Below are 115,343 nucleotides of genomic sequence, written 5' to 3' on the forward strand. Positions count from 1 at the left end.
TCTTGTTTTCCATTCCGGCATAACTTCCATTAAGAAAAACAGACCAAAGTTTGGGATGATTGTATTTGTCCATTTCTAAAGAAAGAGGTACTTCAAAAGTGATTTGAGCTCTTTTAAAATTGCTCTCAGCATTTGTTTTAGTACTGTCCATTGGTCGTACGTATTTCGAAAAAGGAATGTAATCGACTTTGAATTCGCCAGAGATTCCGGATTGTGATCTTGCCGACAGCGCAGCTAATAATAAAAGAAAAAGCTGCAGGAGATAAAAAGCTGTTTTGTTCATGATTGGATTAATTTTTCTGCGAATTACCGCGTTCTAAATCAATCCTAAAAAATCATTTGACTAATGGTACATTTGTTTTGACCAATGGTATAAAAACAACTAAACCCGAGAGACTATGCGATCTCTCGGGTTTATACCAAAAACAAAAAAATAAAATAAACCTTATCTTTTATAATTTAAAACCATAGGCTAAACGTAAAGCCACCTGATTGGTATTAAATTTATCGTAGTCCTCATAACGGACACTAATGTCAATGTATTTGTTGGCGTATCCAATTCCAGGCGCCCATAAAAAAGTAGTTTGGTTATAGTCGTTAGTAACGGCAAATCCTGCACCAACTTCACCCATAACATAAAATTGATCTTCCCAAACGAAGGCTTTAAAACCTGCTTTTGCCGGAATAAATCCAAGATCTTTTACTTCAACTCCATTTTGATCTTTCATAAACAAGTTTGTAAAACCTGTAGTTAACGTCAACGATGCTTTCTTTGTCAAATCATATTGCAAACGAACATCTCCACCAAGCGACCATCTGTAATCATTGTCAGTTGGTATTCCACCATTTACACCAAAGCCCAATCTAAAACCCTGATCGTAATTTTTAATTTCGCTGTCCTGAGCGAAAGTAGTATTGGCATATAAAAAAGCGAAGGCAGATAAGCATAACATTTGTAATTTTTTCATGGCTAATATTTTTTAATTATTAATAGTGTAAAAGTAAAATAGAGGCCTTTCCGACTTGTTATATAATTTTTTGAAATTGTTATATAATATTAGGGTTCTTGAAAATTTACTTAATGTTTGCTTATGTTTTTAATAATGTGAAAGAATCCAAAGCTTCTGATTATCTTTGCCGACTTAAAAAAGAAGTGGTGGTGAATTTAAAGCAGTACGACAAAGAGTTTTAGTATAATTAAGATTAGCATACCTTATTATATTAGGAATAGATATGCATTAATAATTTTTATATATAATACACTGAATTAAAGGTAAAAGGAGTCTGAATCGGACTTTTGGCGGGATTAACTTCTACGGTAATTTTCCTTTATATTGGCTTTCATTACCTAACAAAAAAATTAATCCAAAATTCACTTTCAAATAGTTAAATTTGAAAGATTAAAAACATTTCATAGATTCTCACAGATTATTTTATAAAAAATCATTTTAATTTGTGCAATCTGTGGCAAAAAAAGATAATAAGAACAAAATAATAAATAAATAAAAATGGAATTACCTAAATTTTTACTCGGAGATAATACTGATTTTCCAGATGATATTTTCATCATTCACCTTGATTACCCAAGATTCATAATCAACTTAAAAGATGATGAGGTTGAGTTTATGGAAGAAGCTGAGGATCTTGACGAAGCGGAATTGAATGCCGAAATGGAAGGTTTAATTGTTTTGGCGAATGAGTTTTACGACAGGGAAATAAAACGTTACGAGGAGTAGAGATGCACAATAGTGTGTCTAAGGTATGCTTCAACCTAAAATTAATTTATATCATCAAATGAAAAAATTAAGTTTTTTAAAACCCATTTTTAATTTCATAGCAATCGGATTGCTAATTACTACTTTAAGCCGAATCTTTTTATTTTTTATATTTAAAGAAAGAGTAGTACAAACACCGGATTTCTGGTACATCTTTCCAATCGGTCTTCGAATGGATTTGATTTTACTTTGTTATTTGTCATTTCTACCAGCCGTTTTAATTACTTTTCTGCCGAATAAATGGCTTAAATTCACGAATACTTTTCTGGTAATTTATAGTTTCTTATTTCTGTTTCTGATTCTTTTTGTAGAATTGGCGTCACCGGATTTTGTAAAACAATATGATACACGTCCGAATAAGATTTTCTTAGATTATCTTATTTATCCAAAAGAAGTAGTGGGTATGCTTTTAAAAAGTTATCTGACCTCTATCATTGTTACTTTTATAATTTTAGGAGTTGTAATTTATTTTGCATTCAAAAAAGGGAAAAAATATTTCTATACGACAAGTAACGAATACAAATTCAAACTGATGCTTTTTCCATTAGTGGCTTTTTTATTGTTTTTTGGAGCACGTTCAAGTCTTACTTCAAAACGCCCAATCAATGCTAGTAATGCTGTTTTCTCCACAGATCAGTTGACAAATACTCTAGGATTAAATTCATTTTATACCGTAGCTTTTGCAGCTTATTCGATAAAAAATGAAGGAAACACCAAGATGTATGGTAAAATGGATGAAGCCGAAGCGATTGCTCGTGTAAAAAAATACATGATTGCCAGACCAAATGATTTTACAGATGCCGAAATTCCGTTTTTGCATGTACAGCAACCAGATTCAGTAAAACAGAAACCATACAATTTGGTGATCTTTTTGCAAGAAAGTTTAGGTGCCGAATACGTTGGAGTTTTACGAGGAAAACCATTAACACCAGAATTTGATAAATTATCTAAAGAAGGATTATTGTTTACCAATTTATATTGTACGGGAACAAGAAGCGTTCGCGGAATCGAAGCGGTTGTAACCGGATTTTTACCTTCTCCATCAGAAAGTGTAGTGAAACTAGGAAATTCGCAACAAGGATTTTTTACTTTGGCGGAAGCTTTAAAACAAAAAGGGTATGACACCAGTTTTATTTATGGCGGAATGGCAAATTTTGACAATATGGCTTCGTTTTTCAACGGAAATGGTTTTGAAAATATTGTAGATCAGGAAGATTTTGAATCTGATGGAAACAAATATGCTTTCAAAGGAACCTGGGGTTATTCTGATGAAGATTTGGTTACTAAAGCCAACAATTATTTTAAAGCAAAAGGAGATAAACCATTCTTCTCTTTAATGTTCTCGACTTCAAATCATGAACCTTTTGAATATCCTGCCGGAAGAATCAAACCTTATGATGCGAAGCCTGCAACGGTAAACAACGCCATGAAATACGCCGATTTCTCTATTGGGAAATTCTTCGAAATGGCTAAAAAAGAACCTTATTTCAAAAACACGATTTTCATCGTAATTGCCGATCATAATACCAGAACGTACGGAAAAAATTTAGTGCCAATTAATAAGTTCCATATTCCGGCTTTGATTATAGGGCCTGGAGTTCCAAAAGGGACTTCATATAGTAAACTGGCAAGTCAGATTGATATTCCGCCAACATTGTTGAGTTATTTAGGACTTCCGTTTGAAACGCCAATGGTAGGGAGAAATCTAAACAAACTAGATCCAAAAACACAAGGAAGATCGATCATGCAGTTTAATGACATCAATGCGTTCAGAGTTGAGAACCAAGTTGTAATCATGCAACCAAACTTGAAACCTTTACAATTCGAAATCAAAAACGATACGACTTTAATTCCGGTAAAATTAAATGAAGAATTAGCAAAAGATGCTTTGGCGCATGTAATTACGGCAGGAAATTTATATAAAGAAAACAAATATAAGTTGAGAAAAAAATAGGTTCAAAGGGACAAAGGTTCAAAGATACAGAGTGTGAAAACTTTGTCGCTTTGAACCTTTGCTACTTTGTGTCTTTATTAAAATATAATTTTAATAAATTAGAAGCAGCTGCAAAAGGTGATATTTCATCGTTTTGCACTGCTTTTTTGTTTTGTTCGAGTTGCGAAATGATGTCAGGCTGATTGTAGAAATTTAATTTTAATTGTTCGTTTATGGTTTCCATCATCCAGAAATGATTTTGGTCTTTTCGTTTTTCAGGAAAGAAACCGGATTCATTAGTTTGCTCAAAATAGTTGGAGATAGTATCCCAGATTTCTGAAATGCCTTCTTTGGTGATGGCGCTGCAAGTTGTAACTTTTGGCTGCCAGTTTGATTTTTTTGGAGGAAATAAATGCAAAGCACGGTTGAATTCCAGTTTTGCCTGATTTGCTTTTTTGATATTATCACCATCAGCTTTGTTGATGACGATAGCATCGGCCATTTCCATGATACCACGTTTAATACCTTGTAATTCATCGCCGGCACCTGAAATTTTTAATAATAGAAAGAAATCTACCATGCTATGTACAGCAGTTTCGCTTTGCCCGACACCAACTGTTTCGATAATAATAGTATCAAAACCTGCCGCTTCACATAAAATAATAGATTCACGTGTTTTACGGGCTACACCGCCCAAAGTATCTCCAGAAGCACTTGGTCTGATAAAGGCATTCTCATCCTTTACAAGCTCTTCCATACGGGTTTTATCGCCTAGAATACTTCCGTGCGAAAGCGAGCTGCTCGGGTCAACAGCCAGTACTGCAACTTTTTTGCCTAACTGAGTCAGGAAACTTCCAAAAGCTTCAATAAAAGTACTTTTTCCAACACCGGGAACTCCCGTGATTCCTATTCGGATAGATTTGTTGGCATGAGGCAAACATCCATTAATAACTTCGTTTGCTTTTGCAGCATGTTCAGGATTGGTGCTTTCGACCAAAGTGATGGCGCGGCTAAGTGATGCGATGTTTTGGTTTAAAATTCCGTCAATCAATTCACCAGAAGAAGGCTGTTGTCTTCTATTCTTTTTAATTTGATGGATAGCAGCAACATTCGTGATTTCAGGAGATGAAATTCCGGCCTTTTCTTGTAAGCTGCTGGATTGTTTTTTTGAACTTGACAAAGTATTGTTTTTGGTATTGTAAAAGTACAGAAAACAAAAACAGTTTCAAAAAAGGATTTTCTTTGAAACTGTTTTATTAATAGAACACGAATTTCACTAATTTTCACGAATGTTTTTTTATTAAATTACGTTCTGTTTGTCATCCTGACGAAGGAAGGATCTTCGCGAGAAACTCTATAATCAAAATCTCCAATCTTTGTCGAGCTACTTACGGAGGTCCTTCCTTCGTAAGGATGACACACAGTACTTATTGTGAGTGTTTTAATATATAATTCGTGAAAATTCGTGAAATTAGTGTTTTAATACCCCGCAGTAAAACGTACCTGATGGTGTTTTGGAGTTTCTGCTTCATCTGCAATAACAACTGCTAAGTCTTCTACAGAAAGAATACTTCTTTGTTCGTCATTAAAAACTGGATTTTCTAAACCTAAACGGTATTTTCCTGTTCTTCCTGTTGTAATTCCAGCATGCATTTCGAAAGCCGGACTAAAAAATGCCCAATCCAAATCTTTTTCTTCCTTAATAACGTTGAGGTAATCTCTTGCAGCAGATGCCGCTGCATGATATTCTTTAGGGAAATCAGGAGTGTCAACTGCTTGTACACCTGGTGCTACGAATAAACTTCCGCCACCTCCAATAGTAATAAAACGTTTTACACCAGATTTTTTTGCAGCTTCCTGAATTGATTTTGATCCTTTGCTAAAATCATCAGTATAGTTAGGATTCGTCCAACCCGGATTATAAGCATTAATGATCACATCATTTCCTTTAAGGATTTCTGCCAAAGCATCAACATTAAAAACATCAGCTTTAACCCATTTAACATTTTTGGTATCGTTTGGAGTTCTTGCAATAGCAGTAATGTCATGATTTCTGTTTGCTAATTCGTTTAAAATGGCTGATCCAACAAATCCTGTTGCTCCAATAAGTGCGATTTTCATAATATATAAATTTTAATTAGTAATAAAAATTGTTACAGTTTTGATTAAAAAAATACTTTTAGAATTGATTAGAAAAATCTTCCAATGAGATACCTTCTAATTGTAAACCAACTTTTTGATTCATATCAGCATACAGAGAACTTAAATTCTCATTGATTTTTTTCCCCACCGGACAATCCGGATTAGGCTGATTTTTTGCATAACCTAAATTAATGGTTTCAAAAGTCATTTCAAATATTTCTTTTAATGTAATTTTCGAAGGATCTACAGACAGTTTTGTTCCGCCATTTTTACCTTCTTTACTTTCTACAATATGATTAGCTTTCAGATTTGCAATTTCCTTTCGAACCAAAACAGGGTTCAAATTGATACTTCCTGCAATAAATTCAGATGACAAATAATCATTAGGGAATTTAGTGAGCAAAGTAAGAATGTGAATCGTTATGGCAAATTTACCTGAAATCATACTGTAATAAAATATGTTACAAATGTAATTAGATTGATAGTAATAAAAAAAGATTTTAACGAAAAATTAAAATTCGCCAACAATTTATAAATCCTTATTTTTGTGATTACTCAACCATATGAACAATTTTATACTTATATTTTTCTTTCTTGCACTAGGTTTGGTCTTGCAGCATATAAAGCAATTTCCAACTCATATTTATAAGGTTTTAAATAAGATTGTAATTTATATATGTTTACCGGCGATTACCTTATATCATATTCCCAAAATAAAATGGAGTAACGAATTGTTATTCCCAATAGCCTCAGGCTGGATTAGTTTTATGCTGGCTTTTGTATTTTTTCATTTTTTAGGAAAAAGAAAAGGCTGGTCTAATAAACTCATTGGATGTTTGATTCTGACAGCGGGATTAAGTAATTCATCCTTTCTCGGCTATCCTATTATCGAAGCTTTGTTTGGTAAAAAAGGACTGGAAACCGCGATTCTTGTCGATCAGCCGGGAACTTTTGTAGTGGTTTCAACTTTAGGTGTTTTCGTGGCGGCTTTTTATTCAAAAGGAAGTCCGGACGCTTTTAGTATTTTCAAAAAAATAATCTTTTTTCCTCCCTTTATCACTTTTGTAGTAGCTTGTTTAATGAATGTCTTTCAATATGATTTAGATTTAAATCTTCAGACTGCTTTATTAAAAATAGGAAGTTTGGTAACTCCTCTTGCTTTACTTTCGGTAGGATTGCAACTTACTTTTGATCGAAAAAGTCAGCATTGGCGATTTCTTAGACTCGGACTTTTCTTTAGGCTTATTGTAACGCCTTCTGTCATTTTCGTCTTATATGTCGTTGTTTTCAACCAACATTCTGAAGCCATAAAAATAACCATTATGGAAATGGCAATGGCACCCATGATTACAGGCGCAATTTTAGCTTCGACCTATGGTTTAAAACCAAAATTAAGCAGTATGATGATTGGTTTTGGAATCCCAATTTCCTTCGTAACCCTTGCTATTTGGTACTTTGTGGTAAGTTTTATTTAGTTTGAATCCTTAACTAGATAGGAAAAATAGAATTTTAACTTTTTTTTAAAAAATACGTGTTTTCCTTATGCCTTTTTTGACTAATTTTAGATGAACTAAAAAAATATAATTATGTCAACATTAAGATTAGGAGATATTGCTCCAGATTTTCATGCAGAAACAACCGAAGGACCAATCAATTTTCATCAATGGTTAGGAGATTCCTGGGGAGTTTTATTTTCGCATCCTGCAGATTTTACCCCTGTGTGTACAACTGAATTAGGGACAGTTGCCAATTATGTTCCTGAATTTAAAAAGAGAAATACTAAAGTAATCGCTTTGAGTGTTGATGGTTTAGAGTCTCACAAAGAATGGATCAAAGACATCAACGAAACACAAAATACAACCGTTAATTTCCCTATCATTGCCGACGAAGATAAAAAAATAGCGACTCTATATGATATGCTGCATCCTAATGCAAGCGAGAAATTTACGGTACGTTCAGTTTTTGTTATTGGCCCGGATAAAAAGATAAAGTTAACCTTGACTTATCCAGCTTCAACAGGAAGAAATTTTGATGAATTATTGCGTGTTATCGATAGTTTGCAACTTACGGCAGATTACAGCGTAGCAACCCCGGCAAACTGGAAAGACGGACAAGACGTTGTAATTACGCCTGCTGTTCCAGATAGTGATATTCCGGCAAAATTCCCAAAAGGGCATACAGCTATCAAACCTTATTTGCGCCTAACACCGCAACCGAATAAATAAGTTTCTATGTTGCTGAGAGGCTAAGTTTCTAAGATTTAAAAGTTTTATATAAAAAAAAAAACTCAGCATCTTAGAAACTTAGCCTCTTAGTAACTTTACCTACAACTCTACATGAACGCTTTTCTTCATCAGTTCGTTCATTCGTTTTTTATCTCCAACGACCCAGATGATATCATTTTTTTCTAAAGTCAAATGCGATTCAGGGTTCAAAATTCGGTTACCGTTTCTTTCAATTCCCACCACAAGTCCACCAGTTTTTTCTCTAAACTGACCAATTCTTTTTTGTATAAAATCATCATTCGAAATTTCTAACTGGCGCAGCACAATATCAGATTCCTGCGAGTTGTTAGCAGCTTCAACCTCATTCTGTAAATATTTGGTAAATTCTGAAATTTGCTCATCCGTACCAATAACACAAATCTCGTCGCCCGGAAACAAACGTTCATTTTTAGTCGGAATAGGAATAGTGATTTCACCACGGCGAATAAAAGCAATATTGATTCCCATATTCTCACGAATACGCAATTCTTCCAGGGTTTTACCGGCAAGATTAGATTCTTTACCAATATCAAAGATTGACATGTGACCATCCCAGGGCATTAAATTGGCATATCGTCTGTCTATTTTTTTGTTTTCGCGATCGTTTAGATTCTTTAAAAAGTGAGTTTCAATTTTATGATACTGCTCGTTTAATTTTTTCGGAAACAATTGATAGGCTCCAATGGCAATGATCAGGGCAACAAAAGCAACCAAAGGCGAGAAGAAGATATTCAATAAAAATCCAACGAAAAATAAACCAAGGCTCATTCTAATTAAAATTAGCATCAAAAGCGCGCCACGATATTTTCGTTCTTCCCAAAGTTCTTCCACTTCAGTAACTTTTACACGTCGCAACGAAAGAGCCCATAAAAACGGAGCTATTATGACCAGTGTAATTAATGCTGCCAAAGTATTTCCAAAACGTGTATCAGCTACTAAAGGTGCTACAAATTTAGCCGACAATAATATAATAGCCGTAATAATTATAGTGTGTAAAATGATTTGAGTGATCGAGGCACGAAGTACAATTTGCCAGGTACTAACCGATTTTATAGCTTGTGCATTGACACTATAACGGTTGATATTTTTAATCCATTTTTTAGGAAGTTTCTGTTCCAGATATCCTGAAAAAGGATCAGAATATTTAATTAAAAACGGAGTGGTAAAAGTCGTAATGGCAGACACAGCAACAATTATTGGGTACAAAAAGTCACTTGTTACCTTAAGCGTCATACCAAGAGTTGCGATAATAAAGGAGAATTCACCAATTTGAGCCAAACTCATACCCGTTTGCACTGATTGTTTAAGGGGCTGACCTGATAACAAAGCCCCGATAGAAGAACTAAATGCTTTCCCAAAAATAGTCAGCAGCGTGATAAGCGCAACCGGAAGCATATATGTTACCAAAGTTTCCGGATTGATTAACATTCCGACAGATACAAAGAAAACCGCACCAAATAAATCCTTTACCGGCTGAATCAAATGTTCAATTTTTTCTGCCTGAGTAGTTTCGGCAATAATAGAACCCATGATAAAAGCCCCAAGAGCAGGCGAGAAGCCCACATTGGCCGCAAACATGACCATCATTAAACAAAGTGCCAGTGAAATAATCAGCAGCATTTCATCGGTCAAAAGATGTTTTGCCTTTTTAAGAATGGTCGGAATAATAAAAATTCCGCCCAAAAACCATATAATCAAAAAGAATATTAATTTTAAAACAGATTGTAATAACGCACCGCCCGAAACCTGATCGCTAACCGCAATTGTCGATAATAAAACCAACATTAAAATCGCAACAATATCCTCGACAATTAAGGCACCAAATACAATTCCGGCAAACTTTTTTCCTTTAACGCCCAACTCATCAAACGCCCGAATAATAATAGTAGTAGATGAAATCGAAAGTGTCGCACCAAGAAAAATACTATCCATTTTGCCCCAGCCCATCCATTGCCCAACACAATAACCAATGAGCGTCATAAATAAAATCTGAGTAATTGCGGTTATCGAGGAAGTTCCGCCAACTTTCATCAGCTTCTTAAAACTAAATTCGAGCCCCAGACTAAATAATAAAAAGATTACCCCAATTTCTGCCCAAACCTCCACACTTTTCATATCTGTTATCGATGGGAAAAAGTCAAAGTGGTTTCCAGCCAAAAATCCGGCAATTAGATATCCTAATACCAGCGGCTGTTTCATTTTTTTAAATATCAAAACAGCAATTCCGGCGGTCATCAGGATTAATCCCAAGTCGCTTATAAGGGGTTGTAAGTGGTGTGTAGTTTCTGCTGCGGCGCTTAAGGCAATCATAAAGTGGTATTTTATATTAAGGAGCTCATCCAGCTTTCCATTTCAAGCTTTTACTCAAAACGCCTATTTTTTAAGCAGTTCCAGGAGCTTCCGTTGGTCGCTCTGTACCTGCAAAAAAATAGGGCTTTTTTCGTAAAAGGCTTTTCATTTCAAATGACATTCACTGAACTCCTATGAAAATAAAAGTTAAGTGAAGTAATCTGGGCTAAAATCCCGGTATTAAATAAAAAAAAGCTATCTCGATAAAGATAGCTTTTTTTGAGAAAATATTTTTAGTTTTCTTTAAATTCCTACGTAATTACTAGGAGTTATTGCCATTAATTCAGCTCTGACAGCATCAGAAACTTCCAATGTTGCAATAAAATTATGAATCGCTTTTTTATCAATAGCTTCATTTGTTCTGGTCAAACCTTTCAAAGCTTCATATGGGTTTGGATAAGCTTCACGACGTAAAATAGTCTGAATAGCTTCAGCCACAACAGCCCAGTTTTTCTCTAAGTCCTCAGCAAATTTACCTTCATTCAAAAGTAATTTGTTTAAACCTTTTAGAGAAGCTTCAAAAGCAATGATTGTATGGCCAATTGGTACACCAATATTACGTAAAACAGTACTATCTGTTAAATCACGTTGTAATCTTGAAACCGGTAATTTAGCTGCTAAATGCTCAAAAATAGCATTGGCGATTCCTAAGTTTCCTTCAGAGTTTTCAAAATCAATAGGGTTTACTTTATGTGGCATTGCCGAAGATCCAATTTCTCCAGCTTTGATTTTTTGTTTAAAATAATCCATCGATACATACGTCCAGATATCACGATCTAAATCGATCACAATCGTATTGATTCTTTTTAAGGCATCAAAAAACGCAGCAAAATGATCGTAATGCTCAATTTGAGTAGTTGGAAAAGAGTGGTGTAAACCAAGATCAGTTTCAACAAATTTATTACCAAATTGTTTCCAGTCGATTTGTGGGTAAGCAACGTGATGCGCATTGTAGTTTCCTGTTGCTCCACCAAATTTAGCAGCAAACGGAATATTAAATAACAAACGCATTTGCTCTTCAAGACGTTCTACAAATACCAAAATCTCTTTACCCAAACGAGTAGGAGAAGCCGGTTGTCCGTGCGTACGTGCCAACATCGGAATATCCTTCCATTCTACGCTTAATTCTTTCAATTTAGAAATTAAAGAAATTAATGATGGCATATAAACCTGCTCAAACGCATCTTTTGTAGAAAGCGGAATCGCAGTATTATTGATATCCTGAGAAGTTAAACCAAAGTGAATGAACTCTTTGTATTGAGATAAGTCTAGTTTTTCAAAAGCATCTTTGATAAAGTATTCAACTGCTTTTACGTCGTGGTTGGTTACTTTCTCTGTTTCTTTTATCCAAAGAGCATTTTCAGTAGAGAAATTTTTGTAAATATCACGTAAGCTGTCGAATAAATTTGGGTTTACACCTGCAAGTTGTGGCAAAGGAACTTCACACAAAGCAATAAAATATTCAATTTCAACTAATACTCGGTATTTTATTAGGGCTTCTTCAGAGAAAAATGGAGCTAATGAAAGGGTTTTACTTCTATATCGTCCGTCAATTGGTGATATAGCATTCAATTCGTTTAAAGTAGTCATTGTTATGTTGTTTTTCGAAAGGCACAAATATAAGCTATTGTTAAAACTTCTGAAAATTACTGAAGAGTTATTATAATAGAAACTAATAAATTAAATTGTTGTTTTAAAAATTTTATCCCAAATGGTAAAATAGAAACCAAAATTATGAGATTCATTTTTATGATGGTCCGAATGAAATTTTGTTGTTGAGATCCAATTTGTTAAACGGCTTTTATACCAAAAATCAGGAAAAATATCCGTTTTTAAATGTCCAAATATCCCGTACAAAAGATTTAAAACCAGATAAATGATAATGCTGATAAAATTGAATTGAAATATCGTGATCGAAAATAACCAGATAATTCCAAATCCAAAAGTTTCTATAGGATGAAGCACAAGTAAGCTGTAAACACTCGTTTCAACATGGGTATGATGAAGCTGATGAATTGGGTAAAACCATTTTAATTTATGCACCAGATAATGAAAACAAAACATAAAGAAATCCATTATGAAAATCAAGAGCAAAGTATCTGATACTATGGAGAGAAGTGATGGTGTAAAATTTACTTTCATAATCCCAAAATAATACAATTCATATCCTAAAAGCGTTATTAAGGTATTACAAATGAGGGTCGAAAAAATCCATTTTCGATCCTTTTTATCAAGTGTTGTATTCTCGTATTCAATTATTTTTCCGAGCATTATCGAAAGAAACAAAAGAATTGCATTTTCTGCCAGGAAGAAAATAAACAACGTCAATAAATTGAACTGAGATAATTGCTGTAACCAACTTTCGAATATCATGAAGTTTTTTCTATTTCAAATAATCGTTCTCTTAATTCCGAAACACCTTCTGAGGCGACTTTAGCGATAACTTCTACTTTATTCTGAATATTCGGGATCGCAATTGGTTTAGGATCAATATAAAAAACGGGCGTAATACTATAAGTATATGAAATCAATCCCGCTGCCGGATAAACTTGTAATGAAGTACCAATTACGGCAAAATAATCAGCAGTTTCTGTAATTTCGATAGCTTCTTCCAGAGCCGGAACATCTTCGCCAAACCAAACAATATGTGGTCGAAGCTGATGTCCGTTTTCGTCCAGATCTCCTGTATATAAGTCGTCTGGCCAATCGAGAATTAAATGACGGTTTTGAGTACTTCGTACTTTTAGTAATTCTCCGTGCAAATGCAAGACTTTGGTACTTCCGGCGCGTTCGTGCAAATCATCTACATTCTGCGTAATAATATGTACATCAAAATCCTGCTCTAATTCGGCTAAAATTTTGTGACCTAAATTAGGTTTCACTTCTTTAAGCTGCTGGCGTCTTTTATTGTAAAAGTCCAAAACCAATTCCTGATTTTTTCTCCAGCCTTCAGGAGTTGCCACTTCCATTACATCATATCCTTCCCATAAACCATCGCTGTCGCGAAAAGTTTTAATACCGCTTTCAGCACTTATACCGGCTCCGGTTAAAACAACCAATTTCTTTTTCATCTTATTCAATTGAAGGATAAAAATAGTGATTTATGGGAATAAAAAAGTTAAAGTATATATTTTGTGCCGTTAGGCACCAAATATTGGTAGAAATAAGAATGGGAATAGATTTAGCGTGCCGCAGGTAGACAATAGCAATCGTTTTTGTTGCGTACCACGGTACGCCAAAGAATAGCAGAATCTAATGACTACCAGCATTCTGTACCTAAAGGCACATTTTGGATTTTTATTTTTTGCAGCTAATAAAAGCGTAATTATACTTATTGTAAGAGTCTTACAGAATGTTTATTTTTAATGAGTTACAAATCAAACCAAAATTTCAATGATTTTAATTCAGTTTACAGGATTATCAGGATCAGGTAAAACCACATTGGCTCAAAATGTCCGGCATTTGTTAGCGGATAAAAGTTATAAGGTCGAAATCGTTGATGGAGATGTTTATCGCAAAACCATTTGCAGTGATTTAGGATTTTCCAGAGAAGACAGGTGCGAAAATATCAGGCGTTTGTTTCAGGTGGGACAAAACTTTGTTAGAGAAGATACAATCGTTTTAATGTCGGTGATTAATCCTTATGAAAATCTGCGTAACGAGTTAAGAACCTATGAGTTTGTCAGAACGGTATATTTAGATTGTTCGATAAATAATCTCATTAAACGAGATCCAAAAGGATTGTATCAAAAAGCTTTGCTGCCGGACAACGACCGTAATAAAATCAGCAATTTTACCGGAATAAGCGATGTTTTTGAAATTCCATCCAATGCAGATTTAGTGTTGAAAACAGATGTAGAAGCCGAGAGTATTTCGACAAATAAGCTCTATAATTTTATCATTAATAATTTATCTGAATATTGAATAACTTTATCCTTTAGTATATGAATCCTTCTTCGAGTCAACTTCCCATTTCTTTTTCGATAGATAAATTACAAGAAGATCTTGTGATATGCGAAAATGATTTATGGACACCGCATTTTAATACCAATGGCTACGAGGGAAAATGGACAAGCGTTTCCCTAAGGTCGCAATCGGGTTTGATAAATGACATTACATCTTTTCCAAACAAAGAGTATAAAAACACCAATTTACTGGAGCGCTGCCATTATTTTAGAGAAATTATGGATTGGTTTCAATGCGAAAAAGAAGCTGTCAGATTACTTCGATTAGATCCTCAAAGCGAAATTACGGAGCATGTAGATAATGACACCTCTTATGAAGATGGTTTTTTTAGAATTCACATACCTATTATAACCAATGATAATGTCTTTTTTTATGTAGATAAAAAGCGTGTTCCTATGAAAATGGGGGAGTGCTGGTATGCCAATTTTCAGCTTCGGCATAGTGTAGAAAACAAAAGTGCTGAACCTCGCATTCATTTTACACTGGACTGTATAAGAAACGACTGGTCTGATCAATTATTTACTAACATGGGTTTTGATATGAATGAACCGCCAAAAGAGAATCAATATTCTGACGAAATGAAACAGCTAATTATTGATGAACTTTCCCGAAATCCGTCAGAAGCCGGGGCCAAAATTATTGCCGATTTACAATCAAAATAAAATTATCAAATGGAAAATCAAAATCATCCTCTTTCAAATTGGATTCCCTATAAGTTAATAGAAAAAGACAACGAGATTTATTTCGAATGGATTTATTTGGCAGATATAAAATATGCCGATCCGTTTTTTGATGAAAGTATAGCAAAGTGTAGAAGTCATGCTTTTAATTCGAAACCATTTAAAGTAGTAAGTACTGTAGAGAATCTTATAGATTGGTCTAATGAATTAATTTCCGCAGAATTAAAATCACTGGTTTTTCATGTGTCAAGATGTGGTTCTACGATGTTGAGTCAGTCTTTGGCGAGTTCTTCAAAAAATATAATGGTTTCTGAAGCGCCAATTATCGATCAAATTTTAAGAAGTGATCTTTTTAGTGACGATAAAAAAACGTCGCTATTAAAATCAGTAATAAAATTACTCGGCCAAAAAAGATATCCTGAACAAAAGCATTTAATTATAAAACTCGATGCCTGGCATATTTTTAAGGCGTCGTATTTAAGATCAATTTATCCTGAAATTCCTTTCGCATTACTTTATAGAAACCCAACAGAGGTTTTAAAATCGCATCAGAAATTGAAGGGAATGCATATGGTTCCTAATCTATTGCCTTCGATTGTTTTTGGAATTTCTGCTAAAGAAATCAGTGAAAATACTTTGGAGCAATATGGAGGTTTAGTTCTCGAGAAATATTTTCAGGGATTTCTTGATTTTTATAAAAGAGATACAAACGTTGTAATGCTTAATTATAATGATGGAATGAAAGCAGTTCTGGAGAAATTTATCCCATTTATAAAAGTTGATTATGCTAATGATGAATTAGAAAAAATGTATGATCGTTTAAAAAGACATTCTAAAAATGAAAATGCCGTTTTTACAGGAGATGAGTTTAAAGAAGAAACTTTGCAAATCGATTTTTCGAAACTCAACATTTTGCATGAAAAACTGAATAATAGTTTAGTTGCCTATTAAGACAGTTGAAAATGGAGGTGAAATTTCTTTCTGTTTTAATTATGGTGTATTTTTGCGGGAAACACGAATATAATGATTGATTTAGATTACCTCGCTTTCCTTGAAAATATACTGACTGATAACCGCAAAGAAAAATTCTTAAAAGTACTCGGAAATCGTACAAAGCATTTTACAGTTGTTGTAGAAGATGTTTTTCAGATGCACAATACAAGTGCTGTTATGCGCAGTTGCGAAGTTTTTGGAATTCAGGAACTCAATGTTATCGAGCAGCGTTACGGAAAAAAGATCGATAAAGAAATTGCCATGGGTGCCCAAAAATGGGTAGACATCAACCAGTTCGATTCGGTTACCAATTGTATTTCGACTTTAAAAGATCAGGGATATCAAATTATTGCCACAACGCCTCATGAAAATGACTGTTTGTTGGAAGATTTTGATATTACAAAACCAAGTGCCTTATTTTTCGGAACAGAAAGAGATGGATTATCCGAGGAAATTCTAGAAAAAGCCGATGGTTTTCTTAAAATCCCAATGGTTGGTTTTACAGAGAGTTTAAACATTTCTGTTTCTGCAGCCATCATCATTCAGAACCTAACCAACAGATTACAAAAATCAGATATCAACTGGCATTTATCCGAAGAAGAAATTCTGGAGAAACGTTTGGCCTGGGCTAAAAATTCGATTAAAGATATTAAACGAATTGAGGCGCGTTATTTTGAAGAGAATCCGAGATAAAGTTACTAAGAGGCTAAGATTCTAAGTTGCTGAGAAAAAAACTTGTACCAGACAAGCTGATAATAATTATAAATTTAATATCGCAATCCCGATAGCTATCGGGAGCTAAGTCGCAAAGTTTTATTTTGTTTCACGCAGATTTTAAAAAAAAATAAGCAGGGTTATTATAATTTAGTAAAAAATAAATCTGCCTAAATCTGCAGAATCTGCGTGAAATAATTCTTTTTAATCTTTTTAATCTGTGGCTAATAAAAAAACTTTGCGACTTGACTTTGCAAGATTTTTTATTTTCTCAAAAACAAAATAAATCCCAAAATACTAACAATCAAAATAGTCAGTGCGGCTACAACCATTGTTAGATCGCGAATGTTTTTTCCTGCCCAATCCATAAATAAAAATTTGTGGAGGATGGCAAACGAGTAACCTTCTATCATATCGCTATTTTTAACTACAGCAGCCAATCTTGAAGTAGCAGTTTCGATGAAATAAGTTGTTTTTTGCGGTGTGTCGTAAGCCAGTTTTATAACCGGTAATCTTTTGTTGACAAAACCATATTCGCGACTGCTAAAATCAGTTAAGAGTTTAGATTCTAATAATTTTACGTTTTCTAAAGAAGTATGAGGTTCATCTGAACCCTGATCCATTTCGCAACAAGCAAGTTTAGGTGCTCCATCTGTAAAATAATAAGCCAGAAATTCCGCGTATCGAAAGTCCAGATTTGGCGCAACTTCATTAGTGGCGGCATTAATGTAAACCACCTCAGATTTTGGATCGTCTTTTTTATTCCATTTTGCATTAGAATCTGATTTCGATGTTTTGAATTTTTGTTTTTCAAGCAATTCACAACGAAAATATGTCGTATCATTTAAAGTAATAATACCCGCATTCTGGAAACGGCTCCAGTCTAAATCCAGATTAGTATTGGCAACCGGAATTTCTTTAGTTTCGAATGTTGGTTCATAAACCATTTGCGATAAAGTATACGGATTCCATTTTGTGGTGGCGTGATAGGCGCCACTAAAAGCAAATGTTAGAGTAAAAAGTGAAACCCAAATCCCAATTTGGCGATGGTATTTTCTAAGGCCTTTTTTAGGTGCTAAACTATCTGTTTTTTTGAATTGTTTCCACAATAAACCATAAATCAGGATTCCGCTCAAGGCAGAAAATCCAATGATGGATAATAAGAAAATCATGGTAATGATTCGGATACTATTATTTGATATGGAATCAATAAACGACCAATTATGAAACGTGTCAAAGAACCAGATAAATGCTTGCCTTGAAGTTGGGTTATAAGTGGCTAGTTTGCCAGATGATGTTTCTACATAAACCTGTATGGCATCCGGACGGTCGAAACTGAGTTTGTACACCGGTAAATAACGGTTTACGTACTTGTATTGCGAAGTAAATTCGGTTACAACTTCACTATTTTTTACGGCACTTTTTTGGTCATCCAGAAAATAACGCGAAAGCCATTCTGCATATTTTTGATCTCCATTTTCCAGTTTTTCAGCAGTCGAAGCATCAAAATACCAAAGTTCACCAATTATAGTTTTCAGCTGATAATAGGTTTTATTGTTGAACGAAACGATTCTGAAATTTTTAAATTGTGTAAGTTCATTTTTCTGTAAAACTTCCTGAATCGAAAAGTGCAGTTTCGTTTTATCAATTATTGGTGTTTCCAGTTTATCGTGCGCAATTTCTGGTTTAAAGAAATGCGCCATAAACGGATGCATTAATCCTGAAAGCGTCCAGAAGATCACCGGAATAATGGTGACTAACCCAATCCCACGATGCCATTTGTACATGTGCTGTTTGATTTTCTTGACAAACTTTGAATCCTTCTTTTTAGACTTTTTGTCCTTATTTATTTCTTTGCTCATAGTTTTATGATTTCGCTAATTTTTTTGCCACAGATTAAAATGATTTTTTTACCATTAAGAAATTAAGAAAAGTTAAATTTCGCTTAATGAATCTTAATATCTTAATGGTTCAAATTTTAAAATTCCTTAATCTTTTTAATTATTTTAATCTGTGGCATAAATTTTCTATTTTTTTAATGAAAAATTATACTGTATTCCAAACACAAAAGTTCTTGGCGCGGCTGCTGTATAAGTTGGCTGAGCGTTTGCGGTATTGGCTCGGGAAACATTATAAGCATATAATTTATCCGTCAGGTTAAGTACGTTTCCGTATACTTCAATTTTTTTCCATTGATAACCGATTCTGGCATTGAATATATTATAACCACTATATTTTACGGTATTGATCTGATCCTGATAATAACTTCCAACAAGTTGCCATTCCACAGAAGTTCTAAGATTCGGGAGCCAGTTGGGGTAATAACTTACCTCAGAATTTCCAGACCATTTTGGTGCTGCAGGCATTTCTTTTCCGTCCAGATTCTGAACAGGATCGCTTGGTTTGTCAGAAAGTTCAAAGTCGATATAAGTGTGCTGCGCATAAGTTCCGCCAACACGAATATTGAATTGTTTTGACGGACGGTACGAAGCGCCAAACTCAACTCCTTTATGACGCGTTTCTCCAGCCGAACGATAATCGGTCGAATTATCAGCGAGTTTAATGTTTAGCAATTCATTTTTACCTTCCATATAATACAAAGCGTAATCAAAATTCAGCTTATTTTGAAAGAAAGAAAGCCATCCGCCCAGTTCGTAATTGTCGAAACTGGCAGGCTCCAGATTATAATAAAAATCAGCAGGAACTCCTGTTGTTCCGCCAGTTCTGGGTTTGGTCCTGAAAATAGATGTAATTCCGGGAGGCGCAAAACCTTGCGAGTAATTGCCATAAAAACCTGCAAATTCAAACGGATTGTAATTGACACCTGCTTTAAAAGTCATTTTGTCATAAACTTTACTGCCGGTAGATTTGTCTAAAGCATTGTCATAGTTCACTTTCATGTTGTCATAACGACCGCCAAGAGTAATAATTAATTTTTCGATTGGATTGAAACTCATTTGTGCATATCCGGCAGAGTTGAAAATGTCTGCAGTATAATCCGCCAATTTTGAATCTGGATGTTCTGCAATAATTTCGTAAGAACTCACGGTTTGTTTTCCGGCTTCTCCAGGATTTAGATTGGCTTTTAGATCAATAACATAAGACCAATAGGTTACGGGAGAATAATCATATAAAGCTCCGGCAACCAATTTGGCATTCAAGAAATCAAACTTTTGAGTATGCTGCCCAATTGCGCCATAACTTTTAAAGTTATTCGAGTTGACTTCGCCTTTAGCAGTTGTAGGATTTATGGTTGGACTCCATCTTATTCCGTACGAAGGGTTTTGACCTAATTTGTTATCGCGTAAATATCCTGTAATGTAACTGCTTGAATTAGGGTTCCAATCATGTTCTAATGTTAATCGTGTTCGTAAAGCCTGAGATTTTCTATAAGTAAAGTTAGAAGTGCTTTTGTAGGTTCTGTTATTAAAAGCCTCTTCAATAACCGTTCCGCTCATGTCCGAATAATATTTTCCGTACATCGTATTACTGATCAATCGGGTCGAAGGGGAGATGTTATAATCGATTCTCGCATTCAGATTGTCTTTGTTATAATCAGAATACGTCATCCAGCCGTTTTCCTGCAAACTCGAAATTCCGGCAATATGAAAACCAACTTTCCCGATTGTTGCACCACCAGCGGCCTGAAATCTTCTGTAACCATAATTGTCAGCCTGAACCCCAAATTTAAATTCCGGATCAACAGGTGGTTTTTGCGAAATTAAATTGATAGTTCCGCCAACCGCTTCAGGTCCGTATAAAGAGGATACAGGACCTTTTACAACCTCGATACTTTGCAAATTAAACTGATTAATTTCCAGTAAAGCGTTGTGATTAAAGATTCCCATTGGCCGAATCGGCAAACCATCTTCGAGATATAAATAATAAGCATTAGTAGTCATAGGCTGACGAATCGACATCATATGTTGCTCGTTGCCTAAGTTCACCATCAATACTCCAGGAGTTTTATTGATAATTTCATAAACCGCTGTCGCCTTGGTTTCGTTGATAGTTTTAGCAGTCAGTTTGCTAATAGCAACCGGAGTTTCCTTGCGTAAAGTAGCTGTACGATTGGCCGTTATAAAAACGTTTTCAAGTTCCTGAGATTTTGTGGTATCTTTTTCGACTTTATTTTGTGCTGCGACACATTGACCTATAAGCAATAGGATGAGATATATTTTCTTCATTTTAAATGATATAAATTTTAAAAAGTAACAGGTATTCTCTTGGTAGAACACGAGTAAAAGCCCTTCAAAAGAATTGAAAAGCGAAACTAAAATCTATATCAAATAAGAGGGAGGATGAAAAGTAGCATTCGAAACCGAAATTGGTTTTTTATCGAAATAAGCAAAAACGGCTTTTCTCGATGTTATTGGTGCGACTAATTTGAAAGGATTTAAAGCAATATTCTGTATATAAATTACTTCTGCTTTTTCTTTCAGATTGTCATGCATTTTCTTTTCGTTGTCAGCATATTTTTTAAGGCTTTTTTGAAGCTCACAACGACCATTACAAGAATTAAAAATCATTTTGCGCTGCACACAAATGGTTTTCGAAATCTCTTCCTGATTTAATTTGAATGTGGTATAAACGCAGAAAATGCCAAATGATGGCATCAAAAGCATAATAGAAAGAAATATGATAATGATTTTTCTCAAAGCTTGTTTCGTTGTTTTGTGAATCTTTATTAATTAAAAGTTGAAACGTACCTTTAGGTACAAAATATTGGTAGCCTATTTGATTTGAAATTCGTTGGCGTGCCGTAGGTACGTAATTATTGTTTTGTTGCGTACCTACGGCCCGCTATGTTTATTTAAATTGATATTTTCTACCAATATTTGGTGCCTAACGGCACGAATTGTAAACTTTTTAAATATTAATTAAAGTGTATAATTCAAATTTACACTCCATCTGTAATTTGCCTCCATATTACCGCTTGATAAGTTTTGGTTAATGGGCAACATTACGTTTAACCCAACCGAAAATTTATCTTTTCCGGCCTCAATACCAAATTTGCTAAACAAAATATCACCCGCCGTATTGGGCAAATCTAAATTATACTGCTTATTAGTCTGATAAACTTCACCCGCCAAACCAGCCTGTGGAACAATCTGAACCGATTTTAAATCGAACAAATAAAAGAACGTTCCCGCATAATTAAACTGATCGCCGTATTGGTAATTTTTACTGTTTTCGGTTTTAAAAATGTAATTCAGCGTTGTGTTTAAGCCCAAATTTTTATGTTTCACTACATATTCAGAAACTATCGGGAAATCCCAGCTTCCGGTTCCTAACTGAAAACTCTGATTCACGCTGCCTAAATTATTAGCTTCTTTAAATTTCCCTGTCGGAAGTTTTACACCACCACCAAGATTTACTTTGTGTGAAAAAAATGTACTGTCTTTTTTTGTTTCAAAAACCGTATACAAAGCCATTACGGTAATATCTCCCAAACCTTCAATATTCTCAGTTCCGGCCGTCAATGTTCTTTCGTTAAAATGATGCGGAACCAATGCCGAAATCTGAATTTTCTCCGTCACTGGAATTCTTGCCCAAGCCTGAATCGTATTAAAATCTTCATCAATCCAGGGCGAATTGGCAAAGATTCCGTCGCGGCTCGTGTAACTTTGTTTCATATATCTCAAGCCCACAAAATTATTGTTCAGCATCGAGCCAAAACCCATACTTCCGCCACTTGCTGAACATCCGCAGGCATCGCAATCAAAATCTTCCATCATCGCCAAACGCTGAAACGTAAAGCCCGAAATACTATCTTTTACCGTAAAACTAAAGGCCGAAAATCCAGCAAAAAGCGTCAACATTACTATTATTTTTTTCATTTTAAATTTCATTATTTTTAGGAGCTGATCCCGCTTTTCGTTTCAAGCTTTTATCAAAATCCCATTTTTCTATGTTTTTATAAAGCTTCCGCTGGTCGCTTTATAAACCCAAGAAAAATTAGGTCTTTTTTCAAAAAGGCTTTCCACTGCAATGGGGGCTAGGACTCCGGTTTTTATTATGATTTTTGTTTTTTGCCACAGATTAAATGATTTTTTTTAATATGATTCTCAATTGCTTTTAATCTGCGTTAATCAGTGTAATTCGTAAAACCCGTGGGCTAATTTTCTTAAAACTCCGAGAAGCGCTTATCTGTAAAATACTGATTATCCGTTAGTGTTTTCAAAAAGACAATTATTTGTTTTTTCTCAGTTGCATTAAGAGATATTCCAAATTTCCCGTTCTGTTTTAAAATAGGATCTAATGTTGGATAATCCTCGATACCCCTTGCATAATGATCCAAAACGCCTTCAAGAGTTCCAAATCTTCCGTCGTGCATATAAGGTCCTGAAACCTCTACGTTTCGCAAACTTGGTACTTTGAATTTGTAATAATCACTGGCCAGTTCTGTAACTTTATAACGGCCAACATCATTTACCATTGGGTTTACAGCCAAACCATTATTGCGGAATGAATTATCCGTTTGTAAATCGGTCGCATGGCACGAAGCACATTTTGATTTGAACAAATCGTAACCCGCTAATTCATCTGACGTGAAAGTTCCGCCAGCTTCATTACGTCTGTATTTATCAAATTTTGAATTGGAGGAAACGATCATCACCATAAATTGCGAAAGTGCTTTTAGCATATTTTCGGTCGTAATCGCGCCATCGTCAAAAGCTAATCCAAATAATTTTTGATATTCTTTGTCGGCTTTCATCATTTTTAGAATAGCGTTCAGATTTCCGTTCATTTCTATAATACTCGTCAACGGAATTATAGGCTGCAAGTCTAAATGATCTGCGGCTCCGTCGTACATAAATGTAGTCTGGTACGCCAAATTCTGAATCGACGGTGTGTTTCTGGTTCCCTGCGCATTGTCTACACCATGACTTACCGTGTGTCCGTGATGCGTAAAAGCGTTGGCTTGTATGTGGCAAAACCCGCAGGAAACTACTCCATCAGACGCTAAGCGTCCGTCGTAGAATAGCTTTTTGCCCAGTTCAAATCCTTTTTCTGTTGGCGGATTCAGTGAAATATTGTACGCTAAAGCAGGAAAGTTTGACGGAACAGTAAATTCTAATGGAATATTTACATATTGGTCTTCCTCACTAGAGCAACTCCATAACAACGGAATCATCAGCCATAGAAAATATTTTATTTTCAGCATGATTTTTATGTTTAATTAAAAGCACAAAAAGTTCTGGTTTAGCCCCGATAGAAGCGACATCCTTTTGTGTCCGCCGCGGCGGACACAAAAGATATAGCGGATAGCGGGACGTTATTTCTGGTGAACCAAAACTTTTGTGCTCCTGAAAAAATTAGTCGTTATGTACGTGATCTACTTTAAACATAGCGCTGATGTTTTGCGTAATCAGCGGTAAGTTGGCTCCGCCCATAATCATAGCTCCCATTCCGCCAGCGTTGTTATCAGAAAGTTTGATTTTGTTTTTGCCGTCGATAATTTTAGAAAGATCTGTAATAATGTGAACGGCAGGAGTGATGTTATCGCGAACCAAAGCTTTTGTTGGCAGGTCTACTGTTACTTCGGTATAGTTGTAGTCTGTTCCGGTTTTTCCGGTGTGAATCATAAAAGGAGTTGATGTGGTAACAGTTGGTGATGTAAAAGTTCCTTCGAGAGCAAAGAATTTATATCCTGCAGCCCAGGACCACAACATGCCGGCATCGTTTGCCTGAGCCAGAAAATCGCCTTGTTCGGCAGCGCCTAATTTCCATTGTTCTTCGTCGACTCCAATTCCGAATTTTACTTTTACGTAATCTCCTGCAGGAATATCTGTTAGTTTAAACTGTTGTCCGGCAGCAGTAGATTCGTCAGCAATAAAATAGCTTTTGCTTTTAGGGTAGGTAAAAGTAGTTCCGTCAGCTTTTGTAAGTACAACGTTGCTAACAATATATTTTACAAGACTAATTTTTAGTACTTCGCTGTTTGAAGTAGTGTTGCCTTGCGTATTTAAAATTAGATCGTTGGCACCAAAAGCATTGTCGAATTTTAAAGTAATGTTTCCGTTTGCTGAACTTGTCTCGTTGTTATCGTCGTTAGAACACGAGATTAATGATAGGCTAATTGCGACAAGAGCAAGGGCTTTGTATAAAGTATTTTTCATTTTATGAATTTTATATAATTTTAAATTTAAAATATGCGTAAGCATGGTTTCGTTGTTTTGGCAACAACGAAAAACTCATCTCAACAGAATTGAAATGTGATTTTAAAAATTATATAAAATAGGAGGGAGGGCGAAAAGTAGTGGTCGAAACAGCAATAGGTTTTTGATCTAAAACAGCAAAAAGTTTTGCTTTAGATTCTATTGGAGTTACTAATTTGAAATCGTTTGTAATTGTATTTTGAATGTAAACAATCTCTACTTTTTCTTTTAGATTGTTTTGCATTTTCTTTTCGTTGTCGGCGTATTTTTTTAAACTTTTTTGAAGTTCGCATCGGCCATTACAGGAATTAAAAAGCATTTTGCGTTGTACACAAATGGTTTTCGAAATTTCGTCCTGATTTAATTTGAAAGAGGTATAAACAAAGAAACTGCCAAAAGATGGCACCAGAAGCATACAGGAAAGTACTATGATAATAAACTTCTTCAAGATTTTATTTCGTTGTTTCGGCAGCAAAAATACATTTTTATTATTATTAAATACGAGCATTTTTGTGACTTTGTGAAAAAAATCAAAACACAATTTAAAACCGGACCATGGTGTGAGAAATTTTTTTGAATAGACTCCTGCTTTAGCTGGAGTTTAGATATAGAATATAAAAATGGCTTTAGCCCAATTTTAAACGTTTAAAATTGGGCTAAAGCCTGGTGTGGATCAAAAAAAAACCTCCAGCTTTAGCTGGAGGCTATTCAATTTATTATTTTAGAAAAAAAATATTATTTAACAAGAACCCAAGCGCCAGAAGCGATTAAAGTTTCTGCTTTTTTAAATTTCATTTCTTCAGTTCTGCCTGTTGCAACTTCCTGAACTGTAACAGTATCATTACGATTGATTTTCGGCATGTCTCTTACAATAGTTTCTGTAACCTGACGTTGTTGTGTTTCTCCAGCTTCGCGGTTGATGTCTTCGCTGTTTAGAATTTCGTCTTTGCTTAATTTGAAGTTTTCTTTTTGACGAACTTCTTTTGCTTCGTGAATTTCAGGAACGTTTTGAGCTGGTAAATCACCTTTGAACAAGAATGAGATAACCTCTTTATTTACGTTGTCTAACATTCCTCTAAACAAATTAAAGGCTTCTAATTTGTAAATAAGCAATGGATCTTTTTGTTCGTGAACGGCTAATTGAACAGATTGTTTCAATTCGTCCATTTTACGTAAGTGTTTTTTCCATGCCTCATCAACAATAGATAAAGTGATGTTTTTCTCGAAATCAGCAATTAATTGAGCACCTTGGCTGTCGTATGCTTTTTTCAAATCAGTAACAACATTCAAAGTCTTGATTCCGTCAGTAAACGGAACTACGATACGTTCGAATTGGTTGTTTGGCTCTTCGTAAACTCCCTGAATAATTGGGTAAGCTTCTCTGGCGCTTCTTTCTGTTTTTTCAGTGTAGAAAGCCAAAGCTTCTTTGTATACTTTTCCAGTAACTTCAATATCTGATAATTTTGTGAAATCTGCCTCAGAGATTGGAGATGTAATTCCGAAATAACGAATTAAATCAAAATCAAATGTTTTGAAATCATTTGCTATTTTATTGTTGCTCACAATCAATTCGCAAGTATCATAAAGCATATTGGCGATATCAAGTTTCAAACGCTCACCAAACAAAGCGTGACGACGACGTTTGTAAACTACTTCACGTTGAGAGTTCATAACGTCATCATATTCTAATAAACGTTTACGAACACCAAAGTTGTTTTCTTCTACTTTTTTCTGAGCACGCTCGATAGATTTAGTCATCATAGAATGCTGAATCACTTCACCTTCCTGAAGTCCCATTCTGTCCATTACTTTAGCAACTCTTTCAGAACCAAATAAACGCATTAGGTTATCTTCTAGAGAAACATAAAATTGAGAACTTCCCGGATCTCCCTGACGTCCTGCACGACCACGTAACTGTCTGTCTACACGACGCGAATCATGACGCTCTGTCCCCACGATTGCTAAACCTCCGGCAGCTTTTACTTCTGGAGATAATTTAATATCGGTACCACGACCAGCCATGTTGGTTGCAATAGTTACAACTCCGGCTTTACCTGCTTCTTCTACAATTTGTGCCTCTTGTTTGTGCATTTTAGCATTCAAAACGTTATGGGTAACGCCTCTCATTTTCAACATTCGGCTTAATAATTCTGAAATCTCTACAGAAGTTGTTCCAATCAATACTGGTCTTCCTGCATTAGATAATTCAGTAACATCTTCGATTACAGCGTTGAATTTCTCACGTGTTGTTTTGTAGATGTAATCTTCTTTGTCTTGTCTTGAAATCGGACGGTTGGTTGGAATCTCCACAACGTCTAATTTATAAATCTGCCATAACTCTCCAGCTTCTGTAACCGCTGTACCTGTCATACCACCTAATTTGCTGTACATTCTGAAATAATTCTGTAATGTAACAGTTGCAAAAGTTTGTGTAGCAGCTTCGATTTTTACATTTTCTTTTGCTTCGATCGCCTGGTGTAATCCGTCAGAATAACGACGACCATCCATGATACGACCTGTTTGCTCATCGACAATCATAATTTTGTTGTCCATGATCACGTATTCTACATCTTTTTCAAAAAGAGCATACGCTTTTAAAAGTTGAGTAAGAGTGTGAATACGCTCGCTTTTTACTCCAAAATCCTGGAATAATCTTTCTTTAGCTTCGGCTTCACCATCTTTATCCAGTTTTTGTTTTTCGATCGCTGCAATTTCAGTCCCGATATCCGGAAGTACGAAAAAGTCTGGATCTGTATCTCCTGAAAGGTATTGGATACCGTTATCAGTTAATTCAACCTGGTTGTTTTTTTCTTCAATTACAAAATACAAAGCTTCATCCACTTTATGCATTTCGCGATTGTTATCCTGCATGTATTGATTTTCGGTTTTCTGAAGTAATTGTTTGATTCCTTCTTCACTCAAAAATTTAATTAATGCTTTGTTTTTAGGTAAACTTCTGTAAGCTCTCAATAATAAGAATCCACCTTCTTTAGTGTTTCCTTCTTTGATTAGTTTTTTAGCCTCAGCTAAGAAACCATTTGCTAACTGACGTTGTTGTGCTACTAAGTTTTCGATTTTTGGTTTCAGCTCGTTAAATTCATGACGATCTCCCTGAGGAACCGGTCCTGAAATAATAAGCGGCGTTCTTGCATCATCAATTAATACAGAATCGACCTCATCGACAATAGCGTAATTGTGTTTTCTTTGCACTAAATCTCCAGGAGAATGTGCCATGTTATCTCTTAAGTAGTCAAAACCAAATTCGTTGTTGGTTCCGTAAGTGATATCTGCGTCGTATGCTTTTTTTCTTTGTTCTGTACTTGGCTGGTGATTATCGATACAATCAACAGTTAAACCGTGAAATTCGAATAAAGGTGCTTTCCATGTACTATCACGTTTTGCTAAGTAGTCATTCACCGTTACTAAGTGAACTCCGTTTCCTGTCAAAGCATTTAAGTAAAGCGGAAGTGTAGCTACCAAAGTTTTTCCTTCACCCGTTTGCATCTCGGCAACTTTACCTTCGTGCAAAACCATACCACCAATTAACTGAACGTCATAGTGAATCATGTCCCAGGTAATTTCTTTACCGGCAGCATTCCATTTGTTTGCCCAAACTGCTTTTTCACCTTCTATAGTGATATACGTTTTTGTAGCTGAAAATTCGCGGTCTTTTGGCGTTGCAGTAACTTCAATAAATGAATTGTCTTTAAAACGACGCGCTGTTTCCTTAACAACAGAAAAAGCTTCCGGAAGAATTTCCAATAAAGTTTTTTCTGAAATTTCGTATGCTTCTTTTTCAAGAGAATCGATAGCATCATAAAGATCTTCTCTTTTGTCGATGTCTTCGATGTTTTCAACTTCTGCTTTAAGTGCAGCAATTTTAGCATCTTTATCAGCTCTTGCTTCTTTTATTTTTTCTTTAAAAAATACGGTTCTGGCTCTCAATTCGTCGTGAGACAAACTCATTAAGCTGGTTTCGAATGTTTTAATTTTGTTTAAATAGGGCTGTAAAGCTTTGACATCTTTCTGTGATTTATCACCTACAAAGACTTTAATAATACTGTTTATGAAACTCATGATTTATTGTATTTCTATTTTATGTAAATGTGTATTTGAACCAAAAAAAAAGCCTCGGTGATGAGACTTTTTTCTTTGGTTTATTTTTTAATATTCATCCTCGTTCCAAAGATAATCTTCGTCTGTTGGATAATCAGGCCAAATTTCTTCCATTGATTCATATATCTCTCCTTCATCTTCGATTGATTGAAGGTTTTCTACTACTTCTAATGGAGCACCAGCTCTAATGGCGTAGTCTATAAGTTCATCTTTGTTAGCAGGCCATGGCGCATCACTTAAATAAGATGCTAATTCTAATGTCCAATACATCTGTTATCTGTTTAGTTTGTGCAAAAATAAATTTTTTACTGAAAAAGACAAGTAAATTTTGATTTATTTTAGTAAAATTTAAGAACGTCTCTATAAATTGCGGATTTTAGATTGTTGATTTTAGATTTTTAAGCTCTTAATCTAAAATCTTAAGTCTGAAATCTAAAATTTCATTTTCTCGGAATCCATTTCACTTCATCCGCTTTTAAGTCTGAGGACAACTTCCGTGCCAAGACAAAAAGGTAGTCAGAAAGTCGGTTTAAGTACTTGATTGCGATTTCAGGAACCTGTTCATTATGGCTTAAATGTACTGCCAAACGCTCTGCGCGACGGCAAATACAGCGTGCAATATGACAATGTGACACGGTAGGATGTCCGCCTGGCAAAACAAAATGAGTCATTTGCGGAAGACTTTCTTCCATTTTATCAATTTCGTTTTCTAATAATTCGATATCAGACTCTATGATTCCAAGGTTTTTCAATCGAAGTTCACCGTTTTTTAAAACTTCTTTTTCTGCCGGAGTGGCTAAAATGGCTCCAACGGTAAATAATCTATCCTGAATTTCGATTAAAATAGTTTTATAATGCGCATCGATTTCCTGATCGCGAATAAGACCTATATAAGAGTTCAGTTCGTCAACAGTTCCGTAACTGTCAATACGAATGTGATCTTTAGGAACGCGCGTGCCTCCAAAAAGAGCTGTCGTTCCTTTATCTCCGGTTTTTGTGTATACTTTCATTTTTTTTTTAGATGATAAGTTTCTGAGATGCTAAGTGACTAAGTTTTTTTAGATTTAGAAAATAATCTAAAATCTAAAATTACTTCGTCGTGTCGCTTTCAATCAATCCATCACGCAAACGTATTACACGATGCGCATAAGCTGCGATGTCTTCTTCGTGGGTTACCAAAATAACGGTGTTTCCCTGAGCGTGGATATCACCAAAAAGCTTCATGATTTCTACAGAGGTTTTACTGTCTAAGTTTCCGGTAGGTTCATCGGCCAGGATAATCGACGGTTTATTGACCAAAGCTCGGGCAATGGCGACACGCTGGCGCTGACCTCCTGATAGCTGATTAGGCTGGTGATCCATCCTGTCGGCAAGATTTACTTGTTTTAGAACTTCAATCGCACGTTCGTTACGTTCAGATTTAGAATATCCGGCATAAATCATGGGTAGGGCAACATTATCTAAAGCGGTAGTTCTGGGCAAAAGATTAAAGGTTTGAAATACAAATCCAATTTCTTTGTTTCGAATTCCGGCCAGTTCATCATCTTTCATTTGGCTCACATCTTTTCCATTCAATACATAATGTCCGGAAGTTGGCGTGTCCAGGCAACCTAATAAATTCATTAAAGTTGATTTTCCGGATCCTGATGGTCCCATTAAAGCTACGTATTCGCCTTTGTTGATTTCTAAATCTATACCTTTTAAGACATAGACGATTTCGTTACCTAATACAAAATCTCTTTTGATGTTGGTTATTTTAATTAATGGATTTGCCATTTCGATTTACAATTTTGGATTTAAAAGTACAAAACACTTTTCAATAAACGATAAGTAGCCTGAAATTGATTTTTGTTACAAAACAACTGTATATAGGGCTTTGCTCCCCCAAAGCAATAGTTTTTATATTATTATATTTCATTGATTGAAAAAGTTGTTATATGATTATAAAATGATTTTACATAATTATCATATTTTTAAAATTTTATTGAATTATTTTAATTTTAAATATTAAAAAAATGATAATTATTTATTTTTATTTAAAAATTTAACTATATTTGTTATCTAATCTTAAATAATCAGAATTATGAAAAACATACAATTATTGTCAGGAATTGCATTTATTGCATTAGCATTTACATCGTGTAAAGATGAAAAACAGGAAAAAGCTCAAAAAACAGTCGATGCTTATGTAGCCTACGTAGATTCGGTTAAAAATGTAAAAGCCGATGATTTAAAAGCCGATTGGAAAGATGTGGAAGCTGAATACGACAGAAAAGCTGCGGAAGCTCAAACTGCACTTGCCGATCTAAAAGACAATTCAGCAGCAACACAAAAAATAAATGAGAGTAAGCTAAAATATGAAGAGTTTAAAAATGAAATGACCACCGTTTTTGCCCCTCCTGCTCCAAGCCCAAAACAACAATTAAGAAACGCCTTATTTGGTGAAGGAAAAATTGGCGATGATATGAATTTTGACTGGGTAAACGCTAAAAATATTCATAGTGTATACCAACAATTTGTACATACAGTAGAGGATAATAAAGATAAATATTCTCGTGAAGATTGGGATGAAGTAAAATTAATGTATGAAGCACTTGACAGTCGTAAAAATACAGTTGAAAAAGAAGGACTTACATCTGAAGACAATAGAAAAATTGCAGGTTTGAAAGTGAAATTTGCTCCAATGTACACTCTTAACAGAATGGGAGCTAAATCAGAAGAAAATAAAGCTGCTAAAAAATAATTAAGTAAATTGAATTAGTATTAAAAAGGCAATCAGAAATGATTGCCTTTTTTTTATGTCCTAATTACAAAGTGTTCTTTTTCCTGCTCGTACCTGAAAAACACAAATCCCCACTGAAAAGTATCAATAGTTACGGTAACTCTTGGATGATTCTTAATTATTTCCCAGGCATCTTCCATTTCTGGTGACCAGTGAATATCATCGAATATCCAAACGGAATCATTTGTGATAGTGGTTAACAGCAAATCAAAGTAGGCTAAGGTTGCTTTTTTCGAATGATTGCCGTCAAAATAGATCAGGTCGTAATCTGTAGATTGCAGATTTGTACGAACTAAAAAGTCTTCAAATTCGGTTATAATTGTGTCAACGTTTTTGCAATCAAAATTTTCTAAATGGTTTTTTGCAACATTTCCGGTTTCCGGACAGCCATCGAGTGTAATTATTTTTGCTTTTGGATTTCCTAATGCTAATGCAGAAGTGGCTAAACCTAATGAAGTTCCTATTTCCAGAATATTTTTAGATTGGAAATAATTGGTAACTCTAAAAAGTAACTCGGCACGTTTTGGTGAAATTCCTGCGGTTTTTGCTATTTTCGAAATTTGTCTTGTATTCGATTTAAATACTTTTGATCCCGCACCAAAATCTGTTACTTCTATAAAATTTTTATTTTCTAAAAGCGATTTTCGATAGTTTTTCAGGATCGAATATTCGGGTTTCGATTTTTTATCGTAAAAACATTTCGTCAATAAATTAAATACGAATGGCGAATGTACTCCGTGTTCGTTTTTTGAATTCCAAAGGAATTTTAAATAAGATTTTATCTGAAATAGCATAGAAATAGTTACATCTGAATGCGAAGATAGTAAGATAATGATCAATAGTCAAAAGGGAAGACTTTGTTACTTTCGGTTTAAGATCTTTCAGAGTTCAAAAATACTATATTTGCGAACTTTAATTTAAGCTAATAGTAATACGTTTTTTATGATGTTGAAGGAAGAAATAGAAGGTACAAGCAAGATATCTTGTGAAGAGATTAATCGATGCATTGCTATTTTAGCACAATTGAATACTAATACAGATCAGATATTTGATATTCCGAAAGAGCAACGAATCGCTCTGATCAAAGAAGCCGGAATGTTCTCGCGACCTGATCGCGATGAGTTTTCGAGAAGGGTTAAAGACGGAGTACTTGCCGCAAAACGTAAAAAAGAAAAGAAAGACAAAACCGCTCGTAAAGAAACAGGAATTCGTCATGCACGTGAAGCCAGTATTTTTGTGGCTCCCAAATTATTGGCTCTAAATGATCTGGCCCACAAAGAACAATTAGAACTTGAAACTCCAAGAAATTGCTACGTTTGTAAAACTGAGTTTACCAAAATGCATCACTTTTATGATACGATGTGTACAGATTGTGGTGATTTTAATTATGCCAAACGTTTCCAAACGGCCGATGTAAAAGGACAGGTTGCCATTATAACTGGTTCTCGTTTAAAAATTGGTTATCATATTACTCTAATGCTTTTGCGAGGTGGAGCAACTGTGATTGCTACCACTCGTTTTCCGGTTGATTCGGCTTTGCGTTTTGCTAAAGAAGAAGATTTTATGGATTGGGGGCATCGCCTAAAAATTCATGGTTTAGATTTACGACACATACCAAGTGTAGAGATTTTTTGCAATTTTATTGAGCAAAAATACGAGCGTTTAGATATTCTGATTAATAATGCAGCCCAAACCGTTAGAAGACCTGCAGGGTTTTATTCGCATTTAATGCAAAATGAAGAATTATCAATAAGTGCACTGCCCAAACAAGCACAGGAATTATTAGGAGATCATCTTAATTGTCTCGATGAATTGAAAATGCTGACAAGCGGAGCTTCATCCAGCGAAAATATGCCGGTAACCTGGCACGGACCTGAACCCGGAATTGGTTTGCGTGCTTCGGCGCAATTGTCTCAAATTCCGTATTCTTTTGATAATGCATTGGTAGTCAATGAAGTTTTTCCGGAAGGAGAACTTGATGCCGATTTACAGCAAGTCGATTTACGTAAAACGAATAGTTGGCGTTTGCGTTTAGGTCAAATAGAAACTACTGAAATGATCGAAGTACAATTGGTCAATTCTGTTGCGCCTTTTGTATTGTGCAACCGACTTTCGGAAGTAATGAAAAAGAACCATACGGGGAAAAAACATATCATTAATGTTTCGGCTATGGAAGGGAAGTTTCATCGCTTTTTTAAAGAAGACCGTCATCCGCATACGAATATGGCAAAAGCAGCTTTGAATATGTTAACACATACATCATCCGGAACTTTAGCCAAACATGGTATTTTTATGAATGCTGTTGATACCGGTTGGGTAACGGATGAAGATCCTGCCGAATTGGCCAAAAAGAAACAGGAATTAGAAGATTTTCAACCGCCATTGGATATTGTTGATGGCGCTGCACGCGTTATGGATCCTTTATTTGACGGTATCAATACAGGAAAGCACTGGTGCGGAAAATTTCTGAAAGATTATAACCCGATTCCCTGGTAGAATTAGTTTTCAATCTCGGTTGCAGTTTTCAGTTTTTCTGCCTGACCCAAAAAAGCCACAACAGAATTAAATTTTGTTATGGCTTTTTTGAAATTAAAAAAATAATACTTTTAAATTTTATTAGCTGCGTTTTCTAGTTTCATTTTTAAAATTGGGTAGTCTTTTCCTTCGTCATCTTTATCGGTTCTATCGTAGGGTACAAATCCAAATTTTGAATAAAAATTTACAGCATTTTGATTTTGTTCATTTACGTCAACTTTGTCTGCATCCAGTTCATTAATAGCAAAATTCATTAATGTTTTGCCCAATCCTTTTCCAATATGTTCCGGTGCTAAGAACAACATTTCGATTTTATGTTCTGCAACACCCGTAAAACCAAGAACTTTATCACCCTGTGTAAGGCAAAATACTGGAAAAGAGTTAAAATCGATATTGGATACGATTTTTTTATAATAATCAATATCAGATGAATTTAGAAAATCATGTGTTGCACGAACAGAATTCTCCCAAACGAGAATCATCTCTTCTTTAAAAGTATCATTATAAGGTTGTATTTCAATCTTCATTTTATCTTTTGTGTTTACTTTTTTACAAAAATAAAAAACCACAACAAATAATTTTCTGTTGTGGTTTTTTTATTGAAAAACAAATAGATTATCTGTATATATTTACACCATTATTTGCTTGCCATTGCTGTTCAAAATATTCAGCATCTTCGCTATTACGTGGGTGAACGCCAAGAACTACGTGACCATTTTTAATTCCGTCTTCATAAACTTTTGCTCTTTCTTCAGGAATTCCGGATCCTACAAGTGCTCCAATTAAACCTCCTGTAATACCACCTGCACCTGCGCCAGCTAATCCTGCAGCAAGGGGACCGGCAACAATTAGTCCTAATCCAGGAATAACAAGACTAGTTCCTAAAGCAGCAACAACACCTACAATAGCCCCAATTGTTCCTCCAATGGCAGATCCTGTTCCTGCACCTTCGGCTGCTTTTGTTCCTACTTCTGAATGATCATTTTTATCAGAATAATGTTTTTTTCTGGTTTCGTCTGACATTATCAAATTGATTTCGTCTTTTGTATAACCTCTATCGTTCAAAGTGCTATAAGCTCTTTCGATACTGTCGCGATCTGAAAACATTCCAGTTAATACTTCGCGTTTAGTTCCGTCAGGATTATGTAAATTTTCCATTTTATGTATATTTAAAGTATGAATTAATTTTCACTTTAACAAAGCTCGTAAAATAGAGTAACTATCTTTTACACAATTTCTTAGAATCATTACATAATGAAATTTTTGCTTTTCAAAATTGATTACGACTTTTTGCTATTTTTTCATTTTGACTATTTATAGAAAAAGAAAGCCACAACAAAAATTAATTCTGGTGTGGCTTTTGTATGAATTATAAAGTTGTTGTCTTAGTTTACTTTGATCAATTTAATGTCAAAAATAAGAACTGCACCTCCTGGGATTTTTCCTCTACCATCGTTTCCGTAAGCAAGTCTTGAAGGAACTAAAAGAATACCACTTCCTCCGGTTTTGAAAAAAGGAATTCCCTCTGTCCATCCTGGTATAACCTCGGACAAATTAAAAGAAAGTCCATCTGAACTACTTTGATCAAATACAGTTCCGTCAGTAAATGTACCCCTGTAGGCTACAGTAACATTTGATTTTGCAGTAGGTTGAGTTCCTGTTCCAGGAACATCAATTACATAATACAAACCAGATTCCGTTTTTTGAGCTGTCAGATTCTTTTTTGCAATGTAATCAGCGATTTCTTTGTCGTTTTCGGCACTATAATCTTTTTGGTCGTCTTTTGAGCAAGAGATAAAAAGCGTTAAAGCCAGTAATGAAGTTAAAAAGTATTTCATGAAATGTAGATTTTTAAAAACGCTAATATAATAAAATTTAGTTTTTTGGTTTCAAGGAGATTCACAAAGAAAACACAAAGATTCACAAAATAAAAACTTAGCGTAGCTTTGCGTTTTCTTTGTGAATCTCTGTGTAACAACTATCCTTCAATCTTAGCCGAAAGCTCAAACCAACGTTCTTCTTTCTGGTCTATTTTATTGATGATGTTTTGTAATTCGTTGGCTTTTTTCTCGATATCAGCGTCGGCCACTTTACCGTCAGAGAATAATTGTTCGATCTTTGTTTTGTCAATTTCAAGATCTTTGATTTCTCTTTCCAGTTTTTGATATTCTTTTTGCTCGTTGAAAGTCAGGTTTCCTGTTGGATTGTTTTGTTTCCAGTCTTTCTTTTCGGCTTTGTTTTCTTCTTTTTGAGCAACATCGGCACTGTCTTCGTAAGCCCTGAAGTCAGAATAGTTTCCTGGGAAATTTTCAATGACTCCTTGTCCTCTAAATATGAATAGATGATCGACAATTTTATCCATAAAATAACGGTCGTGAGAAACCACTAATAAACATCCCGGATAATCTAAAAGGAAACTTTCTAATACATTTAGCGTAACAATATCCAAATCGTTTGTTGGCTCATCCAGAATCAGGAAGTTAGGATTCTGAATCAATACCGTACATAAATACAAACGTTTTAATTCTCCACCACTTAATTTTTCTACAAAGTCATATTGTTTTTTAGCATCAAAAAGAAAACGCTCCAGCAATTGTGAAGCCGAAATCATTCTTCCTTTTGAAAGCGGAATAAATTCTCCGTATTCTTTAATAATATCAATTACACGTTGTCCTGGTTTTGGATTAATTCCGGATTGTGTATAATAACCAATTTTGATCGTTTCACCTTTTACCACGCGGCCACTATCTAACGGAAGTGTACCAGTTAAAAGATTCAGGAAAGTAGATTTTCCGGTTCCGTTTTTACCAATAATACCAATACGTTCTCCACGTTGAAAATCAAAACTAAAGTTGTCCAGAATAACATGATCCTTGAATTTTTTAGAGATTTTGTGAAGCTCGATAATCTTGCTTCCCATACGTTCCATATTAATTTCAAGTTCCACTTTGTTTTCACGACGACGACTTTGTGCTTTTTCTTTAATTACATAAAAATCATCCTGACGAGATTTCGATTTTGTCGTTCTCGCTTTTGGCTGACGACGCATCCATTCTAATTCTTTAGTAAATAGATTTTTTGCTTTGTCAACGCTGGCATTCTCAGAGGTAATTCTTTCCTCTTTTTTCTCTAAATAATAAGAGTAATTTCCTTTGTATTGGTATAATTTTCCGTTGTCCAATTCGATGATTTCATTACAAACACGTTCCAGAAAGAAACGGTCGTGCGTAACCATAAACAACGTAATGTTTTCTTTGGCAAAATAACTTTCAAGCCATTCGATCATTTCAAGATCAAGGTGGTTGGTAGGCTCGTCCAGAATCAATAAATCAGGGCGATTGATTAGGATAATTGCCAATGAAAGACGTTTTTTTTGTCCACCCGAAAGATTTTTTACTTTTAGTTTAAAATCTTCCAGTTTTAGCTTGAAAAGAATTTGCTTGTATTGCGTTTCAAAATCCCAAGCATTATGCTGATCCATTCCGTCAAAAGCTTTTTGATACGCTTCTTCATCATCTGGATTTTCAAGTGCTTTTTCGTATTTCTCAATTACTTTTAAAGTCTCATTATCTGAGGCGAAAATACTTTCTTCGATAGTCAGTTCTTCTTGCAAATTGTTATTTTGCGATAAAAAAGCCATTTTTATGCCTTTTCTTAAAACTACCTGACCAGTATCTGGTTCATCTAAACCATTAATAATGCTCATAATGGTTGTTTTTCCAGAACCATTTTTGGCAATAAATGCAATTTTTTGGTCTTTATTGATTCCAAATGAAATGTTGTCAAAAAGCGTTTTTTCGCCAAACGACTTCGATATATTTTCTACAGATAAGTAATTCACTATAAACTAGGTGTTATAAATTATAAGTTAGTAATGTTTTGCAAAACATAACTTTTTTGCAAAAGTAAACTTTTATATGGCTATTTGCGAATTATTTATGGAGATAGGAATTTAGAACCGGACTTAAATCAATGTGATGAATTTGCTGCGGAACATTAATAATAGGTTTTCGAACCAAAGATTCATTGGTGAGATAATAATGTAAACCATCTTGAGTCGCGATTCCTTCTATTTGAAGAATTGGGAATTTTAAGGTAATCCTTCGTTTATTTCCGGATAAAAAATCATTGTTTTTATAATCGTATAAAAGATATAAAAATGGTTTTCCTATTTTAGAATAACCACAAAGAGCAACTAGATTTTTTTGTTCTAAATATGTAGCGCCTGTTATCAAACCTTTGGTGTTAAGTGTATGTTTTAGTTGTGCAACGTGATCGCCCGATTGCTTGGGTAAAACATAAATACTAGTTAGGGAAGAACTCCATTGCTTGGTAAACAAATAAATACTGTCTTTTGAAACGATAAAGGCTTCACAATCAAAATTGGTAGTGTTTGGTTCTTTAGCAGATAAATCCCTTTGATCAGAATATCGAAATGAAATGGTTTCAATAATTGGATTTCCTTCTAAAAAAGATTTTTTTTCAATTTTTAGAATTTTCAAATCTGTCCTGTTTCCCGAAGCGTTGTTTCCGAAATCTCCAATAAATAAATGCGTACTGTCCTGAGAGATTTCTTCCCAGTCATTATTGATTGCTTGATCCAGAAAATTTTTTTTATGAATTTTTCCTAAAGTGTCTAATCCGTAAATTGTTTTGTCGTGATCATCATTATGAGTCCATAATAAATTGTCGAAAGCAATTATTCCTGAAGTTTCATGAATAGAATCACTTAGTTTAATTGAGTACTCAGGTTTTATTTTGAAATTTTTATACAAGCAGCTTCCATCATTTACTGTTGCGTCCGGATTATAATTTTTAGAAAGAGGATCTATACAACCCTTAATTTGTGCATAACCTGATGATACAATCAGGCAAAAGAATAAAACGGTTTTTATCATGGTCTGCAATATTAAATTTGCATAACATAAAAGTAAAGTTTTAAAGAATAGCCTCAAATACTATTGGAAAATATAATTAAAATGCTATTTTGCGGTGCTTTTATTTGATTGAATTTTCGTTCTTTTGATGAAGCATAATTCCCTATTATGAAAATTTTACAAAAACTGTCACATTACCGTTTTTCACGCTATTTTAAACTTTTGTTTGTTGGTGTTGATGTGGTGTTGTTAAATCTGGCTACGATTCTTTCGGCATTGGCCCGATTTGGCAGTTTAGATAAACTTTTGTCAAAAGAAGAAAGAACAGTTTCATTATTGGCAATTTTAATATGGGTGGCATTATTACTTCAAAATGATTCTAACCGAAGTATACGGGTTGAGCCTGTAGAATCGATATTGGTAAGAACTATAAAAAAGCTAATCATTCATGCTGCTTTAATATCCATTTTTGTCGTTTACCTAAAATATACTGATATTTCCAGACTCAGATTGGGTTATTTTTATCTGATTTTCTTCGGATTATTGATGATTTCCCGTTATTTATCGATGAAACTTTTAAAATATATTAGGGCAAAAGGCTATAATTTTAAAACTTTTATTGTGGTGGGAGCCAATCCGTCAGGAGAAAAAATCCGAAAGATATTGGCCAAAGATTTAACGTACGGTTATCGTTTTCTAGGTTTTTTTGATGAAGAGATCGATGACAAAATTGTAGATCCGAAATCGGTTTTAGGAAATTTTGATGCGATAAAGGAGTTTGTCATCGAAAAAAAAGTCGATGAAATGTATGTCGCCTTACACATTGACAATATTGAAATAATCAATGAATTGACACGGATCTGCGAACAAAACATGGTGCGAATCAAGTTTATTCCTGATTTTCAGCTGTACACAAAATCAAGTAAAGTCGAGGTTGCGTTTTATGAAAATACGCCGGTATTAATGTTCAGGACAGAACCTCTGGAGTTTCCGGTAAACAGGCTTATAAAAAAAGTATTCGATATTTGTTTTTCAGCTTCTGTGATTTTATTAGTTTTTCCGTGGTTGTTTCCAATTATAATGCTGATTATTAAATTAGAATCTCCCGGGCCAATCTTTTTTAAACAAGAACGTTCAGGTCGTGATAATCGGTCTTTTATGTGTTTCAAATTCAGAAGCATGTATGTCAACGGTTTGGCACATAGAAAACAAGCTGAAAAAGGGGATAGTCGTATTACTAAATTTGGCGCCTTTATTCGTAAAACAAGTATTGATGAATTGCCGCAGTTTTTTAATGTTTTGTTGGGCGATATGTCTATAGTTGGACCAAGGCCGCACATGGTAAATCTGGCAAAAGAATATAGTGATTTGATTAATAATTATCTGGTTCGCCAATATGCCAAACCAGGAATCACGGGCTGGGCGCAGGTTAATGGTTTTCGTGGAGAAACAAAAGTATTAAGCGATATGGAAAGCAGGGTAGAATTTGATATTTGGTATATCGAAAACTGGAGCCTGGTACTGGATCTAAAGATTATCATAAAAACAGTTATCAATATATTCAAAGGCGAAGAAAACGCGTACTAATGCTGTTTATCAGAATTTAAAAAACTGATTGTTACTAATTACTTCTTTTAGATTAGAAATACTTTCGACTTTTATTTTTTCATTAAAAGAAGCAATGTGTTTCATATGATGTACATCCGTTCCTGAAAAGTCATACATTCCTTTTTTAAGAAGTTCTTCTGCAACTCTGGTTATTCTTTCTCCATAATATCCTACCGTAGAAAGCAGATTCAGCTGAAACAAACATCCCGCTTTTTTTAGTTTTTCATATTCACTAAAGTCCTTTCGATAATATAAATAACGTTCCGGATGTGCCAGAACCGGAATGTATCCTGCAACTTGCAACTCAAAAAGTGTTTTGTATAGATGCATTGGAGCATTTTGATAGGATATTTCGACCAATACATAATTATCTTTTAAGGTCAGCAGTTTTTCGGTTTTAAAATGACTTTCAAACCAATCATCCATAAAATATTCGGCTGCAGCCTGAAAAGGAATTTTGATATTGTTTTCTTCCAGTAAAAGAGTAGTCTCCTTATGCTTTTCGATAATACTTGTAGAAGAATTATTCCATATATAATGACTTATATGAGGTGTCGTAATAATATGAGAAATTCCAATTTCCTGAAATGCCGTGATAAGTTTTTGGGTGTCGGTTATGGTTTTGGCACCATCATCAATTCTCGGAAGTAAATGCGAATGAATATCGACATAATGATCAGAAAGGAGATCTTTTAAAACGGGTTTTGATTTTAGTAAAGATAGCATGTTGCAAAAGTATGGAAATGGGAAGAATTTGTTATTGTTAATTTTTAATGTAACAAATGTAACCGAACATTTCAGAATTATATTATATTTGAGATTGCTATAAATCTACTATTTTATGAAAATTAAAGAAAATTTATATAATCAAAGGATTATTTCTATTGATGCATTACGCGGAATTACAATTTTTGTTATGATTTTTGTAAATGAGTTAGCCAGTATTTCAAATGTTCCGCAATGGATGAAACACATGCCGGCAGATGCTGATGCAATGACTTTTGTAGATGTTGTTTTTCCTGCTTTTTTATTTATTGTTGGAATGTCGATTCCGTTTGCTTTTAATGCCCGATTACTTAAAGGTGATAGTACTAAAACAATCTGGACGCATACTTTCAAAAGAGCTTTGGCCTTAATTATCATTGGTGTTTTTATGGTTAATGCAGAATATGGGTATGATGCCACCAAAATGATAATCGCACCAGTTTTCTGGGGACTTTTAGCGTATGCAATACCAATACCAATTTGGAATAAATACGGTAAAGATTTTCCGGTTTGGTTAAAAAACACCTTACAATATGGCGGAATGTTGGTTCTGGTTGCGCTGTACTTTTTATATGTTCAGGATACCGGAGAAATCGGGATGACGCCAAAATGGTGGGGAATTCTCGGTTTAATAGGCTGGGCGTATCTTTTTACAGTAGTTTATTATTGGATTGTTTCGGGAAATTTATGGGCAATGATTGCTTTTTTGGTGGTTTGTGTTGCTGCAAATTCTATGAATCTAATCGAAGGATCTTTTGTACAGCAAACATCATGGTTGAGTTTTATAGCCGGACATCTAACGCATGCAGCATTAGTTTCGGCAGGAGTCGTAATTTCGTTACTGTTTTTTGACCGAAAAGTTGCCGCCAAAATAAATTGGGCGGTAATAGGTTTTGCCGTTTTATTTTTTGTAACAGGATATTTGTTAAGACCTTATTTTGGAATTTCAAAAATAAAAGGAACTCCATCCTGGACAATGTTTTCTGCGACAATTTGTACCGTTTTATTCTATTTTCTGTATTGGTTAATGGAAATCAAAAAGATAACCAAATGGAGTAATTTCTTCATGCCGGCAGCAGCAAATCCGTTATTGATTTACATTTTACCTGGCGTGATATATTATTTCTGCAAAGCTTTTACTATTCATATTATCCCGGGGTATTTCCGAGTAGGAGTTCCGGGAATTATCTGGGCGTTGGTATTTTCGACAATTATGTTGTTTGTAATGAAATTATGTAATAAGTATAAAATTCAATTGCATTTATAGGGATGGCTTAACCGCAAAGCCAGCTAAGATTTACGCTAGGTTCGCAAAGTTTTTTTTAAGCTGGATTTTAATATGCTCGCAAAGTCGCGAAGACGCTAAGTTTATTTTTTTAAGATTACAGTTTTAGAAATCATTTTAATCTTGATAATCAGTGGCAAAAAAAAAACACCAAGTTCGCAAAGCTATAAACACAAAGCTTTGCGAACTTTGCATTTTTATTAAACCTTCATAATTAAAAAACCTTAGCGTTCTTTTGCGGTTAAATTCTCATTTCAATATGAAACCTGGAACAATCCTACTTAATGATAACTGATTTTATTTCTAAAAATGCTCCCGAAACCGGATTGTAATTCACAAAATTGAATTTGCAAAGATTATGAATGTTTAAAATTTTCCCGTCAGGCAATCCGTCTTGTTTAAAATCAGGCCACGGAATTTTTATGGTTGTAAACTCTTTAGGAGAAGCTTTTAAATCCACTCGAGGATGCGAACCTCCATGCACGCAGCCTGTTCCTTCGTTATTGCCTTCGCGGGCTTGTAGTTTTATTAAATGAGAAGATTTATAAGTAATGCTCACAAATTTAGCATCATTAGATAAATTTGTCGGAGCGCCATCGTTCGAATTAGAATCTGTAATCAGGACATTCAATTCAATTTCACCAACCGGATTATCTTTTGCAGTTACTTTAATGATGCCTTTTTCCTGACGAACGCGATTAATAGTTTCCTGATTTTCTAAAACTGGCCCGGCAATATACCAGGTTGAGGTTTTGACTAAATTTTTATCTGAATCTTTTTCAATAGAGACAAATGCAGACATGAAAAATCCTATTGTCAGCAGTAAAAGCAAGGATTCGATCTTAATCAATATTTTATTTTTCATGGAAATGAAATTAATAATCAAACTCAAAAATATGCTTTTTTATAATTTGTAATGATTTTCTCTTTTTATTATTTCTAAAATAGCTTCTGTTTTAAAATTAATTTTAAATTTGTAAAAAGTTGTTTCTTAAAGTTTTACGAAATGAAAAACCTGAAATCTATTATAGTTTTATTTTTCTTTTTTCCGACCTCATTTTGTTATTCACAGAATGATTCAATAGTGAACAACCAGAAAGATATTTTAGATGTTTAGTATAAGCTCTTTCCTAAAAATGATTCACTCGAATAAATCCCGATAAAAAAGTAGCTTTTTAGCTGCTGCCGGTTCCTATCGATGCAAATAAAAGTGCGGGATTAGTGGTTTTGTTTCTAACGACTTTTTATCTGGGTGACAGTAATACAACCAAAATGTCTCAGGTGGTATTTTTACCTTATTTTAGTTTTACCAAACAATATGTTTTTCCGCTTCAAACCTATATTATATACCAAAAATAATAATTGGAACTTTATTGGAGATTATCGGTACATGATTTATCCACAGCCTACTTATGGGCTTGGCGGACATAATACAGATAAAAAAATGTCGACTCTTGATTATTAGCAATGGCGTTTTTATCAATTTGCCACCCCAAAAGTTATTGGAGATTTTCGCCTGGGATTAGGATTGCTGCTGGATAATTATCAAAGCATTTCTGAGCAATCTTATATCTATGATGAAACCGATTATGTGAAGTATATGGATGGAGATTTCTCTGGTGAAACTTCTTTAGACTTGCCATTCAGGGCTTGTACGATTCCAGAAAAAACAACGTAAATCAGGAATAGGGTTTGTATGTCGAGGCAGATTACCGCATTAATACAAGTGGAGTAGACGGCGAAAAGTGGAAAACATTTTATTTTGATGCCCGAAATTTTGAAACCGAATATCGAACTGATATTTCTAAAAACGGATTCTGGGGTGCGGTATTTTTTACGAATCTTTCGTCGGTTTCGAAGTTGGATACTTATGATTTTAAAAATTGGAGCCCTACTGCAGGCGCGGGTTTACGCATTAAATGGAACAAGCAAAACAATAGTAATCTCGTTCTGGATTTCGGTGTAAGTAAAAACGATTGGTCATTGCGATTGGGTTTGGCCGAAAATTTCTAACTTTCCAAAAAAAATCAATTCCTACGTTTTTCATGCAATTATCGGTAATTATTCTTAATTATAATGTGCGTTACTTTCTGGAACAATGCGTTTTAAGTGTTCAGAGCACTATCTCTACGCTTGATGCCGAAATTATTGTAGTCGATAATAATTCGTCAGACGAGAGTTGTTTAATGATGAAAACTAAATTTCCCGACATAAAATTAATTCAGAATACGACGAATTTTGGTTTCCCAAAAGGCAATAATATTGGAGTAGAGCAGGCTTCAGGAAAATACATTTGCATTTTAAATCCAGATACCGTTGTTGCCGAAGATACGTTTGTTAAGATTTTGGCTTTCGCCGAAAGGCAAATCAATCCCGGAATTATAGGCTGCCAATTAATTGATGGCACAGGAAATTTTCTGCCGGAGAGCAAACGCGGCATTCCAACGCCCTGGGTCGCTTTTACAAAAATTTCAGGATTGTATAAAGTTTTTCCAAAATGGAAACTTTTCAATCAATATTACGCCCAGCATTTAGATAAAGATCAAACTGGAAAAGTCGATATTTTGGTAGGAGCCTTCATGTTTTTAGAACGAGATTTATATATAGAACTTGAAGGTTTTGATGAAAAATGCTTCATGTACGCAGATGATATCGATTTGTCGTATCGTGCCTTACAAAAACAGAAATCGAATTTCTACTTTCATGAAACCACCGTTTTGCATTATAAAGGAGAAAGTACAGTGAAAGACGAAAAATACATGAAACGTTTTCAGGAAGCCATGAATTTCTTTTATCAAAAGCATTTTAAGAAATCCTGGTTTTTTGAATTTTTTATTCAAATCGGAATCTGGTTTTTCTCTTTTATAAAAATGTTTCAGGGAAAAACGAAGCCAAAACCGTTGCCTGAAAGTCTGGTTTTTTACTCTTCAAATAAAAATTTGTCTGAAAAATTACCTTCTATTTTAAAAAATAAAGTTCTGTTTGTGGATTTAAAAAAAGAAAAAATGGTAAATTCGTCCCTGATTTTTAAGGGTAAAAGTGTTGAGATTATTTTGGATAATCAGTATGTTTCGTTCAAAAAATGTATCAAAATCATAAAAAGTCTTAAAGATAAGAACGTTACTTTTAAGATTTTCCCCAAAAACACAAATTTTATTATTGGGAGTAATTCCCGAAATGACAGGGGGCAAATTATAAAAATTGAGTAAAAAATTATATTAAGTGTAATTTATGTTTAAAATATTCAGTAATTTCGCAATCAGAAAATCAAAATCATCCTTTAGATTAACAATATGGCAAGATTTGAATTAAAACTTCCTAAAATGGGAGAGAGTGTCGCTGAAGCAACTATTACCAACTGGTTGAAAGAAGTAGGAGACAAAATTGAAGCTGATGAAGCGGTACTGGAAATTGCGACTGATAAGGTCGACAGTGAAGTACCAAGCGAAGTTTCGGGAATTTTAGTTGAACAATTATTTGGCAAAGACGATTTGGTTCAGGTAGGACAAACCATTGCAATTATTGAAACTGAAGGTGATGCGCCAGCTGCAAAAGCTGAAGAAGCTGCTGCTCCGGCAGAAGTTGCTGCACTTGAAGCAACAATTGAAACGGCTAAAGAAACAGTTGCTGCTCCGCAGGATTTCTCTGGATCAGATAAATTCTTTTCTCCGCTAGTAAAAAATATTGCAAAAGAAGAAGGTATTTCTGTTGCTGAATTAGAAAGTATTGCCGGTTCAGGAAAAGATGGCCGCGTAACAAAAGAAGATATTTTAAAACATATTGAAAACCGTAAATCGGGCGTTGAAACTCCAAAAGCGGTTGTTGAAGCTCCAAGAGCAGTACAACCTGTAGCTGCTCCGGTTCAAAAAAGCCAGCAGGCAGTTCCGGTTTCTGTAAACGGAAGTGACGAAATCATCGAAATGGACAGAATGCGTAAACTGATTTCAGGATACATGACTGCTTCGGTACAAACTTCGGCTCACGTACAATCGTTTATTGAAGTTGATGTTACCAATATCGTAAAATGGAGAGAGAAAGTAAAAACAGCTTTCGAAAAAAGAGAAGGCGAGAAGCTGACTTTTACGCCAATTATGATGGAAGCGGTTGCAAAAGCATTAAAAGATTTTCCGGGAATGAATATTTCTGTAGATGGTGATTATATCATCAAAAAGAAAAATATAAACTTAGGAATGGCTGCAGCTTTACCAAACGGAAACTTAATTGTTCCTGTAATTAAAAATGCAGATCAGTTAAACCTTGTTGGAATGGCAAAAGCGGTTAACGATTTAGGAAACCGTGCAAAAGCTGGAAAACTAAAACCAGACGATACACAAGGCGGAACTTACACGGTAACGAATGTGGGGACTTTTGGTAGTGTTTTTGGTACGCCAATTATCAATCAGCCACAAGTAGGTATTCTGGCTCTTGGCGCTATTCGTAAAGTGCCTGCGGTTATCGAAACTCCTGAGGGTGATTTTATCGGAATCCGTCAAAAAATGTTCTTATCTCACTCTTATGATCACAGAGTTGTAGATGGAGCTTTGGGTGGAAGTTTCGTAAAAAGAGTAGCGGAATATTTAGAAGCTTTTGATATCGACAGAGATTTCTAAAATTAGATAAAAATAAATTCAAACCCGGAAAATTTTAATAATTTTCCGGGTTTTTTGTTTTGTAAGAAAAGGTTAAGAAATGAGTGAAGCCTTTGTTTGAGAACGAATTTAAAAGTTAAAATCACTAAAATGACCTCATTTTTGTTTAAAAAAATCAAGAATAAAAGAGGAAATTCGGCTTTAAAAATTACATTTGTAATCTTATAAAATTTAAAAATGGAACTGAAACTCAACAAACCAATTTGCTTTTTTGATCTTGAAACAACCGGAATTGATATCGGTAAAGATCGAATTGTAGAAATTTCGATATTCAAAGTTTTTCCAAACGGAAATAAAGAAAGTAAAACCTGGTTAGTGAATCCTACGATTCCAATTCCGCCGCAAACCACCGCCGTTCATGGTATTACTGATGAAAAAGTAGCCAATGAACCTACTTTTAATGAGTTGGCACCGCAAATTCATAATATGATTAAGGATAGTGATCTGGGCGGTTTTAATTCAGATCGTTTTGATATTCCGTTATTGGCAGAAGAATTGCTTCGTGCCGGAGTCGATTTTGATATGAAAAATAAAGTGTCAGTAGATGTGCAGACTATCTTTCATAAAATGGAAGAACGTACTCTAAGTGCTGCATTGAAATTTTATTGTGGAAAAAGCCTTGAAAATGCCCATTCTGCAGAAGCAGATACTATGGCAACTTACGAAATCCTAAAAGCGCAATTAGATCGTTACCCAGAATTGGAGAATGATATGAAATCATTGTCTGAATTCACTACCCGTAAAAAAATCGCTGATTTCGCAGGAATGATTGCTTTTGATAAAGACAACGAGGAAATTTTTACCTTCGGAAAACACAAAGGCGCCAAAGTCGATAAAATCCTTGAAACCGAACCAGGATATTTCAGCTGGATTCAAAACGCTGATTTTCCATTGTATACCAAAAAGGTTTTAACAGCAATTAAATTAAGAAAGTTAAATACGAAATAAGGGTCTAAGTTGCTAAGGTTCTAAGATGCTAAGTTTTTTGCATCGTTTCTTAGAGTCTTGGCAACTTAGTGGCTTAGTAACTTATAAAAGAAATGAAAATAATCTGTATCGGTAGAAATTATACCAATCATATTGAGGAACTAAAAAACGAGCGGCCATCAGAACCGGTGGTTTTTATGAAACCGGATTCGGCAGTTTTGTTAAAGCAGCATCCGTTTGTAATTCCCGAATTTTCTGAAGAGATTCATCACGAAATAGAGATAATTGTTAAAATTAACAAAGTAGGAAAGTACATCGAACCTAAGTTTGCTCACAAATACTATGATGAGATAAGTGTAGGTATTGATTTTACTGCCAGGGATTTACAGGATAAATTGAAAGCGAAAGGATTGCCTTGGGAGAAAGCAAAAGCATTTGACGGCTCTGCAGTGATTGGAGACTTTTTACCAAAAACCGATTTTATTTCGATGGAAAATCTTACATTTGAGTTAACGAACAATTCTAAAACGGTTCAAAAAGGGAATACAAGCTTCATGCTTTGGAAAATTGATGAGCTTGTTTCGTATGTATCGCAGTTTTTTACCTTAAAAATTGGTGATATCATTTTTACAGGAACTCCTGAAGGTGTCGCTTCGGTGAAACCCAATGATGTTTTAGAAGGCTTTTTAGAAGATAAAAAATTATTCAGAATACAAGTAAAATAATGGCTTTAAAATACAACCTTTCGAAAGTGTATGCGCTTTCAGACAACGATCCTGAATTTGTAAACGAAATTCTTAAATTATTTGTTACCGAAGTTCCGGAGGATTTAAAACAAATCAAAGAAGGGATCAAGAAAAAAGATCATAAATACGCGTATTCGTATGCGCACAAAATAAAACCAACATTAGATTTAATGGGTTTAAATGTTGCTTTTGAAGAAATATTGCAAGTCGAGGCCTGGACAAAAGCCGAAGGCAAGAAAAAAGAAATTATCGAAACTTTTAAAAGTATAAAAGTGCAGGTAAAAGATGCAATTAAAGAAATTAAGAAAGATTTCGATTTGTAAAATCTGGGCGTGCCCCTGTTTTTGCCCTTTTTTAATTTAAGGCAAAAACAGGGTCGGGTTATTCGCTATATCTTTTGTTCCAGAAATCTTTTGCTTAAAAAGGGCGTCTCTTTTGTCATAAAAGAATGCCGCTACTACCCCTCACGCAAAATTGTTGCGACAACAACCTACTTTATAATAATGACTTACACTTAAGTAAGCGAAAATATTCCACAGCTATGAAAGCAACTATCATTACTATTGGAGACGAAATTTTAATAGGTCAGATTGTAGATACAAATTCAGGTTTTATCGCCAAATCACTTGACCGAATCGGTGTTGAAGTTCATGAAATGATTTCGATAAGCGATGATAAAAAACACATTTTAGACACCTTTGCGCAACTGCAAAACAAAGTCGACGTTGTGATTGTAACAGGAGGTTTAGGGCCAACGAAAGATGATGTTACCAAAAAAACATTCTGCGATTATTTTGATGATGAGTTGGTAGTGAACCCCGAAGTTCTGGCTCACGTAACCGAATTGATTGAAGGTTTTTACAAACGACCAATTTCGCAATTAAATAAAGATCAGGCTTTAGTTCCGTCAAAATGTACCGTTTTACACAATAAAATGGGAACTGCACCGGGAATGTGGATGAAGAAAGAAGATACAGTGTTTATTTCGCTTCCGGGAGTTCCTTACGAAATGAAATATTTAGTCGAAGAAGAAATAATTCCTAAAATTGTCCGCGAATACAAACGCCCGTATATTATTCATAAAACTATTTTAACCTACGGTCAGGGCGAGAGTCTAGTGGCAGAACGTATCGAACATTGGGAAAATAATTTGCCTGAATTCATCAAGTTAGCTTATTTGCCAAATCCGGGAAGAGTACGCCTGCGTTTGTCGGCCAGGGGAACCAATAAAGAATTGTTGGAAGCGGCGATAGAAGAAAATGTAAAATCATTAGATGCTATCATTCGTGATATTATTGTGGGTTATGAAGAAAATGAAACGATAGAGTCTGTAGTTGGTAAAATACTAACGAAACAAAATAAAACCATTGCAACTGCCGAAAGCTTTACGGGAGGAAAAATTGCTTCTGTTTTATCAGCTGTTCCCGGAGCTTCTAACTACTTTAAGGGTAGTGTAGTTTCGTACGCAACAGAGGCGAAGGTTAATGTTCTCAGTGTCTCACAGGATTTAGTCGATCAATTTTCGGTAGTTAGCGCAGAGGTTGCCTCGGCTATGGCTTTGAATGTGAAAGAGATACTTAAAACAGACTATGCAATTGCCACAACCGGGAACGCCGGACCGACAAAAGGAGACTCTGATGCTGAAATTGGAGCTGTTTTTATCGCTTTGGCTACTCCAGATGGTATAATTGTCGAAGAATTTAATTTTGGCCAACCACGTGAAAAAGTGATAGATAGAGCCGTGATTAAGAGTTTAGAAATATTACAGAAAGAAATTTTAAAAAATGTGCTATAATTTTTTGTTTCAATCGTTTATTTTTCTTTTCTTTGCACCCTGATTTTGAATAACGATAAAAGATAAGTATAATGTCAAGAGTTTGTGACCTTACAGGTAAAAGAGCGATGGTAGGAAATAACGTTTCTCACGCTATGAACAAAACTAAGAGAAAATTTTCTGTAAACTTAGTTAAAAAGCGTTTTTATCTTCCAGAAGAAGATAGATGGATTACTCTTAGAGTAGCAGCATCTACGATAAAAACAATTAATAAAAATGGAATCACTGCTGTTTTGAAAAAAGCACAGTCAGAAGGATTTATCAAATAATCTTTTCCTAAATAAATATATAGCAAGATGGCAAAGAAAGGTAATAGAATCCAGGTAATTTTAGAATGTACTGAGCACAAGACTTCTGGTGTTCCAGGAACTTCTAGATACATTACAACTAAGAACAAAAAAAATACTCCAGACAGATTAGAGATTAAGAAATTTAATCCAATCTTGAAACGCGTAACTGTTCACAAAGAAATTAAGTAATAATTAGAGATTTTTGTAAATCTCAATGGTTTTGCCATTAGAGTTTTATAAAAGCTTCAAATAACATTTGAATCATGGCAAAGAAAACCGTAGCATCGTTACAAACAGCTTCTAAGAGATTATCAAAAGCCATCAAAATGGTGAAATCTCCTAAAACTGGTGCATATACATTCGTAGAATCTATTATGGCTCCTGAAGAAGTTGATACTTTCTTGAAAAAGAAATAATAACAATTACAGTATATAGAAAAGCTACTTTCATTCGGAAGTAGCTTTTTTATTTTTTATATTTGTCTAAAATTTTATAGAAATATAACAATTGGCTTTTTTTTAAGCAATAATTCCCGTTATCCTCTCTATCTTTACTATCCGTTTTGGCGGAAATAAAAGTATAAATGCTGTCGGGACTAAAACAATTGGTCTTCTGTAAATATTAGGATTATTAGATTGTCAAAAAATCGTATAGTCTAAAAAACTAACAACCTATAAAAATGAGTTTTTTTAAAAAATTATTCTCTACTGATAAAAAAGAGACTTTAGACAAAGGTCTTGAAAAATCAAAAACTACTTTTTTCTCAAAGTTAAGCAAAGCCGTTGCTGGAAAATCTAAAGTCGATGACGACGTTCTGGATGATCTGGAAGAAATTCTTGTCGCTTCTGATGTTGGTGTGAATACAACCCTGAAGGTAATTTCAAGAATCGAAAAACGCGTTGCTGAAGATAAATATTTAGGTACAGATGAATTGAACCAGATTCTTCGTGAAGAAATTGGTGCTTTACTATCTGAAACTAATACTGGAGAAGCTACCGAATTCGAAATCCCAAAAGATAAAAAACCATACGTTTTAATGGTTGTTGGAGTAAACGGAGTAGGTAAAACAACTACAATTGGTAAACTGGCTTATCAGTTTAAAAAAGCAGGTTATAAAGTTGTTTTAGGTGCTGCAGATACTTTTCGTGCTGCTGCTATCGACCAATTGCAGGTTTGGGCAGATCGTGTAGATGTGCCTATTGTGAGACAAAATATGGGAAGCGATCCTGCTTCTGTAGCTTTTGATACTTTACAATCTGCTGTAGCTCAAAATGCCGATGTGGTTATTATTGATACTGCCGGACGTTTGCATAACAAAATCAATTTGATGAACGAGCTTACCAAAGTAAAACGTGTAATGCAAAAAGTGGTTGCTGATGCGCCTCATGATGTATTATTGGTTTTAGATGGTTCTACAGGTCAAAATGCTTTTGAGCAAGCGAAACAGTTTACTGCTGCAACTGAAGTAACTTCGCTTGCTGTAACTAAACTTGATGGAACTGCAAAAGGTGGTGTTGTAATTGGTATTTCTGACCAGTTTAAGATTCCTGTAAAATATATTGGTGTTGGTGAAGGAATTGAAGATTTACAAGTCTTTAATAAATATGAATTCGTTGACAGTTTCTTTAAATAATTTATAATGAGTTTTTCTTCTTTTAAAAATGTAACACCTCTTACTTTTTATTTTGGGAGTGTTATTTGTTTTGTACTGGCAAATGTATTGCGAGACAAAATTTCGACTTTTTACTATATATTACTTGTATTAGGTATAGCTTTCTTTTTTATGGGAGTCTTAAAAAGATTGCGTACGAAGTAATTTTTTTTGTTTTACTATGAAATCATAAATAAAACAGATTAAATTAAAATAACAGTATTTAATTCTTCTTTCTAATGAAGTATCGTTTTCTTATTTTACTTTGTAGCTTTATTTCTTGTACAAATGCAAGGAAGGAAAATGAGTTTAAAAAAAGTAAAGTAATTGTTATACAGCCTTTAGGTGATTTTAAAACAGAACAATCTCAATTGGTGTTTACCGAAATTAAAACCATAAACCTCAATGTGGTTTTAAGGCCAAATATTTCCTTTCCTGAAAATTCATATTACAAACCCAGAAACAGATATCGCGCTGATAGTATTATAAAAAGTATTAAAGATAATATTGGCAAAGATTCTTTGATTGTTGGATTATCCAATCATGATATCAGTACAACATATAAAGGAGTTAAAGATTGGGGTGTTATGGGTTTGGGTTACCGCCCCGGTAAATCTTGCGTAGTTTCGGATTTTAGAATGTCAGGGAAAAATAGAAATCAACAATTTTACAAAGTAGTTTTGCATGAATTGGGTCATACCGAGGGGCTGCCTCATTGTGAAACGAAGACCTGTCTGATGAGAGATGCTGAAGGTGGGAATCATTTGGATGAAGAAAAGGAGTTCTGTGAGAAGTGCAAAAGCTTTCTGGTAAAAAAGGGCTGGAATTTAATCTAAAACAAAGCGTTTTTTTTATTTAAGTTCCCATTTTGTTCCGTCTGCAAATACAACGTAGTAGGCTCTTGCTGCTATAATGGTGTAGGTATCTGTCGAAAAATCTTCCCATATTTTAGATTCTACTTTTTTGGATTTTAGTAGGATATCGGTTTGTCCTCTAGCAATTCCTTTTGCCAAAGAAAATTGGCCACTTGCCGGTTTGTCAAATGCATTTTCGCAGTACCATTCAAATTTAATGGCTTTGATGTTTTTTCTTGTGGTGTTTTTTCTAGGTTAGCTTAATGTCTTTATGGTCAGAATATTGATTGTTAAGCAATGTGGCTGAAATAAGTTTGACTGGTGAATTCTTGGTTTTTTGTATGTCTAAAAAGTTATGTTTTACGGAATCTATTATTTTTTCTTCTGTATTTTCTCCTGTATTTTTAATACTATTATTTTCCTGGATAATAGATTCAGGTTTATTACTTTTTTTATTTGTGCATGAAAGTAAATTAGGATAATAAATGCTAGTATTATTTTTTTTATTTTAGTTGTTGTGTGGCTGGTAGAATATTTGTTATTAAGGGTTTAGGAGAAGAAAAGATTAAATATTTTTGCCGTAAAATTGCGATATATTAAAATTTATTATAGCCCTTAAAGGTTGAATTTTAAGCAGAATAAGTTTTTTGTAAAAGAGATTTTTATCACTGATAATCTTGTAAAAATTAAGAGATAAATATTTTATTTGAATTTTATAAAGTTAACTTTGTATCACAGAATTTTCTTTTGAAAAAGGATGCCCTAGCCCTGATGGGAGCGGCATCCTTTTTCTGGCTTCTTTAGGCAGCAAAAGATATAGCGGACAGCAGGAAATAGCTCCTAATTCAGCTATTGGACTTCAGGACGCTGACACTGGCAATTATTTAATTTTAATAAATTATAGTATGAAAAACACTTTTATGATTTTGGTTTTATCGCTTTTGCTGGTAAGCTGTAAACAAGAAATTAAACCTGCAGATATTGCAAAATTAAACGGTTATTGGGAAATAGAAAAAGTCGTTTTTGATAAGGGTGAAGAGAAGGATTATAAAATGAATGAAAGTTTTGATTATTTTGATATCAAAAATAGTAAAGGAATTAGAAAGAAGGTAATGCCGCAACTTGATGGAACCTTTTTGACAAGTGATTCTTTTGAAAATGTTTCGGTTCGATTTAAGGAAGATCAGGTTTTTCTGGATTATAAAACAGATTACGCAAAATGGAGTGAGGAACTGGTTTTGATTACAGATGAGAAATTGGTGGTAAAAAATAAAGAGAAAAAAGAATATCATTATAAAAAAGCAGGACCGATAAATTTATTAGACGATGGCAAAAAGACTAAATAATCAAACAATTGGGGCTGTTTTGCAACAGATTATCCAGGTGAATAAACTAGGTCCGGGAATGGATCAGATTGATGTAAAAGAGGCGTGGAGACAGTTGATGGGGAATGGTGTAAACACGTATACCAGAAATGTTGTGCTGAAAGGAAGTACTTTGTATGTAGAACTGGCTTCGGCCGTGTTGCGGGAAGAATTAAGCCATGGAAAAACTAAAATCGTAAAAATGATCAACGAAGAGTTAGGACGTGAAGTGGTGAAGGATGTGATTTTGAGATAGATTAGTTTTTGAGTTGATAATGAAGTTTTGTTATGATTAGTATAAAATCTAAATTTAAATTTTGGCCAATTTTGTTAGTTTCTTATTTAACAATATTACCACTGATAGTAGTTTATTTTTCGGCAATGTCTCCAGTGGCAGGTATGTTTTTACCAATTATATTTTTATTATTTATTGTATTTTTTTGGCTCACAGTTTTTAGAACCAGAGCGTTTAAGGTTGAAATTGAAAATGATGGTATAATCATAAAACGTTATTTTGGAGCTGGAAAATCTATAAGTTATGATTTTAATGCATTAGATGGTTTTATAACATTAATTGAATCGGCAAGAGGAGGAGTTTACGAATCTCTTTTTATTCTCAAAGATGGTAAAAGAATTGGTAGTATTTCTAGCTTTTATCACAGTAATTTTGACGAGCTAAAGTCGGTCTTGAATAAAAAACTTACGGATTTAGGAGAGAGAGAACCTGCTTTTATAAAGGAAAGTATTGAACTATTTAAGTAAAGGATATAAAAAAACCTGTTTCAAATTTGAAACAGGTTTTTTTGTATTTGTAAACTGTCACTGATAACTGTGACTGTAAACTTATATTAGAATTGCTCTCTTCCAGCAAAGTGAAATGCACCTTCGATTGTAGCGTTTTCGTCGCTATCAGAACCGTGAACTGCATTTTCTCCAATAGAAGTTGCGTATGCTTTACGAATAGTTCCTTCAGCAGCTTCAGCAGGATTTGTAGCTCCAATTAAAGTTCTGAAATCTTCTACTGCGTTGTCTTTTTCTAAAATTGCAGCAACAATTGGTCCGCGAGACATGAATTCAACTAATTCTCCGTAGAAAGGTCTTTCTGAGTGAACTGCGTAAAATGCTTTAGCATCAGCTACAGTTAGTTGAGTTAATTTTAATGAAACGATTTTGAAACCTCCGTTAGTAATCATTGCTAAGATATTACCGATGTGTCCGTTTTGAACTGCATCTGGCTTAATCATTGTAAAAGTTCTATTAGTTGCCATTTTATATTTTATTAAATTTTGTGCAAAAGTATACTTTTTTTATGAATTGATTTTAATTAATTCGTAATTAAAACACGTTAGAATGATGTTTTGAGTAGTAAATGATATTTTAAAACTATATATGTAGAAATGTACTGCTGTGCACCAAACACAAAAAACATGTAATAATAAAAAAAGACTATGTGTGTGTCTCTACATATACGGTGAAAAAATTACACTTTGAATATTAATTTGTTTTTGTAGAATATCCACAAGATAAACGTCCAAATCCCAACATACACCAAAGCTCCGGCTAAAGAAGCGGTCATAGGATTACTGAAAAATGGGGCAATCCCGAATGTGTATAAATAACTTAAAAGATTGATTTTTTCTGAAGGATTATGAGGGTTTTGAAACTCGATCATTACTAAAGCCTGAGGGATAATTTGCGAGGTAAAGAAAACAATCATTGGATTTACGCCCCATATTAAGAATGGTTTGAAACCTTTTTTATAGTTAGCAATATCAATTGTGTAATATAGGAGGGTTAAAACTACTGTTGCTAATCCTGTGGTATATAGAACGTAGCTGCTTGTCCATAGTGATTTGTTTATTGGAAAAATGATATCCCAAATTAAGCCAAAAAAGATAAGTATTGTACCGATGATACCCATTTTTTGCGCTTTTTGAATTTTGATTACTTCAGTTTGTAAAATTTGTCCAATCAATAAACCGATAATTCCGTTTACAATTGACGGAATAGTGCTTAAAATACCCTCCGGATCCCAGATTACGGTTCCGCGATACATATGACCTTTGAGTAAAACACTGTCAAGCCAAGAGGCTAAATTGGTTCCTTTGTCAAGATTTGCTTCGCCAATTCCGGGAACGGGAATTAAGGCCATTGTTGCCCAATATCCTAATAATAAAACGATTCCGGTTATGATTTGAGTTTTTTGAGATGTTTTTAAATACAAAAGAGAAACTACAAAATATACAATTGCAATGCGCTGTAAAACTCCCGGAAGTCGTACGTCGTGATACGCTTCGATACCGCTATAAGCAAGAAACAGATAGATAAACAGAATTGAAAAGGCTAAAATGTTTTTGACCTTTGAGCTGAAACTCCCCATTAAGGCATAACCAACGGCAATGGTAATAGCAAGACGGCCAATAAGAAGCGGAATCCCTTCAAGTCCGAATAATTGGATTTTTCCGAAAAAGTTGAAGAAAATCCCCAAACATAGCATTCGCAAAGAGCGAACTAAAATTTTGTTGAAAGTAGTGCCGTCATAAAATTTATCCGGCATTGCAAGTGGAACGGCAACTCCCATGATAAAAATAAAAAACGGAAAAACTAAATCGGTTGGGGTGCAGCCGTGCCATTCGGCGTGTAATAATGGCGGATAGACATTGCCCCAGTCTCCGGGGTTGTTTACAATTGTCATCAATAAAATAGTGAGTCCACGAAAGACATCTAGCGAAATTAAGCGTTCTTTTACCATTGGGTTTGGGTAAATTGGTTAGTTAATAATTTTAAAAATCGCTATTTGGTTTGAAATAATAATCTTGAGAAGATAGGTGGTTATTTGGTTCTCAGAAATTATTACTTTATTATTTTCTTAGCCACGAATTACACGAATTATTTTTTGCCTTTTGACCCTATAAATTAGGGCAAATTAGTGTAATTCGCGGTGAACTTTTTTATATTGTTATAATGTTAAAATTCGTTTCTAATGGTTTTAATTTTTGAATTAAAAGCGGAATCAACTGTTCGCCTTTTTCCAGATAAAATTCTGAGAAATTAGTATGGCGTTCCTGTAAACTTTGATTAGGGAACAATTCGAATTGTAAATCTGTTACACGTTGCAATTCGTTGTCTAATTTTCGTTTTTGGGCTTTTAATAATCTTTTTTCAAGATTATCCAATCCTTTCTTTTGCTTCACTTCCTGCGCTTTTACAGCTCCCGTAAATGATTTGTCGGTTTGCTGTGCGAGTTCATAAAGATATTCAAATTGTTTTTCTAATATTTCTTTTTGAGGTGTTAAATCAATAGGAAAAGCAGATAATTTGTGAGTAATGGCATTTATCAGATGCTCGGGTTTTGTAAAAAGATCTGCCCAGCTCAAACCTAAGTTATCCGCTTTTTTGGCTTGTTTTTCTGTAGATAAAACTACAGAGTTACGAACCAAAAGCATTGGGAAAGTAATGTTTACCGCTTCGAAAAATGATTTTAATTCCAGCCAATAAGCAATTTCCCCGCCTCCGCCAATGTAGCATAAATTAGGTAAAATGATTTCCTGATATAACGGACGCATGATCACATTTGGACTGAATTTCTCTGGATTGCTTTCTAATAATTTTAAAATTTCATCCGTAGAAAATGAGATTTTAGTGTTGTTGACAAGGTATTTATCATTCTCGAAAATAATTCGTTCGCGTAAATCATCTTCGATATAAAATAAATTGATTTCACGAGGATTAACCTGAACACTATATTCTTTTAGTTGATCGATAGTTTCCTGAACTGCTTTAAATGACCTTTGCTCCAATAGTTCTTCCTTGATATACGGAATAAAAGCTTGTTTTAAATTCGCATCATCGGCATCTAAAATCACCAAACCATAATTAGCAAATAAACTATTGGCTAAAAAACGAGTAGCATCGGCTAGGTTTTCGTGTTTTAAATACGCTTCTTCAAATACTTTTTTCAGAACACTGGCATTGGTGCTTGATCCTAATTCTTTAGAATAAATTTCGAAAAATTCAGCTAAACCTTCTGTTGAAAGTCTGCCAACAGGACCCGCGCTTTCTTTGTTCCATCGGAATTTTTTCCCTTTAAAATTAAAATAGTTGATCTCTTCAAAATCATGATCTTCAGTTGCCATCCAATAAACGGGTACAAAATTATTCGATGGATATCTTAACTTTAATTCCTTGGTAATATTAATCGTCGAGATGATTTTATACAAGAAATACAGCGGACCGCTAAATAAATTTAGCTGATGTCCTGTTGTAATGGTATACGTATTTTGAAGCCCTAAAAGCTCGATATTTTGTTTTGTCGAATCAGAGATTTCGATATGCTGGTATTGCTTTTTTAAAGTTTCAACCAAAGGAATTCGGTTGTTGTTATCAAAGTTTGCGGCTTTTTCGGCAATTTGTTTTTCGAAGTTTTCTAAAGTAGGGAAGTTGTTGTACAGCGCTTGTAATTCTGATTTTTGATCTAAATAATCTTGCATCAATTTAGAGAAATATCCTGAAGTTTGATAGCTGATACAGTCGGTTGGCATAATTTTAAATTTATTTTTGACAGCTGTAAATTTAATGAAAATATGCAGTGAAAAACAGTTTTAACGATAGCTTATGATTTGATTTTTAAATTTTATTTTAAAGCTCCTATAATCAAGTTTTTAATGTTGACTTATTTGATGATTAAAATAAAATGAAAATTAGGTAAAGTTGTTAAAAATACGTGATCATTTAAAAGTATTTATTCTAAAGCTGAATTATTAGTAGCGAAATTCTATTTTTGTAATTAAAAAAGATATATCTACTTTACATGGAAACTAACCCGAAAAAGAAGAACTCATTAAAACACGTTCTTTTTGGTTCCCTGATTGGAACTACAATTGAATTTTTTGATTTTTATATTTATGCCAATGCCGCAGTATTGGTTTTCCCGCAATTATTTTTTCCTGGTTCTAATTCGACTATCGCGACTCTCGAATCTTTAGCTACTTTTTCAATAGCTTTTTTATCACGTCCTTTAGGCTCGGCTTTTTTTGGACATTACGGAGATAAAATTGGACGTAAATTTACTTTAGTTGCCGCTTTATTAACGATGGGTATTTCGACGGTGACTATTGGATTTTTACCAAGTTATGCCAGTATTGGTGTTGCTGCACCGTTATTATTAATGCTGTGTCGATTTGGACAAGGTGTAGGTTTAGGAGGCGAGTGGGGAGGAGCTGTTTTACTGGCTATAGAAAATGCGCCGCCAAATAAACGTGCGTGGTACGGAATGTTTCCGCAATTGGGCGCTCCAATAGGATTATTGCTTTCAGGAGGAACTTTCTTATTGTTAACTGATTCGATGAGTAATGAAGATTTTATGGATTATGGATGGAGAATTCCGTTTATTGCCAGTTCACTTTTGGTAGTAATAGGGTTTTATATCCGAACAAAAATAACTGAAACACCTTCTTTCGAAAATTCTAAAAAAGAACAGGAAGAAGTTAAAGTTCCTTTTTTAACACTTGTAAAATCGTATAAAAATCAATTGATTTTTGGAACCTTTGCTGCTGTTACCACTTTCTTGGTTTTTTATTTAATGACTGTTTTTACGTTGAGTTGGGCCACTTCAGATTTAGGAATTGTTAAGCGAGACGGATTGTTAATACAATTATTTTCGGTATTGTTTTTTGCCATTTTTATTCCGGTTTCGGCTGTAGTGGCTGATAAAATTGGCCGTCGTAAAATGCTAATTATAGCTACAGTGGCTATTGCGATCTTCGGATTTTTCTTCTCATACTTTTTAAGCTCAGGAAATATTGTTTTAGTGACCACTTTTGCCTGTATCGGGATGGCTTTAATGGGATTTACTTATGGGCCTTTGGGAACTTTTTTATCAGAGTTGTTTCCAACAAATGTGCGTTATTCCGGCGCGTCTTTAACTTTTAATATGGCAGGAATTCTTGGTGCTGCTTTTGCACCCATGATAGCAATTTGGCTGGCCTCTACTTATAGTGTGAGCTACGTAGGTTTGTATTTAACCATTGCGGCATGTATCTCTTTGTTTGCCTTTTTGGTCATTAGCAAAGAGGAACATAAGTTTTAAAAATTTCCATTTAAAATAAATTTTATAAAGAGGCTGTAATTTAAAATTAGAGCCTTTTTTTTGCTAATTAAAAAAGTATTTAGATATTTGTCTAAATATATAAATGATGAATGATATTTTTAAAGCATTAAACGATGCGACCCGAAGGGAAATTCTGGAACTATTAAAAGAGAAAGATTTGTCTGCCGGAGAAATTGCTGATGCGTTTAATATTTCAAAACCCAGTATTTCGCATCATTTGGATATCTTGAAACGTGCGGATTTAATTACTTCTGAAAAAAACGGGCAATTCATCATTTACTCCATCAATACCACCATAATGGAAGATGTTTTGCAATGGATACTAACCTTTAAAAAATAAAAATGAATTTAGAACTGAAAAAAGAACTTCCAATAATTGGAATTGTTTTGACACCCTTTGTGTATTTAGCTATTATTTGGGACAGCCTTCCTCAGCGAGTTCCAATACATTGGAATTATAAGGGAGAAATTGATAATTGGGGCGACAAGTTTTCGCTTATTTTGATATTGTTCCTTTTGCCGGTTTTGATGTATGTTTTGATGACTTTTATTCCTAAAATAGATCCTAAAAAAAGAATTTCTTTAATGGGAGGTAAATTCTATCAGCTCAAGTTCTTTTTGGTACTGTTCATGTCTGTAGTGGCATTATTAATTCTTTATACAACTAAGGAACGCTCTGTAAATAATCCTAATTTAGTTTTTGCACTATTGGGAGTGCTATTAATGATTTTTGGGAATTATTTTAAAGTAATTCAACCTAATTATTTTATAGGAATACGTACGCCATGGACATTGGAAAATAGTGAAGTATGGAAAGCTACTCATGCATTCGCAGGTAAGATTTGGCTTATTGGAGGCTTCGTTTTAGTGTTAGCAGGATTAGTTCTCAACAATGCATTTCGTAATGTATTTGTTTCTATCATTCTAATTTTGGCATTATTTCCAATAGTTTATTCTTTTATAAAATTCAAACAAATACAAAAAAGGGATCATCAATCAAATTAGTTTACTTACACAATCAATCAAAGCAAATGACAAAAAATATACTTATTTTAATAACAGTTTTAAGCTCTTTTATAATGAGAGGACAAGAGATTTCAGGAAAGTGGAATGGTGTTTTAAAAGTACAGGGCACTCAATTAAGAGTATCATTTAATGTGAATAAAACAGAAAATGGTTATAAAGCAACAATGGATAGTCCGGATCAGAAAGTGACTGGGATTCCTTTAGAAAAAACAACTTTTGAGAATTCAATTTTAAAATTAGAAATACCAAGTGCTCAGATTTCTTATCTCGGCACATTAAATAAAGACAATATTATTGTAGGTACTTTTACGCAAGGCGGGCAATCTTTTGAGATGAATTTATCCAAAGAAGAAATTCAAAAACAAGTATTTGCCAGACCACAAGAGCCGCAAAAACCTTTTCCGTATTATACCGAAGAAGTGAAATTTGTGAATAAAACAGATCATGTGACTTTAGCCGGAACTTTGTCTTTGCCTAAAAAAGAAGGTAATTTTCCAGCTGTGATTTTAATTACCGGAAGTGGTAAACAAAATAGAGATGAAGAAATGCTAAGACATAAACCATTTTTAGTCTTATCTGATTATTTGACTAAAAAAGGAATAGCTATTTTACGTTTTGATGATCGTGGTGCGGGTGAATCTACTGGAGATTATACAAAAGCATCAACAATCGATTTTACGAGAGATGTTCAGGCTGGAGTTGATTATTTAAAAACCAGAAAAGAAATTAATAAAAGCAAAATAGGATTAATAGGTCATAGTGAGGGAGGAGTAATCGCTCCAATCATTGCAGGAAATTCAAAAGATATTGACTTTATCGTTTTATTAGCCGCGCCGGGTCTTCGCGGAGATAAATTGTTGTTATTACAAAAAGAAATACTTGAAAGACAATTTGGAGTTCCTGAAAATGATATTCACAAAGGACAGGGAATTTTTAAAGGAGCTTATGAAATTGTTTTGGCTTCTGCTGCAAATGATGAAAAGTTAAAAATCAATTTAAGTAATTACGCTCAATCAAAACTTGATGATAAAACTGCAAAATCATTTACAGAACAAATCACAAATGTGTGGTGGTACAATTTTTTAAGAATTGATCCGGCAATAGCTTTAGCAAAAGTCAAATGCCCTGTTTTAGCTCTTAATGGCAGCAAAGATTTACAAGTTCCTGCAACTGTTAATCTGGAAGCGATTAAAAAAGCTTTGATTAAGGCAGGGAATAAAAATGTTACAATCAAAGAACTTCCTGATTTAAATCATTTGTTTCAGGAATGTAAAACAGGTTCTCCTATGGAATATGATACCATTGAGCAGACATTTTCTCCCATAGCTTTAGAAGAAATATCCAATTGGCTTTTAGTACAAACAAAATAAGATATATAAGTTCTCAATAAAAAATAACCGCAAAATTTACTTTGCGGTTATTTTTTATCGTTTAAGGCTAAAATGTCCTCTATATTCTTTTCCGTTTAATCTTGTCACAGTAAACCAATAATCTGAGGCAGGTTCATTTGTACCGAGGTAAGTTCCGTCCCAGGAAGTATTAAGATTTAGTTCCTTGATGAATTTTCCGTAGCGATCAAATATTCGAATTGTTGTATTAGGTTTCAAATAAGCGAAGTCTATTGTCCAGTTATCATTATAACCATCGTTATTTGGCGTAAAGAATTTAGGAAAAGGTAATTCGTCCACATAATTAATACAATCTCCTTGAGTTGCTTCCAGAATATTTATTGTAATTGGAATTCTGTCGCTTTCGCAATTCCTTATCGTTTGTGAGGCATAGTAAGTGATTCCGTTTTCAAGAGCTGCTGATTCAGACAACGTGGTATTCGAAGATGTACTTTGATACCATTTTATATTCTGCCCTGTAATGTTGATGCTTTTTATTGAAGCATTTTGTTGTACGCAGAATGTTTGTGGTGAGTCAGCAATGGGATTTTGAGTATCCTGAATTTTTACTGTTACGGCAAATCTTTTACTTTCACAATTGTTTAATGTTTGTGTAGCGTAATAGATGCCATTTTGTAATAAAGTGGTTTCTGGTAAAATGTTGCCATTTGTTGCAGCGTCATACCATTTTAAAGATAATCCAGCTATATTAAGATTCTCGATTGTAGCAATTTCATCAATACAAAACTCTTGATTATTATTTCCAATTGGTAGAGGAGTGTCATGAACCTGAACTAGAATTGGAGTTCTGTCACTTTCGCATCCAATGGTTTGTGAAACATAATACGTTTTATTGTTTTCTAATACAGTTGTATTGCTTAAAACGCCAGTTGAGAAACTAGTATCATACCATTTTGTGTTTTGTCCTGTTATTTGAATGTCATTTAATGTTGCATTCTCGCTTTTGCAAAACTCTAGATTTCCATTTGCAGTTGGAGCAGCTGGAGTGTTTGTAAATGAAATTGTAACTCCCAATCTAGGACCTTCACAATTATTTTCTGTTGGAGAAGCGTAGTAAGTTTTTCCATTTTCGAGATTTGCGGTTTCTGCTAATAATGAACCATTGGTTAATGCATCATACCATTTTATTGACGTTCCCGTAATTTGAATGTTCGCTAAAGTTGGATTTTGTCCTGTACAAAATGTCTGATTTGCATCGCCGGAAGGAGTATGCGTATCTTGAATTTTTATGGACACAGAAACTCTTTCACTTTCACATCCATTTATAGTCTGAGAAGCATAATAAGTCTTAGTGTCTTGAAGCAAAGTTGTATTGGATAAAAGAGACCCCTTTGTTAATGCGTCATACCATTTTATGCTTTGCCCTGTGATAATAATTGAATTTAGCGTTGCATTTTGTTGAATACAGAATGTTTGGGGGCTGGCTAAAGCAGGCTTTAGAGTAAAATTTGTAAAAGGATTGATTGTAACTGTGGTTGCATTTGAAATACAACCGTTATTATTTTTGACCTTAATAGAATAGGTTTTAGGGTCAAGATTTGATTTCATTGCAGTTGTAGTCCAGCTAACACCATTATCGAAACTATATTCTGGTGCAGCATCGGTAATTGTAATAGCACCTTTAAGATTATTGCAGTCTGGTTGGGAAATTATAAATGCAGGATTGCTCGGATAATCCGTTGGAGTATTAATGGTTGTAGGTAATGAAGCAGACTCGCAGCCAATACTATTTTTAACACGAACCATATAGGTTCCCGCTATTAAATTTCCGGAATTAGGATTGGATGAATAATTTTTACCATTGTCAAAACTATATTGATCAGCTGTACTTGTAATTAAAATCGAGCCAAATGGATTGCTGCAAGTAATAGGCTGGGTAACATTTAAGGTTGGAGTTGAAGGAGCATTTGGCGGTACATTGATGGTTGCTTTGTACGCAATCGATTGGCAGCCATTTGTGTATTTTATTCGGATAAAATAACTTCCGGGAGATAAATTGGCAGTATTGCTGGTATCCCATGTAAGACCATCGTCAAAACTATATAGATTTGCAACCGTAGAAACCATAATGCTGCCTAAGGCAGAACTACAGCCCAGTGGGTTTGTGACTACCATTTGCGGTGCTTCAGGAATTACAGGTGCAGCTTGTATAGTGACCGGTGCAGCCAGGGAAATACAACCCGAATTATATTTAATCATCAAATTGTAAGTTCCTGCAGAAAGATTAGATTTTGTATTGGATGCCCCAAACGTGATTCCGTTATCAAAACTATAAAAATCGGCAGCAGTATTAATTGAAATTGACCCTGTAAAATTGGTGCAATTGGGTTGAGTCGCTGTAAAGGAAGGAGCTGAAAGCGCTGATAATGATGAAATCGTAACTGGAGCAGCATCTGAAACGCAACCCGATAAATTTTTAATCTTTATGAAATAAACACCTGGCGAAAGATCTGTTTTTGTATTAGAAAAAACGTAGGTTAATCCGTTGTCATAGCTATAAGTTGCTGCATTTGTTGTAATAGTAATAGAACCTTTTGATGAGCTGCAACTTGGCTGAGTAGTAGTAAAATCTGGAGCTGCGATTGTAGTGCCAGAACTCAAATTGACAACAGTGGTTGCTGATTCACAACTATATGAATTTGTTTTGATTTTAATAATATATGTACCAGCGCCTACATTTATTTTCGTAGGACTTGTTGTCCAACTGTTTCCATCATTGAAACTATAACTTATGGCCGATGTTGTTATGGTTATACTTCCATCAGTGGCACCACAGGAAGAAGGTTGAACTATATTTACAGCGGGTGCAGCAGGAATTGAGGGAGGAGTATTTATATAGATATAATTGCCTGAAGACGTACAGCCAAGAGTGTTTTTTATTACTACAGTGTATGAGCCGCCAGCTAAATTTTTCTTTACAGGATTTGTAGTCCAGGTTATTCCGTTATCAAAACTATATTGGTCTGCAGCAGAATTTACTATTATAGATCCAGTAGGAGTACTGCATGTGGGTTGAATAGTAGATACATTTGGCGATGAAAGGTAATATTTGTTTATGTAGACATATTGTGCATTTGATTTACAACCTGCTGCATTTTTAATAAGGATATTATAAGACGAACTCGCAGGATTTAATAAAATTGGATTTGTAGTCCAGGTATTGCCCCCATCAAAACTATAATTGGCAGCAGGAGTTGTAACGGTTATACTTCCTCCATTTCCGCAGCTTGGCTGTACTACTTTTATATTTGGATCGGGAAGATAATAAGGATTGATGAATATTGACAAATTATTAGATTTACAACCCGTTGCATTTTTTATCATGATGTTGTAATAACCAGAATTAAGTCCTGAAAGAACGGGGTTAGTTGTCCAAGTATTGCCATAATCAAAGCTATAAGAACTTGCAACTGTTGCAATAGTAATACTTCCGTTGATACCACAGGTTGGTTGGATTAATGTAAAATCCGGATTAGGTAAATAATACTGTTGTAGGTAAGCGTATGTACCGTACGGGTAAGATGTGCACCCAGAAGCATTTTTTACTAATAAATTATAAGAGTTTGGACTTAGGTTAGTAAATACAGGATTACTACTCCAGGTTGTACCTCCATTTATACTGTATTGTACTCCAGTTGAAGTAAAGGTTATGCTTCCGCCAACTCCACAAGTAGGTTGTGTTGTTTTAAAAGTGGGAACTGGAAGATAGAATTCTTGAAGTGATACAGAGTTTGAGTTAGAAATACAACCTTGAGCATTTTTGATCATTGGGTAATAATATCCTGCTGAAAGGTTCGAAAAAACAGGATTTGTCACCCAATTGTTACCGTCAATACTATAAAAGCTTGCAGTAGTATTAATTTTAATACTGCCCTTTGTTCCACATCCTGGCTGAACGATAGTTAAATTGGGCTGTGCTAATTTCGAGGAATCCATATAAATCGAAATGTAATTGGATATACAATTATCTTTTTTTATCATTAAATAGTAGGATCCCTGACTTAAATTATTAAAAACATTACTTGTACTCCAGTTTGTACCATAATCGATACTGTAATAATCTGCAGTTGTGTTGAATGTAATATTGCCAATATTTCCACAACTTGGATTGGTGACTGTATAATCTGGATCAGGAAGCCTTGCGTTGTTAATTGATACACTTACAGAGTTAGAAACACACCCTAAATTGTTTTTTACTGAAATGTTGTAATATCCATAAGAAGTAAGATTTGATAAGGTAGGAGAAGTTCCCCAAGTGTAGCCTCCATCAAAACTATAGAAACTGGCAGCTGTATTTATTGTAATGCTGCCCGAGGATGTACAAGTGGGCTGAACAACTGTATAATCGGGTATATCTATATTTGGATTATTTAAATAAATAGTATTTGGATAAGACATACATCCGAGATTATTTTTTATAATTACGGTATAAATACCAGGAGGTAATGATTTAGAATTAAGAGTTGTCCAGGTTGTACCATTGTCAAAGCTATAAAAATCGGATAATGAGTTGACTGTGATTTTTCCGTTTACACCACAAGTTGGCTGTTCCTGGGTAATAATTGGCGAATTCAAATAAGGCTGAGATAAATAAACATAAGCAGCAGCGCTGATACATCCCGCACTGTTTTTTATTTTTATTTGATAGGTTCCGAAAGGTAAAATTTTAACATTATTACTAGTCCACGTTGTACCATTATCAAAACTATAGGAATCTCCTATTGTAGTAATAGTAATACTGCCATCTGTTCCGCAAACAGGTTGTTCGGATGTATACTGAGGATAGGAATTTTCGTAATTATTTAAATAAGCATAAGTATAGAAAGAAGTACAACCTAAAGCATTTTTAATTCCTAAAGAATAGCTTCCTGCATTTAAATTACTCATTGTATTGTTTGTAACCCACGTAGTTCCTCCATCAAAAGTGTAAAAATCCGAAAGAGTATCAATGCTAATACTTCCTTTTGCAGTACAAGCAGGTGATACAGTTGTATAAGTTGGGGTTTCTAGCGTATTACTGCTAATAAGTACATTGTTTGCTGACGAAATACAACCTTGTAAATCTTTGGTACGAATTTTATAATTTGCAGGTAAAAGATTGTTAGCGGTAGAGTTATTTCCCCAGGTATTACCATCATCAAAACTATAGTATGCAGCTGGAGTTGTAATGGTAATACTGCCGGTATCTCCGCAAAATAAAGGATTGGTATAAGTATAATTTGGATACAAAGTAGAAGCAGCTGTAATAATTACACTTTGAGAATAGGAGGTGCATCCATTTACGGTCTTTATTTTTACTTGATAAGTTCCGGGATATAAATTACTCTTCGTGTTGCTTGCACCCCAGGTATTACCATCATCAAAACTATATTGTAATGCCGCCGAGGTTATTTTTATTGTTCCTGTGGAGACAAAACAAGAAGGTTGTGTAATCTGTAAGATAGGAGAAACTGCAGTTTGGCTTGGTTCGATAGTAACACTTGCATTGCTGGTGCATCCAAAAGAATCTGTGACAGTAACAGAATAATCTCCTAACGAAGTTACCGCAATACTTTTTGTAGTTCCACCAGTACTCCATAAATAAGAAGCTCCTGGAGAAGCAGTTAATACAGTGCTTCCGGAACAAACATTTAGGATACCTGTAATATTTGCAGTGGGATTTCTTACCTCTAGATTTGCAGAAATTATTTTATAACAAATCGCATCCCTGCTCACCCTGACAAAAATAGAAGCACTTGAACTTGGATAACTTGTAAAATTGCTGATAGCATTTAAGTTGGAATCTGCCTCGTTGTAATTTTTGAAATAACTAAAATTTAAACCTGCTGTAGAAGCAACCACTAAAGAATTTAATGTAGACAAATCAAAATTTTCACTCCCGTCACGGTTTGCATCACATTGAGATATTTTGGCGGTCGTTACATTAATGTTACAACTTGAAGAGCAATTCAAAAAAGAAATATCCCAGCCAGGATTTGCATCTGGATCTATGGCAGAATTAAATGTGGTTCCTGTGCATGAAGTTCCAGAAATGTCATAATCTATTTGTACGCCTACATTATAATTAGCATTTGTAATATTGGGAAAATCACTGGTTTTTAATGTAAAGCAAAATTTTTTATTTGTTGTGTCTAAACTTGAAGTAGTTGAGATACTGTAAACTGACACGTTATTGCTGTTGTAAACATTTAAAGTGATTTTTTTTACTGAGGCAGAAATTCCTCCAGAATTAGGAATAGTATAACTGCCGCAAACTGAAATCGGCAAAGTTGGACAAACTTTATACAAAGGATCTAGTTCTATAGAGCCTTGCAGATTTTCTGCGGAATGTAGGGTACAAACATCATCAATATACATATACCCGAAATGCCCACCCAATCCACATCTTGAAGCCATAAATTCAACGGTAAATTCTTCATTATTAGGAATTGATGAAATGTCCAATAATCCTGATTGCCAATTGGTAGTATATAAAGTAACAAAATCAGAAGTTTGGCTTGGAACCTTGCTGAAAATGCAATTTTTTTCATCTCCTACCAAACAAAATTCACTAACAACTGCCTTGTTTTTATCTAAAATCCGTGCTTTTACAAAAGCTTGATTATCGGTATGACTATTGTCATATACACTTTGTAATACCGCTTTGTAGTTAAATTTTAGATAATTTTCATTATTTGTTTTATACCTTTTGCCCTGAACAATAGAGCCATAAGTGGAGGAGTTCTCATAATTAATTTTAAGAGCATATTGATCAAATGCTTTAATGTCTCCTATATATGGGTCAACCAAATTGGCAGAAACACCGGTTGCCATAATGTTCATATTATTTGGATTATAGCGATTGATGTATGAGTCGGCAGTATTGCTGATCGATTGGCATTGCGTAGGTCCGGGAGGATCACCAATTGTGCAAAGAAAATTCTTAAGATAGCTGTTTCCGTTTATAGTTTCATATTGCTCAAAACCTCCGTTAGTACACATTTCTACTCCTTTAAGAGTAACGGCTGTTTTTGAAGTCAAATTTCCATCTTTTGAATTTAAAATTACTTTTTTTAAATTCAGCATTTCTGCCTTCATCTTTTCTTCCCTAATTTTCAAAAATTGTTTTTGTTGTTCCAAATTTTGAATGAGATGGCCATTTTTATCTTCTAATAAAAAATTATTGGACGAATTAGGATTAATTTCTTGGGCAAAAACACAATTACATTTGATAAAAACAACAAATAAGAGTAAAATTTTTTTCATATAGGATATTTAGCTACGAAGCAAATGTAATTAAATATCTACAAAATGAAACTAAAATCACAAGTTGAATCTTTTCCTGAAAAGTCTCTAAATATCCCGTATTTTTGCAAAAAATAATGTTGCCTTGAAAACCAAACTTTTTGTCATTACCCCTCCTTTTACACAACTGAATACTCCGTATCCGGCGACAGCGTATATAAAAGGATTTCTCAATACAAAAAATATCGAATCGGTTCAGGCTGATTTGGGTATTGATGTGATTTTAGAATTGTTTTCGAAAACGGGTTTGATTGATTTGTTTGAAGTTTCAGGTTTCAGGTTTGAAGGATTGAATCAAGAAACCTCTGATAATTCCAAACGTATTTTTGCTTTACAGGATGAATACATCAAAACTATTGATGCTGTCATTCAGTTTTTACAGGGGAAAAACCCAACATTAGCCTTGCAAATCTGTCAGGAAGATTTTCTGCCGGAAGCTTCTCGTTTTGCGCAATTGGAAGAACTCGATTGGGCTTTTGGGACAATGGGAACTCAGGATAAAGCAAAACATTTAGCCACTTTATATCTTGAGGATATATCCGATTATATTGTCGAATGTGTCGATGAAAATTTTGGCTTTAGCCGATATGCTGAACGTTTAGGGCGAAGCGCCAATTCGTTTGATGAATTGTACGAAGCTTTACAGCAACAACCAACTTATATAGACACGATTTTAATTTCGATTTTAAAAGCTAAAATAGAAACGATTCAGCCTACATTTTTTCTGATTTCGGTTCCCTTTCCGGGGAATTTATATAGTGCTTTCAGATGTGCACAATGGATTAAACAACATCATCCCGAAATTAAAATTTCGATGGGTGGCGGTTTCCCAAATACCGAATTGCGTTCCCTTTCCGATGCACGTGTTTTTGAGTTTTTCGATTTTATTACCTTAGATGATGGAGAAGTTCCAATAGAAGAACTTGTTGAAAATTTGTCATCCCGAACGGAGTCGAGGGACGAGAAGCGGTACAAGAGAACTTTTCTCCTAGAAGACGGAAAAGTAGTTTACAAAAACAATTCCTTAAAGCACGATTACAAACAAGCTTACGTAGGAACTCCCGATTATTCTGATTTGCCTTTGGATAAATACATTTCGGTAATCGAAATTGTAAATCCAATGCACAGAATGTGGAGCGACGGACGTTGGAATAAGCTCACCATGGCGCATGGTTGCTACTGGGGGAAATGTACTTTCTGTGACATATCGTTAGATTATATCAAAGTTTACGAACCTGTTGCTGCCAATTTGTTGTGTGATCGAATGGAAGATATGATGCTTCAAACAGGTCAAAACGGATTTCATTTTGTTGATGAAGCTGCGCCGCCCGCTTTGATGCGTGCTTTGGCTTTGGAAATTTTGCGACGAAAATTAGCCGTAACCTGGTGGACTAATATTCGATTCGAGAAAAGCTTTTCTAAAGATTTATGTTTATTACTAAAGGCTTCCGGGTGTATAGCTGTTTCCGGTGGTTTAGAAGTAGCGTCTGACCGATTATTAAAATTAATCGACAAAGGTGTAACGGTGGAACAAGTAGCAAAAGTGACCCGAAATTTTACCGAAGCCGGAATCATGGTTCATGCCTATTTAATGTACGGATACCCAACACAAACCATTCAGGAAACAGTGGATAGTCTCGAAATGGTGCGTCAATTGTTTGAAGCAGGAATTCTGCAATCCGGATTTTGGCATCAGTTTGCCATGACGGCTCATAGCCCGGTTGGATTATATCCGGAGAAATTTGGCGTAACAAAAAAGACCGAGGCAATTGGAACTTTCGCCAATAACGATATCGATTATACAGATTCTACAGGAATCAATCATGATAAATTTAGTTTTGGATTAAAGAAATCGCTCTTTAATTTCATGCACGGAATCTGCTTTGACTACGAATTGCAGGATTGGTTCGATTTTAAAATCCCAAAAACAAAAATAGATCCCGATTTTATTTTTAATGCGTTGGAAGAAGGAAATGATTTTAATACAAAACCAAATGCAAAAGTCGTTTGGTTAGGAGGAAAGCCTTTTACAGAACATTTTACAAAATCGAAAAAAGGAAGATCCTGGGAAATGATGACTTTTACTTTTCATGATAAAAAAGAAAGTTTCAACATTCAGACTAATAAAGAAGAAGGTAAATGGCTGGTCGAAATTTTAACCAAAATTGCAATTTCAAATGCTAAAAATTACACTTTTCAGGAAGTAAAAGCTGATTTTGAAACGAGTTTAGAAGATTTCGAATTGTTTTGGTATTCAAAACCTATCAATACATTACGTGAATTTGGTTTGCTGGTTTTATAGCTTTAGTAAGAAACAATTTCGCCATCTTCCGGAATCGAAACTTTATCTAATAAATTATTTTGCTCTAAGGCTAATCTCAATTCAGATCTTTTTGTTGGGCAATGGTTTAAAGCTTCTAAATGATTTGCCAAAACATATTGAGGCGCCAAGGCAACAAATTTCAGAATATCGTTCATTCTCATTAATAAAGGCTGACCAATATCTAATCTTGCTGTTCCGCAGGCTACTACAGCAATTTCCGGTTTAAATTCAACCAAAACTTTTTGTACGTGTTCAGTAAAAACGGTGTCTGAACTTATGTAAATTGATTTTTGATTAGGTAATTCAATATAAAAACCCATTACGTTCCCCATAAATTTTGCAATAAATCCGTAACCATGAATCGCGGGAATACCTATAATCTTGCCTCCCAAAAACTCTTCCGGTTCCCAATAATTTAAAGTTTGAAGAATGTTTAAACCTCTTGCGCTTAATGCATTTTCAATTTTTGTACTGCAAATTACCGGAATGCTTTTTCGTCGAAGAAAAACTTCTCCGGCTTTGTCAATATGATCAGGATGTAAATGTGTAATAAGGCAAATAGTAACCCTGCTTAAAATATCCCGGCTATTTTTGGGTAAAGCAACAATTGGATTTCTATGAGGTTTATAACGAAAAATTGTAAAAGGCGGAACCGTTTTTCTTTTTCCTAACATTGGATCAACCAATATAACATCGGTTTCAGTTTCAATAACTAAAGTGGCGTTGCGTAAATGATGTAATTTCATATCGAGGAAAATTAGATATTAAAAATACGAAAGTTTTTTAAAAATAATTTTACAGTTTTTTTCTAATTTGTATTAAAAATGTAACTTTTCAGGATAATGTATTTATAAGAAGGTTTTTGTAATTATTATATTTTTACAATGCCCGGATAAAGCAAATAATGTTTTAACTCGTTAGAAATTAAACTACACCGTAAACCTAAACCCAATTCCGTGAAGATTTTCTATAGCAATACCATCTTCATTAACTAAGATTTTACGCAGTCGTGAAATAAAAACATCCAGGCTGCGTCCCATAAAATAATCATCAGTGCCCCAAAGCGAAGTCAAAATCTGTTCTCTTTTTAAAACCGAATTCTTATTGTCCAGAAATAATTTCAATAATTCGGCTTCACGCTGTGTAAGGCTGATTTTTTCATTTTCATTAAATAAAATAAAATTGTTGGTATCAAATTGATACTTTCCAATTTCATAAACAGATTTTTCTATCGGAATATTTTTCTGAGAACGCTTCAGGAAAATTTCAATTTTCAGCAGCAATTCTTCAATGCTAAAAGGCTTTACCAGATAATCATCTGCGCCCAGTCGCAAACCTTTAATTCGATCTTCTTTTAGTGTTTTTGCAGAGAGAAAGATAATCGGAATATCAGTATTTAACTTTCTGATCTCTGTAGCCAAGTCAAACCCATCCATTTTTGGCATCATGATATCAAAGATACAAATGTCAAAATTTTCTTTTTTAAAGGTTTCTAATCCAGATTGCCCGTCGCAACAATGAATTACTTCATAATTGTTTTGTTCCAAATTGTCTTTGGTCAAAAAGGCTAAAGTTTCATCGTCTTCGGTATAAAGTATTTTGAATTGTTTCATTTTTTATAAGGAATTGACAAAGTTATAGTAATGCCGTTAGTTGGGTTATTTTGTACTTTTATTTTCCAATTATGCAAGTTGCAAATTTCTTTTACATAATACAAACCAAGTCCAAAACCATTGACCTCATTGCTTTTTTCGTTTTGAGCGCGGTAAAATTTATCAAATACAAAAGACATGTTTTTAGGAGAAATTCCAATTCCGTTATCACTAAAAGCCATTTTTATAACTGAATTTTCGGTTGAAATTCCAATTGTGATCTGCGGTTTTTCGTTGCAGTATTTTATAGCATTATCCAATAAATTATAAACCAAATTAGAGAAATGAAAAACATCCGTTTCTATTTGGTATTCATTCGAGAATGTTTCGATTGTAATAAAAGCTTCAGGATATTTTAACTGAATATTTTCGATAGTTTCCTCAATAATCGGAACAATTAAAACCATTTCTTTTTTTAATTCTAAAGGAGCATAATCGGATTTGGCAATGTTTAGAATTTTCTCAATATGATTGTTCAGTTTATGACTCTGATTGATAATAATATTGGTGTACGTATGCAATTTTTTATCGTCTTTAATCGGGTTTTGTTCACTTAGATATTTAGAAGCAATTAATATCGAAGACAATGGTGTTTTGAATTCATGTGTCATATTATTGATAAAATCCCGTTGCAGTTCAGAGTATTTTTTTTGCTGCAAAAGCGTAAAAATCGAATAGACGTAAATCAATAAAATCAGGATTAAAGCGATCGAAAGTATAAACCAAAATCGCATCGAACTGAACAAATACGTCGTTTCGTTGGGAAAACGAATGGCAAAATAATATACTAAGTTTTTATGCTTTGGAAAAGAAACTGTTCTCTTCGTTTTTTCTTTTTCAGAAAACGAGATGTACTTTCCGTAAACCATTTCATCACTTTGGCAATTATACACAGCGTATTCAAAATCAGTTGTAATGTTCATTTTTTTAAACTCTGATCTCAAATAGAACTCTAAAATATCCGGTTCAAAATCGTTCTGAATATTTACAATATAATAATCGTTTGAAATTTTTTGAACAGGGTTTTGGCAGGATGCTTCATGATCCTTTCCTTCATATAATTTCCTGGCAACTTCCAGCAAAGCGATGTTGGCTTTCTGGCTTAGTTTTTTTTGTTCTAAAGTAAAAGCCTCTTTTGTCCAGAGCAATTGTGCGACCAATATGCTAATAATGGCTACAAGTCCCAGAAGGATAATACTATTGAGTTTATTTATTTTCAAGAAAACGGTATTTTAGAGTGTAATATTAATCAAATTTAGGTTTAAAAACACCGATTAACAAGTCATTAACAAAGATTTGAAAGCGGTTAACAGCGATTAGGATTTGTCTGAATTATCTTTGTAAAACAAAATTAGAACTATAAACCATTAAATTATATAACTATGAAAATGATTAAAATTTCGATGTTAGCCTTAGCTTTAAGCTTAATGTCTTTTTCAGCAATTGCACCAATACAATCTATGACTTCTGAAACTGAGACCAATATTGTTCTGGAAACAGCTTCTACAATTGTATGGAAAGCAGAAACAATTGATGTAGGTCAAATTCCGCAAGGAACGCCAAAAGCAATTGTTTACGAATTTAAAAATACAGGAAAAACTGCGGTTGTTATTACAAACGTACAGGGATCTTGTGGTTGTACTGCAACAGATTATACAAAAGAGCCTATTTTACCTGGAAAATCAGCTAAAGTAACAGCAACGTATAATGCAGCCAACAAAGGTGGTTTTACAAAAACAGTTACTGTAACAACAAGTGCGGAGACTACTCCAAAAGTACTTACTTTAAAAGGAACGGTAATCTAAAATAAAGGTTGGTTATAAAGTAGAAGCTCCGGATATGTAATGTATTCGGAGTTTTTTTATGCTTTTTCGCGAAGTAAAAATCAGATTGTAAAGTCAGGATTAATTTTTCTATAAATGGTTTGTTTTCTCCAAAACTTTTCTATTTTTATTTAAAAAAATATTATGAAAATTTTCTATCCGCTTGTTGCTGTAGTCCTTATTTTTGCTGCTGTTTCCTGTAATAAGAAAACAGAAAAGAATACAGAAGAATCAAAAAAAACTTCAGAAAAAGTGGTTCCCGAACTTAAAATTACAATTGATAGTTCTGGCATTTCAACGTTTTATCAGGCATATCCTAAATTGATTAAATTTCAGAGCGAGGTTCTGGCTTTATACAAGAAAAACAAATCTACCCAGTTATGGCTCGATAATAAAGGTGTTGTAGAATACGGGAATACATTATTCAATAAATATAAGGGATTAGATCAGGAAGGCTTAAAAGCGAATTTTCCTTACAACGAAAAGATCAGTCCTATTTTTGAGCATACAGCCGAAAACAAATTGTCGCAAACTGATACCGATTTGATGATTACCAATCTGTATTTTTATTATGCGCAGAAAGTTTCCGGTGTAGATGAAAAAACGACCAGATCATTAGAATGGCTTTTACCTCGAAAAAAAGTAAACTATCAGGTTTTTTCGGACTCTATCTATAAAAAAGCGACTATTAGCGACGACAAAAAAAGCAAAATGTTCAGTCAGTATTATAAGCTTCGTGACGCGCTTCATCAATACAGAGAGATTGAGAAAAAAGGAGGATGGAAAACTATCGAAACCGGTGAAGATTTTAAAAGCCTTAAACTGGGAGATTCTATTGTTGCAATTGGGCAAATTAGAGAAAGGCTTTACATAACGGGTGATCTTAAAGAAAATAGCAAAAGCAATATTTGTGATTCGACATTGATAAAAGGAATCAGAAGCTACGAATTCCATCACGGTTTAACACCAAAAAATATTATTTTACCGGAACATATTGCGGAATTGAATGTTCCTGTTTCGGATAGAATCAAGACAATTATTGCCAACATGGAACGTTGCAGATGGATTGACCCTGAGCTCGAAAAAGGGAAAGAATACATCGAGGTTAATATTCCGGAGTTTAGATTGTATTTGATTCGCAATCATGAAATTGCATTTGTATCCCCAGTTGTGGTAGGAAGAGCAATGACCAAAACCGTAGTTTTTAGCGGAATGATGAATAATATTGTTTTTAGTCCGTATTGGAATGTGCCTCCAAGCATCATCAAAAGTGAGATCAAACCGGGAATGGCAAAAAACAAGAATTATTTAGCTCAGAAAAATCTGGAATGGAATAATGGCGCAGTTCGTCAGTTACCCGGAAAAAACAATTCGCTTGGTTTGGTGAAGTTTTTATTCCCGAATTCAAATAACATTTATTTACATGATACGCCGGCAAAAAGTTTGTTCGAAAGAGAAAACAGGGCTTTTAGTCACGGATGTGTTCGTGTAGGCAAACCAAGAGAATTAGCCATCGAACTTTTGAAACAAGATCCAAGTATGACTCCGGAGAGAATTGATAAAGCGATGCATGCCGGTAAAGAAAGCTGGTATACGCTAAAAAAGAAAATCCCGGTTTACATCGGTTATTTTACCGCTTGGGTTGATCGTGATGGTAATTTGAACTTTTATAAAGATGTTTATAAAAGAGATGAAAGTTTGATCAAATTACTTACCGAAGAATAGAAATGGTTTGTTGCTAACTACAGTAATTTTCACGTAGATCTGGCAGATAAAAGCAGATTTAATTTGATTTTTTGAATTATCAGAATAAATGAATCTGCGCGCATTTGCTGAAATCTTTTTAAATCTGCGTGAAAAAAAAATCAAGGAAGTACATCAACACATTTATAGTATCGTTTGCTATAATGTTCTGAGTCCAGATCGCTAATCGTTACGCTGCCGGCTTTTCCTGATGGGGCGTGGATAAATTTAGAATTCATGCCATTGGCTTCGCAAATGATTCCGACATGCCCAACAACGTTTCTGTTCTTGTAGCCGTAAAAAACTAAAACATCTCCAACTTTAAAATTTTCCGGTTTTTTTGAAATTCCCAGATTTTTATATCCACTGGAACTTCTTGGTACGCTAACCTTAAAATGTTGGAAAACATAATTGACAAAGCCAGAACAATCAAATCCTTTTTTGGGATCATTTCCTGCGTATAAATAATGTATTCCTAGATATTGTGTGGCATAGCTAATAATAGAATCACGTTCTATTGTCGTTTGTAATTTTTCGGTTTGATGACTAATGGACTTATTTTCTTTTTGTAAAGTAAAAGAAGAGCATACAATCGTAGCTGCAAATGCGATATATAGGGATGATTTCATTTTAAAATATAATTATAAGATTTTATTTACGAATGTATAGCCTTGCTTTTGAATATCAAAAACAATGTTATACAAAGAAACAGTGGATGAGTAATAAGAACGGAAGATACATCTTTTTATTTTGGTGTTTTTTTATTGCTTTTTGATGTTTTAGTATCTTTTTGTATATCGTATTTCAGATATATTTGTGAATCGTATTTATATTTTAACAAATAAATTATGTTTCTCAAAAAAATAGCATTTTTAATTTCATTTTTGCTGATTTCAATTGTTTCAACTTCACAAAGTAAAACAGAAACTTTTCTGTATCAGGGTCGTGTTGAAAAACTTTCCGATAATACAGTTGTTTTAATAGGAACAGCTTCTTCGGTTTCTTTTAATTTTAGGGGGAATGAGTGTTCGATTTCACTTCAAGGTATTGATTCATGGGAACATCATAATTATGTTTCTTTGGTTTTGGATGGGAAATATATTGGGAAATTAAGAATCGAAAAAGGGGCAGGGCAATCTTTCCCCGTGAAAATTACTTCAAATAAAAAAGAACATACTTTAGAAATTTATAAAACTACAGAAGCGCATAGCGGTGGAATTCTATTTGCGGGAACAACGGCAAAACTGATTTCGATTACTGCAAAAAAGAAAAAGAAAATCGAGTTTATTGGAGATTCCATTACCTGTGGAGCAGCAAGTGATCCATCAGATGTTCCTTGTGATAAAGGCGAGTATTTTGATCATCATAATGGCTATTATGCGTACGGGCCTGTACTTTCGCGAGCAATTGGTGTTGATTATTTGATGAGTTCGGTTTCGGGAATTGGAATGTATAGAAACTGGAATGATGAGAATAAAGACGAAGGAATTATGCCTGACGTTTATCAGAATTTATATTTAACGAAAGACAATTCTAAACCTAAATATGATTTTGCTTTTCAGCCTGATATTATCAGCATTGCATTAGGAACCAATGATTTTTCTAGCGGAGATGGTAAAAAAGAACGTTTGCCTTTTAATCCGGAAAAGTACGTTTCGAATTATATCAACTTTATCAAAATGTTGTACAAGTACAATCCTAATGCGCAAATTGTGATCACTAATAGTCCAATGATAAACGGCGAAAGAGCGATTGTTTTTGAAGATTGTCTGAACAAAGTAAAAGCGGCTTTCGCAGAAGATAAGACTCATAAACCAATTGTTGTTTTCAAATTTAAACCAATGACGCCAAAAGGCTGTTCAGGGCATCCTGATGTGGCGGATCATAAGGTTTTGGCTCAGGAATATGCTCCGTTTTTAAAAAAGTTACTAAATGAAAAATAATATATTTAAGTTTGTTTTCATTCTGATGATTTCCAGTACTATGATGGCAAACGTTACACTTCCTAATATTTTTGGTGATAATATGGTTTTACAACGCAACTCCGAAGTGAAAATTTGGGGTTGGGCGAATCCTAAGGAAGAAATCAAATTGGTTTCGGGCTGGAACAATCAGGAATATAAAGTCGTAGCGAATAATCAGGCACAATGGGAACTGCATATAAAAACGCCTGAAGCGGGAGGACCTTACACGATTTCGATAAAAGGATATAATGAAGTAATTCTTAAAAATATTCTGATTGGAGAAGTTTGGGTTTGTTCCGGACAATCGAACATGGAAATGTCTGTAAGTTGGGGAATAGATAATGGAGAGGAAGAAATGAAAAATGCTATGAATCCAAATATTCGTTTTTTTACCGTTCCGAAATTAACGGCTACAACGCCTCAAAATAATCTATTGGGAAACTGGGTCGAATCGACTCCTGAAACCATGAAAAACTTTAGCGCGATTGGTTACTTTTTTGCCAAACGCTTGCGCGAAGATTTAAAAAATGTCCCAATAGGATTAATTTCTTCGAACTGGGGCGGAACGCCAGCGGAGATCTGGATGCCGGAAGAAGTAGTGCAGAACGATCCTGTTTTATTAGAAAATGCTAAAAAACTCAACGAACAGGAATATGGGCCGCGTCAACCTGGTAGAGCCTATAACGCCATGATTTATCCTTTTGTTGGTTTTAAAATTGCCGGAACACTTTGGTATCAGGGCGAATCGAATGTTGGTTCATTGGTTTACGATCAAACATTATCGGCTTTGATTACATCCTGGAGAAATGCCTGGAACGACGAATTTCCATTTTATTTCGTTCAAATTGCGCCATATAAAACGGGTTCTAATAACTTCTCGAATGTTACGGTTAGAAATTCTCAACGAAAAGTCCTGAAAGATGTTACTAAAACCGGAATGGTGGTGATCAGCGATATTTCGGACACGATTGATATTCATCCAAAGAATAAAAAGTCGGTCGGGATTCGTTTGGCAAACTTCGCTTTGGCAGATACTTATAAAGTCAATTCAGGTTTGGTGAATAGTCCGCTTTACAAAGATTTTAAGATTGAAAAAAACAAAGCAATCGTTTCGTTTGATTCTGCTGATGGATTGTATTTCAAGAATAAGACTTCGAATCAATTTGAATTGGCTGGAGCCGATGGAGTTTTCTATCCTGCAGAAGCTTCGATAAAAAATAATCAGGTGGTTTTGGTGAGTAAAAAAGTTGTGAATCCTGCAAAAGTGAGATTTGCTTGGGGAAATACGATACAATCTGATTTGTTTAATAAAGCGAATTTACCGGCTTCTTGTTTTATTTCTGAATAAGAGTAATTGCCCACGGATTATGCGGATTTAAATGGATTGACGCAGATTTTTTTTGTTTTTGTCTTGCTTTTTGTCAGGCTGAGCGGAGTCGAAGCCCCGCAAAGTGAGACATAAAGTTTGTCATCCTGAGGAACGAAGGATCACACTAGAAACCCGACAAAGACTTGAGAATTACTGTGCGGAATCTCTTGTGTGATCCTTCGTTCCTCAGGATGACAAGATTGTGAGAAATTCGTATGAGAAAAAAGTTCTTTTAGCAACGTTCGCGTTAGGGATAGCAGCGGAAAGCCCACAGCCTGAAGAAGGAAGTGCGAGGACTTGAAGCGAATAGCCCGATTCGCCGCGGCGAACACGCCCAAAAGAAACTTAGTATCTCAGTTCCGATAGCTATCGGGATAGCGCCTTTAAAATAAACTATCTGACCATTATACTATTATGAAAAATAAAAAAATAATAACTATTGGGGTTTTTGCCCTGTTTACTGTTGGAAATATGAATGCACAGAAAAAGCCGTATCTGGATAAAAATAAAACTATTGAGCAGCGAATTGATCTGCTTTTGCCATTGATGACTCTGGAGGAAAAAGTGGGGCAGATGAATCAATATAACGGATTTTGGGATGTAACGGGACCGGCTCCAAAAGGGGGAACTGCGGAACTGAAATACGAACATTTGCGAAAAGGCTGGGTTGGGTCGATGTTGACCGTTCGTGGTGTAAAAGAGGTTCGCGCGGTGCAGAAAATCGCGGTTGAAGAAACACGATTGGGGATTCCCTTGATTATAGGTTTTGATGTGATTCACGGTTATAAAACGTTAAGCCCGATTCCGCTGGCAGAAGCAGCGAGTTGGGATCTGGAAGCAATTAAAAAATCGGCGGCGATTGCGGCTGATGAAGCTTCGGCATCTGGAATTAACTGGACTTTTGGTCCTAATGTCGACGTTGCAAACGATGCAAGATGGGGACGTGTGATGGAGGGTGCAGGAGAAGATGCATATTTGGGAAGTAAAATCGCGACTGCGAGAGTTCATGGTTTTCAGGGTGAAACAATTGCTGATCTGGCTAAATTAAATACGATTGCGGCCTGTGCGAAACATTTTGCGGCTTACGGTTATGTAGAGGCGGGATTGGAATATAATATTGTTGACATTAGTAATTCGAAATTGTATAATTCGGTTTTGCCTCCTTTTGAAGCTACGGTTCAGGCGGGAGTTCGTACGTTTATGAATTCGTTTAATACGCTGAATGGGGTTCCGGCAACGGGAAATGTTTTTCTGCAAAGGGATATCCTGAAAGGAAAATGGAAGTTTGATGGTTTTGTAATTTCTGATTATGCTTCGATTCGCGAAATGATTGCTCATGGTTATGCAAAAGATGAAGCCGATGCAACTGCAAAAGCGGTAATCGCAGGTTCTGACATGGATATGGAATCGTATTTGTATGTCGCAAAATTGGTTGGTTTGGTGAAAGAAGGAAAGGTAAAAGAAGCTTTGGTTGATGATGCCGTTCGTAGAATTTTGCGTGTGAAATTTGAGCTTGGTTTATTTGATGATCCGTATAGATATTGCGATGAAAAACGTGAAAAAGTGGTTGTGGGGAGTAAAGCGAATAATGATGGGGTTTTGGATATGGCGAAGAAATCTATTGTATTATTGAAAAATGAAAAAGGTTTACTTCCGCTAAAAAAATCCGGACAGAAAATTGCTTTGATTGGCGCTTTGGCAAATGATAAAAATAGTCCGTTAGGAAGCTGGAGAATTGCTGCAGATGACAATACTGCCGTTTCGGTTTTAGAAGGAATGCAGCAATACAAAGACAATCAATTGGTATTCGAAAAAGGTTTGGAATTGCTTTTGCAAAAAGCTACTTTTTTAACGGAAACAGTTTTTAATACTACAGATAAAAGTGGTTTTGAAGCAGCCAAGACAGCCGCAAAAAATGCTGATGTTGTGGTAATGGTTTTAGGTGAATACGGTTTTCAAAGCGGTGAAGGAAGAAGCAGAACTGATCTTAATTTACCAGGATTACAGCAGGAATTACTAGAAGAAATTTATAAAGTAAACACTAATGTGGTTTTGGTTTTGAATAACGGTCGTCCGTTGAGTATTCCGTGGGCTGCAGAGCATATTCCGGCTATTGTTGAAGCGTGGCAATTAGGAACTCAAACCGGAAATGCGGTTGCGCAGGTTTTATACGGCGATTATAACCCAAGCGGAAAATTGCCAATGTCGTTCCCGAGAAATGTGGGTCAGGTGCCGATTTATTATAACAAATACAGTACAGGAAGACCTGTTGATAGTGATAAAAACGTGTTTTGGTCTCATTATATGGATGTGGAGAAAACGCCTCAATATCCGTTTGGTTTTGGATTGAGTTATACGAAGTTTGATTATAAAAATCTCAAAATCAATAAAACTGCTTTTGCAAAGGGAGAAAGTGTTCAGGTTAGTGTTGCCGTAACAAACTCTGGAAATTATGACGGAAAAGAAGTAGTGCAATTATATATTCATGATGAATACGCCAGTATTGTTCGACCAATAAAAGAACTAAAAGGTTTTGAATTGGTGAATTTGAAAAAAGGGGAAAGCAAAACGATAACTTTTACTTTGACCGAAAAAGAGCTTGGTTTTTATGATAATGAGGGAAATTATTTGGTAGAACCGGGAACTTTTAAAATCATGGTTGGAGGAAGTTCTGATAAAGGATTGGAGAGTGGTTTTGAGATAAAAGAATAGGTTTTTGCCACAAAGGCTCAAAGGCACTAAGTTTTTTTTCGCCACGAATTCACGAATTTTTAAACAATTCATTCGTGAATTCGTGGCGATTTCTATTTTTTTAATAGCCATTGGCTAAAGATGGGCGCTTTCAATCTTAAAATTTTAAAAAACTTTGCGCCTTCGCGACTTTGCGAGATTAAAAAAAAACACAACTTTATATTTACTACTTTTTTTCTACCTTTAAAACCTATTAAAACACCAAGCAATTTAAACTAAAATAATGAAATATAACAGATGCGGAAAAAGCGGGTTATTACTACCTGAAATTTCTTTAGGATTATGGCACAACTTTGGGTCAGTAGATAATTTTGAAAATGCAGAAAGTATTGCTGTAGATGCTTTTGATAAAGGAATCACTCACTTTGATTTGGCTAATAATTACGGACCGGTTCCAGGTTCTGCAGAAACTAATTTTGGTAAAATTCTATGGCATAATTTTCAGGGAAATTTACGTGATGAAATCATCATTTCAACCAAAGCGGGTTACACCATGTGGGACGGGCCTTATGGTGATTGGGGCTCTCGTAAATATTTATTATCAAGTTTAGACCAGAGTTTAAAAAGAATGAAAGTCGATTATGTCGATATTTTTTATTCGCATCGTCCTGATCCTGAAACTCCAATTGAAGAAACGATGCAGGCTTTGGATTACGCTGTAAGAAGCGGAAAAGCATTGTATGTGGGAATCAGTAATTATTCGGCAGAGCAAACCCGAGTTGCGGTGGATGTTTTAAAGCAATTAGGAACGCCATGTTTGATTCATCAGGCCAAATATTCAATGTTGGAGCGTTGGGTTGAGAATGGTTTACTGGATGTTTTGGAAGAAAAAGGAGTAGGCTGCATCGCATTCTCGCCTTTGGCACAAGGACTTTTGACGGATAAATACCTGAAAGGAATTCCTGAAAATTCCAGAGCGCATAACCCAAACGGACATTTAAAAGAAGATGAGGTTACTCCCGAACGCATTCAAAAATTAGTACAACTCAATGAAATCGCTCAAAACCGTAATCAATCTTTGGCGCAAATGGCTTTGGCCTGGCTGCAAAAAGACAAACGAATTACTTCGGTTTTAATTGGCGCGAGTTCTGTGAGACAATTAAATAATAATATTGATTGTTTGCAAAGTTTAGAGTTTACGCAGGATGAATTGAATGCGATTGAGAAAATTTTAGTCTAACATATTCTATAATATACTGTAGAGAAGCATTTGCGTATCCGTCATTTATACGAAACAGTAAACCCGACAGGTTCTTAAAACCTGTCGGGTTTGAAAAGATATAAAGGTATACTTTAAATTATTTCTTTAATTTCAAATTATACTTTTTCACAATATCCAAAGTCGATTTATCCGAAGAAAAAACAGAATTCAATCCTTGTGGTTCTTGTGGCGGATCTGTTGTTAATGGATCTCCGGGATTCCATTTTCCGTCTTGGGTAACCGGTTTGCCTTCGCCACCAAATCCCCAGAAATTTGCCGCCTGCAACGGACCGTTATTTTTCACACTCTCGGCAACTCTGCTAAAAATATAATTATAAAAAATATCCCTGTTTGTTGTCGACGTCGTCGCCAATAAACTTTCGTTTTCCCTTCCTAAACCAAATTCTTCGATAATAATTGGGCGCTTTAGATTATTGGCCACTTTTATATGTTCATCAATATATTTTCCGGCATTATCAAGCGTTGTTGTCATCGTTTTTTTTGCATCATCAGCCTTAAACCAATTCCAGTTTTTGGGCCAGATGTGCATGGTCAAATAATCAATGTTCAAATTTTGGTGTGTTCTTTCAAAGATTTCCATGCTGTCGTTTGAGCTATTTTTTCCTTCAGAACCCGTCGAAACCAAATGATTTTTATCTAAACTATCAATCAAATTTACAATAGTATTCAGCCATGATGTAAATTTGGCTTCATTTTCTACCGTAAAAAGTCTTGGCTCGTTGCCCACTTGCCACGCCATAATGGTGTTATCCTCGGTATATTTCTTTTTGGAATATTTGTTGGTTCTTCCTATAATAAACTTGACATGATTTTCTAAAGCTTTCATACAAGGCTCACAGCTATAAAATTGTTGAGTATATGCCATAAATTGCGGCCATGTATTTGGGGCAATATTTGGTACCGGAATCGCACCTTTGCCATTCCATTCGAGATATTGTGACATTCCGCCCGACCATTCCCAGTTGTTTGTCAAATACAAAACCGCATACATTTTGCGTTTGCTCATTTCGCTGATCAAAAAATCCAATCCGTCAAGCAAATCATCATCGTATTTTCCCTGTTCGTATTGCAAAGCCGGGCGAACGGTAAAATCGTATTTCCCACCATCGGCACCAACAAGAATTCTAAGATTGTCAATTCCGTTTTTCTGCATCAAATCCAGTTCGCGAAGCAATCTTTTTCTGTCGCCCACTTTTTTCGAAGCCAGTAAACTTCCGTACCAATAATTCGTTCCAATGTAAGCGTACGGTTTATCGCCTTTATAAAATTGCGTTCCCTTGACCATAATTCTTTCCTGCGCCTGACAAGCAATTACAGAAAACATTAAACCGAATACAAGAGTTTTTAGAAATTTATTTTTCATTAGTTATTTTTTTAGGAGCTATTTACTTCGTCAGTCGCTATTGCTCGGGTCCTGCTATCCGTTTCAATCTTTTATTTTTTTTAAAGAAAAAAAATAAAAGGATTTCCACTTCTATCAGGGCTAGGGCTTTAGGTTTTTTAAGTCATTGCGAGGAACGAAGCAATCTGATGTAGCAGATCTTTTTAATTTGTAAACTTGATTATTGTTAATGTGATTGCTTCGTTCCTCGCAATGACATATTTTGTGTTACTTCGGCAATTCATACATCTTCGGCAAAGAATTCACCAATGCCGATTTTGGCTTGGCAGCAAATGTCTTGAAATCTGCTGCATTAGAAACAGCCCCACTTGGTACAAAATAAGCATCTTTAGTATTATTCCAAAACATGACATAACTAACTTCAATATCATTAGATGTCAATGCTCTGTATAAGTAAGTCGAAAACAAATCTGTTATTGGTGTCTTTGTACTTGTAACCTGATAACCGGTTTCTGTTAACGCTGCAATTTTTACTTTGGTTTTAGCCAAATCAGCAATTATCTTTAGTTTAGAATTGGCTTTGGCAGCGCCAGATTGGCCTTGATTATCAAAATCACCATAATTATCCATTCCTAAAACATCTACATATTTATCACCGGGATATCTGCTTAAATAATTGATTTCTGTAGTATACGAGTTGTCAGGTGAAAAGGCATAAAGAATATTATGAACGCCTTTGGTATTTTTTAGGTAATCAACTGTAAACTGATAAGCCATTTTATATTCCTGGGCAATGGCAAAATTAGCGCCCCACCAAAACCAGCTTCCGTCAAATTCATGAAAAGGCCTGAAGATTATCGGAATCAATTCACCATTCGAACCTTTTAAATTCAAAAGGACGCTGGCAATTTTGTCTAATTTTTTCTTGTACCATTCGTGATTGGTTCCACCAGGCAAAATACTTTGGAAAGCCGTTGCTTTTTGGTCTGCCGTCATATCGGCTGCATAAAAAGAATCCTCTTTATTAGGTTCTCTCAAATGCCAGCAAAAGGTATTGATTATTCCTTTCGCGTAAGCGGATTTTGTAGCGCTTACAAGTTTTTCTTCTTGTTGATAAAACCAGTTATCTGCCTGATTGTTATTGTTTTTATCGGTAATAAACATGAAGTCAGAACCTAAAATAGCAGGATCAGAACCTGTATTTTTTTTGATGTCAGAGTCACCGCCATTATCCTGATAAAAACTATTAAAAGCATCTTGCTGACCAATGGCAACTTTAGTTTTGGCAAGCTTTTTTAAATTATAAAATAAAGCTACAGTTTCTTTGGTAGCATTTGCATCGACCATAAAGCTTGTCACATTTTGTGTTGTCAACAGATCGCTTGGGTTTAAAACCGGCGGTTCAATGATGATTTCAGGACCTGATTCATCGTTTGAAGAACAGCTCGAAACGGCTAAAATTGATAGACTTAAAAATGCTATTTTCAGAAATGTAGTTTTCATTTTTTTAAGTTTTAATTCGGTTAATGAGCTCTAAACAAGCCCGGCTATTATGATACGGACATTTCCAGAATCCAGCCTTGTCTTTTTCGATCAAAGAATAATCACGATTAATTCCCCAAAACCATTCTCCGTTTTCTTTGTCTAAAATGTACTTTTTTATAAACTTCCAGTTTTTATAAACGATGTTTAAATACGTTTCATCACCGGTTAATTGATAAGCGTTATAAAAACCAATTAAAGCTTCTGCCTGAACCCACCAATGTTTTTCGGCTACTAATTCGTTGTTTTCAGGATCAAATTCATACCATAAAGCTCCATCAGTATCTAAACCTTCTTTGGTAACTTCTGCCATCTGAATGGCATGTTTGGTGTAATTAGCAATCAAGGTTTCATCTTCAGAAATTTCGGCACATTGCAATAAAAGCCAAGCCGCTTCGATATCATGACCGTAGGAGATAACGTCTGGTTTTTCGATCCAGTTTTCATCAAAAAATAATCGTAAATGACCGGTTTGGGTATTGATGAAATGTGCCTCGATTGTTTCTAATAATTCAATAACATCGCTTTGCAGTTTTTTGTCTTTCCAAACCTTAAATAAATTGGCATACGCTTCGACAATGTGCAAATGCGTATTCATGGTTTTTTTTTCGTTGGCATCTTTATCGCTCAAGCGCAAATCTTCTATGGGTTGCCAATCGCGGGTTAAAGCTTCAAAATAACCTTTCTGTTCAGGATCGTAACTGTGTTCCTGAATTTTCAAATATAAATTTATGGCTATTTCTAAAGCTTTATCGTCTTTAGAAATAGCATAAAATTCAGATAATCCGTAGATCGCAAAAGCTAAAGCATAGATTTGATTTTTGGTATCTTTTGGTGTTCTATCAGTATTAATACTCCAGAATAAACCTCCAAATTCAGCATCATAAAAATGTTCTGAAAGAAACTCAAAAGCACGTTTGGCAATCTTTTTATGGTTTTCGTTTTTTGTGACTTTATAACTAGCTGCAAAACTCCATAAAATTCTCGCATTTAAAACAGAACCTTTTTCGGTATTGGCGATAATATGATCGTTGAAATCAATCTGACCAACAAAACCTTCATTTTCGTTGTCTAAAGTATGTTTTGACCAATATTTTAAAATTGAATCTAGTTCGTCTGATAATTCAGATTTAAGTTGCTTTAGTTGTATTGACACAGTAAATTAAATTGTATTGTTTTTCTCGATTTGATTGATGATGGTTTTCACCGAACCTGCAGAAATAAAAGTATCTGCGGGCGCATTCATAACATAATCAATCAGTTTTTCTACAGACGAAACGGCAACATGCATTCTGGTATCTGATGAAGCATAGTAAACATAAACAGTTCCGTCATTATCTTCAATCCATCCGTTTGAGAATAAAACATTCGATACATCGCCAACTCTTTCGATTCCTTCTGGTCCCATAAAATGACCGGCAGGAACGTGTGTTACTTTGGTAATATCATTCAAATCGGTCATGAACATATAAAGGGTGTAACGTAAACCTGCAGCGGTATTACGAACTCCGTGTGCGAGATGCAACCAGCCTTTTTCGGTTTTGATAGGAGCGGGACCAAGTCCATTTTTCAATTCATAAATTGTATGATATTGTTTCCCAAAGATGATTTTCTCCTCTTTTACAACAGGATTTGTCATATCATCCACATATCCCAGACCAATTCCGCCACCGGCTCCAACATCGATAAAGCCATCTTGTGGACGTGTGTATAAAGCATATTTTCCGTTTACGAATTCGGGATGTAAAACCACATTGCGCTGTTGGCCTGTATTCGAAATCAAATCAGGTAATCTTTCCCAGTTTACCAAATCTTTCGAACGTACGATTCCTGCATTGGCTACAGCCGAACTTGTGTCGCCTTTTGGTGCTTTTGGATCTTTTCTTTCGGTACAAAAAATACCGTACACCCAACCGTCTTCATGGTTAATCAAGCGCATATCATACACGTTTGTATCTGGTTCTTCTGTTTGCGGAATCACGCATGGTTTTTCCCAAAACTTAAAATTATCCACTCCGTTTGGACTTTCCGCTATAGCGAAAAAAGATTTTCTGTCTATTCCTTCTACACGAACGGCAAGCAAATATTTTCCGTTCCATTTCATGGCGCCTGCATTAAAAGCGGCATTCATTCCTATGCGTTCCTGTAAAAACGGATTGGTTTTTTCGTTAAGGTCAAAACGCCAGTTCAATGGTACGTGGGCTGCTGTAACAACCGGGTTTTTGTAGCGTTCGTATATACCGTTTCCGGCATGATCCTGAGGAGCATTTTTTTGCTCGATCAGTATTTTATGTTCTTTTTCTAATGCTACTTTTCTATCCTGAAATGTAGTTGAAGTGGCTATTGCTGTCATATAAATAGATTTCTGTATCTGTATTTTTTTAATTGCTTTGGTCTCGTTTTTCGTTTAAATCTTGTTCGATTACCTGAAGTTTATTTTCAGATAATGGATAAAATGCTATAAAAGCAACTGATATTATGGCCGCGATGGCAGGGAGTATGCTTAACATTAACTGAATTCCGTTTTGGGCTGTGGCAGTTTGCTCTACATTGGCCTGAAAACCGTAATAGCCTAAAAGCCATCCGGCTCCGGCGCCGCCAATGGTCCATCCAAATTTTTGTGACATAGATGAAGCAGAGAAAACCAATCCTGTTGCTCTGCGTCCTTGTTTCCACTCAGAATAATCGGCACTGTCAGCGTACATCGACCAGATTAGCGGAAAGATGCAACCGGCACAGATGCTGATTAAAACCTGGAAACTCATAATTAAGAACACATCTTCTTTTCCGAATAAATAGAAAATCAAACTCAGGATTGCGGCTACGGCCATGGCACCAAAAAAGGTTTTCTTTTTACCAATTTTATTGGCAATTGGTGTTGCTATAATTACTCCGATGATATTGGCAGCTTGCCCTAAAACCAAATAGATTGAAGTTGGCGTCATGTGAAAATCGGTTCCAAAAAGAGAGAAGTCGAAATTCACGCTGCTGCTTACGTAATATTTAAAATAATAAACGGCAGCTCCGTCACGAATGGAGTTGAAAACCAATGCACCAATTCCGGCCCCGAGTAATATCCACCACGGTCTGTTTTTTAGTAAATCTTTTAAATCTTCTTTTAGATTGTTTTCTTCGTCAGAAATGGGTTTTACTCTTTCTTTGGTGAAGAAAAAACACGCCCAGAAAAAAGCAGTTGTAATTACTCCAAAAACAGCAATTGTTGTTAGCCAGCCTGATTTAGAGTTTAGGCTTCCGCCGAAGTAATTTACCAAAGGTTCAATTAGCCACAGTGCCAGAAGACTTCCTCCAAAGGCAAAAACCATTCTGTAAGAGGATAAAGTATTTCTTTCTTTCCTATCAGATGACATTACGCCCAAAAGCGATGCATACGGCACATTGATTAAGGAATAAATCATCATCATGGCTGAATACGTCACGTAAGCATAAATTATTTTTCCTTTTTCGTCAAAATCAGGTGTGTAAAAAGTTAGTACACCAATTACGGCAAAAGGCACGGCAACCCATAATAAGTAAGGTCTGAATTTTCCCCATTTGCTTTTTGTTCGATCGGCAATGATTCCCACAATTGGGTCAAAACAAGAATCCCAGATTCTGGTAATCAAAAACATGGTTCCTACAACGGCAGGCGCCAGTCCGAAAACATCGGTGTAGAAAAAGAGAAGGTACATGCTGAAAATTTTCCAGAACATGGATGATGCTGCATCTCCAAGACCGTAACCTACTTTTTCTTTTAAACTAATTTTGTTGTGCATCAGGCTTTTTTTAAAAGTTGTAATTTAGATTTGGTTAATTATTTTAATGTTTCTATTTGTTGAATTTTTTTGACGCGGATAAAACGGATTTACTTCGTAAAACGCGGATAAAAAACAGATTTTATTTTGAATGACATATCTTTAAATCGATGTTTTTATGTGTCGAATTTTTAGGTACGCGGATCTCGCAGATTTAGATAGATTAAAACAGATTTTTAATTCTCAATTTTTTTTAATGTCTTTTTCGAATAAGGTTTTGTCCAAATTATAAAAATTAACAAAATCTTTCGCGCTTACTTGGCCTGTATATGGCGCATAGTAATGCATTTTTTGCTCTTTTTCCTGCCAGCCGTGGTTTCTCCATAATAAAACATAAGAAATTTTATAGTCTCCAATTGCTTTAGATAAAGTTCCTGTCCACCATTTTGGGTCTGGAATGGCTTCGTAACCCGCCTCGGCTATGGCAATTAATTTGTTTCGTTTTATACCAATTTCATTGATAATTTTCAATTGGTTTTGCACTTCTTCTATAAACTTTTTGCCGTCTTTGTCGTCATTGTTCTGGTAAGAATCAAAACTGATAATGTCAGCATAATTATCACCCGGATATTTGTCCAGAAAATCTTCCTGAGAGCTGAAACTACTGGTATTGTAAATATAAATTAAATTATGAACCCCTTTTTTCTGAAGATATTCGAAAGTAAATTTCCATAATGTCTTAAATTCTTCAGGTGTTCCATTTCCTTTTCCCCACCAAAACCATCCGCCGGTAAGTTCATGATAAGGCCTAAAAAGTATCGGGATATTTTTTCCCTTTTTATCTTTTAAAGAAAGAAAGAAATCAGCCGCTTTATCAAGCCAGCTGATGAATTTTTGATGATTTTCTCCACCAGTTAAAATTGTTTTTAGCGAATTTGGAGTATTGTCCCAGGCACTTTTTCCGGTTGCGGGATTGTCAAAATGCATACTTATTGTCGAAATGCCGCCTCTTTCATGAGCTTCTTCGATGTACTGTTTCATTTTAGTAAAAGGAATTCCATCAATATTATTTGCGTCATTTCTTTCTAAACCCGCAATGTCCCAACCGTAAACCGCAGGATAATCGCCCACTACATCTTTTATATCACTGCGACCGTCTTCGTATTTCCAGTTTACACCATACGCAAGATCGTCCTGATGCCCGAATAAATAACCTTTTTGGGTTAATTGATTGAGTTTTTTATATAAAGAAACGGTTTCTGGTGTAGCTTTTTTATCTGAAAGTGACAAATTAGTATTAGTAACCAACTGCTTTGAGGAGCAGGAAGTCCCTATAAATATCACGGTTATTAGTGCTAGTATGTTTTTTTTCATTAGGAATGTGGTTGTTTTTCAGTGTAATAAGTGTAAAAGCAACAGTTGAAAAAGGTGTTGCGAAACCTTCGTTTTTGTAATCTATTTATCAGTATTAATTTTTGATTAAAATTATCAAAACTTTAAAAAGATATTGTATTAAAAATGATTAATGTTTATTATTAATATTCTTTTTGTAAAAATCATAATTCTATTTTTCAAAGATAATCGGATGTTTATTGTTTAATTAATATTATTTTATCAATTATATATCATATTATTGCAAATAAAAAATCCAATAGTACTTCCTAAAATAGTTTATTAAAGATGAGTAATACTAAAAATTTTTACAGAGAAATTGCTCCGCTTTCGGCCGGGGATAGTTTTTTAGTTTTCGACAGAGTAAAAGATAGTTTTGATTTTCCGGTGCATTACCATCCGGAGTTTGAGATCAATTTTATTTTAAACGGCAAAGGAGTAAAGCGTGTCGTGGGTGATAATATTGAAGAAATTGATAATGTCGAATTGGTTTTGATTGGTCCAAATTTATATCACGGTTGGGAATTAAGTAAATGTACGAGCAAAAAAATTCACGAAATTACGATTCAGTTTCATAACGATCTTTTTCATGAATCTTTGTTGTCAAGGCGTATTATGAATCCTATTCGTGATATGTTCAACAGGTCTATTCATGGTATTTTATTTTCGAAAAAAGTAGCCGAAGAGTTGACTCCAAGGCTGGTAAAGCTTTCTAAATTAGATGGTATGGACTATTTTTTAGAAATTACTTCGTTGTTGTATGATTTGGCAAATTCCAGAAATCAACGTTTACTGTCGACTTATACAGTAGATTATGATACGTTTGATGATTATGATAAAATGAAGCTGGTGTATGAATATGTACAGAAACATTTTGCAGAAAAAATCACTTTAGAAGATGTTGCGAATATTGCGAGCATGTCGATAATTTCTTTTAACCGATTTATTAAAAAACGTACCGGAAAAACTTTTGTTAATTATATCAATGATATTCGTATTGGATATGCGGCACGTTGGCTGGTGGAAAAAGATATGAGTGTTTCTGAGGTTGCTTTTAAGTCCGGATTTAATAATATCGCCAATTTCAATCGTAGTTTTAAAGCGATTAAAAACTGTACGCCCAGTCAGTATAGAGAAGATTTCTCTGGATTAAAACGTATTTTATAATGATACTTTTTTGACACAAACAAATATTATTTTTAACGAAATCGTTTGCTTTTAAGCGAATTCGTTAATTTTTATTTATAAGATCAAGTAGTTTAACGGGGTTGATTTACGAATAATGTAATTTTTTGTACTTTTTATTTTCATATGTGTTTTTTTAAAACGTTATAGTAAAAATATTATCATCAAATGATATAATACTATCGATTTAATGTTTCCTTGTGTTATAGATTTGTTAAATAATTTAAGAAATAAATACAACCCTTTTTTATGACTTGAATTAGAATAACAAATTTAAACTAACCAAACATTTATTATGAAAAAACTAATGACTAACTTCATTCATTGGAACGCTAACCACAGAGCGGTTCCTTTGATTTTATTTTTGTTACTGACCAGTAATTTTATTACAGCTCAGGTTAAGGTAACAGGAGTAGTTTCTGATGATAAGGGACTTTCTATACCGGGCGCAAATGTCATGGTAACAGGAACTAAAAAATCAGTTTCAACAGATTTTGACGGAAACTATTCTATTGATGCGCCAGCGAACTCTAGTATTTCAGTTTCATTTATTGGATATGTTACTCAAACAATCAATGTAAAAAATGGAGGTAAAATAAACGTGATTCTAAAGCTTAGCGCTGAGGATTTGCGTGAAGTATTGGTAAACGTTGGATATCGTAACCAGAAAAGAAAAGATGTTACCGGCGCAATTTCGTCAGTAACGGCAAAGGATTTTAAAGATTCTCAGCAAGTAACGGTAGAGCAATTATTGCAGGGCAGAGCGGCTGGGGTTGTAGTTACGAATAACTCAGGTAAACCGGGAGGAAGTGTTTCGGTTAAGATTCGTGGTAGTGCATCGCTAGGTGGTAGTAATGAACCGTTATATATTGTAGATGGTATTCCTATTTCGGGAGATGCTACAAATCAGGCTACAGGAGGAACAATTGTGAGTGGTTATATTGGTACAAATACAGGAAGTGTAACCAATAGCCCATTGGCGTTTTTGAACCCAAATGATATTGAAACCATGGATATCTTAAAAGATGCTGCTTCTGCTGCAGTTTATGGTTCAAGAGCATCAAATGGTGTTGTAATTATTACGACTAAAAAAGGTAAAAAAGGATCAGGAAGAATAACCTACGATACTGCTTTTTCTACACAAAATGTAACAAGATTGCTTAAAACAATGAATTTAAGCCAATATGCAACGCAGCAAAATGCACTGGCTCAATATTATGGTGTAGCGCCAAGAGATGAGTTTGCTGTGCCTTCGATTTTAGGTAAAGGAACAAATTGGCAGGACGAAATATACAGAACAGCGTTGATGAACAGTCATCAATTGTCTTTCTCGGGAGCAAAGGACAGTACAAGTTATTATATTTCTGGAGGTTACCTGAATCAGGACGGGGTTGTTATTGGTTCTGATTTTAAAAGATATACTTTTAAGGTGAATCTGGATTCAAAAATTAAAGACTGGTTAACAGTTGGAGTTACGCTTAATACAGGTATTACAAATCAAAATATTACTATTGAAGGTTACAGCGATGGTATTATTGGTACTACGATTTTATCTACTCCGGATGTAGCGGTTAAAAATTTAGACGGTACTTATGCGGGACCGCCTAAAAATGGCACCCAAGGCGCGTGGATTAATCCGGTTGCAAGTACGCTAATGAATACCAATTATTTGGTACAAAAGAATTTTCAGGGTAATTTTTATGCAATTGCTAAACTGGCAAAAGGGTTGGATTATCGTTTTGATTTTGGTGGTTCAACCAACATTCAGAATTTTGAAGGATTTCAACCAACTTATGCCTGGGGAGCTGCTGTGAACAAAGTAAACCAACTTCAGGAAAGATCGAATACATGGTACGGATTGAATCTTAAAAATATGCTAACGTATAGTTTTGCTGCAGGAAAACATAATTTTACGCTTATGGGACTTCAGGAAGCTACAGACTCACATTGGTTTGGCGGCAGTCAGTCTATAAGTGGTTTATTAAGTAATGATGTTCATTCGATAAATCTTGGAGATCAAAAAACTTTGGTTGCCAGCGAATATAAAGGAGCAAATGCTTTGTACTCTTTCTTGGGATCTTTGAATTACAATTTTGATAATAAATACTTTTTGCAAGGGACAATAAGAGCTGACGGCAGCTCGAATTTTGCCGAAGATAAAAGATGGGGTTACTTCCCTTCGATTTCAGGATCATGGAAGCTTTCTAACGAAAAATTCATGGAGGGTACAAAAGACTATATCGACAATATTAAATTTAGAGTGGGATACGGTGAAACAGGAAAACAAGATATTGGCGGCGGATTGTACAGCTCGAATATCCAAACCATTAAATCGGCTTTAGGAAATTTCTTTACAGCAGGTAACATTGCCAATCCGGATTTAACCTGGCAAAAAGCTGAGGATACCAACTTAGGTCTTGATTTTACTTTGTTCAAAGCTAAATTATCTGCAACTGTAGATGTATACAGAAAACAATCTTCAGGATTTTTATTTGTATTGCCTTTGCCAAGTTATGTTACAGGTTTAGAGCAATATCAGGGTGGTTTGGCAGCACCAACAGTAAACTTAGGAAGTATGAGAAATCAGGGTATTGAGGCGACTCTTAAATATTCGAACAGTTTTTCTAAAAACTTTTCCTGGGATGCGACTCTTATGTTTTCTAAAAACAACAACAAACTGTTGAGTTTGGTGGATAATTTTGATTTAATTAAAGATGTTCAGGTTAACGGATATACAACTAAAACAGTAACGAAAAGTGAAGTTGGTCAGCCAATTGGACAGTTTTATGGGTACGAAACGGTTGGAATCATCAGAACAAACGAACAATTGGCAAATGCGCCAATACCTTATACAGGAAATAAAGCGGTAAAAAGTGTTTTAGGAGATGTAGAATATGTTGACCAGAACAAAGACGGTTTGATCGATGAGAAGGATTTAACTTATATCGGGAATCCACAGGCCGATTTTATTTATAGTTTCAACAATCAATTTAGATATAAGAATCTTGATCTTTCTATTTTCTTAACAGGATCTCAGGGGAACAAAGTAATGAACTTAACTAGAAGAGCTGCTACAAAAAATCAGCGTTTATACGAAAATCAACTGGCAGAAGCGGCTGATTTCTGGACACCGGATAATCCAAATGCGAAATATCCAAGACCTGATGGCGGAGACGGACATCCAAATATTGCCATATCAGATCGTTATGTAGAAGATGGTTCTTATTTGAAAATTTCACAGTTAACTTTCGGTTTTAATTTACCATCAGATGTACTTTCTAAAACCAAATTAAGCAAATTAAGATTTTATGCAAGTGTTCAAAACCTGTACACTTTCACAAAATACACAGGTTATGATCCGGAAATTGGAGACTATAATCAAAATGCTTTATTGAGCGGAATTGACTCGGGACGTTACCCTACGAACCGCACAATTACTTTTGGAATGAATGTTGAATTTTAATAAAAAACTATTATGAAAATATATAAAATAAATTTTAAAAGCTTAGTGGTTTTTGTTTTACTGGCTTTGTCTGCTTCATGTAGTGATGATTACTTAGACCGACCTACTCAGGATGGTTATGTTAGTGATAACTTTTATACTTCGGATGAGCAGGTTCAGCGTACTACTTACGGAATGTACGGAAGAATGTGGGCACCGTTTTATACTAAATGTTTTTACGCGCTTTCAGAATTGTCATCAGGAAACTGCTGGTCGAATGTTGATGGAAACGAAGTAATTCAGTTTAAACTAACTTCAGACAGTTTCATTTTATCAGATCCGTGGAGATCTTGTTTTAGTGTTATTGCACAATCAAATGATTTAATTAATAACTTAAATAACAATGCAAAAGCGGGTGTAAGTCCTGCTGTAATTAAAAACACAATTGCCGAAGCGCACTTTTTTAGAGCAGTTTCTTATTTCTATTTGGTTCGTTTGTTTGGGCCCGTGCCTATTATCGAAGACAATTTAGCGCTTGCTAAAAATCCGATGGTGAATACAAACAGAATTGAAGATGTTTATAAGTTCATCGAAAATGATTTAAAATATGCTGCTGCAAACCTTAAATCAAAAGTAAGATTAAGAGGATCAAGTACTGAGAACGTTTTTGTTTCTCAGGGAACTGCAGAGTCGTTTTTGGCTAAAGTTTATCTTTATGAAAAAGACTATCCAAACGCCAAATTAATGGCAGAGAAAGTAATTAATTCAGGAGAATTTGGTCTTTTACCTAATTATGCCGATTTGTTTTTGACGAGTAAAAACAATAACGAAGAATCTATTTATTCATGGCAATGGTCTGGAGCTGTCAATGAATATCAGGCAGGAAACTTTTCTAATGTGCAATATGGTTTGGATATTTTAAATGACAGAGTATCTTATGGAGCTGTATATATTCCTAGTAATGATATTCAGGAAGCTTTTGAAGTGGGGGATGTAAGAAGAAAAGAATCGTATATGATTTACGGGGATAACTATCCGGCATTAAAAGGAGATGATGTAGTAGGGTTTACATTAGATAAAACAAAATATCCAAATGTTTTAGATGCAACAGGAGCAGCAGTAAAAAAATATGTTGTAGGTCAGGAAACGGGAGAAACTGGTCCGGCAGACAATTGGGGAGCTATGAGCAACTGTAATTATATCATGCGTTATGCTGATCTTTTATTAATTCATGCCGAAGCAATTTTAGCAGGAGCTAATGAAACCAGTGATCCTTCTGCGAAAGCATCTTTTAATAAAATCAGAAAAAGAGCAGGATTAGGTGAGTTAGGTGTTAATGTACCATTAACCAAAAAAGCGTTGTTTCAGGAACGTAGAGTAGAGTTTGCCTTTGAGGGAGAATTCTGGTACGATTTGGGAAGATTGCCGAGAGCCGAAGCTATCGATATTATTTCGAAACAAGACAGAGGTTCTGATTATGAAGGAGTGAAACATTATACTCCGGTAGAAACGGATTTCATTTTTCCTAAGCCAGCTAATGATGTTAGGAAAAATCCAAAATTAAAAGAAGCTCCGGTTCCTTACGTTTTTAAATAAACCTTAAAGAAAAACAATTATGAAAAATATAAAAATAATAATGTCATTGAAGTTTTACTTTCTTGCTTCAATTTCAATTTTCTTACTTAATTCTTGTTCTAATGACGACGGAGGTTCTTCGGGTACATTAGCCATTACAGGAATTAGCAAATCGGTTATAGATGATCCTTTGATCGAAGGAGACAGGCAGGTAGATGTGCCAACAGATGTTATTAATGCAGGTAATACCTATATTATCAGAGGTTCAGGTTTTTCGACTTTAAAATCAATCTGGTTTAATGGTCTAGAAACTATATTTAATCCAACTTTGGTTACAGATAATGTAATTGTGGTAAATGTAGACGCGGCCACTCCTTACTATAACGAAATGGATGAGATGAAACTGGTTACTAATATTGGAACCTTAGTTTATTCTGTAAAAGTAAGACCTCCTTTTCCTAGTATTACAGGATTTCCTATTAATCCTACTCCGGGAGATATCATCACAATTACAGGTGACTATTTCCTTCGTCCGGTTGTAAATTTTGGAACCATTAAAGTCGAGCCAATTACCTCTTCATTAACAGAGCTTACTGTGCAAGTACCGAATGATATTCAGTACAAAAGCTTATCTATCACCAATGTATCAGGAACTACCGTGGCCGGACAATCTTTTGGAAGTGCCATTTACGACGATGCTTATACTTCGATAAGTGATGGATATGCTTTATGGAATGCTGAAAATCCTTATAACGATGCCTATGCCAAAGATCCTAAGCAAGGTTCGAAATGTATTTCATGGACAGCGAATCAATGGGGTGGATTAGAATTTAAAGTTGCGAGTGCTAAAGTTGATCTTTCTAAATATAAAGGTATCAGAGTAAGTCTTAAAGGACAAAATGCAGGTAAAGTTGGTGTTTTCTTAAATGGCAGCGATGCGATTAAACCATCATATGATTTTTCGTCTGACTGGACTTATGTTGAAATTCCGTTTAGTGCTTTTAATAATCCTGCAGAACTGAATAAAATTTCTATTCAGGAATTTGGAGGTAAAGTAGGGGGGAACACTATTTATATTGATGATTTAGGTCTGATATTAAAATAGTGAACAGGTTTTGAAAGAATCATTTGAAATTATAACATGATTCTTAAGAGGTAAAAAAATATTAAAAAGAAAACTTATGAAAATACTATATAAATTAAAACAAATTGCATTAGGTGCACTTTTGCTTGCCATGGCTTCTTCCTGCGACGATACAATTGAAGATGTTGGAGGTGCACAGCAAAATTATAACTCAGTTTATGGAATAATCGCTGTTAATACCAATTTAGCGACTTTTACCAAGGCTATAGATTTAGCAGGATTAAAATCTACTTTTGATACGGCTGATAATTTCACTTTTTTCATCCCTACCGATGCTGCTTTTGATGCTTATCTGGTAAAAAGCGGCTACGTAAATTCGCTTGGATATCCTGATATTAATTTGGTTCCGGTTGATGTTTTAAGAGAGGTGGTCTTAAGCCATGTTGTAAAAGGAGTAAAAAAGAGAGTAGCACATTTAGACGGAATACAAGCAGATTATCTAACAACCGGTGAATTGGCTACAATGGCCAATGCAGAAGATACAGACCTTTATTTACTAAGTGTAAATGTTACCAATGGCGTTTTAAAAGTAAACGGATCTGATAAACCTGCTCCCGGAACAGATTATTATGGTACAAATGGTTTTGTAAATGTTTTAGATAATGTGATATCTCTGGATCCTCCTGCTCCGGTAATTGAAGGAGTGTCTAATGCATCTCCCGCTCCTGGAGAAGATATAATTATTAAAGGTTTAAATTTTGTACAAGTACAAACTGTTAAGTTTGATGACAAAGTGGTTACGTTTAAAGTATTGTCTAAAACAGAAATACAAGTAACGGTTCCGGCAGATTATGGTTCTAATGCGCTTGTAACAGTACGAACAGTTTATGGTGTTTCAAATATTGCTACGCTGGGTGTTAGATACTTATTGTATGGTGATAATTTTTCAGGTGTAGCTTCACCAGTTTGGAACGGTGGTTGGGGAGGTACTCAGGATTTTCAAAATACAGAAAGGGTAAATCGTGGTACTTATTCTATTAAAAGGACAAATAATGAGGGTTGGACAGGTATGTCTATAGGATTTAATTCTATTAATGTTGCAGATTACGGCTATTTGAAGATTTCTGTATTCCCTATAAAAACTACAAGACTTTTCTTTTCTATCAAATCTGACTTGCCTTGGGCTACAGGTTTTTCTGTTGAAGTAAAAGCGGGGGAATGGAATAATCTTTCAATTCCATTTTCAGATCTTAAAGCAGATCAGATTGGTGAAACGATAAATTCATTAAACATACAGGAATATTCAGGTGAACCTGGAATTGTATATTTTGATGACATAGGTTTCTTATAAAAGGAGTTTTTATTTTGAGTTTTGTTTAAAGTATTCCCTAATTCATTCAATTAGGGAATATTTTTTATAAAAAAACCAATTTATTTATTGATAATCAGTTTGTTATGTGATTTTTTAGTACTGCTATTTGAGAAAATAGTATCTTTTTTCATCTGTTTTTCGGGTTAAATTTATTTCATATTAACAAACCAAAAAAAAAGAATTTATGAAAAAAAATGACTTTCAATTTTCAACCAAACTAAAACTTTGTTTATTAAGTTTTAGTTTAATTTTAATGGGCTATAGATCAAATGCTCAGGAAATTACAGGCTTAAATCCTTATTGTGTGGCCTCAAATCCTTCTTATTCAGTAGTAGCTCCAAGCGTGCCTTATGATGAAGTAGTGTGGTCTTGTACGGATCCACTTGTGACATTTTCAGGAAATCCATCGCCTTTGACGCTTTTTAAAGTTTTGTATAAATACCCGGGATTTATTGCGGGAGGAGAAATCCTCAAAGTAGAATTTAAAAGCGGAGGTACGGTTGTAGCGGTAAGACAAATTACATTTGTTGCGCCCGAAGTGCCTGTACAGCCCAATTATCTTGTAACAAAAACAAATGATTACTGTACCAGTCAATATCATATTATATCATTAACAGTAACAACAGATCCAAATCCAAGCCCAAACACAAATTTTTCAATCGCACCAAGAGTACCGGATCCTAGTATTATAGTAACACAAACCTCGAAAAATGTATTTGAATTAAAATTACCATTAAACGGACAATCTTATTTTTTGTATGATGTAACAAGCACAACATCATTATCAGGATGTCAGTCGAATAGTGTGTCATCGACAACATATGGTAATTCGGTTTCGTTAAATTTAACCGGTTGTTTAAACAACACGCCTAATCCTGGGCCAAATTATGAATTTACGGTATCGCCAAATCCGTATAGTGATGGTTATATCACTATCGTTGCAACTGCTGTTTCTTCGCAAGCTCCGGCAACTTGTAAAATTTTTAATAGTTCAGGTGCTTTAAAGCTTACATTTTCATTACTTGGTCCAAGTACCTATATTCCGCTCAGAACGGCTATAGGACCATCTTTGACTGCAGGAATTTATATTGTGCAGGTAACGTATCCGAATGGAACTGTAAAAAGTAAAAATTTAGTTGTGAATTAAAAAAAGTTGTTCTTAAAAAAAAAAACAACTCCATTTCGAGATTATCGATTTGGAGTTTTTTATGCCGTTAATTATGAATGTATGAAGTTTAAATGTTCTTCATCAGTATAAAAGAATAAAATATCAAAAAAAGAGTATAATGAAAAAAGCAATATTATTAGCCCTTACAATCTGGTGCAACTTTACTTTTAGCCAGGGAAATACACATACACAAACAGCAGGAAAATTCGAAGGTTTGGCCATGACGCCTCCAATGGGTTGGAATTCGTGGAATACCTTTGGCACCAGTATCGATGAAAAATTGGTAAAAGAAACAGCAGATATTATGGTGTCGTCCGGAATGGCCGCTGCGGGATACAATTATATTGTACTCGATGATGGCTGGATGGCTAGAGAACGTGATGCTAACGGAGATTTAGTTCCGGATCCTGTTAAGTTTCCAAACGGAATGAAAGCTGTGGTAGATTATGTGCATAGTAAAGGATTAAAATTTGGTTTGTACAATTGTGCAGGAACGCAAACCTGCGCGGGTTATCCCGGAACTCGTGGTTATGAATATCAGGATGCGAGATTTTATGCTAAGTTAGAAATAGACTTTCTTAAATATGACTGGTGCAATACAAAAGGAATTACGGCGCCGGAAGCCTACACTACAATGAGTAATGCGCTAAAAACTGCCGGAAGACCTATTGTTTTTAGTCTTTGCGAATGGGGAGATAACCAGCCGTGGGAGTGGGGGAAACCGGTTGGCAATTTATGGAGAATCTCAGGCGATATTTATCCTTGTTTCGATTGCGAATTCAAGCATCCTGAAAATTGGTCTTCGTGGGGATTCATGAAAATAGCCGAAATGAGAAAAGATATTCGTAAATATTCCGGACCGGATCATTGGAATGATTTTGATATGATGGAAGTTGGAAATGAAATGAATGATACTGAAGATAAATCGCATTTTGCCATTTGGTGTATGCTTTCGTCTCCGCTTGTAGCCGGAAATGATTTCAGAAAAATGTCTAAAGAAACCTTGGCAATTTTAACCAACAAAGATTTGATCGCCATCAATCAGGATAAATTAGGAATTCAGGGTTTTAAATATTCTGCCGAAGATGGTTTAGAAGTTTGGGTAAAACCATTATCAGATGGAAATTGGGCGGTTACTTTTTTAAATAGAAGTGAAGTCTCGAAAAAAATCAATTTCGACTGGAAAAAGCATTTAATAAAAGATACTGATTTTGGTTACGAAGCTGATTTTAATAAAATAGTTTACAAATTGAAAGATCTTTGGAAGAATAAAGAAATAGGAAATACTAAGAAGAGTTTTGTTTCAGAGCTAGCTTCTCATGATGTGATTACATTAAAATTATCCCATTAAATCTTTTATTATGAAGTTAAAGAAAAAAATATTTCTTGTCGCTTTTATGTTTGCTTTTACATTTCTAAATGCTCAGGTTAAAACACATAAATATCTTAGTGTTTCAGGTACGCAATTAGTAGATAGTGATAATAAACCTATTGTTTTAAGAGGAATGAGTTTTGGCTGGCATAGTATGTGGCCAAGGTTTTATAATGAAAAGGCGGTTAAATGGTTGCGGAAAGATTTTAGCTGTAATGTTGTTCGTGCCGCTATGGGTGTTGAGCTTGGAGAATACTCCTATATGAAAGACCCAGAATTTTCGAAAGAAAAAATTGAAGCCGTTATCAAAGGAGCAATCAAAGCGGATATCTACGTCATCGTCGACTGGCACAGTCATAATATTAATTTGAAGGAGGCCAAAGAATTTTTTGCAGAGATTTCTAAAAAATACTCCAAATATCCCAATATTATATATGAGATATTTAATGAGCCGGATCATGAAAGCTGGGCTGAGGTTAAGGCTTATTCTGAAGAAGTAATAAAGGTGATAAGAGAAAATGATCCTAAAAATATTATTTTGGTTGGTTCGCCACATTGGGATCAGGATGTAGATCTTGCTGCAGCCGATCCTATTTTAGGTTATACTAATATAATGTATACGATGCATTTTTATGCCTCAACACACGGTAAGGAACTTAGGGATAAAACAGATGCGGCTATAAATAAAGGTTTACCCATTTTTGTATCAGAATCTGCCGGAATGGAAGCTACTGGTGATGGCCCGTTAGATCTAAAAGCCTGGCAGGAATATATTGATTGGATGGAAGCCAGAAAACTAAGCTGGATTATCTGGTCAGTATCTGATAAAGATGAAACCTGTTCTATTTTGAAAAAATCTGCAAAATCTACCGGTAAGTGGAAAATGGAGGACTTAAAAGAATCCGGAATTATAGCCCGTCAATATTTCAAAAAATATAATACATGGGATTAGTATGGATACATAATGCTTGTTCGTAAGCAAACTTATTTGTTTTTCAATGATAAAAGATAAATAAGCTGCCAGGAAGAAATTCGTGATGGTAATTTTTATTAGTAATTTATAGATATAAGGATGCGCAATAGTGCGTCCTTTTTTTTATTCCTCTTTTGGATTATTTGGTACTACTCGCGTTTATATATTTTGGTTTGATAATCTGTCAAAATGAGAATTTCAGCATTGCGTTTTTGTAAGAATTTAGACTTTATAACTTGTGGTGGATTATTTGTTATATAAATATATCTTTTAATTTGTGTTTTATTTTTAATTTTAAGCATGACCCTATTTTTTTAGGGGGTGTTTTGTTTTTAGATTTGTTTTTTGGTGTTTTTAGTACTATTTTTTAGTCTTTATTTTTATTTAGTATGTGTTTTTGATTAAAAACGCGATAAAATTCGTTGTTGAATTTTCAAAAATGATTCTGTATAAATGTCAAATCACGATTATTGTTAATTTAATTTTTGTAATCCATAATTCTGCTGTCAAAACATCAAAAAAATAGTCTTCAATTATTCTACTCATACAAAAGTTAATAAATTCGCTAATGAAAATGAAGATGTTTTAGAGGCGGAAATGAGGTTTTAAAAAGGGACTTATAGTATTACAATACATATATAAAAGATTAACTAACCAGAATCAATTAATAACCAAAAACCAATTACACATGAAAAAAGTATTACACATTTTTGCCGCGATGTTAACGAGTTCTTTTGCTTTTGCTCAAGAAGATACTGAAACCACGACTTCGCCAGCAACAACTTGGGGAGGATCTGCAGATGCTTACTATAAATATGATTTTTCAAAACAAATGAATGGATTAACGAGCTTTACCAACTCACAAGATTCATTTGAATTAGGAATGGCCTCTGTTCAGGCAGCACACACATTTGGGAAAGCCTCTGTTTTTGTAGACTTAGGTTTCGGAAAAAGAGCAGGAGAATTTTCATACAATGAAACAACAGACAAAGATATTGATGCAAAATTTTTAATTAAACAATTGTTTTTCACTTATCAAATTACAGATGAATTTAAAGTAGTCGCAGGTAGTTTTGGTACACATATAGGATATGAAGTATTAGATGCGATAGGAAATAAAAACTACAGCATGTCTTACGCCTTTTCTTATGGTCCGTTCTTTAATACAGGGGTAAAAGCACAATATACCTCAGGAAAGTTTACTGCCATGGCAGGAATTACAAATCCTACCGATTTTAAATCAGCTATGGATGCAGGCTCAACTCAAAAAACATTTATAGCTCAGTTGGGTTATATTGGTGAGACGGGAAGTGCTTACCTGAATTTTACATCAGGAAGTACAAATCCAACTCCTGGAACTTTAGTAGTGCCATCTGATGAAAATAAAACACAAATCGATTTTGTGGCATCAAAAACAATAACTGATGCTTTTTCTTTAGGATTTAATGCAACGTATGCTAAAACTAAAAATGATTTCGACAGCGAGTTAGATGGTGATTGGTTTTCAGTAGTAGGATACGCTAATTATGCTTTCAAACCATCATTGAGTTTAGCTTACAGAATGGAATATTTTGATGCTAAAGATGCTGCCGCTAATGTTGGAACATTAATGGGATCAAGTGTTTTTGCTAATACAGTTTCTTTAAATTATAAAGTTGGAAAACTAACGATAATTCCCGAGTTAAGATATGATGCTGCCTCAGAAGATATCTTTTTAGATAAAGATGCTTTACCAACAGGAGGATCATTCTACGCACTAATTGCTACAACATACTCTTTCTAGAGATAAAGATTGATATTTTTTTTTTTTTTTTGGAGCTGTCAAAACACACTAATGTTTTGGCAGCTTTTTTATTTGAAGTCTTTTTGCAATTAATAGAGTGATAGAGAAGAGATAAAGTAATTCACGAATTCTTTTTTCACGCAGATTTAAAAAGATTTAGGCAGATCTGCGCAAATATATTGATTACTAAAGTTTGAAAATTAAATCCATTTTAATCTGCTTTAATCTTTTTAAATCTGCGTGAAACAAAAATATTTTAAAGTAATAATTTTCTATCTCCATAGCTTATAGAGAGTGGCTAAATTTTCCCTTTTCGATTTGTGCAAATTTTTGGAATTAGTGTTAAACATAAACTTTATTCAATAAAAAAACGCGTTGCTAAATGTTTAGAAACGCGTTTTATATTGAAGTATTTTATCTTATTACTGAATTTGCTTTTTGTAAATCGAGTAAATAGTATCTATTGTTTTTCGATCTAAAGTTGTTGTTACATCGGTTTGAATATAATGTAGTTTAAAAGCCTGAATTGCTGCCGAAAGATTCTTGGTATTATACCCAATAATTCTCAAAGCAGGTTCTATTTTAAAATCAAAAGGAGCTTCTTCTAGAACTTCATCGGGCCAAATACCAAAACCTTTTTCAGCTAAAGTTTTCCATGGAAATAAAGCGCTTGGGTCTTGTTTTCTGCCTGGAGCGATATCTGAGTGACCTAATATATTTTGAGTAGGGATGTTGTAGTCTTTCTTTAGTTTTGTTAAAAGAGCTACTAAACTGCTAATTTGTGCTTCTGTAAAAGGTTTAAAACCATTATTGTCCAGCTCAATTCCTATAGACGAAGAGTTTATATCTGTGTTTTTTCCCCAGGTTGCTGCTCCCGCATGCCATGCTCTTAAATAATCATTCAACATCTGAACTACTTTTCCGTTCTCAGAAATAATATAATGAGCACTTACCTGAGTTCTTGTTAAAGTAAAAGTTTTTATGGTTTGCTGGATAGAATCCTGAGCAGTATGGTGAATAATAATAAAACTTGGTTTTCTCAAATTAAAGTTCACAGTCCCAACCCATTCTGTATTTACTCCATTAAGTAAATATGTAGATCCTGTTTTTGATAAAGTATCTTTTACGATACCTAATTGAGCTGCATAACTCGTATCAATAACTACAGGGCTAACGGCAGGTATCGGTTTAGCCTCTTTGCTCGTAATTTGGGTTTCTAAAGTCTTAAGCTGCTGATCGTAGACCTTTTCTGTAGTCTTATAAGGGTTTGTCGAGCAGGCAGTGATAACAAGGGTTAAAATCAGATAACAAAAGTGTTTTTTTGTCATAGTGCTTATATTTTAAGATGAGGCTGAAACAATTATTCCTGAACTTTCGTTGTTTCAGTTTCTTCTTTTACTTCTTTTGTGTCTTTATCTTTAGAATCTTTTTTCTTTTTTGATTTCGAAGGTTTTTTGATCTCCTTAAAGTCAGCCATAAAGGCAGTGTATTTTTCAACCTGATCCGGATTCAGGAAAGCAGTTATTTTTTTAGTAGTACTTTCTCTTAATGCCTTCATTTGTTCTACTTTTTCATCCTGACTGCTGCTTTCATTTTTCAAAAGAATTCCTTGCTCTTTCATGCTATCAGTAAAAACATTTGCAATGGCAATGGCCTGAAGTTCATCAAGGTTAACTACCGGTTTCATTTGTTCTACAATTTTAGCTGCCATTTCTTCGGGTGGAGTTTCTTTAGGTTTGCTCGTATTTGGTTGTGGTCCGGACATCATACTTCTGTCCATTCCCATTCCGCCACCGCGCCCATAACCATTTCCGTAACCGCCGCCGCCATAGCCGTTATTATATCCATTTCCGTATTGAGCCGAAGCAAAATTGAAACAGAATAAGGTAAAAACCAAAAGAAATAAAGATTGAGTAGGTTTCATAAAAAATGTTTTTATCTTAAATTGATAATTGTTTAGCGTAAATTTAAGCAGGTTCTCCGTATAAATCAAATTCTGTTGCTTCTATTATTCTTATATTAACAAATTCACCTGTTTTTACATAATGTTTAGAGGCGTCAATCAAAACTTCATTGTCAACATCCGGGCTGTCAAACTCAGTTCTTCCAACAAAGTGCGCACCTTCTTTTCTGTCAATAATACATTTGTAAACCTGACCAATTTTTTCCTGATTCAGGTCCCATGAAATTTGCGATTGCAATTCCATTATTTCATTTGCTCTGGCTTGTTTTACATCGTCCGGAACGTTATCTTCTAATAAATAAGCATGCGTATTTTCTTCATGAGAATAAGCAAAACAACCCATTCTGTCAAATTTCATTTCCTGAACAAAATCTTTCAAAATTTCAAAATCTTCCTGAGTTTCTCCAGGATATCCAACGATTAAAGTCGTTCTAATTGCCATTCCAGGAACCGCAGCACGAAAATCTTTCAATAATTGAGTCGTTTTAGCCTGTGTAGTACCACGACGCATCGATTTTAATATTGAATCAGAAATGTGTTGCAGCGGAATATCAATATAATTGCAAATTTTAGGTTCGCGTTTCATTAATTCCAAAACATCCATAGGGAAACCTGTAGGGTAGGCATAATGCAAACGAATCCATTCAATACCTTCGACTTTTGCTAATTCTTCTAAAAGTTCAGCAAGATTTCTCTTTTTGTAAATGTCAAGACCATAATATGTTAAATCCTGAGCAATCAGTATTAATTCTTTAACGCCATTTTTAGCTAAACCTTGTGCTTCCTTCACTAATTTTTCAATTGGCTGCGAAACGTGCGAACCTCTCATTAACGGAATAGCGCAAAAACTACAAGGTCTGTCGCAGCCTTCGGCAATTTTTAGGTAAGCATAGTTTTTAGGAGTAGTAGTCAAACGCTCTCCTAATAATTCATGTTTATAGTCGGCTCCTAAGGCTTTCAATAATTGAGGTAATTCTGTTGTACCAAAATACTGGTCTACATTCGGAATTTCTTTTTCTAAATCAGGTCTGTAACGCTCAGATAGGCAACCAGTCACAAAAACTTTGTCAACTAATCCTCTGTCTTTTTTGTCTGCATATTCCAAAATCATGTTTACTGATTCTGCTTTGGCATTGTCAATAAAACCACAAGTGTTAATTACGATAATGTTTCCTTCTCTTTCTGCTGGTGCTTCGTGTTCAACTTCTTTTCCGTTTGCACGAAGTTGTCCCATTAGCACTTCACTGTCATATACATTTTTCGAACACCCAAGAGTGATTACGTTAATTTTGTTCTTTTTTAAAGACTTGGTTCTCATACTTTTATAAATTGGAGTGCAAAATTACACTTTTTTATTCAAACACCGCTTGTTTCCTTTTCTTTTACGTGTTTTTTATGAAGCTTTTGGATAGTTATTCTGATATGCGGACAAATTAGAATAAACACGAATTTCGCTGATTTGCACCAATTGCTTTGCGGAATTAATTTCACAAAGTAAATAAGCCTATTAAATCGGTGTATATTCGTGAAATTTGTGTCTAAAATTAAGCTAATAGTATTGCTGTCAGGTTTTATTGGTGTGAAATTTCCAGTTTCTTAGTTCTAAAAAAAAATCCGCCAGACAACGCCTGACGGAAATTTCCATTCATCTATTTATTCTTAATTACAATTCAAATAATAAAGTCAAAGAAACATTATTTAGTTTCGATGTAATGTTTGCGCCATCAGTAAATCCTGTTGCGAAAAATCCCTGATTCGATTTTCTTTCCAAATAAGAATAAGCTAAATCTACTCTTGTTCCTCCAAAATTATAGCCTAAACCTCCAGAGTAACTGTTTAGGTCTCCAATTGTAGTTCCGTTTTTATAAGGACTACCTTCAAAACGATATCCACCACGTAGGCTCAATTGTTTTATTTTATATTCAGCACCAACTCTTAATTCACCGGCAGTAGTCAATTGATTGCTAATGTCATTGTTTAAGCCTCTAAATCGTGTATCACTTGTTGGTTTGAATTTAGAGTTGCTGTAGTCTTTAATGGAATAGTCGACGCTAATTAATCCTGATTTTCCAAATACATATGCAGCACTAAACGTTGTTTTCCCAGGGGTTTGTAAAGTGTATGATTCGTAAACGTTTACAATATTTGGATTGTCGTTATAATATTTAGTTTGTCCTCCGATAACATCAGTTGTGGTGTATAAACTTTGTGATAATTCGTCATAAAGCTCGTACCAGGTATTAGATTCGTATGCTAAACCAAGTCTGAAAGATTCTGTAACTTTAGCAATGGCTCCAAGTTGAAACGAGAACCCGTTACCGTATGTGTAAAGGTCGTTGTTAAAGGTTAGATCAGATATTGTTTCAGTTGGCTGCAGTGGATTGTCGTTTTTTTCGAAAAAACTACTTGTTTTTCTATAGTCGGTTATGTGGACATTTAAATTGGCACCTAGGTATATTCTGTCCTTATATGATGTTGCAATGTTGAAACTTAACTTGCTATTGTATCCGCTAGTCTGAAAGCCATTTTCCTGGTAGTATTTACCACCAGCAGGTACATTGCTTAGGTATTGAGTTCCATTAATATCCCCTGGGTTTGCGGGTATTATTACCTTTCCATAATATCCAAAAGCAGCTTGTTGCTCATCGTAAAACTGATCTCTATAATCAATTTGTGTTACATCTTTTAAAGGTATTCCGTTAGCAAACGCTAAAAAGTATTTATCAATAGAATTTGTTGGATTTGTTCCTGCTGAGAAAACAGAATTATTAAAATTGTTAGTATTTTCATAATTCGCTCCAATTGCAATCTTTTTCCAATTATTGCTTGGGTTGTGATCGTTAAAAACAAAAACAGCTCCCGCCTGGTTTAGTATAAAAGAATTTTCTTTATCACTTGTTTGCGTTCCAAAATAATTAGAATTATTCTTAATATTCTGGTTGCTAAAAGTTATTCCGGTCTGATTGTTTAAGAAAACGGCAGATCCTGCAGGATTGACACTTATTGAGGATAAATCTCCTCCAACTGCTCCAAATGCACCGCTCATTGCTCTAAAACGAGCTGTTCCGGTTAGGTTGTCTTGTGCGTAACGAATAGCATCGGATACTTCTTGTGAATGTGAGACGCTAACAGTTAATCCTGTAATAAGGAGGAATAATATTTTTTTCATTGGGATAAGTTTTTAATGTGATTTTTCGATTTGTGAAAGAAGATATTATCTTCTTCCACCTCCGCCTCCTCCGTATGATCTTCCGCCACCGCCACCGCCACCAGATGATCTCATGCTTCCTCCGCCACTGTTCATAGAACGTGATGGGCTAGGAGAGTAGCTTCTTGTTGGTGCGCTGTTATTACCGTTATTATAATTTCTGGTAGTCGTGTTACTGCTTGATCTTCTGTTAGAATAGTCGTAACTATTGCTTTGTCCCTGGGCAGCGCTTCGTCTGTTTGTAAAAGTTGGGTTTGAAGAATTGTATGTTCTTCCGTTTGTAGAACTTCTTCTAAAGTCAGAATACCCATTTCTGTTTGTTGTATAACTTCCTCTGTTTGTAGTGTAGTTTCTGTTGCTGAAATTTCTGTCAGTGTAGCTTCTGCTGCTGTAGTTTCTATTGCTATAGTTTCTGTTGCTATAGCTTCTATCGTAGCCATAGTTTCTTCCTCCGTAATAAGCGGCAGAACCTCTTCTTCCATAACTATAAGCGTAGTTATTGTATCCGTAGTAAGGTCTGTATCCTGGATAGCCCCATCCTGGTCCCCAATATCCTGGGTAGCCCCAGCCGTATGCAGGGTAGCCCCAGTAGCCTCCTCCGTAGCCCCATCCGTAATATGGATATCCGAAACCAATTCCGAATCCCATTGACCATGTAGGGTCAGAATAAACGTTTACAGAAACATCAGTATTTGCGCTTCCCCAGGCAGGGTAAGCGGTTGCAACTGTTTGTGTGCTGTCATTATCGGCATAATTGCCATACGTGTCAACATCTGTAAAAATTTCAGTTGGCTGATTGTCATCTTGCAATGATCTAAAGTAATCTTTGTATTGATTATTTGTGTTTGTGGTATTTGTTTGAGCATACGTTCTTGTCGAACCACCATATACTCCATCATTATCATTATACGAAGCGTTTTGGTAAGAACCACACGATGCTAGTAGAAAACTCAATATTCCAATTAAGTAAAAATGACTTGAGTTTTGGCGGAGAGATGTAGAAGTTTTCATATCTGTGGTGTTTTTTATTGTTGCACATTACAAAAATAGTTAGTTTTGTCAAACTATTTAGTTAAAATTATTAAAACAAAATTTGTGCCAAACTATTCAATATGAGTAAGAACCTCACTACAAGATCAGAAGATTATTCGAAATGGTATAACGAGCTGGTTGTAAAGGCAGATCTAGCCGAAAATTCAGGCGTTAGAGGATGTATGGTTATTAAACCGTACGGATATGCTATTTGGGAAAAAATGCAGGCGGAATTAGATCGAATGTTTAAAGAAACAGGACATCAAAATGCATACTTCCCTTTATTTGTGCCTAAGAGCATGTTTGAGGCTGAAGAAAAAAATGCAGAAGGATTTGCAAAAGAGTGTGCTATCGTAACACATTATAGATTAAAGAATGATCCGGATAAACCCGGAAAACTAATGGTAGACCCAAATGCTAAGTTAGAAGAAGAGCTTATTGTTCGTCCTACTAGTGAAGCAATTATTTGGTCTACTTATAAAGGATGGGTACAATCGTACAGAGATTTACCTTTATTAATTAACCAGTGGGCAAATGTTGTGCGTTGGGAAATGCGTACGCGTTTGTTTTTAAGAACTGCTGAGTTTTTATGGCAGGAAGGGCATACGGCACATGCTACAAAGGCAGAAGCATTAGAAGAGTCTGAAAAGATGATGAATGTTTACGCTGATTTTGTTCAGGATTTTATGGCGATTCCGGTTGTAAAAGGAATAAAAACCGAAACAGAACGTTTTGCCGGAGCTGATGAAACCTATTGTATCGAAGCTTTAATGCAGGACGGAAAAGCTTTACAGGCTGGAACATCGCACTTTTTAGGACAAAATTTCGCCAAAGCTTTTGATGTAAAGTTTGCAAATGCCGAAGGAAAGCAAGAACACGTGTGGGGAACCTCTTGGGGAGTTTCTACTCGTTTAATGGGTGCTTTGGTAATGACACACTCTGATGATCAGGGATTGGTTTTGCCTCCTAATTTAGCGCCAATACAAGTTGTTATCGTGCCTATTTATAAAACAGACGAGCAATTGGCTGAAATTACAGCTGCAGTGAATGAATTGACAGCTAAACTTAAGAAATTAAAGATCTCTGTTAAATATGATGACAGAACAACTCAAAAACCAGGATTCAAATTTGCTGAATGGGAATTAAAAGGTGTTCCAGTTAGAATTGCTGTTGGACCAAAAGATTTAGAAAACGGAACTTTTGAAGTTGCGAGACGGGATAC

98 protein-coding genes (2 of these 98 cut by a window edge) are annotated in these 115,343 nt (G+C 34.7%); 50 read left to right on the plus strand and 48 right to left on the minus strand.

What is annotated here, in order from left to right:
- Positions 1-283, minus strand: the 5' end (the start) of a protein-coding gene (locus IRZ78_RS16480; RefSeq protein WP_194617587.1) for a DUF6268 family outer membrane beta-barrel protein. Its footprint begins 653 nt before the window's first position; only the first 283 of its 936 coding nucleotides appear in the window; it begins with the start codon at positions 281-283; the stop codon falls past the left edge of the window.
- Between the two features lie 169 nt (positions 284-452).
- Positions 453-968 (minus strand): hypothetical protein, encoded by a 516-nt coding sequence (locus tag IRZ78_RS16485; RefSeq protein WP_194617588.1) that lies wholly within the window; start codon positions 966-968, stop codon positions 453-455.
- A 98-nt stretch (positions 969-1,066) separates the two neighbouring features.
- Here IRZ78_RS16485 and IRZ78_RS26330 point away from each other — a divergent pair, with 98 nt between their 5' ends.
- The 3 genes from IRZ78_RS26330 (at position 1,067) to IRZ78_RS16495 (ending at position 3,729) form a co-directional block, all read left to right on the plus strand.
- Positions 1,067-1,192: a hypothetical protein gene (locus IRZ78_RS26330; protein WP_255474273.1), complete on the plus strand. Its 126-nt coding sequence runs from the start codon at positions 1,067-1,069 to the stop codon at positions 1,190-1,192.
- A 316-nt stretch (positions 1,193-1,508) separates the two neighbouring features.
- Positions 1,509-1,736 carry a hypothetical protein gene (locus IRZ78_RS16490; protein ID WP_055095484.1) on the plus strand — a complete coding sequence of 76 codons (228 nt, stop codon included), beginning with the start codon at positions 1,509-1,511 and terminating at the stop codon, positions 1,734-1,736.
- A gap of 58 nt (positions 1,737-1,794) precedes the next feature.
- Positions 1,795-3,729, plus strand: coding sequence for an LTA synthase family protein (locus IRZ78_RS16495; protein ID WP_194617589.1), 1,935 nt, complete (start codon positions 1,795-1,797; stop codon positions 3,727-3,729).
- A gap of 61 nt (positions 3,730-3,790) precedes the next feature.
- Here the strand turns inward: IRZ78_RS16495 and meaB are convergent, their stop codons facing one another.
- The 3 genes from meaB to IRZ78_RS16510 form a co-directional block, all read right to left on the minus strand.
- Positions 3,791-4,888 carry a methylmalonyl Co-A mutase-associated GTPase MeaB gene (gene meaB, locus IRZ78_RS16500; protein WP_194617590.1) on the minus strand — a complete coding sequence of 366 codons (1,098 nt, stop codon included), beginning with the start codon at positions 4,886-4,888 and terminating at the stop codon, positions 3,791-3,793.
- Positions 4,889-5,187: 299 nt separating this feature from the next.
- On the minus strand, positions 5,188-5,829 hold the full coding sequence (locus IRZ78_RS16505; protein ID WP_194617591.1) for an NAD(P)H-binding protein: 642 nt from the start codon (positions 5,827-5,829) through the stop codon (positions 5,188-5,190).
- Between the two features lie 58 nt (positions 5,830-5,887).
- On the minus strand, positions 5,888-6,295 hold the full coding sequence (locus IRZ78_RS16510; protein ID WP_194617592.1) for an Rrf2 family transcriptional regulator: 408 nt from the start codon (positions 6,293-6,295) through the stop codon (positions 5,888-5,890).
- A gap of 118 nt (positions 6,296-6,413) precedes the next feature.
- Between IRZ78_RS16510 and IRZ78_RS16515 the strand changes: the two genes are divergently transcribed.
- Together IRZ78_RS16515 and IRZ78_RS16520 are read left to right on the plus strand one after the other, a co-directional pair.
- Complete coding sequence (locus IRZ78_RS16515) at positions 6,414-7,325, plus strand: AEC family transporter (RefSeq protein ID WP_194617593.1); 912 nt, start codon at positions 6,414-6,416, stop codon at positions 7,323-7,325.
- A gap of 111 nt (positions 7,326-7,436) precedes the next feature.
- On the plus strand, positions 7,437-8,075 hold the full coding sequence (locus tag IRZ78_RS16520; protein WP_194617594.1) for a peroxiredoxin: 639 nt from the start codon (positions 7,437-7,439) through the stop codon (positions 8,073-8,075).
- A 99-nt stretch (positions 8,076-8,174) separates the two neighbouring features.
- On the opposite strand, the gene IRZ78_RS16525 is transcribed toward IRZ78_RS16520, so the two are convergent.
- From IRZ78_RS16525 to IRZ78_RS16540, 4 genes are all read right to left on the minus strand, one after another.
- Positions 8,175-10,424: a cation:proton antiporter gene (locus tag IRZ78_RS16525; protein ID WP_194617595.1), complete on the minus strand. Its 2,250-nt coding sequence runs from the start codon at positions 10,422-10,424 to the stop codon at positions 8,175-8,177.
- A gap of 282 nt (positions 10,425-10,706) precedes the next feature.
- Entirely contained in the window at positions 10,707-12,053 is a 1,347-nt protein-coding gene (gene purB / locus IRZ78_RS16530) for an adenylosuccinate lyase (RefSeq protein ID WP_194617596.1), read from the minus strand.
- Between the two features lie 90 nt (positions 12,054-12,143).
- Positions 12,144-12,836 carry a sterol desaturase family protein gene (locus tag IRZ78_RS16535; RefSeq protein ID WP_194617597.1) on the minus strand — a complete coding sequence of 231 codons (693 nt, stop codon included), beginning with the start codon at positions 12,834-12,836 and terminating at the stop codon, positions 12,144-12,146.
- Positions 12,833-13,534, minus strand: a complete 702-nt coding sequence (locus IRZ78_RS16540) for an NAD-dependent deacylase (RefSeq protein ID WP_194617598.1) — start codon at positions 13,532-13,534, stop codon at positions 12,833-12,835. The genes IRZ78_RS16535 and IRZ78_RS16540 overlap by 4 nt, the downstream gene beginning before the upstream one ends.
- Positions 13,535-13,856: 322 nt before the next feature.
- Here IRZ78_RS16540 and cysC point away from each other — a divergent pair, with 322 nt between their 5' ends.
- The 4 genes from cysC (at position 13,857) to IRZ78_RS16560 (ending at position 16,795) form a co-directional block, all read left to right on the plus strand.
- Positions 13,857-14,387, plus strand: a complete 531-nt coding sequence (cysC, locus tag IRZ78_RS16545) for an adenylyl-sulfate kinase (RefSeq protein WP_194617599.1) — start codon at positions 13,857-13,859, stop codon at positions 14,385-14,387.
- Positions 14,388-14,407: 20 nt separating this feature from the next.
- The gene (locus IRZ78_RS16550) at positions 14,408-15,091 is read left to right on the plus strand and encodes an aspartyl/asparaginyl beta-hydroxylase domain-containing protein (RefSeq protein ID WP_194617600.1); all 684 of its coding nucleotides are present in this window, start codon (positions 14,408-14,410) and stop codon (positions 15,089-15,091) included.
- A gap of 9 nt (positions 15,092-15,100) precedes the next feature.
- Positions 15,101-16,060, plus strand: a complete 960-nt coding sequence (locus IRZ78_RS16555) for a sulfotransferase family protein (protein WP_194617601.1) — start codon at positions 15,101-15,103, stop codon at positions 16,058-16,060.
- Between the two features lie 72 nt (positions 16,061-16,132).
- A complete protein-coding gene (locus IRZ78_RS16560) occupies positions 16,133-16,795 on the plus strand; it encodes an RNA methyltransferase (RefSeq protein ID WP_121320266.1) in 663 nt (220 codons plus the stop codon).
- A gap of 284 nt (positions 16,796-17,079) precedes the next feature.
- On the opposite strand, the gene IRZ78_RS16565 is transcribed toward IRZ78_RS16560, so the two are convergent.
- The 11 genes from IRZ78_RS16565 to IRZ78_RS16615 all read right to left on the minus strand — a co-directional run bounded on the left by IRZ78_RS16565 (position 17,080) and on the right by IRZ78_RS16615 (position 30,870).
- Entirely contained in the window at positions 17,080-18,678 is a 1,599-nt protein-coding gene (locus IRZ78_RS16565; RefSeq protein ID WP_228520510.1) for a PepSY-associated TM helix domain-containing protein, read from the minus strand.
- Between the two features lie 165 nt (positions 18,679-18,843).
- Positions 18,844-21,003 (minus strand): TonB-dependent receptor, encoded by a 2,160-nt coding sequence (locus tag IRZ78_RS16570; RefSeq protein ID WP_194617602.1) that lies wholly within the window; start codon positions 21,001-21,003, stop codon positions 18,844-18,846.
- Positions 21,004-21,096: 93 nt separating this feature from the next.
- The gene (locus IRZ78_RS16575; protein ID WP_228520511.1) at positions 21,097-21,474 is read right to left on the minus strand and encodes a hypothetical protein; all 378 of its coding nucleotides are present in this window, start codon (positions 21,472-21,474) and stop codon (positions 21,097-21,099) included.
- Between the two features lie 222 nt (positions 21,475-21,696).
- On the minus strand, positions 21,697-22,656 hold the full coding sequence (locus IRZ78_RS16580; protein ID WP_194617603.1) for a transporter: 960 nt from the start codon (positions 22,654-22,656) through the stop codon (positions 21,697-21,699).
- Positions 22,657-22,943: 287 nt separating this feature from the next.
- Entirely contained in the window at positions 22,944-23,984 is a 1,041-nt protein-coding gene (locus IRZ78_RS16585) for a cytochrome c peroxidase (RefSeq protein ID WP_194617604.1), read from the minus strand.
- A 151-nt stretch (positions 23,985-24,135) separates the two neighbouring features.
- On the minus strand, positions 24,136-24,939 hold the full coding sequence (locus IRZ78_RS16590; protein WP_194617605.1) for an MbnP family protein: 804 nt from the start codon (positions 24,937-24,939) through the stop codon (positions 24,136-24,138).
- A 109-nt stretch (positions 24,940-25,048) separates the two neighbouring features.
- Positions 25,049-25,426 (minus strand): hypothetical protein, encoded by a 378-nt coding sequence (locus IRZ78_RS16595; RefSeq protein ID WP_228520512.1) that lies wholly within the window; start codon positions 25,424-25,426, stop codon positions 25,049-25,051.
- Between the two features lie 287 nt (positions 25,427-25,713).
- The gene (gene secA / locus IRZ78_RS16600; RefSeq protein ID WP_194617606.1) at positions 25,714-29,055 is read right to left on the minus strand and encodes a preprotein translocase subunit SecA; all 3,342 of its coding nucleotides are present in this window, start codon (positions 29,053-29,055) and stop codon (positions 25,714-25,716) included.
- Between the two features lie 87 nt (positions 29,056-29,142).
- Positions 29,143-29,364, minus strand: coding sequence for a DUF2795 domain-containing protein (locus IRZ78_RS16605; RefSeq protein WP_007138072.1), 222 nt, complete (start codon positions 29,362-29,364; stop codon positions 29,143-29,145).
- Between the two features lie 170 nt (positions 29,365-29,534).
- Entirely contained in the window at positions 29,535-30,104 is a 570-nt protein-coding gene (locus IRZ78_RS16610; RefSeq protein ID WP_194617607.1) for a cob(I)yrinic acid a,c-diamide adenosyltransferase, read from the minus strand.
- Between the two features lie 79 nt (positions 30,105-30,183).
- The gene (locus IRZ78_RS16615) at positions 30,184-30,870 is read right to left on the minus strand and encodes an ABC transporter ATP-binding protein (protein WP_194617608.1); all 687 of its coding nucleotides are present in this window, start codon (positions 30,868-30,870) and stop codon (positions 30,184-30,186) included.
- Between the two features lie 307 nt (positions 30,871-31,177).
- Between IRZ78_RS16615 and IRZ78_RS16620 the strand changes: the two genes are divergently transcribed.
- On the plus strand, positions 31,178-31,837 hold the full coding sequence (locus IRZ78_RS16620) for a DUF6565 domain-containing protein (protein WP_194617609.1): 660 nt from the start codon (positions 31,178-31,180) through the stop codon (positions 31,835-31,837).
- A 53-nt stretch (positions 31,838-31,890) separates the two neighbouring features.
- Here the strand turns inward: IRZ78_RS16620 and IRZ78_RS16625 are convergent, their stop codons facing one another.
- The gene (locus tag IRZ78_RS16625) at positions 31,891-32,670 is read right to left on the minus strand and encodes a class I SAM-dependent methyltransferase (RefSeq protein ID WP_194617610.1); all 780 of its coding nucleotides are present in this window, start codon (positions 32,668-32,670) and stop codon (positions 31,891-31,893) included.
- A 151-nt stretch (positions 32,671-32,821) separates the two neighbouring features.
- On the opposite strand from IRZ78_RS16625, the gene IRZ78_RS16630 reads away from it, so the two are divergent.
- Complete coding sequence (locus IRZ78_RS16630) at positions 32,822-34,372, plus strand: SDR family oxidoreductase (RefSeq protein WP_194617673.1); 1,551 nt, start codon at positions 32,822-32,824, stop codon at positions 34,370-34,372.
- Between the two features lie 110 nt (positions 34,373-34,482).
- Here IRZ78_RS16630 and IRZ78_RS16635 read toward each other — a convergent pair whose 3' ends face one another.
- From IRZ78_RS16635 to IRZ78_RS16655, 5 genes are all read right to left on the minus strand, one after another.
- Positions 34,483-34,938, minus strand: coding sequence for a GNAT family N-acetyltransferase (locus IRZ78_RS16635; RefSeq protein WP_194617611.1), 456 nt, complete (start codon positions 34,936-34,938; stop codon positions 34,483-34,485).
- An 88-nt stretch (positions 34,939-35,026) separates the two neighbouring features.
- Positions 35,027-35,569: a hypothetical protein gene (locus IRZ78_RS16640; protein ID WP_194617612.1), complete on the minus strand. Its 543-nt coding sequence runs from the start codon at positions 35,567-35,569 to the stop codon at positions 35,027-35,029.
- A gap of 227 nt (positions 35,570-35,796) precedes the next feature.
- On the minus strand, positions 35,797-36,249 hold the full coding sequence (locus IRZ78_RS16645; RefSeq protein WP_194617613.1) for an FKBP-type peptidyl-prolyl cis-trans isomerase: 453 nt from the start codon (positions 36,247-36,249) through the stop codon (positions 35,797-35,799).
- A 140-nt stretch (positions 36,250-36,389) separates the two neighbouring features.
- On the minus strand, positions 36,390-38,252 hold the full coding sequence (locus tag IRZ78_RS16650; RefSeq protein ID WP_194617614.1) for an ABC-F family ATP-binding cassette domain-containing protein: 1,863 nt from the start codon (positions 38,250-38,252) through the stop codon (positions 36,390-36,392).
- Positions 38,253-38,343: 91 nt separating this feature from the next.
- Positions 38,344-39,309 carry a T9SS C-terminal target domain-containing protein gene (locus tag IRZ78_RS16655; RefSeq protein WP_194617615.1) on the minus strand — a complete coding sequence of 322 codons (966 nt, stop codon included), beginning with the start codon at positions 39,307-39,309 and terminating at the stop codon, positions 38,344-38,346.
- 147 nt (positions 39,310-39,456) lie between these two features.
- Between IRZ78_RS16655 and IRZ78_RS16660 the strand changes: the two genes are divergently transcribed.
- Positions 39,457-40,875, plus strand: coding sequence for an undecaprenyl-phosphate glucose phosphotransferase (locus IRZ78_RS16660; protein ID WP_194617616.1), 1,419 nt, complete (start codon positions 39,457-39,459; stop codon positions 40,873-40,875).
- A gap of 9 nt (positions 40,876-40,884) precedes the next feature.
- On the opposite strand, the gene IRZ78_RS16665 is transcribed toward IRZ78_RS16660, so the two are convergent.
- Complete coding sequence (locus tag IRZ78_RS16665) at positions 40,885-41,622, minus strand: CpsB/CapC family capsule biosynthesis tyrosine phosphatase (RefSeq protein WP_194617617.1); 738 nt, start codon at positions 41,620-41,622, stop codon at positions 40,885-40,887.
- 115 nt (positions 41,623-41,737) lie between these two features.
- Between IRZ78_RS16665 and IRZ78_RS16670 the strand changes: the two genes are divergently transcribed.
- Positions 41,738-42,928, plus strand: coding sequence for a DUF5009 domain-containing protein (locus IRZ78_RS16670; protein WP_194617618.1), 1,191 nt, complete (start codon positions 41,738-41,740; stop codon positions 42,926-42,928).
- A 295-nt stretch (positions 42,929-43,223) separates the two neighbouring features.
- On the opposite strand, the gene IRZ78_RS16675 is transcribed toward IRZ78_RS16670, so the two are convergent.
- Positions 43,224-43,811 carry a hypothetical protein gene (locus IRZ78_RS16675; RefSeq protein ID WP_194617619.1) on the minus strand — a complete coding sequence of 196 codons (588 nt, stop codon included), beginning with the start codon at positions 43,809-43,811 and terminating at the stop codon, positions 43,224-43,226.
- A gap of 453 nt (positions 43,812-44,264) precedes the next feature.
- Here IRZ78_RS16675 and IRZ78_RS26205 point away from each other — a divergent pair, with 453 nt between their 5' ends.
- The 13 genes from IRZ78_RS26205 to IRZ78_RS16735 all read left to right on the plus strand — a co-directional run bounded on the left by IRZ78_RS26205 (position 44,265) and on the right by IRZ78_RS16735 (position 53,879).
- On the plus strand, positions 44,265-44,411 hold the full coding sequence (locus IRZ78_RS26205; RefSeq protein WP_228520513.1) for a hypothetical protein: 147 nt from the start codon (positions 44,265-44,267) through the stop codon (positions 44,409-44,411).
- 227 nt (positions 44,412-44,638) lie between these two features.
- Positions 44,639-44,959 carry a hypothetical protein gene (locus IRZ78_RS26210; RefSeq protein WP_228520514.1) on the plus strand — a complete coding sequence of 107 codons (321 nt, stop codon included), beginning with the start codon at positions 44,639-44,641 and terminating at the stop codon, positions 44,957-44,959.
- 32 nt (positions 44,960-44,991) lie between these two features.
- Complete coding sequence (locus IRZ78_RS16685) at positions 44,992-46,155, plus strand: glycosyltransferase family 2 protein (protein ID WP_194617620.1); 1,164 nt, start codon at positions 44,992-44,994, stop codon at positions 46,153-46,155.
- 84 nt (positions 46,156-46,239) lie between these two features.
- Complete coding sequence (locus IRZ78_RS16690) at positions 46,240-47,556, plus strand: dihydrolipoamide acetyltransferase family protein (RefSeq protein WP_194617621.1); 1,317 nt, start codon at positions 46,240-46,242, stop codon at positions 47,554-47,556.
- A 216-nt stretch (positions 47,557-47,772) separates the two neighbouring features.
- Positions 47,773-48,543 (plus strand): 3'-5' exonuclease, encoded by a 771-nt coding sequence (locus tag IRZ78_RS16695; RefSeq protein WP_173970658.1) that lies wholly within the window; start codon positions 47,773-47,775, stop codon positions 48,541-48,543.
- A 92-nt stretch (positions 48,544-48,635) separates the two neighbouring features.
- A complete protein-coding gene (locus IRZ78_RS16700) occupies positions 48,636-49,247 on the plus strand; it encodes a fumarylacetoacetate hydrolase family protein (RefSeq protein WP_194617622.1) in 612 nt (203 codons plus the stop codon).
- Positions 49,247-49,591, plus strand: coding sequence for an Hpt domain-containing protein (locus IRZ78_RS16705; protein WP_194617623.1), 345 nt, complete (start codon positions 49,247-49,249; stop codon positions 49,589-49,591). The genes IRZ78_RS16700 and IRZ78_RS16705 overlap by 1 nt, the downstream gene beginning before the upstream one ends.
- Positions 49,592-49,809: 218 nt before the next feature.
- Positions 49,810-51,063 carry a CinA family nicotinamide mononucleotide deamidase-related protein gene (locus tag IRZ78_RS16710; protein WP_194617624.1) on the plus strand — a complete coding sequence of 418 codons (1,254 nt, stop codon included), beginning with the start codon at positions 49,810-49,812 and terminating at the stop codon, positions 51,061-51,063.
- A gap of 71 nt (positions 51,064-51,134) precedes the next feature.
- Positions 51,135-51,371, plus strand: coding sequence for a 50S ribosomal protein L28 (gene rpmB, locus IRZ78_RS16715; protein ID WP_008468080.1), 237 nt, complete (start codon positions 51,135-51,137; stop codon positions 51,369-51,371).
- A gap of 27 nt (positions 51,372-51,398) precedes the next feature.
- Positions 51,399-51,581, plus strand: coding sequence for a 50S ribosomal protein L33 (gene rpmG / locus IRZ78_RS16720; protein ID WP_008253902.1), 183 nt, complete (start codon positions 51,399-51,401; stop codon positions 51,579-51,581).
- Positions 51,582-51,655: 74 nt separating this feature from the next.
- Complete coding sequence (locus IRZ78_RS16725; protein WP_072961632.1) at positions 51,656-51,808, plus strand: DUF4295 domain-containing protein; 153 nt, start codon at positions 51,656-51,658, stop codon at positions 51,806-51,808.
- 263 nt (positions 51,809-52,071) lie between these two features.
- A complete protein-coding gene (ftsY, locus tag IRZ78_RS16730; RefSeq protein ID WP_194617625.1) occupies positions 52,072-53,025 on the plus strand; it encodes a signal recognition particle-docking protein FtsY in 954 nt (317 codons plus the stop codon).
- A 257-nt stretch (positions 53,026-53,282) separates the two neighbouring features.
- Positions 53,283-53,879 (plus strand): zinc-dependent metalloprotease family protein, encoded by a 597-nt coding sequence (locus IRZ78_RS16735; RefSeq protein ID WP_194617626.1) that lies wholly within the window; start codon positions 53,283-53,285, stop codon positions 53,877-53,879.
- A gap of 15 nt (positions 53,880-53,894) precedes the next feature.
- Here the strand turns inward: IRZ78_RS16735 and IRZ78_RS16740 are convergent, their stop codons facing one another.
- On the minus strand, positions 53,895-54,056 hold the full coding sequence (locus IRZ78_RS16740) for a hypothetical protein (RefSeq protein ID WP_194617627.1): 162 nt from the start codon (positions 54,054-54,056) through the stop codon (positions 53,895-53,897).
- A 746-nt stretch (positions 54,057-54,802) separates the two neighbouring features.
- Here IRZ78_RS16740 and IRZ78_RS16745 point away from each other — a divergent pair.
- Genes IRZ78_RS16745 through IRZ78_RS16755 form a run of 3 tightly spaced genes read left to right on the plus strand, consistent with a single transcriptional unit; the run spans position 54,803 to position 56,023 of the window.
- The gene (locus IRZ78_RS16745) at positions 54,803-55,243 is read left to right on the plus strand and encodes a hypothetical protein (protein ID WP_194617628.1); all 441 of its coding nucleotides are present in this window, start codon (positions 54,803-54,805) and stop codon (positions 55,241-55,243) included.
- Entirely contained in the window at positions 55,224-55,517 is a 294-nt protein-coding gene (locus IRZ78_RS16750) for a DUF721 domain-containing protein (RefSeq protein ID WP_194617629.1), read from the plus strand. The genes IRZ78_RS16745 and IRZ78_RS16750 overlap by 20 nt, the downstream gene beginning before the upstream one ends.
- A gap of 32 nt (positions 55,518-55,549) precedes the next feature.
- Complete coding sequence (locus IRZ78_RS16755; RefSeq protein ID WP_194617630.1) at positions 55,550-56,023, plus strand: hypothetical protein; 474 nt, start codon at positions 55,550-55,552, stop codon at positions 56,021-56,023.
- Between the two features lie 86 nt (positions 56,024-56,109).
- Here IRZ78_RS16755 and IRZ78_RS16760 read toward each other — a convergent pair whose 3' ends face one another.
- The 3 genes from IRZ78_RS16760 to bshC all read right to left on the minus strand — a co-directional run bounded on the left by IRZ78_RS16760 (position 56,110) and on the right by bshC (position 59,802).
- Positions 56,110-56,529 (minus strand): nucleoside-diphosphate kinase, encoded by a 420-nt coding sequence (locus IRZ78_RS16760; RefSeq protein ID WP_194617631.1) that lies wholly within the window; start codon positions 56,527-56,529, stop codon positions 56,110-56,112.
- A gap of 212 nt (positions 56,530-56,741) precedes the next feature.
- Positions 56,742-58,013 (minus strand): DUF5009 domain-containing protein, encoded by a 1,272-nt coding sequence (locus IRZ78_RS16765; protein WP_194617632.1) that lies wholly within the window; start codon positions 58,011-58,013, stop codon positions 56,742-56,744.
- A gap of 199 nt (positions 58,014-58,212) precedes the next feature.
- Positions 58,213-59,802 carry a bacillithiol biosynthesis cysteine-adding enzyme BshC gene (gene bshC / locus IRZ78_RS16770; RefSeq protein ID WP_194617633.1) on the minus strand — a complete coding sequence of 530 codons (1,590 nt, stop codon included), beginning with the start codon at positions 59,800-59,802 and terminating at the stop codon, positions 58,213-58,215.
- A gap of 269 nt (positions 59,803-60,071) precedes the next feature.
- On the opposite strand from bshC, the gene IRZ78_RS16775 reads away from it, so the two are divergent.
- From IRZ78_RS16775 to IRZ78_RS16790, 4 genes are all read left to right on the plus strand, one after another.
- Complete coding sequence (locus IRZ78_RS16775) at positions 60,072-61,349, plus strand: MFS transporter (protein ID WP_194617634.1); 1,278 nt, start codon at positions 60,072-60,074, stop codon at positions 61,347-61,349.
- A gap of 106 nt (positions 61,350-61,455) precedes the next feature.
- Positions 61,456-61,710, plus strand: a complete 255-nt coding sequence (locus IRZ78_RS16780; protein ID WP_026984867.1) for an autorepressor SdpR family transcription factor — start codon at positions 61,456-61,458, stop codon at positions 61,708-61,710.
- A 2-nt stretch (positions 61,711-61,712) separates the two neighbouring features.
- Positions 61,713-62,375: an SdpI family protein gene (locus tag IRZ78_RS16785; protein WP_194617635.1), complete on the plus strand. Its 663-nt coding sequence runs from the start codon at positions 61,713-61,715 to the stop codon at positions 62,373-62,375.
- 26 nt (positions 62,376-62,401) lie between these two features.
- Positions 62,402-63,766 carry an alpha/beta fold hydrolase gene (locus tag IRZ78_RS16790; protein WP_194617636.1) on the plus strand — a complete coding sequence of 455 codons (1,365 nt, stop codon included), beginning with the start codon at positions 62,402-62,404 and terminating at the stop codon, positions 63,764-63,766.
- Positions 63,767-63,820: 54 nt separating this feature from the next.
- Here IRZ78_RS16790 and IRZ78_RS16795 read toward each other — a convergent pair whose 3' ends face one another.
- Positions 63,821-71,050 carry a T9SS type B sorting domain-containing protein gene (locus IRZ78_RS16795; RefSeq protein WP_194617637.1) on the minus strand — a complete coding sequence of 2,410 codons (7,230 nt, stop codon included), beginning with the start codon at positions 71,048-71,050 and terminating at the stop codon, positions 63,821-63,823.
- 124 nt (positions 71,051-71,174) lie between these two features.
- On the opposite strand from IRZ78_RS16795, the gene IRZ78_RS16800 reads away from it, so the two are divergent.
- The gene (locus IRZ78_RS16800; protein ID WP_194617638.1) at positions 71,175-73,391 is read left to right on the plus strand and encodes a B12-binding domain-containing radical SAM protein; all 2,217 of its coding nucleotides are present in this window, start codon (positions 71,175-71,177) and stop codon (positions 73,389-73,391) included.
- Between the two features lie 2 nt (positions 73,392-73,393).
- Here IRZ78_RS16800 and IRZ78_RS16805 read toward each other — a convergent pair whose 3' ends face one another.
- The 3 genes from IRZ78_RS16805 to IRZ78_RS16815 form a co-directional block, all read right to left on the minus strand.
- The gene (locus IRZ78_RS16805) at positions 73,394-74,158 is read right to left on the minus strand and encodes an MBL fold metallo-hydrolase (RefSeq protein ID WP_194617639.1); all 765 of its coding nucleotides are present in this window, start codon (positions 74,156-74,158) and stop codon (positions 73,394-73,396) included.
- A gap of 183 nt (positions 74,159-74,341) precedes the next feature.
- The gene (locus tag IRZ78_RS16810; protein WP_194617640.1) at positions 74,342-75,025 is read right to left on the minus strand and encodes a response regulator transcription factor; all 684 of its coding nucleotides are present in this window, start codon (positions 75,023-75,025) and stop codon (positions 74,342-74,344) included.
- Positions 75,022-76,284 carry a HAMP domain-containing sensor histidine kinase gene (locus IRZ78_RS16815; protein WP_194617641.1) on the minus strand — a complete coding sequence of 421 codons (1,263 nt, stop codon included), beginning with the start codon at positions 76,282-76,284 and terminating at the stop codon, positions 75,022-75,024. Before IRZ78_RS16815 ends, IRZ78_RS16810 begins: the two co-directional genes overlap by 4 nt.
- A 162-nt stretch (positions 76,285-76,446) precedes the next feature.
- On the opposite strand from IRZ78_RS16815, the gene IRZ78_RS16820 reads away from it, so the two are divergent.
- Both IRZ78_RS16820 and IRZ78_RS16825 read left to right on the plus strand, forming a co-directional pair.
- On the plus strand, positions 76,447-76,869 hold the full coding sequence (locus IRZ78_RS16820; protein ID WP_194617642.1) for a DUF1573 domain-containing protein: 423 nt from the start codon (positions 76,447-76,449) through the stop codon (positions 76,867-76,869).
- A 162-nt stretch (positions 76,870-77,031) separates the two neighbouring features.
- Complete coding sequence (locus IRZ78_RS16825) at positions 77,032-78,612, plus strand: L,D-transpeptidase family protein (protein WP_194617643.1); 1,581 nt, start codon at positions 77,032-77,034, stop codon at positions 78,610-78,612.
- 140 nt (positions 78,613-78,752) lie between these two features.
- On the opposite strand, the gene IRZ78_RS16830 is transcribed toward IRZ78_RS16825, so the two are convergent.
- Positions 78,753-79,259, minus strand: coding sequence for a C40 family peptidase (locus IRZ78_RS16830; protein WP_194617644.1), 507 nt, complete (start codon positions 79,257-79,259; stop codon positions 78,753-78,755).
- Between the two features lie 219 nt (positions 79,260-79,478).
- On the opposite strand from IRZ78_RS16830, the gene IRZ78_RS16835 reads away from it, so the two are divergent.
- The 4 genes from IRZ78_RS16835 to IRZ78_RS16850 all read left to right on the plus strand — a co-directional run bounded on the left by IRZ78_RS16835 (position 79,479) and on the right by IRZ78_RS16850 (position 85,894).
- Positions 79,479-80,573, plus strand: coding sequence for an SGNH/GDSL hydrolase family protein (locus IRZ78_RS16835; protein ID WP_194617645.1), 1,095 nt, complete (start codon positions 79,479-79,481; stop codon positions 80,571-80,573).
- On the plus strand, positions 80,563-81,942 hold the full coding sequence (locus tag IRZ78_RS16840) for a sialate O-acetylesterase (protein ID WP_194617646.1): 1,380 nt from the start codon (positions 80,563-80,565) through the stop codon (positions 81,940-81,942). Before IRZ78_RS16835 ends, IRZ78_RS16840 begins: the two co-directional genes overlap by 11 nt.
- A gap of 435 nt (positions 81,943-82,377) precedes the next feature.
- A complete protein-coding gene (bglX, locus tag IRZ78_RS16845) occupies positions 82,378-84,675 on the plus strand; it encodes a beta-glucosidase BglX (protein WP_194617647.1) in 2,298 nt (765 codons plus the stop codon).
- A gap of 262 nt (positions 84,676-84,937) precedes the next feature.
- The gene (locus tag IRZ78_RS16850; protein ID WP_194617648.1) at positions 84,938-85,894 is read left to right on the plus strand and encodes an aldo/keto reductase; all 957 of its coding nucleotides are present in this window, start codon (positions 84,938-84,940) and stop codon (positions 85,892-85,894) included.
- A 118-nt stretch (positions 85,895-86,012) separates the two neighbouring features.
- Here IRZ78_RS16850 and IRZ78_RS16855 read toward each other — a convergent pair whose 3' ends face one another.
- The 6 genes from IRZ78_RS16855 to IRZ78_RS16880 all read right to left on the minus strand — a co-directional run bounded on the left by IRZ78_RS16855 (position 86,013) and on the right by IRZ78_RS16880 (position 93,946).
- Positions 86,013-87,299: a cellulase family glycosylhydrolase gene (locus IRZ78_RS16855; protein ID WP_194617649.1), complete on the minus strand. Its 1,287-nt coding sequence runs from the start codon at positions 87,297-87,299 to the stop codon at positions 86,013-86,015.
- Positions 87,300-87,545: 246 nt separating this feature from the next.
- Positions 87,546-88,781 (minus strand): glycosyl hydrolase, encoded by a 1,236-nt coding sequence (locus IRZ78_RS16860; RefSeq protein WP_194617650.1) that lies wholly within the window; start codon positions 88,779-88,781, stop codon positions 87,546-87,548.
- A 4-nt stretch (positions 88,782-88,785) separates the two neighbouring features.
- Complete coding sequence (locus IRZ78_RS16865; RefSeq protein ID WP_194617651.1) at positions 88,786-89,976, minus strand: AGE family epimerase/isomerase; 1,191 nt, start codon at positions 89,974-89,976, stop codon at positions 88,786-88,788.
- A 6-nt stretch (positions 89,977-89,982) separates the two neighbouring features.
- Positions 89,983-91,173 carry a glycosidase gene (locus tag IRZ78_RS16870; RefSeq protein WP_194617652.1) on the minus strand — a complete coding sequence of 397 codons (1,191 nt, stop codon included), beginning with the start codon at positions 91,171-91,173 and terminating at the stop codon, positions 89,983-89,985.
- Positions 91,174-91,201: 28 nt separating this feature from the next.
- Positions 91,202-92,593 carry an MFS transporter gene (locus tag IRZ78_RS16875; RefSeq protein WP_194617653.1) on the minus strand — a complete coding sequence of 464 codons (1,392 nt, stop codon included), beginning with the start codon at positions 92,591-92,593 and terminating at the stop codon, positions 91,202-91,204.
- 222 nt (positions 92,594-92,815) lie between these two features.
- Positions 92,816-93,946 carry a glycosyl hydrolase gene (locus IRZ78_RS16880; protein WP_194617654.1) on the minus strand — a complete coding sequence of 377 codons (1,131 nt, stop codon included), beginning with the start codon at positions 93,944-93,946 and terminating at the stop codon, positions 92,816-92,818.
- A 306-nt stretch (positions 93,947-94,252) separates the two neighbouring features.
- Here IRZ78_RS16880 and IRZ78_RS16885 point away from each other — a divergent pair, with 306 nt between their 5' ends.
- From IRZ78_RS16885 to IRZ78_RS16925, 9 genes are all read left to right on the plus strand, one after another.
- Entirely contained in the window at positions 94,253-95,131 is an 879-nt protein-coding gene (locus tag IRZ78_RS16885) for an AraC family transcriptional regulator (RefSeq protein WP_194617655.1), read from the plus strand.
- A gap of 313 nt (positions 95,132-95,444) precedes the next feature.
- Complete coding sequence (locus IRZ78_RS16890; RefSeq protein WP_194617656.1) at positions 95,445-98,612, plus strand: TonB-dependent receptor; 3,168 nt, start codon at positions 95,445-95,447, stop codon at positions 98,610-98,612.
- A 12-nt stretch (positions 98,613-98,624) separates the two neighbouring features.
- On the plus strand, positions 98,625-100,187 hold the full coding sequence (locus tag IRZ78_RS16895; RefSeq protein ID WP_194617657.1) for a RagB/SusD family nutrient uptake outer membrane protein: 1,563 nt from the start codon (positions 98,625-98,627) through the stop codon (positions 100,185-100,187).
- 19 nt (positions 100,188-100,206) lie between these two features.
- Positions 100,207-101,271, plus strand: a complete 1,065-nt coding sequence (locus tag IRZ78_RS16900; RefSeq protein WP_194617658.1) for an IPT/TIG domain-containing protein — start codon at positions 100,207-100,209, stop codon at positions 101,269-101,271.
- Positions 101,272-101,347: 76 nt separating this feature from the next.
- Complete coding sequence (locus IRZ78_RS16905; protein WP_194617659.1) at positions 101,348-102,601, plus strand: fasciclin domain-containing protein; 1,254 nt, start codon at positions 101,348-101,350, stop codon at positions 102,599-102,601.
- A 205-nt stretch (positions 102,602-102,806) separates the two neighbouring features.
- The gene (locus tag IRZ78_RS16910; RefSeq protein WP_194617660.1) at positions 102,807-103,769 is read left to right on the plus strand and encodes a T9SS type A sorting domain-containing protein; all 963 of its coding nucleotides are present in this window, start codon (positions 102,807-102,809) and stop codon (positions 103,767-103,769) included.
- Between the two features lie 139 nt (positions 103,770-103,908).
- On the plus strand, positions 103,909-105,141 hold the full coding sequence (locus IRZ78_RS16915; protein ID WP_194617661.1) for a glycoside hydrolase family 27 protein: 1,233 nt from the start codon (positions 103,909-103,911) through the stop codon (positions 105,139-105,141).
- A 10-nt stretch (positions 105,142-105,151) separates the two neighbouring features.
- A complete protein-coding gene (locus tag IRZ78_RS16920) occupies positions 105,152-106,114 on the plus strand; it encodes a glycoside hydrolase family 5 protein (protein ID WP_194617662.1) in 963 nt (320 codons plus the stop codon).
- Positions 106,115-106,823: 709 nt separating this feature from the next.
- Positions 106,824-107,918, plus strand: coding sequence for an outer membrane beta-barrel protein (locus tag IRZ78_RS16925; RefSeq protein WP_194617663.1), 1,095 nt, complete (start codon positions 106,824-106,826; stop codon positions 107,916-107,918).
- Between the two features lie 422 nt (positions 107,919-108,340).
- On the opposite strand, the gene IRZ78_RS16930 is transcribed toward IRZ78_RS16925, so the two are convergent.
- The 5 genes from IRZ78_RS16930 to IRZ78_RS16950 all read right to left on the minus strand — a co-directional run bounded on the left by IRZ78_RS16930 (position 108,341) and on the right by IRZ78_RS16950 (position 114,100).
- Complete coding sequence (locus IRZ78_RS16930; RefSeq protein ID WP_194617664.1) at positions 108,341-109,246, minus strand: N-acetylmuramoyl-L-alanine amidase; 906 nt, start codon at positions 109,244-109,246, stop codon at positions 108,341-108,343.
- A 32-nt stretch (positions 109,247-109,278) separates the two neighbouring features.
- Positions 109,279-109,842 (minus strand): hypothetical protein, encoded by a 564-nt coding sequence (locus IRZ78_RS16935; RefSeq protein ID WP_194617665.1) that lies wholly within the window; start codon positions 109,840-109,842, stop codon positions 109,279-109,281.
- Between the two features lie 43 nt (positions 109,843-109,885).
- Positions 109,886-111,199, minus strand: coding sequence for a 30S ribosomal protein S12 methylthiotransferase RimO (gene rimO, locus IRZ78_RS16940; RefSeq protein ID WP_194617666.1), 1,314 nt, complete (start codon positions 111,197-111,199; stop codon positions 109,886-109,888).
- A 345-nt stretch (positions 111,200-111,544) separates the two neighbouring features.
- On the minus strand, positions 111,545-113,050 hold the full coding sequence (locus IRZ78_RS16945; RefSeq protein ID WP_194617667.1) for an outer membrane protein transport protein: 1,506 nt from the start codon (positions 113,048-113,050) through the stop codon (positions 111,545-111,547).
- A 45-nt stretch (positions 113,051-113,095) separates the two neighbouring features.
- A complete protein-coding gene (locus IRZ78_RS16950; protein ID WP_194617668.1) occupies positions 113,096-114,100 on the minus strand; it encodes a hypothetical protein in 1,005 nt (334 codons plus the stop codon).
- A gap of 101 nt (positions 114,101-114,201) precedes the next feature.
- Between IRZ78_RS16950 and proS the strand changes: the two genes are divergently transcribed.
- Positions 114,202-115,343, plus strand: partial view of a proline--tRNA ligase gene (proS, locus tag IRZ78_RS16955; RefSeq protein WP_194617669.1) — the 5' portion only. It continues 337 nt past the right edge of the window; the window shows 1,142 of its 1,479 coding nt (coding positions 1-1,142); the start codon lies at positions 114,202-114,204; the stop codon falls past the right edge of the window.

This window comes from Flavobacterium sp. CSZ (assembly GCF_015350725.1).
In the GTDB taxonomy this organism is placed as follows: Bacteria; Bacteroidota; Bacteroidia; order Flavobacteriales; family Flavobacteriaceae; genus Flavobacterium.

Excerpts from the sequence above, each read along its gene's own strand:
- IRZ78_RS16485 (WP_194617588.1), bottom strand. The coding sequence starts at position 968 with ATGAAAAAATTACAAATGTTATGCTTATCTGCCTTCGCTTTTTTATAT.
- IRZ78_RS16490 (WP_055095484.1), top strand. The coding sequence starts at position 1,509 with ATGGAATTACCTAAATTTTTACTCGGAGATAATACTGATTTTCCAGAT.
- IRZ78_RS16495 (WP_194617589.1), top strand. The coding sequence starts at position 1,795 with ATGAAAAAATTAAGTTTTTTAAAACCCATTTTTAATTTCATAGCAATC.
- IRZ78_RS16505 (WP_194617591.1), bottom strand. The coding sequence starts at position 5,829 with ATGAAAATCGCACTTATTGGAGCAACAGGATTTGTTGGATCAGCCATT.
- IRZ78_RS16510 (WP_194617592.1), bottom strand. The coding sequence starts at position 6,295 with ATGATTTCAGGTAAATTTGCCATAACGATTCACATTCTTACTTTGCTC.
- IRZ78_RS16515 (WP_194617593.1), top strand. The coding sequence starts at position 6,414 with ATGAACAATTTTATACTTATATTTTTCTTTCTTGCACTAGGTTTGGTC.
- IRZ78_RS16520 (WP_194617594.1), top strand. The coding sequence starts at position 7,437 with ATGTCAACATTAAGATTAGGAGATATTGCTCCAGATTTTCATGCAGAA.
- IRZ78_RS16525 (WP_194617595.1), bottom strand. The coding sequence starts at position 10,424 with ATGATTGCCTTAAGCGCCGCAGCAGAAACTACACACCACTTACAACCC.
- purB (WP_194617596.1), bottom strand. The coding sequence starts at position 12,053 with ATGACTACTTTAAACGAATTGAATGCTATATCACCAATTGACGGACGA.
- IRZ78_RS16535 (WP_194617597.1), bottom strand. The coding sequence starts at position 12,836 with ATGATATTCGAAAGTTGGTTACAGCAATTATCTCAGTTCAATTTATTG.
- IRZ78_RS16540 (WP_194617598.1), bottom strand. The coding sequence starts at position 13,534 with ATGAAAAAGAAATTGGTTGTTTTAACCGGAGCCGGTATAAGTGCTGAA.
- cysC (WP_194617599.1), top strand. The coding sequence starts at position 13,857 with ATGATTTTAATTCAGTTTACAGGATTATCAGGATCAGGTAAAACCACA.
- IRZ78_RS16550 (WP_194617600.1), top strand. The coding sequence starts at position 14,408 with ATGAATCCTTCTTCGAGTCAACTTCCCATTTCTTTTTCGATAGATAAA.
- IRZ78_RS16555 (WP_194617601.1), top strand. The coding sequence starts at position 15,101 with ATGGAAAATCAAAATCATCCTCTTTCAAATTGGATTCCCTATAAGTTA.
- IRZ78_RS16560 (WP_121320266.1), top strand. The coding sequence starts at position 16,133 with ATGATTGATTTAGATTACCTCGCTTTCCTTGAAAATATACTGACTGAT.
- IRZ78_RS16565 (WP_228520510.1), bottom strand. The coding sequence starts at position 18,678 with ATGAGCAAAGAAATAAATAAGGACAAAAAGTCTAAAAAGAAGGATTCA.
- IRZ78_RS16570 (WP_194617602.1), bottom strand. The coding sequence starts at position 21,003 with ATGAAGAAAATATATCTCATCCTATTGCTTATAGGTCAATGTGTCGCA.
- IRZ78_RS16580 (WP_194617603.1), bottom strand. The coding sequence starts at position 22,656 with ATGAAAAAAATAATAGTAATGTTGACGCTTTTTGCTGGATTTTCGGCC.
- IRZ78_RS16585 (WP_194617604.1), bottom strand. The coding sequence starts at position 23,984 with ATGCTGAAAATAAAATATTTTCTATGGCTGATGATTCCGTTGTTATGG.
- IRZ78_RS16590 (WP_194617605.1), bottom strand. The coding sequence starts at position 24,939 with ATGAAAAATACTTTATACAAAGCCCTTGCTCTTGTCGCAATTAGCCTA.
- secA (WP_194617606.1), bottom strand. The coding sequence starts at position 29,055 with ATGAGTTTCATAAACAGTATTATTAAAGTCTTTGTAGGTGATAAATCA.
- IRZ78_RS16605 (WP_007138072.1), bottom strand. The coding sequence starts at position 29,364 with ATGTATTGGACATTAGAATTAGCATCTTATTTAAGTGATGCGCCATGG.
- IRZ78_RS16610 (WP_194617607.1), bottom strand. The coding sequence starts at position 30,104 with ATGAAAGTATACACAAAAACCGGAGATAAAGGAACGACAGCTCTTTTT.
- IRZ78_RS16615 (WP_194617608.1), bottom strand. The coding sequence starts at position 30,870 with ATGGCAAATCCATTAATTAAAATAACCAACATCAAAAGAGATTTTGTA.
- IRZ78_RS16620 (WP_194617609.1), top strand. The coding sequence starts at position 31,178 with ATGAAAAACATACAATTATTGTCAGGAATTGCATTTATTGCATTAGCA.
- IRZ78_RS16625 (WP_194617610.1), bottom strand. The coding sequence starts at position 32,670 with ATGCTATTTCAGATAAAATCTTATTTAAAATTCCTTTGGAATTCAAAA.
- IRZ78_RS16630 (WP_194617673.1), top strand. The coding sequence starts at position 32,822 with ATGTTGAAGGAAGAAATAGAAGGTACAAGCAAGATATCTTGTGAAGAG.
- IRZ78_RS16635 (WP_194617611.1), bottom strand. The coding sequence starts at position 34,938 with ATGAAGATTGAAATACAACCTTATAATGATACTTTTAAAGAAGAGATG.
- IRZ78_RS16640 (WP_194617612.1), bottom strand. The coding sequence starts at position 35,569 with ATGGAAAATTTACATAATCCTGACGGAACTAAACGCGAAGTATTAACT.
- IRZ78_RS16645 (WP_194617613.1), bottom strand. The coding sequence starts at position 36,249 with ATGAAATACTTTTTAACTTCATTACTGGCTTTAACGCTTTTTATCTCT.
- IRZ78_RS16655 (WP_194617615.1), bottom strand. The coding sequence starts at position 39,309 with ATGATAAAAACCGTTTTATTCTTTTGCCTGATTGTATCATCAGGTTAT.
- IRZ78_RS16660 (WP_194617616.1), top strand. The coding sequence starts at position 39,457 with ATGAAAATTTTACAAAAACTGTCACATTACCGTTTTTCACGCTATTTT.
- IRZ78_RS16665 (WP_194617617.1), bottom strand. The coding sequence starts at position 41,622 with ATGCTATCTTTACTAAAATCAAAACCCGTTTTAAAAGATCTCCTTTCT.
- IRZ78_RS16670 (WP_194617618.1), top strand. The coding sequence starts at position 41,738 with ATGAAAATTAAAGAAAATTTATATAATCAAAGGATTATTTCTATTGAT.
- IRZ78_RS16675 (WP_194617619.1), bottom strand. The coding sequence starts at position 43,811 with ATGAAAAATAAAATATTGATTAAGATCGAATCCTTGCTTTTACTGCTG.
- IRZ78_RS26205 (WP_228520513.1), top strand. The coding sequence starts at position 44,265 with ATGTTTTTCCGCTTCAAACCTATATTATATACCAAAAATAATAATTGG.
- IRZ78_RS16685 (WP_194617620.1), top strand. The coding sequence starts at position 44,992 with ATGCAATTATCGGTAATTATTCTTAATTATAATGTGCGTTACTTTCTG.
- IRZ78_RS16690 (WP_194617621.1), top strand. The coding sequence starts at position 46,240 with ATGGCAAGATTTGAATTAAAACTTCCTAAAATGGGAGAGAGTGTCGCT.
- IRZ78_RS16695 (WP_173970658.1), top strand. The coding sequence starts at position 47,773 with ATGGAACTGAAACTCAACAAACCAATTTGCTTTTTTGATCTTGAAACA.
- IRZ78_RS16700 (WP_194617622.1), top strand. The coding sequence starts at position 48,636 with ATGAAAATAATCTGTATCGGTAGAAATTATACCAATCATATTGAGGAA.
- IRZ78_RS16705 (WP_194617623.1), top strand. The coding sequence starts at position 49,247 with ATGGCTTTAAAATACAACCTTTCGAAAGTGTATGCGCTTTCAGACAAC.
- IRZ78_RS16710 (WP_194617624.1), top strand. The coding sequence starts at position 49,810 with ATGAAAGCAACTATCATTACTATTGGAGACGAAATTTTAATAGGTCAG.
- rpmB (WP_008468080.1), top strand. The coding sequence starts at position 51,135 with ATGTCAAGAGTTTGTGACCTTACAGGTAAAAGAGCGATGGTAGGAAAT.
- rpmG (WP_008253902.1), top strand. The coding sequence starts at position 51,399 with ATGGCAAAGAAAGGTAATAGAATCCAGGTAATTTTAGAATGTACTGAG.
- IRZ78_RS16725 (WP_072961632.1), top strand. The coding sequence starts at position 51,656 with ATGGCAAAGAAAACCGTAGCATCGTTACAAACAGCTTCTAAGAGATTA.
- ftsY (WP_194617625.1), top strand. The coding sequence starts at position 52,072 with ATGAGTTTTTTTAAAAAATTATTCTCTACTGATAAAAAAGAGACTTTA.
- IRZ78_RS16735 (WP_194617626.1), top strand. The coding sequence starts at position 53,283 with ATGAAGTATCGTTTTCTTATTTTACTTTGTAGCTTTATTTCTTGTACA.
- IRZ78_RS16745 (WP_194617628.1), top strand. The coding sequence starts at position 54,803 with ATGAAAAACACTTTTATGATTTTGGTTTTATCGCTTTTGCTGGTAAGC.
- IRZ78_RS16750 (WP_194617629.1), top strand. The coding sequence starts at position 55,224 with ATGGCAAAAAGACTAAATAATCAAACAATTGGGGCTGTTTTGCAACAG.
- IRZ78_RS16755 (WP_194617630.1), top strand. The coding sequence starts at position 55,550 with ATGATTAGTATAAAATCTAAATTTAAATTTTGGCCAATTTTGTTAGTT.
- IRZ78_RS16760 (WP_194617631.1), bottom strand. The coding sequence starts at position 56,529 with ATGGCAACTAATAGAACTTTTACAATGATTAAGCCAGATGCAGTTCAA.
- IRZ78_RS16765 (WP_194617632.1), bottom strand. The coding sequence starts at position 58,013 with ATGGTAAAAGAACGCTTAATTTCGCTAGATGTCTTTCGTGGACTCACT.
- bshC (WP_194617633.1), bottom strand. The coding sequence starts at position 59,802 with ATGCCAACCGACTGTATCAGCTATCAAACTTCAGGATATTTCTCTAAA.
- IRZ78_RS16775 (WP_194617634.1), top strand. The coding sequence starts at position 60,072 with ATGGAAACTAACCCGAAAAAGAAGAACTCATTAAAACACGTTCTTTTT.
- IRZ78_RS16780 (WP_026984867.1), top strand. The coding sequence starts at position 61,456 with ATGAATGATATTTTTAAAGCATTAAACGATGCGACCCGAAGGGAAATT.
- IRZ78_RS16785 (WP_194617635.1), top strand. The coding sequence starts at position 61,713 with ATGAATTTAGAACTGAAAAAAGAACTTCCAATAATTGGAATTGTTTTG.
- IRZ78_RS16790 (WP_194617636.1), top strand. The coding sequence starts at position 62,402 with ATGACAAAAAATATACTTATTTTAATAACAGTTTTAAGCTCTTTTATA.
- IRZ78_RS16795 (WP_194617637.1), bottom strand. The coding sequence starts at position 71,050 with ATGAAAAAAATTTTACTCTTATTTGTTGTTTTTATCAAATGTAATTGT.
- IRZ78_RS16805 (WP_194617639.1), bottom strand. The coding sequence starts at position 74,158 with ATGAAATTACATCATTTACGCAACGCCACTTTAGTTATTGAAACTGAA.
- IRZ78_RS16810 (WP_194617640.1), bottom strand. The coding sequence starts at position 75,025 with ATGAAACAATTCAAAATACTTTATACCGAAGACGATGAAACTTTAGCC.
- IRZ78_RS16820 (WP_194617642.1), top strand. The coding sequence starts at position 76,447 with ATGAAAATGATTAAAATTTCGATGTTAGCCTTAGCTTTAAGCTTAATG.
- IRZ78_RS16825 (WP_194617643.1), top strand. The coding sequence starts at position 77,032 with ATGAAAATTTTCTATCCGCTTGTTGCTGTAGTCCTTATTTTTGCTGCT.
- IRZ78_RS16830 (WP_194617644.1), bottom strand. The coding sequence starts at position 79,259 with ATGAAATCATCCCTATATATCGCATTTGCAGCTACGATTGTATGCTCT.
- IRZ78_RS16835 (WP_194617645.1), top strand. The coding sequence starts at position 79,479 with ATGTTTCTCAAAAAAATAGCATTTTTAATTTCATTTTTGCTGATTTCA.
- IRZ78_RS16840 (WP_194617646.1), top strand. The coding sequence starts at position 80,563 with ATGAAAAATAATATATTTAAGTTTGTTTTCATTCTGATGATTTCCAGT.
- bglX (WP_194617647.1), top strand. The coding sequence starts at position 82,378 with ATGAAAAATAAAAAAATAATAACTATTGGGGTTTTTGCCCTGTTTACT.
- IRZ78_RS16850 (WP_194617648.1), top strand. The coding sequence starts at position 84,938 with ATGAAATATAACAGATGCGGAAAAAGCGGGTTATTACTACCTGAAATT.
- IRZ78_RS16855 (WP_194617649.1), bottom strand. The coding sequence starts at position 87,299 with ATGAAAAATAAATTTCTAAAAACTCTTGTATTCGGTTTAATGTTTTCT.
- IRZ78_RS16860 (WP_194617650.1), bottom strand. The coding sequence starts at position 88,781 with ATGAAAACTACATTTCTGAAAATAGCATTTTTAAGTCTATCAATTTTA.
- IRZ78_RS16870 (WP_194617652.1), bottom strand. The coding sequence starts at position 91,173 with ATGACAGCAATAGCCACTTCAACTACATTTCAGGATAGAAAAGTAGCA.
- IRZ78_RS16875 (WP_194617653.1), bottom strand. The coding sequence starts at position 92,593 with ATGCACAACAAAATTAGTTTAAAAGAAAAAGTAGGTTACGGTCTTGGA.
- IRZ78_RS16880 (WP_194617654.1), bottom strand. The coding sequence starts at position 93,946 with ATGAAAAAAAACATACTAGCACTAATAACCGTGATATTTATAGGGACT.
- IRZ78_RS16885 (WP_194617655.1), top strand. The coding sequence starts at position 94,253 with ATGAGTAATACTAAAAATTTTTACAGAGAAATTGCTCCGCTTTCGGCC.
- IRZ78_RS16890 (WP_194617656.1), top strand. The coding sequence starts at position 95,445 with ATGAAAAAACTAATGACTAACTTCATTCATTGGAACGCTAACCACAGA.
- IRZ78_RS16895 (WP_194617657.1), top strand. The coding sequence starts at position 98,625 with ATGAAAATATATAAAATAAATTTTAAAAGCTTAGTGGTTTTTGTTTTA.
- IRZ78_RS16900 (WP_194617658.1), top strand. The coding sequence starts at position 100,207 with ATGAAAAATATAAAAATAATAATGTCATTGAAGTTTTACTTTCTTGCT.
- IRZ78_RS16905 (WP_194617659.1), top strand. The coding sequence starts at position 101,348 with ATGAAAATACTATATAAATTAAAACAAATTGCATTAGGTGCACTTTTG.
- IRZ78_RS16910 (WP_194617660.1), top strand. The coding sequence starts at position 102,807 with ATGAAAAAAAATGACTTTCAATTTTCAACCAAACTAAAACTTTGTTTA.
- IRZ78_RS16915 (WP_194617661.1), top strand. The coding sequence starts at position 103,909 with ATGAAAAAAGCAATATTATTAGCCCTTACAATCTGGTGCAACTTTACT.
- IRZ78_RS16920 (WP_194617662.1), top strand. The coding sequence starts at position 105,152 with ATGAAGTTAAAGAAAAAAATATTTCTTGTCGCTTTTATGTTTGCTTTT.
- IRZ78_RS16925 (WP_194617663.1), top strand. The coding sequence starts at position 106,824 with ATGAAAAAAGTATTACACATTTTTGCCGCGATGTTAACGAGTTCTTTT.
- IRZ78_RS16930 (WP_194617664.1), bottom strand. The coding sequence starts at position 109,246 with ATGACAAAAAAACACTTTTGTTATCTGATTTTAACCCTTGTTATCACT.
- IRZ78_RS16935 (WP_194617665.1), bottom strand. The coding sequence starts at position 109,842 with ATGAAACCTACTCAATCTTTATTTCTTTTGGTTTTTACCTTATTCTGT.
- rimO (WP_194617666.1), bottom strand. The coding sequence starts at position 111,199 with ATGAGAACCAAGTCTTTAAAAAAGAACAAAATTAACGTAATCACTCTT.
- IRZ78_RS16945 (WP_194617667.1), bottom strand. The coding sequence starts at position 113,050 with ATGAAAAAAATATTATTCCTCCTTATTACAGGATTAACTGTTAGCGTC.
- IRZ78_RS16950 (WP_194617668.1), bottom strand. The coding sequence starts at position 114,100 with ATGAAAACTTCTACATCTCTCCGCCAAAACTCAAGTCATTTTTACTTA.